Origin of the sequence: Methanolobus tindarius DSM 2278, from assembly GCF_000504205.1 — an archaeon.
GTDB classification, from domain to species: domain Archaea; phylum Halobacteriota; class Methanosarcinia; order Methanosarcinales; family Methanosarcinaceae; genus Methanolobus; species Methanolobus tindarius.
Map to the genome: position 1 here is coordinate 2883574 of NZ_AZAJ01000001.1, position 115343 is coordinate 2998916.

Below are 115343 nucleotides of genomic sequence, written 5' to 3' on the forward strand. Positions count from 1 at the left end.
GGTAGTAAATAGAGAACTATACAAATGGCTGTAACTACTATCGAAACATAGGATAAAATATCATATTTACCAAACTTTATTTCACCTATACGCATCATTGATTCCTTCTTTGAAGTTTACATAAAATATTGATAATGATGAAGGTAAAAAACATATTAGTATTTAGACTTATTTACATTATCTTCAAATAAATACTGTAGTTTATTTAAATAATTCTAGATAAAAACAGTCATAAGTATCTCATATATTCAATATAGTTTTAATTAAATACCTTCCAAAAATGTATCATATTAAAAAAAGCAACATACAGTTATACGCAGCACATTCAAAGCAGTACACTTTTCATAAGGTTCAGGTACCATTTGCATATGATTTTTGCAGTGACACGTCTATATCTCAAGTGTACCATGTAGTGATTGTAGGTATATACAAACCAGCAGTCATTAATAAAAAACTCATAACCTTAGCCAGTTCATACTAAATCGAATCGCTTCCCCTTAGTCCAGAGGTCGTCGAATTTAGCCTTGAAACGTCTTGTATATGACTCATCATGAATTTGTGTCATACCGAGACTCGTACCCGTATCGACCTGATCTTCAATATCAAGCAAGAGAGTTTTTGAATCAAAGATTACAAAATCATGCTTTGTTTCCAGAATTCTTATTTCCATGAATTTCTGAACATTACTTTTGATTGATTCGTCTTCTATTGAAGTAACAATTTCTTTTATTGACGGTAACAGTTGGGAATGGGAATCCAGAATTTTAACATGAATGCCACGCTGTGCCAGATTTAAGTAAGCCTTGCTGAATACTGACATTGAGTCATCATATTGTTCTGATACTCCGGGCTTATACTTACTGGGAGTAACAACACATATTTCATGCTCAATATCCTCAAAAAATGAATTAACTGTTTCTTTTAGTTCATCATCATTGAACTTGTCAGGCCAGAATATTGTTTTAACATGGTTTGGAGAATCGCCACTTGAAAGTTGCCTTTCAATTTCAGCAAATGCTTCCCTGAGTAGTTTGAGCTCACTGAGTGCTTCTTCTTCTTTTCTTTTGTACATAAGTTCAAAAGCAATTTTCGTATCAACAGTCCTGTATTTTCGTGGCCTTGAAGGTTTGATCTCCACAAGGCCATATTTGTTTAAATCACTCAAAACCTCATAGATTTTTCCAATAGGAACCCTTGACAACTGTGATAATTTACTTGCTTCCAGCTCTCCTTTTTTTAAAAGCGTCCAGTAAACGGTTCTTTCATATTTATTTAAACCGATATTTGCAAGTAACTTTTCATCCATCTTTTCACTACTTTTTAGTTTATCGTAAAGTAAAATTGTTATCTATTCTGCGTGGTATTAAGAAACACTGCTTGAACATATAAATTTGTAAGTATCAATGTAAATATCGATCCAATTATCAAAAAATCATATTGGCTTTATTGCATATTTATATCGAGTAAAATAAATGATGAATATAGGTGCAAAAATGGAATCCACAATTTTTGAGATATTTGATGGTTTACCCAGACAGGGTCCCGGTAGTAACGAATGTACTGAAAAAGCGTTTAATATGATTTCTTCCCTTCCTGCAGGTGCTAAGATCCTTGATATTGGATGTGGTGTCGGTATGCAGACAATACATCTTGCCAGTATCTGCAAGGACTGTCATGTCACTGCAACTGATATTTACCAGCCTTTTTTAGATAAATTAATGGAAAATGCGGTTAAAGCAGGAGTTGATGAGAGGATCAGCACAGTTTGTGCATCCATGGATAACCTGCCATTTGAAACAGGAGAATTCGACGTAATCTGGGCAGAAGGCTCCATCTTCATCCTTGGTTTTGAAAAAGGAATCAGCTACTGGAAACAGTTCTTGAAAAAAGGTGGCTATATGGCAGTGACAGAGAACACATGGTTCACAGACGAACCTTCTGAGGAAGTTGTTGAATTCTGGCAGGAAATATATCCCGGTATCATGAATATACCTGATACTGAAAAAGTTATCAAGGCAGTAGGATATGATGTCATTGATCACTTTAAACTTCCAGTTTCTGTCTGGTATGAGTTTTATGACAATCTGGAAAAAAGAGTTGATGAAATCAGTGATAAGTACAAAGGAAACACTGAGGCAGAAATGATACTTGAGTTTAACAAAAGGGAGATAAAACTCTTTAGAGAACGTCCTGATGAATATGGTTATGCGTTCTATATTTTTCAGAAAAATAAACTCTAATAGTGTATATGTGGAGTGACTTGCTCATAAAAAGCAGGTCATATCCGAATACAAATTATTTTTGAAATAAACACATTGTCGTTTCAAACTATTTCCATAATATCTTACCTTTCCCCAACATGAGAATACAAGCTGAACTATTAATTCGGCATTCACCAGAAACACACAGAATAAATCTTTCACTCCCTCCAATGCTCCGGCTTATTCAAGGCATCCGCACAAACAACTCTTCCCTTAATTCCATCAACAGAGTCTGAGTTTAAAGGATAGATCATCCATGCACCCGCATGCTCTTCGGGAATTGGATAAGGCGCTGCAAAGCCCATACTTCCGGCATTCTGCTTAAATCCATATTTTGGATAATAACTTTCGTGCCCGAGAACAAATATCATTTCAGCGCCAATTTCTTTCAATTTCTTCACACCTTCATTAATTAACATTCCACCTATTCCTTGTTTTTGATGTTGTGGTTTTATTGCAAGAGGTGCAAGGAGGTATATTAACGGGGCTGTTCTTCCATCTAGAGTTGCTTTTGTAAATAGAATATGTCCAACCGCTTCATTGTTTTTGAAAGCCAACAACGATAAAACTGGTGCTGCACTTTTGTCTTCAAGAAGTTCAGATACTAAGATTGCCTCTTTCTCATAACCAAATGCTTCTTTTTCTACGCGCATTATATCATCAAAATCATATTCTTTTGCTTCCCTAATATGGACATTCTCTTTCATTTCTATCATTTGAAACAAATGTATGATCTATATAAAAGCTTTCCAAGCTTTCTTCTGGGTGATTCGAGTCTTGATTCAAAAGTAATATTCCCAAAATTAATGGAAGAGGTGCTCAGGCACCCTCTTCTTCCCCTATCGGTTCCCGACCAGTCCACAGAATGTCAGGACCTTCGGTCCAATAAACTGGCTTCTCATTGCGAAGCATATCTATTATTAACATTGCACGTGCGGGTTCAAGATCCTTGTAACTATCCCATGTCCCATCAGTAAAATACACGTTTATTCTCGTTGTTCCATTTCTATAGTGAAGTACAGCATACTTTTCGACTTGCTTTTTAACTGCCATCAAAAACCTCTCAAGTGTTTAATTAATAAAGTTATACTTCTATTCACATGGTATTATATATTGATATGTGTACCCTAATGCCATTGATTTTTGTTAATACATACCATCGAGCAATTTAAAAATTGTATTTTTAAAAATATTTCATCCAAAATTTTTTCTACAAAGCATGGTCATTATACGTGACACATAACAATTAATATCTTAATGAATAATATTATCTTTTAGTCAAATTTTACTTTAATAAAATGGGAACGGGGTAGAAATATGCAACTTTTAAGTGTCCAATATCAACTATGCACACAATGCAAAATTCCATTGAAACGCCTGAATATTCAATCAAATATTCTCTACTACTGTCCAAAATGCGGAAGGCAAACATCCACACAATGCCTATAATTCTAAGAGATTAATTCTTTCTTCAGTTTGCAGACATCTTTATGCAAATTATTTTTGTTCATTTTACAAACCTAAAAATAATATACAAAACAAGCATTCTGTGAATCTGGAAATAACCGGAGAAACAAAATGCTGCCTGTTGAAAATCTTGCAAACCTTTTTGGGCTTTTATCTGCACTGTCATGGGGTGCGGGAGATTTTGTAGGTGGGTGTGCTACCAGGCGGACAAACGCTTATTCTGCTGTAATTGCCACACAGATAACGGGAATAATTATGTTTCCAGTCCTTGCACTGGCGTTTTCTGAAAGCCTGCCTTCACTTAACAATCTTATGTGGGGTGGCCTTGCAGGATTTTTCGGAGCTGCAGGACTTATTTTACTCTATATGAGCATGGCCAGAGGTAAAATGAGCATCGTTGCAACGCTGGCTGCAGTAATAGCGATAATCATACCTGTTATATATTCAGCTATAAATGAAGGTCTTCCTGACACTTTAAAAATCGCAGGCTTTCTTTTTGCACTCATTGGTATATGGTTCATTGTCAGAATGAATTCAGGATTGGATTTAAAAACAAAAGATTTGGAACACATAGCAATTGCAGGTACACTATTTGGACTGTTCTTTATTTCAATAGATAAATTCAGTTCAACCGGAATTTACTGGCCACTGACGTTTTCAAGAATTACAGCTCTCATTATGCTGGCTGCGTTCATGCTATCAACAAAAAAAGTCAGCAAACCAGCTTCAGATGGAATTCTCTTAGTTATCCTTGCAGGAATATTCAACACAGGAGGTGTTGTCCTGTTTGCCCTTGCTTCTGTAGCAGGAAGGCTGGATGTTGCCACGATTCTGTCATCACTAAGTCCTGGAGTTACGGTGCTTTTGGCATGTGTAATATTAAAAGAGAGACTTGTCCCACGTCAATGGCTAGGTATAATGGCTTCTCTTGCTGCTATTGCTCTTATATCAATGTGATAGTTTAACAGATTAGGTCCTAAAAGACTATTGTTAATCATTTTCAGTTCCAATAGGAATAGAAAAACTAAAGGTGCTTCCTTTGCCTGGTTTACTCTTAAGGCTGAGCGTTCCGCCATGTATTTCGACATATCTTTTCACAATTGCAAGACCAAGCCCGGTTCCTTCAAATTCTCTTGTCAGGAAACTATTGACCTGCCTGAAAGGTTCAAATAATTTCTCCTGATCTTTTTCCGAAATACCAATGCCTGTATCTGAGACATCAATATCTAATGTTTCACTGTCATAATTGACCTTTATACTAACTCTTCCATTTTCAGGCGTGAATTTAATTGCATTTGAAAGAAGGTTGTACAGGATATCTTTGATCTTCTTCCTGTCTGCATGTATCTCACTATTCACTATCCTGATATCCTCAACAAGATCAATATTTTTCTTTTTTGCAAGTGGTTTCATTGAAGATATTGTTTCATCTATCATTTCATCAATATTGAATATCTCACGCTCAAGTTTCATCTTTCCAGCTTCTACCTTGGAAAGATCAAGTATATCGTTTATAAGATCAATAAGATGTTTACTGCTTTGCATTATATTGGATACATAGCTTGCCTGTTTATCATTAAGCTCTCCCTGTACCCTTTCATTTAACATTTGGGAAAATCCGAAAATAGAATTAAGAGGTGTACGAAGTTCGTGGCTCATATTTGCAAGGAACTCGGATTTTGTCTGGTTGGCAGCTTCAGCATCCAGTTTTGCCTGTAGTAAAATATCTTCTGAATTTTTTCTTTCGGTTATATCCCTGCTGACACCAAGTACTCCTATGAGCTTTCCGTTGGTATCATACATAGGACTTTTGATAGTTTCCAGATATTCTTCCTGTCCGTCATATGCATAAATGACTTTTTCTTCAAATATTACAGGTCCACCAGCTTCTATTGCTTCTTTGTCCTTTTTAAAAAAATAGTCAGCTTTTTCTTTATCAACAAAATCATAATCGCTCTTTCCCACAATCTCAGATTCCCTTGAACCATAAAGACGCTCAAACTTGGTATTACAGGCAAGGAAAAAGCCTTCTGTATCTTTTAACCATATAAGGTCAGGAATAGTATCTACAAGTGTACGCAATTGACTTTCACTGGTCATTAAAGCGGAATTCGCGCTTTTAAGTTCGGTTATATCAATAGTAGTTGCCATAACCCTTTCAATACCATTAATTTTAACCTTGCTTAAACGAATATTTTCCCAGAATAAATCTCCGTTTGCTTTTATGTTAAGCCATTCAAATTCCTGTGGACCTTCAGTCGCAGCTTTGTGTATCAAATCCAGCGCTTCATTAAATGAATAAGGTGGTTCCATCCAGAATTCATTTGCTTTTAATTCATCAAGGGTTGAAAAACCATACATTTTAAGAGTTGTTGGATTTGCATCAATAATTTCCCCGGTTTCCTTGTCATGTATCAGTATTGAGATTGGCGAATCTACAAAAAAGGCTTTGTAGAGCTCTTCATTGTTTTGAATTTCGGAAATTTTTGAAGTTTCTTTGTCTCTCATGGTAATTCCCAATTGTTCCTGTAAGTGAATTTAAATTGGAATCGTAAACATGAACTTACTACCTTTCCCAACATCACTTTTAACACTAATCTCTCCGGAATGCATCTCGACATAATACTTAACAATTGCAAGTCCAAGTCCCGTTCCTCCATGTGTACGGTTATTTGATGAACTGACTTGCTTAAACGGATCAAAAATGGCGCTTTGTTGTTCCGGGGCAATACCAATACCATTATCAGAAACAGATGTCTGGATTTTGTTATTTACAACTTTTGAATCCACCCACACTTTTCCGTATTCAGGCGTAAACTTAATGGCATTACTCAGGAGGTTGTACAAAATTTGTTTGATTTTAGTCTTATCTGCATTAACTTCAGTATTCCTTAATTCAATATTGGTTTTAAAATCGATATGTTTCTCTTTAATCAGAGGTTCCATTAAAACTGTTATTTCTTCAAGGACTTCAGGCATGTTCATTGGTTCTGGGTAGAATTCCATGTTACCTGATTCTATTTTTGAAACATCGAGTATATCATTAATAAGTTTTAGCAGGTGAGTACCACTGTTCAATATATTGGATACATAGTGGCTTTGTTTTTCATTCAGATCCCCAAAGATCTTATCATTCAGCACCTGGGAAAAACCAATAACAGAGTTAAGTGGTGTACGAAGCTCATGGCTCATATTGGCAATGAACTCTGACTTGATCTGGTCTGATTCTTCGGCCAGGGCTTTAGCTCTAAATAAAGCCATTTCAGTTTCTTTACGCTCAGTAATATCCCTGCACACTGAGAAAATTAGTATTTCTCCGTTTATGTTTTCCATACTGGAACTGATTTCCACATCAACAAAGTCACCATCTTTTCGACGGATTGTTGTCTCTATGTATTGAGGTCTTTCTTCATAATTCTTGAAGAAATAAATCATTTCTTTACGTGTCCATTTTGCGTCCAGTTCCCATACATGCATCTCCAGAAGTTCATCCGGAGTGTATCCAGACATCTCAACATACTTTTTATTAGCTTCCAGTATTTTTCCATTATTATCCAGAATGACTATACTGTCATTGGAATTTTCAATAAGCAAACGCCTTTTGTTAACTTCTTCTACAATTCTCATTTCTGCTTCTTTTCTCTCTGTAATATCCTGAATCATTCCAACAATTACATTTCTTTCAGCAAAATATTCAGCAGCAGAATGGATGTAACGAACTTCAGCATCGGTCTTCCTTTTGATTTTAAACTCAATATCATAAGGAAGATTTTTGTGAATAAGATTTGTCATGGCTTCATCAAGTATTGGATGATATTCTGGTAGTGGCATTTCCCGTATCTCTTCAACAGTATATTTCCTATTCTCATCAAGCCCGTATATTTTTCTTGCTTCCTCTGAAGCATCAACTTCCCGTGTATTCAAATCAATTTCCCAGCTTCCTACATTGCCAACACTTTGTGCAGTACGCAGCTGTATTCCTTTTCGTAGTAACTCCATCTCTGAGATCTTGCGTTCAGTAATATCGGTCAAAAACAGAGTAAGTCCAATGACATTTCCCTCTTCATCTTCAAGAGGACTGTAGACATTCTCGTACCACTTTCTTTCAAATAATGAGTTACCGTACTCTTCAATAGTGGTGAAGGCTTCACCTGCAAGAACTCTGTCGTAATTTTGTTTTGCTTTTTCAATGTCAGAAGAGTTTTTGATGTAATCAAGCATGCAAGTTCCGATTTCAATATCAGAATCATATATCTTTTTCATCGTCATTTGATGGTTCTTATTGAATGCAATGTATCGGTAATCTTTATCAAGAGCAAAAATAACAACACCTTTGGGGCTTTCTATGACCTCCTGCAGGATCTTATGTGCCTGTCTGGATTTCTGTTCGGCTTGTTTAAGTGTCTCCTCATACATTTTTCTCTCAGATACATCTCTTCCAACACAAAAAATCAATTTCTCATTATCAATGATTGCTCCATTAGCACTGACTTCAACATCGAGAAAAGTACCATCTTTTCGTTGCTGAAGCGTTTCGAAAGTCATGCCTGATTCATCAATATTCTTTAAAATATCATTTATTTCATCATGAGTCAACTTGTGTTCCCAGTCACGTACATTCAACCGGAGAAATTCTTCCATTGAATAGCCGAGCATACTTGCATATCTATTATTTGCTTCAACAACATCGCCGGCTAAATTGAGAACAATTATACCATCATTTGACTGCTCTACAAGTATACGTCTTCTGATATTTTCTTCTACATACCTGGCTTCAGCTTTCTTCTTCTCAGTTATATCAGCATGAGTTCCATACATGACAAGTGGCTTACCCTTTTCATCCCACTTGATTACTTTACCGCGGTCAAGCACCCATATCCATTTTCCATTCTTGTGCTGCATTCGTACTTCATTTTCATAGTACTCCAGCTCACCTGCAAAATGTTTATCAAGAAGCATTTCAGCTTTTTCCACATCTTCCAGATATGTCAGTTTTCTCCATGTTTCCACATTGGTTGGAATTAACTCGTCAAGTGTATAACCTACTATCTCTGCCCAGCGTTTATTGAATATAGTTTCACCTGTCTGGATATTCCATTCCCATGTTCCAACATCTGTACCTTCAATGATATTTCCAAGGCGTTCACGCTCTTCTAATAGCTCTTTTTCAGTTTGTTTTCTTTCTGAAATATCCCTTCCAATACCCATTACGCCTACAATCTTCCCGTTGGAATCATGCATCGGAGTTTTAACGGTTTCCAGATATTCTGTGTGCCCATCTCCAGCAAAGGTGACTATTTCTTCATTAACCAGGGGTCTGTCAGATTCCAATGCTTCCATGTCCTTTTGTCTGAAAAAATCTGCAAGCTCTTTAGCATGGAAGTCATAATCGGTTTTTCCAATGATGTCTGATATAGGGGCATTAAACAATAGTTCCATTTTATTATTACACGTGACAAATACACCATTAAGGTCTTTGAGCCATACAATATCAGGAATAGTGTCTATAAATGTGTGCAGTTGTCTTTCACTATTTCTTAGCGCAATTTCTGTGTTTTTATGTCCAGTTATGTTGATGGCTGCTGACATTACTCTCTGGATTCCATTGACCATAACAGGACTTAATCGCACATGTAGCCAGGTTAATTCTCCATCTTTCTTTTTGTGAATCCACTCAAACTCCTGTGGACCTTCCAGAAGAGCTTTATGTATTAATTTTTGCGCATCATCTAATGAATACGGTGGTTCATACCAGACACCATTTGCCTTTAATTCCTCAAATGACGAATATCCGAATTCATTATAAGCTGCCGGATTTGCGTCAATTATCTCACCAGTGTCCTTATCGTGTATCATTGCAGAAATTGGTATTTCAGTGAAAAGATTCCTGTATTGTTCTTCACTTTTTTGAAGTTTCTCTTCATATGCTTCTTCATATTCTTTAGTTCCTGTAATATCACGAATAATGGAACAAAGAAGAGTCTTTTCTTCGATGCTGGTTGGGAATGTATTTATTTCAACATCTCGTATTTCACCACTGGAAATCCGGTGTTTAAAAAAAAAGTGATTTTGTACCTCATCCATTGCTTTTTGAACTACTGCTGAGATTTCTTTCTCAGGCAGTGAATTTAGCCGGGAAATTTTCTTATTGATGAGTTCCTCAAAGTTCCAGCCATAAAATTCACAGGCAGCATGGTTTGCATCAACAATATCAAGGGTATCGGGGTCTACAAGTAGCATAATGACATGGGCGTTGTCAAACAATGTCCTGTACCCTGGTTCTTTATGTTTTGTACTAAAATTCTTGTTTTTGCATTTATCGCTCATGCTAATATCCAGATTAATACTGAAAGTGAAATCGTTCTTTCAGTATATGCAAAGAAGCTAATTATGATTTTATATTTATATGAGCAATTATTATATATTATTGTTTTTATTATCATTAGTTAAAAGTAGGATAAGTACGATAATCTAAAAAGCCAGATTCTCAGCAGGTTCTACATGAACAAGGACTTCTTCAATTCCACTGAAGTTCTCTTTGATTTGATGTTGAACAACATGTGCAATAGTATGTGAGTTATACGTTGTCATTTCAGGGTCAACCTGTACATGCAGATCAACAAAAATATTTCCATCGGGTCCTCTGCTTCTGATTTTGTGACAACTTTGCACTCCTTCGACTTCACATACAAGAGAATGAATATCTTCGGAATCAATACATGACTCATCGCATAGAATTGAAATACTGTTTGTGAGTATTTCAAACCCTGCATGCAGGATGAGAATTGCAACAACTACCGAAATAACAGGATCCAGTGCCGCATATCCGGCTTTTATGAAAAAAAGACCAAGTAGTACTGAAAGTGAAACATAAATATCGCTTTTAGTATGGGCTGCATCTGCCAGCAGAACTTCACTATTTAAGGCTTCTCCATTTTTACGTTCATAGGTCGTTACTGCCAGATTCACTATCATTGTACATATCATCACAAGATAACTTATTGAGGTAACTTCAGGCAAATTTCCGCTTCCAAATCTTTGAAAAGCGGAATGAACAATTTCAAATGCGACTATTGCAAGAAGCACTGCAATAGAAACAGAAGCAAGTGTCTCAAATTTTCGATGTCCGTAAGGATGCTCTTTATCAGGTGGTCTGGCAGCAATCTGGATTCCTATCAAACCAATGATATTGGAAATACCATCAAAAAGGGAATGGTAACCATCGGATTGCATACTGAGCACATTTGTCATCATGCCATAGGCTATTTTTGCAACAGCTACAACGATGTTTAAAAAAAGGACATATAACATGACCTTTTTTATTTTTTCCGATCTTCTGATGTTAGTATGCACACTAATGAGCATTTATCAATACAATATAAATTTTATCATAAATATCGCTAATAAGATAAGGAATGACAACAATCATTAAAAATAAGCAAACAATCTTATCCGTACTACTTATTCTATCCATAGCCATTGATTTTAGTCTTCTTTGAATCTAACAATACAATTCTGCAAGCTTTTTTTATTCATAATATGTATATTCAAAATATTACTTAATCTAATTAGTACTAATTACTTATTTTTGGATATTTTACATAACATTATTCTTTCTACTTTTTATTTTTAATGATAACATATCAAAGCATAAATTATATATGCATTAGTTCCATTCTTTGGAAAACACGCTAAAAATATGAATCAGTGACAACATGAAAAAGTTTTTAATAAACAGGTCATTTCAGTTGCTAATCGTAATATTAGGAGCAACTTTCCTCACATTTGCAATAACATTCATAGCCCCAAGTGATCCTGCTGAAATGATGTACTCTTCAAGGGATATTGTTCCTACAGAGGAAATGCTGGAGCAGACAAGAGATGAAATGGGTCTCAATGATCCGTTTTTAGTACAATATGGAAGATGGTTAACTGACATAGCCAGAGGAGACCTGGGATATTCTTACAGCCTTAAAACAGATGTATCTGAAATATTATCCCAGAAAATGGGAAAAACAGTCTGTCTGGCATGTGTTGCTATTGTTATCCTGTTTGTTGTGTCTTTTATCCTTGGTGTTATAGCGGCCATATACAAGAATCGGTTGATTGATCACTTAATCAAGATTTTATCAATTCTCAGTATATCAATTCCAAGTTTCTGGTTAGGTCTTATACTGATATATCAGTTCGTTGTGCAGTTGCATCTTTTCAAAATAACAGACTGCAACCAGCCAAGTAGTGTAGTGTTGCCAGCTCTTACACTGGCTATACCTCTTATCGGAAGATACACCATGCAAATAAGGGCGGAGGTACTGGATGAACTGGGCAGCAATTATGTATTAGGTGCAAGGACCAGGGGAGTAAAAGAATCAAGGATCATATTTTCTCATGTTATTCCGAACACACTTGTCAACATAATAACTTTGTTTGGTATGACAATAGCTTTCCTTCTTGGTGGAACTGCAATTGTAGAAATAATATTTTCATGGCCGGGTCTGGGTTCCATGGCCCTTGAAGCGATAAATCACAGGGATTACGTTTTGCTTCAGGCATACGTTCTGCTTATGGCTCTCATTTATGTCGGAATGAATTTTATTGTGGACATTGTGACACAGATAATTGATCCGAGGGTCAACATATTCGGAGGTGGCAGCCGTCATGAGTAAGTATGCAACCTTGATAATAATGGCCATGCTGGCAGCAGGCATCGTGCTTGTGGCACTGATAGCACCTTATATTGCTCCCAATGACCCTTATGAAACAGATTTCAAAAATGTACTAACCGAACCTGGAGATAAGTACCCCCTGGGCACCGATCAGGTTGGAAGGTGCATTCTTTCCAGGATCCTGTATGGTGCCAATGTTTCACTCAGCATCACATTTGCACTTTTGAGCCTTGTTTTTGTAAGTGGTGTAACCCTCGGTATGGTGGCAGGAATGAAAGGCGGGATCGTAGATGATGCCATAATGAGACTTGCAGATATTGTACTGGCTTTTCCCGATATCGTACTGGCAATTGCAATTGTTGGAGTTTTAGGTAGCAATATAATCAATATGATAATTGGCCTGTCTCTTGTCTGGTGGACTAAATATGCACGACTTACCAGGGTATCTGTCATGAAGGTCAAAGGAAGCACCTATGTAAGTGCAGCAAGAATGGCCGGTGCAGGCAACATTAAATTGATCACACATTACATTTTGCCTAATATTGCCACCGCCCTGATAGTCCAGTTCGTATTGGATATCAGCGGTATGATGCTTGCAATTTCCAGCATGTCGTTCTTAGGTCTGGGTGTTCAGCCACCTATGCCAGAATGGGGGAATATGCTCAATGAAGGACGAACCTATTTCCAGACTGCACCATGGCTGCTAACATATCCGGGACTTGCTATTTTCATAACAGTAACTGTGTTCAACCTGCTTGGTGACAGTGCAAGAGAAATTTTGAGTAAGGAGCAGAACTGATGTTTTTCATTATTTAATTTTCATTATTTATACAGAATATTCAGGAGAGTAAAATGAAGAAGTATTTGTTAGTAATGCTGGCTTTAATATGTGTGAGCATTTCAGGGTGTGTTTCAGAAGATAGCACTTCAATGCAATTGAGTGATGTGGCCAGTGAAGAGAATGTGCTGAATATGGCAATCTTCTGGTTAGACAGTAATGTTGACCCGATAAACGGATGGAATGGCTGGACTTTAACAAGATGCGGTATCGGCGAGAACCTCATCCAGATAGATGAAAACATGGATTTCAAACCTTCTGTTGCGGATAGTTATGAGGTTGTTGATGAATACACTACCAAATTCCACATAAGAGAAGGAGTCACATTCCACAACGGAAAAGAAGTGGATGCAGAAGCCTGCAAGGTATCTATTGAAAGAGCCCTTGAAGAGTCAGACAGGCTTGATGTAAAGTTCCCGGTTGAAAATATAACTGCTGAGGGACAAAACCTTACAATAGTAACAAGTGAACCCTGTGGTACTATACTTAATAAACTTGCAGACACGGTTTTCATCATAGTGGATGCTTCTGTTGCAGATGAAGATGATTTCAAGTATAAGCCAATCTGCACAGGTGCATTCAAGATAGAGGAGTTTGATGCTGACACAGGCATGGTGCTGAGCAGGCATGAAGAACACTGGTCAGGAATAACCAACGTTGACACTGTAAATGTCAAGTATATACAGGATGCAAGTACACGTACAATGGCACTGCAGGCTAACGAAATAGACATTGCAACCCAGCTTAGCAAGCATGACCTTGAATTATTTGAGGATGATGAGGACTTCGTTGTCCAGAAAGGACCGAACCTCAGGGTATTTTTACTGAGACTTAATTTTGAAAAACCGTACATGCAAGAGCCGGCTTTCAGGCAGGCTTTAAGTTATGGTATGGATAAGGAAACATATGCAGTTGAGCTTGTAGGAGGAACAGCTGCAAAAGGACCTTTTAATGAACTGTTACCATTCGGTTATTCAGGTGAGGATTATTACCAGTATAATCCTGATAAGGCGAACGAGCTGCTGGACGAACTCGGATATCTGGATACAGATGGTGACGGGATCAGGGAATGTAATGGGGAGAACATTGTCCTCAAATATATTTCCAGGACAAACCACGGTGCTGATGCAAATAATATAGGAATTGCAATGCAGCAGCAGTACAAAGAAATAGGCATTGGAATGGAAGTTTCCCAGATGGAAAATTATATTGATCTTGCAAAAAGTGGAGATTTCGATATGCTCTGGGAAAGATGGACATCTGCACCGACCGGTGATTGCCAGTATTTCATTGAGTCAGGATACGTTACAGATGCCGCAGGAAATTATGGAAAATACAGCAATGCTACGCTTGATACCATCAATGAGGAACTGGATTCGACATTGAACAAGGATGACAGGGATGAATTGGGACATGAAGCCACTGAACTGATGATGGAGGATGTGGCTTCCCTTTTTGTCTACTACCAGGAAGGCAATGTTGTAACCAACAAAAATGTCGAAGGTGTGGAACGTTTCATTTCTGAAATCTACTACATTGATGACAGGGTAATGCTGGTTAAGGCATAAAATTCAGGAAATGGGAAGGATAATCCTTTCCTTTTCTTTTCATTAAAGGAGTGGTGAAGATGCCTAAAATTCTTGAGGTCAACGACTTAACTGTGAGCTATGGCGGACAAAAGATACTGAAGAATGTAAATGTAGATCTTGAACAGGGAGAGATCCTTGGTATTGTAGGAGAAAGCGGAAGCGGAAAATCCACGTTAATAAAAGCCATACTGGATATTTTACCATCCAGCGGAGCTATTGAAAATGGGAATATAATACTGTGTGAAAAGTGCATTAACAAACTGCGAAAAGAGGAATTGCGCAATCTCCGGGGTAATGATATTGCCATGATATTCCAGAATCCGGGAACATATCTCAATCCTATTAAGAAAATATCTACCCAGTTTGCAGAAACCATAATGAGTCATAAGGATATTAGCCGAAGCGAGGCTAATGAATTAATAAGATCAACTATTTTGAAGATGGATTTGTCTGATCCTGAAAGAGTGATGAACAGTTATCCCTTCGAACTGAGCGGAGGTATGTTGCAAAGAGTCTACATTGCAATGGCTATGGCACTCCAGCCAAAGATAATACTGGCAGACGAACCCACAAGCGCCCTTGATGTTTCAGTTAGCAGGGTGATAGTTGAGGAAATGATGAAACTCAGGAATACTGAGGGCACCAGTTTCATAGTTGTTACTCATGATATCGGCATAGCAGCTCATCTTGCTGACCGGATTGTTGTTATGAAAAACGGGGAAATCGTAGAGATGGGAAAACCTGAAGAAATCGTGGCTAATCCCAAAGCAGACTATACAAAGTTGTTAATTGGAGCAATACCTTCTGTGCGAGGTTTAAACTAATGAAAATACTGGAAACAAAGGACCTCTGCAAGATCTATGGGGACGATGCAGGCAATGAATTGCATGCATTAAAAAATGTGAATATACATGCATCTAAAGGAGAAATTGTGGGTATTGTAGGTGAAAGTGGTTGTGGAAAGAGCACCTTTGCAAATATCATTGCATGTATTACCAAAAGCACATCAGGGAAGATTCTGTTCAACAATGAGGACATAACTCACCTGAATTATAAAGAACGCAGGGATTATTACAAAAGTTTCCAGATGGTTTTTCAGAGTCCTCTTGATACTTTCAGTCCGAAAATGAAAGTTGAACGTTACATGATAGAGCCCAGCCTTAACTTCAAACTTATGGACAAAAAAAGTGCTAAAGAATATGCTAAAGAGTTGCTTGCTACTGTCGGGTTGAGTGAGGGATACATGAAAAAATATCCTTCGGAATTAAGTGGAGGAGAACTTCAAAGAGTAGTTATTGCACGTGCCATCGGACTCAAACCTGAACTTATGATTTTTGATGAATGTACTTCCGCTCTTGATGTTTCCATTCAGCAAAAAATTATCAATTTGATTATTGAATTGCAGAAGGAAAAAGGATTCACAATTATGTTCATAACACATAATCTGGTGCTGGCGGAAAACATATGTGACCGGATTTATGTGATGAAAAGCGGGGAAGTTGTGGATGTGCTGAATAAAGGTGATTTCCGCAATGCTTCCCATCCTTACACAAAAAACCTGATAGATTCCATATTTACAATTGAAAAACTTAAGGAAAAGGCATCATAAACTATTGATCAATTTTTTTTAAGAATTTGCCGGTGAAATTCAAATTATGAATTTTTGAAATTTTTGAGCTGCTGCCATCTCAAAACAAAAAACAAAAAAATGTAAAAGGGGATAATATTTTGGAAAATGAAAGGTTGACAGTAAAAGATTATCTTGCCGTGGCAATACCATTTATAATCTCTACCATCACACAGCCACTTCTCAGTGCAGTTGATACTGCAGTTGTGGGACATTTATCAAACGTAGGATATATAGCAGGAATTACCCTGGGAGCTGTCATATTCAACACCATGTACTGGCTATTCGGGTTTTTCAGGGTCAATACCACCGGTTTTGCTGCCCAGTCCACTACAAAAAAAGACAATAGCATTGTCCTCATAAGACCCATGGTCATAGCAGTCAGCATTGGTTTACTATTCATCCTTTTAAGAGAGCAAATATTTGATATGGCAATGAATGTGCTTTCATCCGATAACGGAGCGGAAGCATATGCAAGAATGTACTTTGATATACTGATATTCGGAGCACCACTGGTTCTGGTAAATTATATCATACTGGGCTTTTTGATGGGGAAAAGCAAAATAAAAGAGACACTTGCAATGCAGGTGACAGGCAATGTGCTCAATATAGTTCTTGATGTTATTTTTGTAATGGTCTTCAAACTGGATATCCAGGGTGTGGCAATAGCAACTCTGATATCAATATTTGTGTCAACACTCATCGGAATTCACTTTATAACGAAATACGGCTCATTCGAGAAGATAGATCTTGCAACTATATTTGAAAGAAATGGTTTTATTCAGATGCTGTCAAACAATGTTGACCTGATTATCAGGACTGCATGCCTGCTGATACAGATAAATGTTTTCACTTCCAGAAGTGCATCACTGGGAATTGTCATCCTTTCTGCTAATGGAATTCTGTTGCAGATCCAGGGAATCATGGCATACATGTTCGATGGAATTGCAAATGCATCCAGTATCTACTGCGGAAAAGCCAGGGGAACTAAAAATTTCACTCTGCTGGATTCAGCTATTGATATTACAAATAAATCCACAGCAGGGCTGATCGTAGTATTAACAACAATCTATTTTGTGTTCAGGGATTACGTTATACCTGCTTTCACCAATGTGAATGAAGTCATTGCTGTAGCCAGTGATTATAGTCTCTGGCTGACTTTATATCCCTTGTTTGGTGGTTTTGCCCTAACTTATTATGGCATCTTTTCAGGAATGACCCTGACCAAATATATCAGGAACTCCACTATAATGGCTTTGATAGTTTTCCTGACGGTATTCACATTAACTCTGGATTACGGCAACAATGGACTATGGGTTGCATTTTTGTCATTCTGCATTGGGAGGACTGTGTTTTTAGTTATTAATACGAAGAAGTGTTATGAGTTAGATGAGTGAGATGTTGGCTTAAGTTTAATTGGATTAATTTGAATGATTTGAACAATTCAGGGGGACTAACTTTTATAACAAGCCATCAAGAAAAACAATGATTACTAATGACAGAAAGCAAATCAATGGGACTATGGTCAGCTACATCAATTGGTGTTGGGGCCATGGTAGGTGCGGGAATATTCTCAATATTCGGAACAGCAACCCAGATATCCGGTAATGCAGTCTATATATCATTCATAATTGCCGGAGCAATTGCTTTGTTAAGTACTTATTCCTACGCAAAACTGGGAGTCAGATATCCATCAGCAGGCGGTCCGGTTGAATTTCTGATTCATGGTTTTGGTGACAGGATACTCACCGGAGCTTTGAATCTGTTATTGTGGACAGGATACATTTTCGGACTGGCATTATATGCAAAAGGATTTGCTCTTTATGCCCTGACTTTAGTTCCAGTTGCTTCGACAGGCCTATGGACAAATATTTTTGCCACATCAATAATAGTCATTTTCACAGCCGTCAATTTTATCGGTGCAAAGGCTGTTGGAAAGTCAGAACTTTTTATAGTATCAATTAAAGTAGGTATACTTCTGCTTTTTGCAGTTTCCGGCCTCTTCTTCATAGAACCTTCCAATCTTTCAATTTCAGAATTCCCATCAACCTCAAATATCCTTTTTGGAGCTGGCATAGTATTTCTGGCATATCAGGGATTCGGGCTTATAACCAATGCAGCAGAAGACATGGTTGACCCTAAAAAGACACTTCCACGGGCATTGTATCTCAGTGTGATCATTGTGATTTGTATCTATGTGCTTGTGAGCATCACAGTTATCGGAAATCTGTCAATTTCCACAATATCAACAGCTAAAGATTACGCTCTGGCTGCTGCTGCACAACCTTTCCTGGGAAATTCAGGATTTACAATTATGGCAATTGCGGCTCTATTTTCAACATCATCAGCCATTAATGCATCTCTGTATGGTGGTGCCAACGTGAGTTATCTTATTGCAAAAGAAGGTGAATTGCCTGCTTTTTTTGAAAGGAAGGTATGGAACAGAAGTACAGAAGGGCTTTTCATCACATCAGGTCTTGTAATTCTATGTATCAATCTTCTGAACCTGGAAGGAATAAGCATGATTGCAAGTGCATCTTTGCTTGTAATATATGTTGCAGTAAATGCTTCTCATCTGAGACTGGTAGCTGAAACCGGCGCAAAACGCTATCTTATATGGGCATCTCTTCTTAGCAGCATAGTTTTTTTTGTGATACTGGTGTATTATGAAATATTAAATTCAATAACAACACTGGTGGTTTTTGCTTTTGTCCTTGCACTATGCTTTATAGTCGAATGGGCTTACAGGAACTATTCAAGCAGAATACTAAAAACAAGAACCAATGGCGGTAAAACTTATGAGTGATGATTCGTCAGCAAAAAGTATAGGACTACTTTCAGCCGTTTCAATAGGTGTTGGTGGAATGGTTGGCGGAGGAATCTTCGCAGTTCTCGGACTTGCCGTTAAACTTGGCGAAGGAGGAACACCTATTGCTTTTATGCTTGCAGGTCTGGTGGCACTAATAACATCTTACTCTTATGCAAAACTCTCAGTCCGCTATCCATCGGAGGGTGGAACAGTTGAGTTTCTTAACCAGGCATTTGGTTCAGGTATGATAACCGGAGGACTGAATGTACTGCTCTGGCTGAGTTATGTTGTTATGCTATCACTTTACGCTTATGCATTTGGCAGCTATGGTTCGACATTTTTCCCGGATTCCATGCAGTCAATTTCACGACATGTTCTTATTAGCGGAATTGTGATATTGATGACAGCAATCAATGTTATTGGTTCTAAAGTTGTAGGTAAATCAGAAGAATGGATTGTAGCATTTAAGGTTGCAATTCTTGCAATATTCATAGGTGGAGGACTCTGGAGTATAAGGGCACAACCTGTCCAGGTAACTTTAGGTTCAAACCCGCTTCAACTTGTAGCAGGCGGCATGATAATTTTTCTGGCATACGAAGGATTCGAACTAATAGCCAATACTGCAAATGATATCAAAAACCCTGAAAAAACTCTACCCCATGCTTACTATTCTGCTGTTCTATTTGTCATCCTGCTCTATGTCCTGATAGCATATGTGACAGTTTCAAGTGTTTCCACCGATACCATTGTTCAGGCACAGGATTATGCTCTTGCAGTTGCTGCCAAACCTTTCCTTGGAAGTTTTGGCTTCAACCTGATTGCGGTTGCAGCTCTTTTATCTACAACTTCTGCAATCAATGCCACATTATATGGTGCTTCACGGGTAAGCTATATTATTGCAAAAGATGGTGAACTGCCGGAAGTATTAGAGAAAAAAATATGGAATCGTCCTGTTGAAGGGTTACTGTTGACTTCAGCTATGACTCTGTTTGTGGCTAATCTCTTTGACCTTTCCAGCATTTCAATAATGGGCAGTGCAGGTTTCCTTTTGATATTCGGTGCAGTGAACGCTGCAAACGTTCGTCTTCATAAAAGAACCAAAGCTAAAAAATGGATATCAATTACCGGTATAGTTGCATGTGTCATAGCTTTACTTACACTTATCTGGTATGTGCTTACAAACTCTCCTGCTGATATCTATGTATTAATAGTCATGGTATTCCTTGCATTTGCAATTGAATATGCTTACAGAAAATATACAGGCAGGAAAATAAAGAAGATTCATTTCTTCTGAACAGGAAAAATTTAGTAATTACTGGATTTAGATGTTTAAATAATTAAATATTTAAAAATTGAGACCTTCAACTTTTGATTCAACAGGTATGACGAATTCAAAAGTGCTGCCTTTTCCGGGTTGACTCTTAACCCAGATTTTTCCTTTATGCATTTCCACATACTTTTTAACAATTGTAAGGCCAAGTCCGGTTCCACCCTGTTCTCTGATGTTATACTTGCTAAGTTGTTTGAATGGTTCAAAAAGCCGGTCAGTATTCTCACTGGAGATTCCAATTCCATTATCCTTAACACTGGTATGGATCATATCACCGACCTGTTTGATATTAATGCTTACTGTTCCTCCCTGTTCAGTGAACTTGATGGCATTTCCTATCAGGTTGTAAAGTATTTGCTTGAATTTAGTTCTGTCTGCATTCATTGTAAGGTCAGGCTCAACACTGACTTTGATTTTTATGTTCTTTCTTTCAGCAATAGGTATTATTGTGGCTCTTACTTCTTCAACCACATCGCCGACACAGAACGGACAACAACAAATTTCCATTTTCCCTGCTTCCATCTTCGAGAAATCAAGAATTGAATTTATAAGTCCCAGCAGGTGTTTTCCACTATTGGAAATGTGCTCAACATACTCTGATTGTTTATCATTCAGCTCACCTACTATTTCATGTGTAAGAATTTCAGAGAAGCCGATAATTGAGTTAAGAGGAGTTCTCAGTTCATGGCTCATGGTTGCCAGAAACTCGCTTTTACTTGTGCTTGCATCTTCTGCCATTTGTTTTGCATTAATCAGGGCTTCTTCTGCATTTTTCCTCTCAGTAATATCCCTGCACACACAGAAAATTAATTTTTCTTTTCCAAAGATTGCACCATTTCCACTTACTTCTACATCAATAAGAGTTCCATCCTTACATCTTTGTCTTGTTTCATGAGTTACGCCAACTTCATCTGCAAGACTTATCATTTCTATTAACTGCTCGCGGGTGTATTCGGTATCCCAGTCCCACATATAAAGAGAGGTGATCTCTTCTTCCGTGTATCCCAGCATGCTGGCAAATTTCTTGTTCGCCTCAAACACTTTTCCATTGTGGTCAATAATAACAATCCCATCTGCAGACTGTTCAATAAGGATGCGTCTTTTCATGGCTTCCATTTCAAGACCTTTTTCAGCGAGTTTGCGATCACTTATATCCTGAAGAGAACCGGTTACTTTCACAACCTTGCCGTCAAAAATCTTAGGGTGTCCGGTGGTTCGCACCCATTTATGATTGCCTTTTGCACTAATAAGTTCAAGTTCAAGGTCGTAAGGTCTTCCTCTCTCAATAACATTTTTGATTGCTTCTTCAATGATTTCCCTTGAGCCTGGCGGGTAAAATGTAAATCCGAAATCAGTGTCAGTTGGGATTTCAGGATCAAGTTCGTGTATTTTTGCAACTTCAGGTGTCCATTTGCCTTTTCCTGATTCGACTTCAAATTCCCAGCCACCTATTTTTGCAATCTGGCACACATCATTCAGGAGTTCTTCGCTTTCTATAAGTTTATTCTTTGTTTTTGTTATGTCAATATGGTGCAAGAGAACGCCAGTAGGTGTTTCACTGGAAAGCGGATGAACTTTTAACAGGAACCATCCTATATTGCCATTGTACTTGTAGGAATATTCAGTCTTAAAAGAACTTTTCTTACCACAGATGACTTTTTTAATCCCTGCTTCTATGATTTTTGTCTTTTCCTTACTGTTAATGTTAGGATTTTCACTACAAAATGCAAAAAAATCAGAACCTTCTTTGCATTGGCCGTCGGGTTCATGTTTCTCAGAAAAGTGCTTCCAGGCTTTATTAGTAAAAAATACTTTTCCATCCGGCGAAAGTATGATTACCCCGTCATCCCAGAGGTCTATTGATTTTGTATCGAAAACAAAATTTGATTTTTTATCATTTTTTGCAGGCATCATCAAGGCACCATTTAATTATGCCTTTTTTATAGAACTAATTGTTTATATTCTTTGTTAAAAAGTTCATCAAAATAGCAACAAAATCAAAATATTACGGAATAGGCCATTAATTAATATTTTAAGCATCAACATTTATGTTTTCATATTCCGGCTCTTTTGGTATTGTGAAAGTAAAACTGCTTCCATCGCCCGGTTTGCTTTGGACACTTATACGACCTCCATGCATTTCTATGAATTTTTTAGTAATGGCCAGACCGAGGCCTGTTCCTTCAAGTTCATGATTCATGTACGGCTTTATCTGCTTAAAAGGCTGGAAAAGCTTATCCATATCAGCTGTGGAAATACCAATTCCTGTGTCCTGTATACTAATACTTATTAATCTGTCATCTGTACTGGCTTTTATTGTTACTTTTCCTTTTTCAGGAGTGAACTTAATTGCATTGCTTGCGAGGTTGTAGATTATTTCCTGTAATTTAGTCCTGTCAGCAATTATCGTTTCAGGCAGTGAAGTTAATTCAAGATCCAGATCCACACTCTTTTTAATTGCCAGAGGTGTTAATGACATCTTTACTTCATTGATGGAGTCTAAAAGATAGAATTGTTCGTAGTTGAGTTCCATTCTGCCAGCTTCTATCTTTGAAAGATCCAGAATATCATTAATCACATTCAGAAGATGCTTCCCACTTTTAGAAATATAGTCAATATACTCAGCCTGTGCCTCGTTTATTTTTCCAAAATCCTCTCCCTTCAGAATTTCTGAAAAACCAATTATGGAGTTCAGAGGTGTTCTTAGTTCATGGCTCATTGTTGCCAGAAATTCATTTTTGGTCAGACTTGCCTCCTCAGCAGTTATCTTTGCTTTCAAAAGCTCATCAGCATATCTTTTCTTTTCTGTTATATCCCTGCAGACACAAAACACAAGTTTTTTCCCACTGTATGCCATGAGATTTGAATTTATTTCGATATTAAGGATAGTTCCATCTTTACATTTCTGTTTTGTCTCAAATAGTACTCCCCTGAAATCAGAACAATGGATCATTTCCAGCAGTTGCTGCCGATTAAAATTAGCATCCCAGTCCCACACATACATTTTCTGGATTTCTTCGACGGTATATCCCAGCATTTCAGCAAAAGCACGATTTGTCTCAAAGACACTTCCATCCCCTTCCAGAATAACCATTCCATCCCTTGATTCTTCCATGAGAAGACGACGCCAGTGTATTTCCTCAGAAAGTGCATTCTCAGATTTCAGACGCTCAGAAATATCTTTAACAATGGCATAATTGTATTCTTTGCCATCATAAACCATATGATTGACAGTAACCTCAACAGGGAGAAGCGTTTTTTCCTTTGTCAGAGACAAGGATTGGAAAGTAAAACTCTTTCTTTCTTTTACCAGTTTCCAGCTCTCTTCCCATTTTTCAGGTGTCAAATCAGGAGATATATCCGTTACTGACATGTTTAATAGTTCTTCTTTAGAATAACCAAGTAGGCTACAGGCAGATTTATTGACAAAGAAGAATTCTCCATTTGATCTTGTCCAGAAAACGGCATCACTGAAATTCTCAAGTGAGAAACAGGCAAGTTTCAATCCTTTTTCAGCTTTCTTACGTTCGGTCAGGTCTCTTACAAATGTGCAATCGTATTCTTTGCCTTCATAATTCATATAGTTGGAAATGACCTCTACCGGACATATTTTTCCGGATTTTGTAGGAATGGTGGTTTCAATGAGTAATGTTTTTTCATTACACAGTTTTTCCCAGTGCTCATCCCACATTTCCTGTGTAATGCTTTTATCAAAGTCAAATATTGACATTGATAGCAGTTCTTCCCTGGGATATCCTACCAGATTGGATACACCTTTGTTGATGAAAAATACGTTCCCATTCTTTTCCAGCCACGCCACGGCATCGCTGGAATTTTCAAGGGAATGACTCGCTTTCTTCAATTCATCTTCTGCATTTTTTCTCTGGGTTATATTCCTGCCAACACCCAGTACGCCTATCAATTGTCCATTTTCATCATGAACCGGACTTTTGATGGTTTCCAGCCATACTCTGTGGCCGTCGTCGGCATATACGACTTCTTCTTCAAATACAATAGGATTTCCTGCATTTATCGCTTTTCTATCCATCTCGACAAAAAAATCTGCAACTTTTTTGTCTACGAAATCATAGTCTGCTTTTCCAATGATTTCTTCTTCTTCAGCACCATAGAGATGTTCGAATTCGGCATTGCAGGCAAGGTATTTACTATTTACATCTTTCAGCCATACAAGGTCAGGTATCGTGTCCAGTAATGTGCGCAATTGCCCTCTGCTTTCAAGCAGGTCTTTTTCTCTTTTCTTGCTTTCTGTCAGGTCTCTTACAAAAGCACAATCGTATTCTTTTCCTTTGTAATCCATGTAAGCAGATGTGATATCAACAGGACACATCTTGCCGGATTTGGTTTTCAATGAAGTTTCAATATGGAAAGTTTTCTTATTCTTTATTTTTTTCCAATGCTTACTCCATGTGTACTGTTTAAAGAATGGATTTATATCGCATACAGATTTTGAAAGAAGTTCTTCTTCTGAATACCCAAGCAGTTCACATGAGGCTTTATTGACATAAAAGATACGGCCAGTTTTTTCCATCCGGAATACTGCATCACTTGAATTTTCCAGTGAAAAACTTGCCAGTTTTAATTCTTCTTCATCTTTTTTGCGTTCTGTAATGTCTCTGCATATGCACAGAACCAGTTTCTTTTCAGAAAAATAGATAAAATCAGATGCAATCTCAACATCTATATGTGTGCCATCTTTTCTGTATTGGCGTGTTTCAAAAGGTCCTCCTTTAAAGTCATCTGTAATAAGAAGTGTCACTAATTCCTCTTTTGAATATCCTTCTGCCCAGTCCCATATATGCAATGTTTTCATTTCTTCCAGAGTGTAACCAAGCATTTTAGCAAAAGCAGGATTTGCTTTGAAAACTTTTCCTTCCAAATCCAGGATTACAATTCCGTCTCTTGACTCTTCCATCAGGCTGCGACGCCAGTTCACTTCATCTGCCAAAGCCCTTTGGGCTTTTTTGCGTTTGCTTATGTTTCGAATCACTGCACAGTTGTATTCATTTCCATAATAAACCAGATAATTTGCCGTAATTTCCACAGGGTAAATTTTTCCGCTGCAGCAGCGGTGAGTAGATTCAAAAGTAACATGCATGTTCTTTTTAAGGTATTTCCAGTGTTCATTCCATAAATCCTCGGAATAATTAATATCAAAATCCTTGATATTCATACTGAGTAATTCTTCCTCTGAATACTCAAGAAGCTCAGATGCAGCTTTATTCGCATAAAGCAAATCACCGAATTCATTTACCCACAGAACAACATCGGCATTGTTTTCAAGTGAGAATGAGGATAGTATTATCTTCTCTTCGGCTTTTTTTTGCTCGGTTACATCCCTTACCACTACATAGTGGATATCATTTTTATCAACAAGCGGAGCACTTCTGTATATTTTAACATCACGAATGTCACCGTTTGCAAGCATGTGTTTTGAAAAAAAGTAATTTTTATCTTCGGCAATCTTGCATTCAATGGGAAGGTCGTTTCCTGCTATTTTACTTAATTCCATTATATGAACGTCTATGTCCTGGATACCCATAGCTTTTAGTTCTTCCTGGCTACACCCATAAAATTCAGAAGCAGCTTTGTTGGCATCCAGTATTTTACAGTTGTTTTGATCAATTAACAGTACCACAGCTTTTTCATTTTGAAATAGATCTTTATATGTTTCTTCATTTTTAAGAAAATAGTCAATCAGTGTTTCTTCATTGCACAGGAATGACAAATCGTATCCTGAATGCTCCAAATGATGAACTTTTTTTTCCATAGAATCATCTACCCCGTTCAAAAGTCAGATGTGTCACTGCAAAGAAACCCGGCATATTAGACCAGATAAAATGCCAGAAGATAAGTTCATTTGAAATCCTGATACTTTCAAAAGCAAACCCTATCTTTTGCTGACGCAATCAACCCTGTAAATATTACTATTAAACCGGCTCTGTAGAAAACCTACTTCGGATTTTATTTTAGCATACTAATTTAAAAATAATAAATCCCCTGAGTATTACTTACCACAGAAAACACAAAGGGGATGATTGTGTTTTGTCTAATAAGTACTTAAAGTTTGTTGATACAGCGTTAGCTGTATCAGGAAACTCACACCTGCAAATTTATAGTTGTAAATATTCTAAAAGAAAGTATACTCAACACCAGCTATTGACACTAGTTTTGTTGAAAGAGTATCTTGATGAGGATTATCGAGATATCGTTGAAATTGTAGAATTAATGGATAAAGTCAAAGAAAGAATTGGACTTAAACAAGTTCCACATTTCACTACACTCCACAAATTCATTCAGAGATTAAAATCTATTTATTTCAATGGATTATTGCATCAAACATTGAAACTGTTTTATTCACATGGTGAACAAATAGAGATTACTGCTGTTGATTCAAGTGGATTTACAAGTGGCCATTGTAGCTACTATTATTCCTGGAGAACAGGAAAGAAACGAAGATCTTTCCTGAAAACAAGTATCTCAGTTGATACTGGAAAGTTCATTATTACTGGTTTCAAGATATCAGGCAAGCCTGTTCATGATGCAAAGCATGCAATGGCATTGCTGAAGCAATGCCATAAGAATCGTAAATCCAAGTACTATGTCATGGACAAAGGGTACGATTCTGAAGAAATACATTCATTAACAAGAGAACAACTTGAATCCATAGCCATGATTCCTTTGAGACAAAGAAAGAGGAAGAGAATAAAAGGAGTGTACCGCAGAAAAATGGTATGGGAATTTGATAAAGATTTGTATCATAACAGAAATCTGGTTGAAACAATGTTCTCTGTCCTGAAAAGGAAATATGGTGAGGAAATTAGGGCAAAAAAGTATTGGAATCAACTGAAAGAAGTAAAATTCAAACTATTAGTGCATAACCTTGACAGATATGTCATGGTTATACTTATTGTCAAAATAAGGATTTCTACAGAGCCATTAAACCTCTAATATTTATAGATGAAGGATTTGATTCGACAAATTTCACTCAATTTTCAGTGTATGGAAAAAGTAATATAAAAAATTTAAATTAAAGATTTTACAATGATTTATTCAGTGTGATCCAGAAAACACTTCCCTTTCCTTCCGGATTATTTTCCACACCATATGTTCCGCCATGCAGTTCTATTATGCGCTTTACAATAGCAAGCCCCAGTCCTGTACCTTTAATTCCTCTTTTATCGGCACGCTGGAACCGATTAAACAATAATATTTTATCGGAATCCGGAATTCCTGCACCACGATCGGTAACAGCCACCTTCCACATATTTCCTACATCACTGAAAGTAATATCTATGATACTGTTTAATGGACTATACTTAATGGCGTTGGATAACAGATTAGCAAATACTTCCTCAATAACAGGATTTGCCCTTGCAGGGCAGCAAGTTTGTCCATAGACGTTTACAGTCTGTTTGTTATTTTCGCTTTGATCCCTGAATCCATCGATGACCATTTTAAACACAGGTACCAGGTCAATGACTTCAAAGTCTATATCTTCCTGTTTCTGAAGTTTTGCAAGAGTTGTGGCAGTTTCAAGCAGCTCTATGAGCCTGTCATTATTGCTTTTCACTTTCAGTGCCAGCATTCTTGCCTGCTCGTCTTTAATTGTATCAAGCAGTTCTTCTGTGTAGCCTTTGATAACACTTGCAGGCGTGAGCAGGTCATGGCGTATGATATCTGTGAAGAGGTCTTTGAGGTCATTTGACTTTTTGAGTTCGCCTGCATACCTTTTAAGCCTGTCTTCTGCTTTTTTCCTTTCAGTTATGTTCCTGGCAACAGAAAGGATCGCCTGCTCGCCTTTATATTCAATAAGCCTGGAATTAAGTTCCAGTGGGAGTGTGGTTTCATCTTTAAGTATAAAAGTAATTTCAAAAATCACACTTTTTTCCTTGATAATACGTTCAGTATAACTGTCCATCAATTGTTTCATTTCAGGCTTTACAATGTCAACAGGAGACATTTCAAGCATTTGTTCTTTTGTAAAACCTGTTGAGGATACCATTGCTCTGTTTACATCTACAAAATTACCATACGGTTTGCAAATATATATAAGGTCATCTACATTGTTGAGTATTGTCTTAAGGTTCTTTTCGGATTCAACCAGCATTGCTTCTATTCTTCTGTTCTCTGTAATGTCCTCTCCTGAACTGATTACGCCTATACGCTTTCCATTCTCATCTTCAACCGGGACATCATGCCAGAATATCAGTCTTTCTTCACCGTCTTTTGTTAAAAGGTAATTTTCAAAATACTTAGGAGGGTCCAGCTCGTGGTTGATTACCTTGATAAAATTACTTCTGGTAATTTCCCTGACACTATCCGGCAGGAAACAATCAAACCAGTTCTTTCCTACTATCTCGTCTTTGTCATATCCGAGAACTTCAGCTCCTTTGTTATTAACAAAAATGACATTAAGATCAGTATTCACAATTCCTATGATGGAACCTGCAACATCAAGATAATTGTACAGCTTATCCCTTTCTCTTTTGAGAAGGTCTTCAGTTCTTTTCCTGTCACTTATGTCTCTGATAATGAGAAGTTCTGCCTTCTCAGCTTCGTAATCGATAATTGAACCATTAATCTCAACAGGAATATTTCCATTGTCTCTGGTTGCAATGTTAATGTCAAAGATTTCTTTTTCTGCAACCTTACTGGTACACAATTTGAGCCATTCGGATGCTCCCTGCTCATCATTTGCAGGACTGAACTTCATGTAGCTCTGGTTGATTATTTCATCATGGTCATAACCAGTGAGTTCAGAAATCATGGAATTAGCAAATTTAATGATCCCATTCTGTATGATGAGGATACCATCGTTTCCTTTTTCAACAATGGTTGAGTATTTCTTTTCAGATTCATGCAGTCCCTGAACTGCGTTTTTTGTTTCAGATATATCTTTGCCCACACAAATGAATAGCTCTTCTTTCTCACTATCCAATGGCTTGCAGGTTATGCTCATGGGTACTCGTTCTCCACTTTTGCAAAGGTGCTCACATTCAAATGTAAAATGTCCGTTCTCAACCGTTTTTTCTATTATAGGTGGAACATCTTTACTTACGGAACATTGGGCCATAAGTCCGGATATATTCATTTGATGAAGTTCATCTGATGTATATCCGGTACATTCTTGAAAAATGGTGTTAAAATCTACGATGTTAGTTTCAGAATTAATAACAAAAATATAATCATCAAGTTTGTTGTAACAATCCCTCATTTCTCTTTCAAGGTTCTTCAGTTCCATTATTTCATTCCTGTTTTCAAAAGCAAGTGTTACAAATCTTGTGAGTACACCAAGTTGTTCTTCATATTCTTCAATCCTGCTTTTGTTATCTTTTACATCAGGAAGAAGTCCTTTTAATTTGAATTCTATAAAACCCTCACTTTTTCCATTAATGACAATTTCATTAATAAGTGACATGTCATGATCAGTACAATCCGGATGCTGACACTCTTTTCCAAACATCCCTATTTTTATGGAAACCAGTTCTGATTCATCAAAAAAAGTTATAACTTTGTCTGCAAGTAAACTCAGAGATTTTTCTACTGATGGCTCTTTTAACAATATTCTAAAGACATCTGTTATATTATTTATAATCTCAACATCTTTTTTTGAGTATCCATTCATCTCCCATTTTCCCCATGAGCAAATAAATGGCAGGTGCTTTCGCTAAATGCGTTATATAGCAATCTCCACACTAACCTATTCATTCTATGCTTCTTTAATTTATAAATATATCTACTTAAAGGATTTTTATAAATATGTCTAAATTTATTTGAAACTTATTATGGTTGATGAGATAAATAAACAAGTTTGGCACAAAAACTTAATACTCTTACGTATGCATTAAAAACTTATAGCCTTTTCAGCTTAATTTTAATTATACAGGTATTCCCCTACAAAATCTGTGTCAGCGGATGAAGCAGATTCTATTATCTCAAGGAAATCAGCATTGTTAATATTAGTTGATTCCACAAATTCTATGTTTGCCTGTTGCAGTGCTTCTACACCAATTGTCTCATATAATGTGTATGTTAGTGAGAATGCTTTCTTGTATCCATAATCCACATGCTCTTCATTATCACTATTGAGGGTTTGTGGTGTGTTCCAGTCGGAAAGCGGGAAGTCATGTTCATCGTGGAGATCTTCGTATTTTTGAAGGAAGCGGTCACGTCTTGATTCTGCGGCGTCAGGTTCCATCTCACTGAGAACTATGTATGTGTACAGGTCTGCATAACCTTCATCCATCCACAACTGGTCAAAGTTGCAGGCACGTGTCCAGTAGTGTGAAAGTTCATGAACAAGTATTCCATGATTGGATGTGTAAAGAAGCCAGATTCCGTTTCTCCCCTGATTATAGCCCCCATAACCACCGGTTTCTGTCAGGTTTGCCTGTGTTATTGTAATATTATACTCGGGAGGATATGCAAAACCCCATTTTTCTTCAAGAAGCTCAAGGCTTTCAATGCTAGTCCGCATGATATCCTGTGCCCACTGCTCTTCGCCTTCCCAGTATCTGACCTCAATGTCCACATCACGTTCTGTAAGGTGGGCTGTATCTTTTAATGTAAGGCGAGGTGAGGCTCTTACAGAGTTGACAGTACATGCTTTTTCCCAGTTTTGCCCCTTTTCAAAAATGTAGACACTGGAATACAATTTATCTTCTACTCTGTAATCATCCCTGCTAAGCTGGGTTTCAAAGTCATCCGGTACTTCCAGGGTTACTTCAACATTGTCACCGTATTCATTTAATGAGAACACAGCTGTATTCTGGTTTACTTCAATTTCGTAAACAACCTGGAATGTGTAACTTTCCTCATACCATACCTTGTTGTTGAAATAAAAGACGTAATATCCTTCTGCTGATTTACTGAATGCCATGCTGTTCTCATCATCAAAAACCTCAATGTTGAGTGCTCCATCAGGAAGGTAGGAATTGTAGCTGGAGTAAAATCCTCTCCAGTATTTAGTATCAGGATTGTTGTTGTTAAATGTGATCTCTTTTGATACTTTTACCATTCCCTCTTCAGGAATAAGTTCATAATTTGAGCTTATATCGGTGATGATATCACCGCTTGCTGCTGAACTTATTGTTATGGTACACAGGAGCACCAGAAGAACTGTTGTTCCTGTGAGTATCTGACGTTTTTTAGAAGATCTCATCACTATCTAAGTGCAAGACTGAATGTACACGGTTTAAACCGTTATGACATTAAAAATTGATTTGTGTACATGAAAATAGAATGTTTGTGCATAGAATTAAAATAATTCAGTCAAAATTATAAATTTATGTGCAGATCTCGATGTATGTATGTAGATATACACGCATCAATCTGTGATTATGGGGTCGGTTCCTGTTAGCGTGTGGCATAATAGCAAACCATTTAAAGATGTACTCCTATGAGAGGATATTTTGCGGAGATATTTCCATGAGATACTGGCAGCCAAAATACGAAACTATGAAAAAGGACGAACTTGCCGAACTACAACTAAAACGCTTAAAAAAGACGGCTGCGGCAGTCTATAATAACGTTCCTTTCTACAAAGATAAGTTCAGGCAGCTTGGCATAACTCCTGATGATATAAAGTCACTTGATGACATCAGCAAATTACCAACAACAAGAAAAACTGATCTCAGGGATAATTATCCATTCAATCTTTTTGCAGTGCCAAAAGAGGACATAGTACGAATTCATGCATCCTCAGGTACAAGTGGCAAACCAACAGTTGTTGGTTATACTAAGAATGATATCGAGAACTGGTCAGATCTCATGGCAAGGAACCTCACAATGGCAGGTCTTGACAGCAGTGATGTTTTTCAGAATGCAGTTAATTACGGGCTTTTTACAGGCGGTCTTGGTTTCCATTATGGTGCTGAAAGAATGGGCGCCATGACAGTGCCAAGTGGTACGGGAAATACAGCCAGGCAACTTGAGATGATGATTGACTTCGGTGTTACAGCTGTTCACTGTACTCCTTCTTATGCACTTTATCTTGCAGAAACAGCAAAGGACATGGATATTGTAGACAAACTTTCCTTAAAAGTAGGTTGTTTTGGCGCAGAACCATGGTCATCCAATACGAGAAAACAGCTTGAAAATGCTCTTAATATCAAAGCATATGATTCATATGGCCTTTCAGAACTCATGGGGCCAGGTGTTGCTTTTGAGTGCGAGGAGCAGGACGGTCTTCACATATGGAGTGACCATTTCTATGTTGAAGTTCTTGACGAGAATGATGAGCAGGTTGCAGAAGGTGAGAAAGGAGAACTTGTACTCACATCCCTGACCAAAGAAGCTCTTCCGATAATAAGATACAGGACCGGTGACATTACACGTCTTCTTGAGAGTGAATGCTCATGTGGTCGTACAACACCACGTATTTCAAGGCTTCTTGGAAGGGCAGATGATATGCTCATTGTAAGAGGTATCAACGTGTTCCCATCACAGATTGAGGATGTCATTGTGGATATTCCTGAAGTCACAGAACATTTCCAGGTTATTCTTGACAGGAATGCCAAGATGCTTGATGAAATTACTGTCAGGGTAGAGCTTGAGGAGAATGCATTCACAGGTGAACTTAAAGACCTTGCAGCTGTTCGCAGGCATGTAGAGAACGAACTCAAGAGTGTGCTCAATATCAGGACAAATGTGGATCTTGTTGAGAAAGGTTCTATCCCAAGAACAGCAGGAAAGTCACAGAAAGTTGTCGACAGAAGAAGCATCCTATAATTGCTTTTAATAAATATTAATATCAAATCTCAGGTGAAAGAATGCCACATGTTATGGAACTTCTTGGAAAAGCCAGAGTCGTTGTAGAGAATGAAAAGGTTGTAGAGGTTGGTGAACCTTTAATCGGCTGGTGTCCTATTTTTGACAAAGCCCGAGGTATAACTGAAATCACAAAGGAAGAGATCAGGAAAAATATGGAATTCCGCATAAAGGATTTCGGTCTCTTTACAAACAAACGTCAGCTTGACATGGATATTTTCGTAGGTTTTGGCGCATCAGAAACAATGATGACAGGACTTACCAGTGGTCTGCTGGATACAACTGTTACCGCATGTGATGGTGCAGGAACAGTAATTTCCAATAATCCAAATCTTGTTCAGGGAATCGGAGCACGTATCTCCGGTCTTGTTGAAACAGAACCTATTGATGAGACTATTAACGGAATAAATGAACGTGGTGGAATTGTCCTTGACCCTTCAACTGCCAGAATCGACCCTGTTGCAGGAGTCAGAAAAGCAGCACAACTTGGCTACAGGAAAATAGCTGTTACCGTTGTTTTCCCGGAAACTGCCAGACAGTTGCGTGATCTTGAAAAAGAACTTGACATTGAGCTTGTGATTATAGGTGCACATGTAACGGGTATTAACAAACAGGCAGCACAGGGCCTGATTGATTCAACTGATATCCTGACAAGTTGTGCCTCAAAGCATGTACGGGAACTTGTACAGCCATTGGTTCAGGTTGGCAGTGCTGTTCCTCTTTTTGGACTTACAAAACGTGGAAAGGACTTGCTTCTTGAAAGGGCAAAGGAAGTCGATTCTCCTCTGTTTGTCAGTTCATCAAAACTTCCATCATTACCTGAAACAAAACAACCAAGAGAACTGGTTTGATAAACCAGCTTTCTTTTTTATTGGTATTATTGTTTTTAGCCGATTAACACGTAACTTCAACTAAATTTGAATTCTATTTTTCAGGAATCTGAAGTTTATTCTTCTTCCTGTACGTCATCCCATTGAATATCGCAACGGTATCTCCCTGGTCATCTGTAATGTTTACAACGTAGGTTGATATTTTCGGGTTGATGGATGTTTCCTTTGCTTCTGCATAAAGAGTGCCTTCTACTGCGGCTTTGACAAAGGATATGTCGGCATTGATAGCAACAGCAACAGTCCCATAGGAATTTGAAGCAGCAGCAAATGCCATATCTGCAAGTGTAAATATTGCTCCGCCGTGCACAGTGCCCAGGATATTGTGATGTCTTTTTTCTATCCTCATTTCGGCTTTAGCATAGCCTTCTGAGACTTCAGTTATTTTCATGCCGGAATTTGATGCGAAACATTCCTGAGAAAAATATCTTTGGATATCATTCATGTTTTCCATAAAAACCCTCATTGAGTGATGTCCCACTCAGTTTGTTTTCTTCATACTTATATTAGTTGTTAATTGGTCGGTTAATTGTTTGCAGATAATATCTGAGATGATTAATCATGATAAATAAGGGTTAGCTATATATACAAATAAGATATAGTCTATCATGATAAAACATGACAGAATATTACGTTAATCACAGCCCATACAGTTTTGGAACATTCTTCCTTTCACTGATGATCGCTCTCATAACCTATTACTCATTCCTCAGCTACCACGGTGTAGTTTGATTTGTACCACAAAGAAGGATTGGGTCTATTTGGGGACTAGTGTAGAAAAGAGCATAAATGGATGATACGATCCATTTGCTCTTTTCCCTTCATATGTCATCAATCTACAACAACATTTGTTAGTTGTTTTTTTATTGTGCCTGGTTCTTGTTTCTATCATTTTCATCATTTTCTTATGTCTTTCCTTTATTCAAAGTTCAGAATACATAGTTATATTTAAGTTTTAACAAACATTTAGCATTTAATTAATATATATCTTCAATTTCTTAGTATGTGGCGTTTTAATATGGATATATATTTTTGACAATATAAAACACTGCTAATTTTTGGGCTGTTTTGCAAAATATTTATATTGCACTGAGTAATTGCTTTACTTTACAGGACAAAAAAATTGCTACTTACGGACCGGTTAAAAGGCAGACAATTTATTTGTTTACCATGGGCTGTTTGAAGTGACAATTAGAGTAGGGGTAATAGGTGTGTTAGGTAATGATAAAGTAGATGATATTGCTGATTTGGACTCAATGGATATACCCGACTCGGTAAAACGGGAATTATTTCAAAAAACAGCTCTTCTTTCAGGATTGCTTCGTTCCGTTCCTGATCTTGTTTTTTTTAAGGATACAGATGGTATTTTTCTTTCATGCAATGAAATGTTTTCCAGATATGTAGGTAAACCTGCAAGCGAGATTATAGGAAAGACGAGCCATGATATTTTTGACAGAAGCAGAGCTGACTTTTTCCGCTCTAACGATAAACGAGTGCTTGAATCCGGCCATTCTTATAAAAGTGTGGAATGGATAGACCGTGCCGATGGAAAAAGAATTCTTCTTGAAACGTTTAAAACCCCACTTTTTACTGAGGAACATGAACTCATAGGTGTTGTTGGTGTCGGTCGTGATATAACTGAGCGTAAGCGTGCCGAGATTGAGTTAAAAGACAAGAAGAATGAACTGTTCCAGATAGTAAATGGAAGTCCTATTCCGGCATTTGTGATTAACAAAGATCATGATATTATATACTGGAACAAAGCCTGTGAGAATACAACAGGCATAAAATCCAAAGACATAATTGGAACCAGAAATTCCTGGATGCCTTTCTATGATAGTAAAAGACCGGTACTTGCAGATCTTATTGTTGATAATTGTCTTAATGACATAGAAAAGGTATATGGTGATAAAAAGCTGCAACCTTCTTTTGTTGAAGGTGGTTACCAGGCAGAAGATTATTTTGACGTAATTGGCAGATGGATTCTTTTTACTGCTGCTCCTATAAGGGATCATAACAATGAGATCATAGGAGCAATCGAAACACTTCAGGATATCAGTTTGTCCAAACAGGCTGAACAGGCAATGCTGGAAGCTAAAATGCTGGCGGAGAATACTTCACGCACAAAGAGCGAGTTTCTCTGCAATATGAATCATGAACTTAGAACTCCCTTAAACCTTATTCTGGGGTATGCAGATCTTCTTCTGGCAGAAGAAACCGGAACTCTGAATGAAGAACAGAGACATTTCTCTGAGATTATCAAATTCGCAGGGTCCAGATTCCTGGACCTGGTTGATTCTTTGATATACATTGCTGAGATAGAAGAAGGAAAAATGGAACTTGATGTTGATTTATTTTCAGTCCCAAATCTTATGTCTGATGTAAAGAGGATGCTAAGTTCTCAAGCACTCAAAAAAGGTGTAAGTCTGGAGTTTGATATTCATCCTTCTGTAACAGTTGTATATGCTGATAAGTCCAAGATAAAAACAATTTTGCACCATCTGATCAGTAATGGGATAAAATTCACACCATCCGGTGGAACTGTTCTTGTAATTATCAGACAGAACCAGAATAATGAACTTAAGCTGATTGTAAAAGATGATGGAATAGGTATATCAGAAGAAGATCAGAAGAGACTGTACAATGCTTTCGTTCAGCTTGACTGGTCGCTTAACCGTAAATTTGAGGGTTCCGGGCTTGGTCTGAGTATTGTCAAGAAATTTGTGGAAGCACAGGGAGGCACAATCAGTCTTAAAAGCAAACCCGGTGAAGGAAGCACATTTGAAGTACTCTTGCCACTGTCTTCCTCAGAAAACTCCGGTGTACTTGGAGACATGTGCAATAGTACGGAATATCTTGAATAGATGTAAATTTTCAGAGGATTTCATCATCCTCTATTTCCACATCAAGCACTTCCAGCTTAATCTCTTCCCCGTTTCCATTAAAGCACTTCCAGTTATCCGGTCCGAAAGGGTGACCAACTATTATATGGTGGTTTCCGGTTTTGCTGAACAGCCGGAGATCAGCCTTTGAAGGTCTTATAATGGAACTGGGATGGCTGTGTACAGAGCCAACAGCGGAGATATTTGGCATCATAAAGAGTTTAAGAACTGCATTGATTTCACTGGACTCAGTTCCTGGAAGTATAAGTACATCCGTAATAATGCCATCTTTTGTTTCCAGAAGCCCGGCAAATTCATTTGGAAAAGTTGATTTGCTAACCTCCATGATAAAGTCCAGAGTTTCTCTGGCAATTCCCTTTATTGTTTCGCTCATCTGTTAATTCTACACATGGAGAACATATAAATTTTTTCAAAACACTATTATTATGAGAGGATCATGAGAGATTGAAGACAAGCTAAAAATGATTTCAGGTGTTGGCAAATGGATGAGAAACCAAAAGTAATACTTTGCAGGGAAGGAGATAATACTCTGGGCGAACGGTCACTTGAATTACACGAGAACGCCGGTGGAGTTATCGGTACATGCGGAAAAGTTCCTCTTAATAATATTGAAGACCTGAGCCTTGCGTATACTCCCGGAGTAGCTGAACCATGCAGAAAAATAGCAAAAAAACAGGATGATGTCTATAAATACACAATGAAACGTAATTCTGTGGCAGTTATCAGCGATGGATCGGCGGTTTTAGGTCTTGGTAATATTGGTGCACATGCAGCGCTTCCGGTAATGGAAGGAAAAGCATTGATATTCAGGGAACTTGCCGGGATAGATGCAGTCCCAATTTGTATTGATACTACAGATACTGAAGAAATCATAAAAACAATCAAAAATATCGCACCTGCATTTGGTGGTATAAATCTGGAAGACATAAGTGCTCCAAGATGTTTCACTATTGAGGAAAGGTTGCGAAAAGAACTGCCTATTCCTGTATTCCATGATGACCAGCATGGAACCGCTGTTGTTGTAATTGCCGGTCTTCTGAATGCCCTGAAAATCACAGGTAAAAAGATGAGTAAGATAAAAGTGGTTGTTTCAGGAGCTGGTGCTGCAGGAAAAGCAATAGCATTAAAGCTTATACTTGCAGGTGCAAATCCCGAAAAATTACTTATTTGTGACAGTCACGGAATTATTCATAAAGGTCGAAAGGAAGGCATGAATCCTGAGAAAGAAGACCTTGCGGAAGTAACCAATAAGCACGTTATCAAAGGTACACTTGCAGATGCAATGCAGGATGCTGATGTATTTATTGGTGTTTCCGCACCGGGTATTGTTAGTGGGGAAATGGTTGCATCCATGGCTTCAGATCCAATTGTCTTTGCCATGGCAAATCCCGTCCCTGAAATAATGCCGTCTGAAGCTAAAATGGAAGGTGTGAGGATTGTTGCCACCGGACGTTCGGATTGTCCGAACCAGATTAACAATTGTCTTGGTTTTCCGGGTCTTTTCCGTGGAGCCCTTGATGTCTGTGCCATTGACATTACACCTGAAATGGAAATGGCTGCTGTGTATGCACTTGCCGATATTGTAAAGGATGAAGAGCTGGACGAGAACTATATAATCCCGGGTCCGCTTGACAAAAAAGTTGTGAAAACAATTGCAAAAGCAGTTTCAAACGAAGCTATCAGGAATGGTGTTGCAAGAAGTTTCTATTAAGCATTCGTTTTTCGGATCAACAGGAAGAAAAATATGCACACTTGTACCTTTCCCTTCTGTTGACTCGACCCATATCCTGCCATTATGTGCGTCAACCACTTTTTTAGCTATATGCAGTCCAATTCCGTTTCCTCCATATCTGCGGGTGGAAGAACCATCAATTTGATAAAACGGATCGAATATTTTCTTTAATTCAGAAGGCGGAATTCCAATTCCAGTATCGCTTACTTCAATATGAATTCCATCATCAATCTCACAGGCAAGGATTTCAACATTGCCGTTTTCAGGTGTGAATTTTAGAGCATTATCTATCAATTTATACATTAGTTGCGGAAGGAAATAGACGTCACCATTTATTATAGGAAGATTTTCTGTTACCTTTTTCTGCAAATTTATTTTTCTTTTTGTTGCTTCGAACTCATGGTGACTGACTGCATTATCTATAACATTCTCCATTTGTATAGGATCGAATTGGTAACATGTTTTACCGGCAAGCACACTTGCCATATAAAGCAATGAATCGATAAGATTTCCAAGTTTTTTGGAACTGTTAAATATAGCATCAACTGACTTTTTTTGTTTTTGGTTTAAATTCCCAATTTGATTATCAATGAGTATTTCGCTGTATCCGCGGATAGAATTAAGTGGAGTTTTGAGTTCGTGACTGAGATTAGATATGAATTCATATTTCATTATCTCCATGGATTTTAGTTCCTCATAGGCTCTTATCAGTTTCCTGTTGCGCTCATTCAGTTTATCCTGAGCCTCCTGCTGTCCAATGGCACTGCCAATAATGTTAGCCACCGCACCAAGAACCGTAACGTCTTCTATACTCCATTTTCCTGTGTCTTTGACATTATCAAGACCAATAAACCCGTTCACTTTCCCGCTTACATAAACAGGAAGCACAAGCAGTGAAGTTATATCCTGCATCTCCAGGATCTCTTTCTCTGCAGAGGCTTCAGGAGGCATTTTTGCTACTTCTTTAACATGAATTATTTCATTTCTTCCGATTTTATCCATCCACCAGGGAAACATGTCCTGTGGCAGATCCTGAAGATTATCTTTCTGGGCTTCAACTCCTTCCTCATTCCATTCGTGTGTATTGCTCATGGTTAAATTTTCATCGTCAAAACGGAACAGGTAAGCGCGGCTTGCTCCGCATACATTGCATGTTTTTCCAAGAGATTCGACAATAACTTCATCCAGATTATCAGGTGCAACAAGGGCGGAGGAAATAAAAGATATTACTTTTTCTATCTCCAGTTTTCTATGTAAAAGCAGGCCTGATTCGTTTTCATCAATATCAACGCAGAAATTCTCTTTGTTTTCAAAAGAGAAACTGCGATCTTCAACATACCATGCAAATAGCTCCTTCTTGGAATTACCGGTTCTTGCATCAACTTTTTTGCATCGAATATCTTTTTCGATATTTAGTTTTGTATTCCATTTGCAGGTAAATATCTGGTCATTCTCTATTTCAGGAATGCTATTTTCTGAATTATTGTTGTCATTGTGGGAATTGCAGCAAAAAACATTATCCATGGATAATCCATATATTTCTTCTATGGCAAATCCTGTAATTCTGGTAAATGCAGGGTTACAGTAGTGAATGTATCTCTGCATGTCTGTAAGTAAAACTCCCAGTGGAAGCTCTTTGTACAGGGTAAGTTTATCCGGACTAATAATAGACTGGTACTGTTCACATTTTCCAGCATCAAACGAAGATTCAGTTACTGTTGAGTTGTTCTCCTTGCAATGCATTTCTCCTCACACTTAAAATATTGCACTATTCAGGAAGATTCCATCTATTTCCATATTTTATATAATACAATCATATATTAATATTTGCAATATATTATTGCATGTAAATATAAGAGCAGTTCAAGAGCAGATTTTGACTCAATTCAGTAGGAGATAGATTATTCCTGAGACAGCAGCTCCTGCAAATGTAGCAACAAAATTAACACCGCTGTTTGAAAGCATACCACGTTTCTGGAGTGTTGCACCAAGAATACTGTCAATATTAGTTCCAAGGAAACCACCGGCTGTTGTAATAGCTATTGCCATACCGGCATCTTCCACCCTTCCAAAAATAACAGGTAGAAGACCAATTACCATGGAACCAAGAAGTGCTGCTATTTCACCAAGTATGGTAACTGCTCCGTCAACACCGGCATTAGTTGGTTTCAGTGTGGTTATCATTATTGGCTGGGAATGGGCGGTTGTTCCAACCTCACTTGCAAGTGTATCCCCGGTTGCAGTAGCCACAGTGCCCAGGTAAGCGAAAATTATCAGGTCTGCATATTGTGGATATATTCCGTAACATATGGCAAGAACCAGAGCTGCCGTACTGTTGCTGAAAACATTCTCATAGCTCCTGACACCGCCTTTGGACTGTGCAAGTCCAATAGATTCCTTGTACCTGTACTTGTATTTGGTAAAAGCTCCTCCAAGTATGAAGAATGTGAGCAACAGGACGAACCAGAAAAGTTCGCTGAATACTATTATAAGAACTCCAAGAAGGGTAGCACTAAAAAGAGCTGAAAGATCAGCTATTTTTGTCTTGTATGCAAGATAACCTAGAATCATGGAAAAAACAAGTGCAAAGAACATCTGCTGCGGTGGCACTGAGTAGCCAAAAGAACTGAACAGCCACATTGACATTCCTGAACCAAGTGGTACAGAAAGGTTATTATCGATGTTAGATGGAATTGATTCAAAAAGTGCTCCTGTTACCGAACCAATTACCGCAAGGAAAAAGAGCATGTTAAGGTCTATAGTAATATCCTGCCAGTGCATAAGCCAGAGTCCGGCTAAATAAGCTGTCAATATGCCTGTACCCAAGAGTACGATACTGGAAGGAAGTAAGCAGCATTCTGCTTCCTCTGCATCCGATTTACAACGCAGGAGTTGAAGTTGCTTGCGATGTCTGATGAAGTTTGCTGAACTTGTTCCAAAAGTGGATATTGCAATTGCACCTGCTATTACGTACAACGGAAGCCTGTAAGGCGTAAATTCCAGTAATGCACTTATCAGCATCAGGATGAATACGGATATCGCAAGGTTCTTTGCGCTTTTAAGTCCCTCGTTTATTTTGTCCGTAAGCATACCCCTTGCACCAGGAAGCGGTTTTTTATACAAATAGCGATTAAGGGACCAGTCTTCAGGAAGAAATGTCAGTGCGAGTATCATTAAAAAACTAAGTATCAAAAGGATCTCAGGACCGATAAAAGGAAACAGAAGTATAAGGAAACCAAAAGCAGCATGAAGTAGTTGCCTTCTGTATTCATGTTCCATGTTCTCAAATATATTAGGAATGCCTGTCATATCGATCGATGCTTTTTACATAATGATTTTTGATTTGCTTTTTATTTCAGATAAATTTTAAGCTATATATTGATAATGATTATTCCATTATTATAATATTAATATATTTTCCTGTTTTTCAATGGATTTGTCGTCTTTATTTGAAAAAACCAATTACAAGAGTATCATGTCATGGTATTACATGACATGTTTTAAACGAATATATTAAAATAATAGTAACCCTTAAACTCACAGACCTATCTGGAGAATACCGGGAAGCAGATTCCCTTTTTGAGATAAAAAACCGCATTTTGCATTGCAATCTGTGAAGTTTCTCTTTTTGTATTCATATGGCCATTTAGGAAGGTGTTTCTATGCAGGAAAAGATCAAAGAAATTGCAGCCCGTGTAAGGGAATTACGTGATATTTCCGATATTTCCGTTGAGGAAATGGCCGGAAAACTGGCATTGTCTGTTGACACTTATTCTAATTATGAAGCCGGGGAAGAGGATATACCTGCAAGCATTCTGCTTGAGATCGCCCAGATTCTCAATGTAGATATGTCAGTATTGCTTACAGGTGAAGTTCCAAGAATGCATGTTTTCTCAGTTACCCGTAAAGATAAGGGTGTAAGTGCAGAGCGCCGCAAAGATTACAAGTACCAGAACATTGCTGCAAATTTCGCTCATAAGAAAGCTGAGCCTTTTGTTGTAAGAGTTGACCCAAAACCCGAAGGTACAGCAATTTCAACTAACAGTCATCCTGGTCAGGAATTTGATTATGTCCTGGAAGGAACCCTGAAAGTGGTTATCCATAACAACGAGATTGTTCTTGAAGAAGGAGATTCCATATTCTTTGATTCCAGCTATGAACACGGAATGCAGGCACTCGGTGGCAAACCTGCAAAGTTTCTGGCTGTGATATTGTAATTTAGTTTTAATTGATGCTTTAATTTATGTTTTAACTTATGCTTATTCGGAGGTAGTATGACTTCATTACTTGAAAAATATGTTTCCCGTGTGGAATTCGAGTCCTATGAGGACTTCAAAGCGAACTTCAAAATCAACATCCCTGATAACTTTAACTTTGCCTATGATGTTGTGGATGTTTACGCAGAAGAACAGCCTGACAAAAAGGCTCTCATCTGGTGTGATGATAATGGTGAAGAAAAGATATTCACTTTCAGGGACCTTCAGTATTACAGTAATAAAACTGCAAATATGCTCAAAAGCCTTGGTGTAAGAAAAGGCGACAACGTTATGCTCATGCTCAAGAGTCGCTATGAGTTCTGGTTCTGCATACTTGCACTTCACAGGATAGGCGCCACTGCAGTGCCTGCCACACACATGCTCACAAAGAAGGATGTTGTCTACAGGGTAGAGCGTGCAATTATCAATACAGTAATATGTGCACCTGATGAAGGAGTACTTGATTATGTAGATGAGGCTTATGCTGAGGTAAGCAGCATATTGAAAAACCGCCTTGTAATCGGCCTTGAAAGAGAAGGATGGCTCGGTTTTACCGACGAAATGGAAAAAGCATCCGAGGACTTTGAGCGTCCAACAGGAGAGGAAGCAACATTTAATGATGATGTCCTGTTGAACTATTTCTCTTCAGGAACCACCGGTTTCCCGAAGATGGTACAGCACAGTTTTACCTATCCTCTAGCACACATTATAACCGCAAAATACTGGCAGAATGTGACCGATGAAGGTCTCCATTATACTGTTGCTGATTCCGGCTGGGCAAAATGTGTCTGGGGTAAGATATACGGTCAGTGGATAGCAGGCAGTGCTGTCTTTGTCTATGACTATGAGAAATTCAGTGCTGATAAAATGCTTGAGAATGCTATCAAATACGGTGTTACAACTTTCTGTGCTCCGCCAACTATCTACAGGTTCCTTATCAGGGAAGACCTTAGCAACTACGACTTTAGTTGCCTGAAGTATTGTGTCACAGCAGGTGAACCACTGAACCCTGAAGTTTACGAGCAGTTCTACAAGATAACAGGTATGAAGCTCATGGAGGGATTCGGACAGACCGAAACAGTTGTTTCAGTTGCAACTTATCCGTGGCTTGAGCCAAAACCTGGTTCAATGGGTAAACCATCACCGGAATATGACATTATGCTCCTGAATGGTGAAGGCAAACCATGTGAAGCAGGTGAAGAAGGCGAGATCTGCATTGACACAAGCTTCGGAAACCCACCTGGAATCTTTACCGGATACCGCTCAGACGAGACACTTACGTCAAGGGTCTGGCATGACGGTTATTACCACACAGGTGACATGGCATGGAAGGATGAGGATGGCTACTACTGGTTCGTCGGACGTGCTGATGACATCATAAAGACATCAGGTTACCGTGTTGGTCCTTTCGAAGTTGAAAGTGCACTTATTGAACATCCTGCTGTACTTGAATGTGCAATTACAGGTGTCCCTGACCCTGTAAGAGGTCAGGTCATCAAGGCAACCATAGTTCTTACAAAGGACTATACAGCCGGCGATGAGCTTAAGAAAGAACTTCAGGACCATGTAAAGAAGGTCACAGCGCCTTACAAGTATCCACGTGTTGTGGAATTTGTACCTGAACTTCCAAAGACCATCAGTGGAAAGATAAGGCGTGTTGAGATTCGTGACCATGATAAGGAAGGTCAGTAACTTTCCTTTTCATTCATTTTTTGTTTAAGTTCCGGACCATAAAGTAAATAGGCAGTTAATGTCTTTAGGGAATATTCCTTATCCGGGATATTATTTTTATTCATTCAAATGAGGCTTTGAATTATGTCAGGCAAAAAAGAACCATACCCGGTTATCAATATCATAGAGTGTAAAGCCTGCGGACGTTGTATTGTAGCATGTCCCAAAGGTGTCCTGAAAATGAGTGACGATCTCAACGAGAGAGGATACCACTATGTAGAATATGCAGGCGAGGGCTGTACAGGTTGTTCTAACTGTTATTATACCTGTCCTGAGCCGCTTGCCATAGAGATACACATTCCGCTTAAGGACGATTGAACTTAAGGTGAGAAAATGGCAACACAATTAGTAAAAGGTAACACAGCAGCTGTTATAGGAGCACTATACGCTGGCTGTGACTGTTATTTCGGTTATCCTATTACCCCTGCAAGTGAGATTTTGCAGGAAGCTTCCAAGTATTTCCCAATGCTTGGAAGGAAATTCGTACAGGCAGAATCAGAAGAAGCTGCCATTAATATGGTCTACGGAGCAGCATCCACAGGTCACAGGGTCATGACTGCATCATCAGGACCTGGTATCAGTCTGAAACAGGAAGGTGTTTCCTATATGGCAGGAGCTGAACTTCCGTGTGTAATAGTCGACATTATGAGAGCAGGTCCTGGACTTGGAAACATTGGTCCTGAGCAGGGAGACTATAGTCAGGTAGTCAAAGGCGGAGGACATGGTAATTACAAGAACATAGTACTTGCTCCAAACTCTGTGCAGGAAATGTGCGATTTTGTTATCAAAGGATTTGAGCTTGCTTTCAAATACCGCAATCCAGTAGTAGTACTGGCTGATGGGGTTCTTGGACAGATGGTCGAGTCCCTGCAGTTCCCGGAAGTTTCAGTAAAACCTGAAATTGATACTGAATGGGCTGTAAGTGGCACAGCAGAAACCAGAGAGAACCTTGTTACATCTATTTTCCTCGACTTCAACCAGCTTGAAGAATTCAACTATGAGATTCAGGAGAAATACGCAACCATTGAAGAGCAGGAAGTTGATTTTGAAGATTACATGACAAAGGATGCAAATATCATTTTGGTTTCATACGGCATCAGCAGTCGTATATGTAAATCCGCTGTTGACCAGGCAAGAAAGGAAGGCATCAAGGTCGGTCTTTTCAGGCCAAAGACACTTTTCCCGTTCCCAAAAGAAGAATTGAAAGCAATTGCAGATTCAAGGGAATGTACATTTGTCTCAGTTGAGATGAGTAACGGACAGATGCTTGAGGATATTAAGCTGGCAATTGAATGCAGCAGACCAACTGATCTTGTGTATCGTATGGGTGGAAATCTGATTACAATGGATCAGGTTCTTGACAGTATCAGAAAGATCGCAGAGGAGGAGTAAAAATGGCAGAAAAAGTCATTAAGAGTGCTGGTCTGTACTCAGAATACACCCGTAAGGGTGGTGCAGCTCCGACTGCAACTCACTATTGTCCGGGATGCGGACATGGTGTTATTCACAAGCTCATCGGCGAAGCTATGTATGATCTGGAAATTCAGGACCGCAGTGTTATGATAAGTCCTGTAGGTTGTGCTGTTTTTGCTTACTACTACTTTGACTGTGGAAACATCCAGGTAGCGCACGGACGTGCTCCTGCTGTTGGAACCGGAGTATCAAGGGCACAGGACGATTCCGTGGTTATTGCTTACCAGGGAGATGGTGACCTCGCATCAATCGGTCTGAACGAGACAATGCAGGCAGCCAACCGTGGTGAGAAAATGGCAGTTTTCTTTGTCAATAACACAGTTTACGGTATGACAGGTGGCCAGATGGCACCTACCACTCTTATTGGAGAGAAAACAGTAACGTGTCCCGATGGAAGAGATCCAAGGTTTGCAGGTTATCCACTACACATGTGTGAGCTTCTTGATAATCTGAAGGCTCCTGTATTTATAGAAAGGGTTTCAGTTTCTGATATTTCACACATTAGAAAAGCTCGCAAGGCTATTCGTAAAGCTCTTGAAATCCAGCGTGACGGCAAAGGATATGCATTTGTGGAGATTCTTTCAACCTGTCCGACAAACCTCAGGCAAAACTCCGAGCAGAGTACTGCTTTTGTGAATGAGGAAATGGAGAAGGAATTCCCACTTGGTAATTTCAGAGACCTTACGGATGAGACAGAACCACTGCTCAGAGGTGACAGTGCATTTGATAAAAAGTCAATTGATGACCTTTTCAATCTTGAAACTGAATCATCACCTGACGCCAAACTTGACCCTTCATTCCCCGAAGTCCAGATAAAAGCAGCAGGATTTGGCGGACAGGGTGTCCTGAGTATGGGATTGACCCTTGCACACGCAGGTTGTGATGCTCAGCGCTTTGTTTCATGGTACCCATCATACGGACCTGAGCAGCGCGGTGGAACATCCAATTGTTCAGTGGTGGTTTCAGGTGAATCCATAGGTTCCCCGGTAGTCTACACGCCTGATGTACTTGTGGCAATGAACCGTCCTTCACTGGAAAAGTTCGCTGCAGATGTAAGGGAAGGCGGATACATTCTTTACGATTCAACAATCGGAGAATGCGACATTCCTGAAGGTGTACAAGGCATAGCTGTTCCTGCGGTAAAAATTGCAGGTGATGCCGGTTCAGAGAAGGCTGCAAACACTGTAATGCTGGGAGTTATCATGGCTCTTGGAATTACAGGACTTGATGAGGAACATTTCAAGTCAGCACTTGCAGAGACCTTTGCCAAAAAGCCAAAGCTTATTCCGCTGAATCATGCTGTTCTTGAAGCCGCTGCCACCTGGGCAAAAGAAAATATCTGAGTCTTTTCGTTTAGTTAAAACAAAATAAAACAGGCAATTTTCGCCTGTTAGTTCTCTTTTTTTGAAGATAAGTTTTAATAGCTGAAAGCCCCCTTTTATTATGGGAGAGGATAAAAATGGCTGAAAGTAACATTTTAGAAGCAAATGATTCCAATTGGGCAGAACTTATTGAAAATCAGGAAAAGCCAATGGTTGTTATGTTCTACCTTCCAACCTGCGTTCATTGCAAGGAAATAGAACCATACTTTAAGGATTACTCAATTGAATTCCATGAGTCCTGCACTTTTGTAAAGATGAACGGAATTGACAGTCCAATGACTGCCAGGAAATACGGTGTGCGTGGAACACCAACTTTTAAGTTCTTCTGCAAAGGGAATGCAATAAAAGAAGAAGTTGGCCTTGTCTATCCTTCAATTCTCAGGAAATCCATAGAGGACTTAATAAAACACGGTGACGAATGCGTACTGCACACATCCCCGATGCCGGATGAAGTTTCTCCTTATGAGTGAAAATTTAATATTCACTCTTATTCTTCTTTTGTAAACTTACCGTTTTCGAACTGATAATATACTGGCTTACCTGTTGCAAGTTCCAGTTTAGGTATGTCTTCGTCACTAATGTTTTCAATATATTTTATCACAGAGCGCAGGCTGTTTCCATGTGCAGCAACGAGCACATTTTTTTCATTTTCAAGTTGTGGGATAATTGCTTCTTTGAAGTAAGGAATTGTGCGCTCATAGGTATCCTTAAGACTTTCCCCTCCGGGTGGCTGGATATCGTAGCTGCGTCTCCAGATGAAGACCTGCTCCTCTCCAAACTTACCCCTTGCTTCCTGTTTATTCTGTCCCTGAAGCTCCCCATAGAATCTTTCATTCAGGGCATCGTTTGAAAAAACAGGTATTTCATTTTCTTCAAATCTTGATGGATGGTGTGACCATTCATCTCTTTTTTTGCTCTCATGCAGAAAAACGCCGGATTTCTTCTGCTTTGCAAGTATAAGGAAAAGTGTTTCCTGAGCTCTTATAAGCTTGGAGGTGAATGCAACGTCTATCTCCATATTCTCAAGTTCTGTGGCACAGTCCATTGCTTCCCTGATTCCCTTTTCACTAAGTGGTACATCGACCCATCCCGTGAACCTGTTCTCAAGGTTCCACCTGGATTGTCCGTGTCTTACCAGTATCAGATAATTCATTTTATCATTCCCGTTTATTCCCTTAAACCTAATAGTATTTTGCAGGTTATATATTAAAACTTTAAGGTTCTAAGCGGTGTGTTGGAAATATTAACTGGATATTATTTGTTTGAAGATTGACTCAAGAATATCTAATATGTTAGAAGCCAACAACATTGATGAGGAAAGTATCAAGCAGTGGTTATTGAATTTGACTTCAAAGTAATCAAGAGGATATGGATTTATGGGGAGGAGGACACTCAAGAGAATGAAGGACAGGATTTTGACTAGTGGGAAGTAAAATAGAAAAAGTATTTGATACAGGATTAAGTAAATAACAATAGAATGGAAAAAAGTCCATATAGTTTCTCAATTAAACGAATAATATCAAGTGATTATACTGCAGGTATTTTTATTGCTTTTCCCTTCACCTTTTGGATAATGTTCTTGATCTTTCAAGACAATTTCTTTGAAATAATTGCTATTTTGATGACTTCTATCGGAATACCTGTTTTTATTTGGAGAATTCACTTTTTCAAAACATTATATAGCTATGGTGTTGAAATCACTGGCATCATCACTTTTACCACATATACTGGACGTGGTGACAGAATCATATATGAATATACTTTTGATAATCGGAAATATTCATCAGGAAATGCTGTAGCACCAATATTAACTAAGGATAAAAATTACAACATCGGTGATGAAGTGCTACTATTAGTCGATCCGAAAAATCCCAAAAGAGCAGTTATAAAGGAACTATACTTCTAAAGGTTGGAAATGTGGACGGTGGACTAAGATGGACAAATTAACTATTGATGACTGGGGGTTGATGCCAAAAAAGAAAGCTACCAGTTGTTGAAAGAAAAATACAGATATCCAGCTAACTTTCCAGAAATTTTGCTAGAAAAAGCAATTGATCTCAACAAAGCATATTCAGAGGGATATTATAAGTTAGCTTGGAAAAACGATGATGCTATTGAAGTAATTAACTTCTTTGTAGAACATGGATTTGTGATTATAGGTGGATATGCATACATATTGAAAAATGATGAGTTTGAATTTTTGGGTGATAATTGGACTTTTAAGCCTGCAAACGAAGATGAAAAAATTATAAGTCGTAATGGTGTTCGGTATGTAACTTATGACTTTAATTATAATAATTGTTTTGAAAAAGAACAAATACTAGAAGATAGTGTCAAAAAAGCGAAAGATTACATTAAATTTTATGTTTCACGAAATGGTGAATACAATAGCTATTTTTCAGTTGTTTTCAAATTTTTGGAGATTTGATGTTTAATGATATAGATTTTTGATCAGGAAATATTGTTTGGAATAATGCTTTCAATTCAAAACTCGATTTTTCGGACAAAGCATGTCCTAAGGTAACGTTGATAAATCTTCCCAAACATCTATTCATCCAGTTATGAGCTCAGAGGACACAATTCAGTTTACGGATTTTATGCCGATGGTCCGGCCACCACAGAAAGATGACAACAGTGACAGTTTTTGTTTTGCTTTCAAAAACCGTGAGTTATTGCTGGTTGGTGATGAAGGAAACTACAGGTTACCTTTGATGAAAGAGATGGAGAAACTGGATTTTTCAGGAATAAGGACTCAATACCTTGGTGAACTCAGGGACATTTCATGTTATTCAATGGAACTCAACGCTTCAATAAACTCAGATGAATCAGTGTCCGGTGATCCTTTCAAACCAGAATCAACTGCTGCCGATGTCTGTAAGCTCAGTAAAAACACCTGTTTTGTGGGACTCAGGGAACTTAATGGCATTCTTGAAGAAACACTAACCGCACTTGCGGGAAAGGCTGTCCACATCATGGAATGGGACAAAAACACTCTTTATTGTGGCAGATGTGGCAGTGAAACTTCACTTAAAGAAGCTGAAAGAGCAAAAATGTGTCCTGAATGCGGCTTCACATCATTTCCTAAAATTTCTCCTGCAATAATTGTCATGATCGAGAAAGAGGACAAACTCTTGCTGGCACGTTCTCCTCATTTCCCTAAAGGAAGATACAGTATCATTGCAGGATTTGTAGAACCAGGTGAATCAATAGAGCAGGCTGTTGTAAGGGAAGTAATGGAAGAAGTAGGCATCAATATCAAGAACGTCAAATACTTTGGAAGCCAGCCATGGCCTTTCCCGGATTCGCTTATGATAGGGTTCACTGCTGAACATGCAGAAGGTGACATTCAGATAGATGGTGTCGAGATAGAAGATGCCGGTTGGTATACCAAAGATGAGATTCCAAATATTCCGGGAACTCATAGTATATCAGGACAACTTATACAGCATTTCATCAGCAGGCACTCCTGATAGCTTTATTTTAACTTTTCTTCTATTTTTTGTTTGGTATTTGTTATATTTAAATGCACAAGATTTATACAGTCGCACAGCAAATAATACTCAGGACTTTATTTTTCAAACTTAATAGAAAAACACGAGGACGGCGTTAGGATGTCATTTAACAGACAAATCTGTATCATTTTGATATTAGTAGCCAGTTTGACATTTGTGCAAACATGCGCAGCATTAACATATTCAGGTGGCGGTGAGTGGAACTATTCAGAAGAAATCATTATTAAAGAGAGCTCAGGAAGCAGCCTGACAAATTATCAGGTACCAATAGTCCTGAATAGCTCCAATTTTGATTTTTCACTTGCACAGTCAGAGGGACAGGACATACGTTTTACATCCGGTGACTCACAGCTTAAGCACTGGATAGAAGAGTGGGACGCAAAAAGAGAGAAGGCAACCATTTGGGTGAAAGTTCCTTCTATTCCGGCAGGAAGCAACACCAAAATTACAATGTATTATGGTAATCCAAAAGCAAGTGATGTCCAGAGCGGACCCGGAACCTTTGTATTTTTTGATACTTTCAGTGGTACCAGTGTCTTTGCAAACTGGGACTCCTTCACAACAGGTGGCGGGGAACAGGATGTTTCCAATGGAGTGTGTAAGCTCATAGTTCCTAAGTTCCATCCTGAGGATGTTTCCAGTATTAAATCAGAAGATGATTTTTCAATAAACTCCATGTTTGTGGTTAAAAGATCAAGAACAACTACCGGAGAAGATATTAGAGGTCCTGTTATAACACAGGGATTTGTTGACCCCCAGAAAGAGACAAAGAACCAGATACTGGCTGTATCAGAACTTGAAAATGAAACAGAGGTTAGCTGGACTATTAAAAATGATAAGGAAGATGTACGCTATTATCCTTCAGACCTGGCTGACATTGGGGAAACCGAAGGTGACTGGTACACTATAGGTGTTGCCTGGTATATGGAAGATGAGCTTGGAAGTATAGCATGGTACAAGGATGGTGTCAGGGACACTAAAATGGATATTGTCTCAACTGAAGAGTATAATTATGTCCCTGTTGGAGACATGAAAGTTTACATCTCTGCAAATTCATATTCTGACGCTTCAGACAATACAGGTTATGCATCCATTGACTATGCATATGTGCGTAATTTCGTTCCTGATGAACCTGTTGTTACACTGGAGAGTTCAATGCAGGAAAGTACTGAAGAAACTATCATCGAAACTCCTGCCAGAATTAACATAACACCTTCAAGTGGTATAATGACTGCAATCCGTATTTTCAATACAACTGGTTATGACGAGGATGCCATCGTTGAGTTGAAAGAAAGCGGATTGAACACTATTATGGTCCTGACAAATAAGGACAATATCTGGAACCTTGAGAGATTTGTCAAGACAGCACATGACAATGATATGCAGGTCTACGCAATGATCTTTAATGACCCGAACAGCGATACCAATGAGGACAACTCCATTTATGTTAACGCTGTCCTGGAAGAAGTAGTCGACTACAACAGCAAATCACTTTCAGCTTTTGATGGAGTGGATATTGCTCTTGATCCATGTACCAAAGATATTGATAGTGCCTGTGCTCTGAACCTGCTTCTGCTTGAGAATGCCAGGGAAACTGCAGGTGATGAACTTGCAATTGCTGTTGACATTCCTGCATCTTATACACTGTCTGACATTTCAGAAGTATCAGAAACAGCAGACCTTATTATCCTCCAGACCTACGAGTTGGGGGAAACAAACCCTGATACAAAGTCAGATATTATTGATTCTGTGGCTTCCAGAATGGGTGAAATAAGAGCATCTGAAGGGAAAGCTCTCATCGGCATTTCAGTAAATGAGAATTTCTTAACAGATACTGATGTGCAGAGTCTTTTTTCGGAAATAGAGGACTATTATGCAGACGACAGTGCTTTCATGGGAACATCTATTGCTGTTTATGAGGACTACGAGGCTTATGCCAGTGTTTCAGCACCTGTAGAAGATGATAGCGAAAGCAGTAGTACTCCCGGTTTTACGGGACTCTCAGCAATAGCTGGAATTGCCGGGGTAATAGCAATTTCCTTAATTCAAAAAAGAAGATCAAAAGAAAAGTGATGTGATAACACATCATTTTCCTTTTTTATTTTGTTCTTAATTTTATGTATTCAGATTCTTCGTTCACTGCTCTTTCTTCTCTAGAAGCTCAACAGCTAAATCCCTGAGTTTGAACTTCTGTATCTTTCCGCTTGCAGTGAGTGGATAATCTTCCACGAAGAATACATGCTTTGGAACCTTATAGCGTGCAATTCTTGCAAGACCAAAGTCCCTGACATCCTCTTCTGTAATATCAGAATCCTCAGCTTTGACAATAAAAGCACCGACTATTTCACCGTATTTTTCATCTGGTATGCCCACAACCTGTGCATTTTTAACACCAGGCATGGTGAAAAGGAATTCTTCGATTTCTCTTGGGTAGATATTCTCTCCACCGCGGATTATCATATCCTTTATACGACCTGTAATCTTGTAGTAACCATCTTCATCAACAGTTGCAAGGTCACCACTGTGGAGCCATCCATCCTTATCAATGGCAATTTCTGTCATTTCAGACATTTTGTAATATCCTTTCATGACATTGTAACCACGGCAGCAAATCTCTCCCTGCTCGTTGGGTCCGACGATCTCACCGGTTTCAGGGTCAACAATCTTAACCTCTATTTCAGGCATGGATGTTCCCACTGTACTGACACGGCGGTCAATTGTGTCATCGGTACTTGTCTGTGTGAACACAGGTGATGCTTCTGTAAGTCCGTAAGCGATTGTGATATCCTTACAGTGCATTTCATTAATGACACGTTTCATGGCCTCAATTGGACATGGTGAACCTGCCATGATACCGGTTCTCAGTGATGTAAGATCAAACATCTTAAACATCGGGTGGCTGAACTCCGCAATGAACATTGTCGGGACACCATAAAGGGCTGTACATTTTTCTTTCTGAACAGCAGCCAGTACCATAAGTGGGTCAAAGAGTTCAAGCATAACAAGTGTACCACCATGAGTCAGTGTTGCAAGTACACCAAGTACTATTCCGAAACAATGGAACAATGGTACGGGAAGGCAAAGCCTGTCTTCTGCCGTGAATTTCTGTCTTTCACCGATGTAGTAACCGTTATTGAGAATATTGTAGTTTGTCAGCATTACACCCTTTGGGAAACCTGTTGTACCGGAGGTGTACTGCATGTTGATGACGTCATCTTTGTCAAGTGTATTAAGGATCTCACTGATTGCTTCATCACTGCCATGCTGACCAAGGAGGAACAGTTCTCTGGTGCTGTACATTCCACGGTGCTTTTCCTGACCAATGAAAATAACATTTTTCAGGTGTGGGAATTTCTCACTCCTGAGATTTCCACGGCCTTGTGTCTTAAGTTCAGGAACAAGCTCGTAGATGGTCTCGATGTAACTAACATCCCTGAAACCATCAATAATAGCAATAGCTTTCAGGTCTGCCTGTTTCATCACATACTCGACTTCATGTATTTTATATGCGGTGTTTACAGTGACCAGAATAACTCCTAACTTTGCAGTGGCAAACAGGAAAGTGAGCCAGTCAGGTACATTTGTAGCCCATATTCCAACATGGTCCCCTTTTTCTATACCAAGTTCAAGCAGGCCTTTAGCCAGCATGTTGACTCGTTCATCAAATTCTTTATAGGTAAACCTCAGATCCCTGTCAGGATAAATGACAAATTCCCTGTCAGGATCGTTTCTGACAGTTTTCTCGAAAAAGCCACCTATCGTATCATTTGTAAAAGGCATGGTTAAATCTCCAGAATCTATTTACAACTTACTTACAACTTATTTACAACTGTTATCTTCATCCTGCAGGTGCTCTTCAAGTTTTTTTCTGATATCATTCGGAATTGGCACGGACTTTTTGTTCAAAAAGTCATAATGCACAATTGTTGACCTGCCGATAGCGCCCTTTGTTCCGTTTTGCCATGCTTCCTGCACAACTACAAAGGAAGAGTTTCCTATCCTTGACACGTAGCTGATAATTTCAACATCGTGTCCGTAGAACATTTCTCCTACATAATCATACTCTGTCCTTGCCATGATAAGTTTCCAGTTCTCATAGCTCAGGTCCAGGTCAGGTGTGAACAGCCTGAAAACCGGGTTTCTGGCCTGCTCGAACCATATGGCAATGGCAATATTGTTGGCGTGTTTTAGTCCGTCTATGTCGCCGAATCGTGGAGTAACAGTTGTTTTGAACATTTTTATCTACTTCTGATCTTGATTAATAGGGTGCATATACGACTGCCAGAATCTTTGCGTCCTCGGTTCCGACTGCATGCACATGGTGTGATACAACGGAATCATAGTAAATGCTGTCACCGGTTGAAAGGGTGAAACTGTCCTTTCCATAAATAATCTCTATCTGACCGCTAAGCACGTAAATGAATTCCTCTCCCTCGTGGGATGATGGATTAATTTCACCTGATCTTGGGTGAACATCTATGATGAATGGCTCCATGTGTCTGTCAGCTTTATCCTTAGCCAGTGAGAAAAAGTCAAGTGTGCTGCTTTCACATGTGTCACAATTGCCTGAAAATCTTACAATGTTATCTGATTCACCACTTTTGACAACAACGGGTTCGTTATGGGGTGCATCGTCAAGGAATGTCCCAAGACGGACTCCCAGGGCTCTTGCAATCTGCATGAGTGGAGTAAGTGAGGGAACAAGTGCCCCGTCTTCAAGTTTGTTTATCAGGTCAACGCTTGTATTACTGCTATTTGCCAGATCTTCCACAGACATGTTCTGCATTTCACGTATCTGACGTATTTTACCACCTAGTATATTCTTGTCTGCCATCGTACTGTCCTCTTGTTTTTATCGCGAAAACGTGTTCATAGGCTTATGGTATGCTCAGTTAAAAAAGTATTGATTTATCATGAACATTTAAGATGACACTCGTTTTTCAGATTAAGTCGGATGTAAATCAATGGAGATTCAGGAAGAAAAAAGAAGAAATGTGTCCTATTAATATCACAGATCACCGGATATCATTGCTTTATGGTATGCAACAGCAAGCATATTATTAACAAGCTCTGTAGCTTCTTTTTCCGAATCAACCATTCTTATTGTTACCTGAGAATTCCTGAAAAAATTAAGTTCTTTTTCACCAATTCGCAGTGCTACCATCCCAAGTTCTTCTGAACACTTACCATTGAGGTATTTTGATATCAAAACCAGATCAGGTGTCTCATCAAGGTGTGCTATGATCCTTAGTTTCCATGGGTCGGCAATGCATGGAAGAACCTTCTCTATACTTTTTACCCTCATCTTAATCCCCCTTTTTTAATTGCAGCAGGTATTTAAAAATGTTTTGAAACACATACTCTTAAATATCCATGTGACAATCTACTAGTAGGATTTCAATTTATTTTAAAACAGGTGATAAGAGATGCATTTCGGTCTTGGGATAGATGCCGGTGGAACATATACGGATGCAGTACTTATAAGAGGCTCAGACGGTGCGATAGTTGATTCAAAAAAGGCTTTTACAACTTATCCTGACCTTCAGGAAGGCATAAAGAATGTGCTGGATTCTCTGGATCAAGAACTACTGAAGAATGTCAATCTTGTATCTGTTTCCACAACCCTTTCCACAAATTCACTCCTTGAAGGAACCGGGACTTCAGTTGCTCTTCTAATAATAGGTGAAAAGCCAGCACAGACAGAATTCCCTGCTGAATTTGTAATATGTGTAGAGGGAGGACATGATACCCGGGGTGATGAAGCCTGTGAATTAGATGTGGCTGCAGTTGAGAGTTTTGTCCGGAGCACAAGGACAAAGGTATCTGCTTATGCAGTGTCAGGTTATTTTGGTGCACGCAATCCGGAGCATGAGATTCAGGTCAAAGAGTTAATCACAAAAATGACCGGGATGCCAGTAGTTTGCGGTCATGAACTGTCACAGGAACTTGGTGCTTATGAAAGGGCTGTTACTGCTGTCCTTAATGCACAACTCATGCCTATAACCTACCAGTTTGTAAATTCAGTTGTAAAAGATGTCCGTGGTCGCGGAATTGATGCACGTCTTCTGATGCTCAAGTGTGACGGCTCTGTCTATAATATAGAGGATGCACTGGAAAAACCCATAGAAACTATATTCTCAGGCCCTGCTGCCAGTCTTCTGGGTGCATCATACCTGTCAAAAATGGAAACCTGTGCTGTTATAGATATTGGAGGAACCAGCACAGATGTTTCAATGCTTCGTGATGGAGTTCCTGAGATTAGCAGTTCCGGCGCTGTTGTGGGTGGCTGGAAAACCCGGGTAAGGGCCATGAAAATGGAAACATCAGCCACAGGAGGAGATAGTCACATATGGGTTCAGGATACGCAAATTCATGTTGGACCCCGGAGAGTTTTGCCTTTATGTGTTGCGTCAACAATGTATCATGATTTCCTTAACAAGCTTAAAAGATGCAGGGTTGTACCAAGAAACCATATGGATGAGAATCTCCAGCCAACTAAATTCTTTGTCAGGACAGCCTATGAGGCTTTTGATCTTACCGGTGATGAAAGCGAAGTTCTCTCTATAATAGGTAGTGAACCGGTTTCAGTTACCGATATAAGTTCAGACCTGCGGAAGAATATTCCAAATGGAGTGCTGGATTCTCTTATACGAAAAAGGCTTGTGCAGGGAATAGGTTTTACTCCCACAGATGCTCTGCATGTTCTGGATATCTATACAAAGTGGGATGCGCAGGCTTCGGAAGTTGGTGCTGCAAATCTTTCACGTTATACTACGAAAGGAAAATATGATTTCTGCACACAGGTCAAAGAACATGTGGCAAAGAACATGGCAGCAGATCTCATGTCTTATATCCTGCCACATCATCCCGCCGGGATGATTGCAGACTTGCTTAACGATAAATATCCTGCAAAATTCAAAGTGGAAATACCTGTTGTTTTGCTGGGTGGTCCTTCCAGGGCTTATGACAGTGAACTTAGCTCTATGATTGATGCTGAAGTCATTGTTCCTGAATTTTCAGATGTTGGAAATGCAGTCGGAGCACTTGCAGGCAAAGGTGTCAAAAGAGTTGAGATTATGATAACTCCAGCATCACTTGAAAATCCTGATGAGGATTTCCTTGTGTTCTCTCCGGTTGGCAGAGGGAGATTTAAGAATTATGGGGATGCAGTGGAATTTGCAACAAGTACCGGTAAAGAACTTGTTCTTGATTATGAAATGCGTTGTGGTATCTTAAAACAGGATACTAAAATCACAGTCTCAAAGAAAACAGTTTCGCCGGACAACTGGTCACATCCGCCACTGGAGACCAGGGTAGTAGTAGTGGGGATTGGAAATCCAATGATGATACTGAAGGACTGAGAATCAACAGTTCAATTCAGGAAGGATGACATGGACTTTAGTTCCAACACCTTCCGCACTTTCCAGCCAGAGTTTTCCACCGTGGTCTTCTGTAACCCTTTTGCAGATATTCAGGCCAATTCCTGCACCACCATATCTGCGTGCCAGTGAACCGTCAAGCTGGTAGAAACTATCAAATGTTTTCATTATTTTAGTTTCAGGTATTCCGATTCCAGTATCTTCAATGATGATGTGTATTTCACCATCTTCCTGTGTGCCGGATAATGAAATTCTGCCACCTGATGGTGTGAATTTAAATGCATTATCTATAAGGTGGATGAACACCTCACTCAGGTAATTTTGATCACCGCTTATAAACGGAAATGAGTCTGGAATTGTATTTTCTACAGTGAGATTCTTATCCGTATTTTCCATTGAAATTATGGAAAGGGCTTTTTCTATTATTTGCGATAAACGCAATCTTGAATACTCATATTGATAATTCTTCGCTTCCAGTGAACTCATGAAAAGCAATGATTCTATCAGACGCTTTAACTGGCCGGAATTGCTGTTTACAACTCTCATAGCTCGCTTCTGTTCCTTATTCAAGGGACCAAGGGTTTCATCACCAACAAGCTCACCAAACCCGAGAATAGAGATAAGAGGAGTTTTCAGTTCATGGCTCATTGTTGCCAGGAAATTACTCTTCATTTCATCAAGGGAATGAAGTTCATCGTTTGCCTTTCTGAGTTCCTCATTGATGTCTTCCAGTTTACTGTTGTACTTTTTAAGTTCATCCTCTGAATTCTTGAGTAAAATCATACCCCCCATCATCTGGGTAATGAGTGAAAGTTGTCTGGCATCATTCTTTGTATAGTCATCTTCCTTGTTGGCTACTGCCAGAAATCCCACAACCTCATTTTCATAGAGGATAGGTGCTGCAAGATAGGACCATATATTCATTTTCCTGAATATATCCGGACACCTTTCAACCTCAATTTCATTCGGCTCATTCATTACAAGTGGCCTTTTATTTTTCAGTAATTCTGCCCATCTGTGACAACTTTCAAGCCCTGATATCAGATCATTCTCTGTGAATCCATGCATCTTAAGAATATTTGCAGGTTGTGCAATAACGGATGACAGTTTTTTGTTATCATCAAAGAAACCAAGAACTCCGGCTTCACTACCGGTAAGCTTCATTCCTTCATTAAGTGCAAAAGTACGGATATCAGATATGGAAAATCCATTCATATAGCTTAATTCATGTAGTGTTTCAAGACATGACTCGTCAACAAGTAAAGCACTTTGAGCTTTTTTGAGTTCAGTCAGATCATTTATTATGAAAACAGTGTTGTCGTTAGTTTTTGCAAAATAGATAACAACATTCCTGTCAGTTCCATCACGGCATCTGATGACCCATTCTCCACTGACACCTGATTCTTTCTCTTTTGAGGTTAAATTCCATTTTTCTCTTACTTTCCTTCGATATTGAGGATCCGGGTAAACTGCATCCCACCACTTACTGATTGTTGGTATGTCATCAATTGTGTAACCTATCATTTCAGTGAGCTTATGGTTTGCATAATTGATTTCTCCAAGAGAATTCATAATGGCTATGGGAAGAGGTGAATTGTCAATTATTTTCCTGAAATTCTCTTCGCTTTCCTTTATAGCACGTTCTGCCTGTTTTATTTCGCTTATATCATGGGCCATTTCCAGACGTGCATTTCTACCATCTGTCCACTTTATTATTCTATCCATTATAATATAGTCTCTTACAGTAATCGGATTCTGATATTCCCATTTGTACGCCTGATTTTTATTTTTGAGTATAATGGAATTAGTGCAGAAATCACATGGTTCCTTGAAACCCTGAAGTACCTGATAACATTTCTGACCAACAGGATTCTCTCCTATTATCTGACTCAGGAATTTATTAACATATAAGATCTCATATGTATAAGGATCCGAAACATAAACAGGTTCCTCAATGCTGTCAAAAATTGATAATAATTGCCGTCTTTCAAGGTTTAAGTCCTCTGCTATGGAATTTTTCTTAAATGCCATGGCAAGTATATTGGAATATGTATTGAGCACCTCAATATCCTGTTTTGTCCATTCATTTGTTTCTCTTACATTATCAAAACCTATGAAACCGGCAATTTCATTTTCAATAAAGAATGGAAGTGCTATAAGTGATTTAATATCCTGGCTTAAAAGCAGTTCTTTTTCAGATATGGCTTCCGGGGGAAGTTCATCAACATTTTTAATGTGAATTGCTCCTTCCTGTGTAAGTTTCTCAAGCCACCAATGGTACTCATGACCTGACAAGTTCTGAAGCATCTCTTTTTGCGGTTCAACACCCTTTGCACACCATTCATGTGTGTTGTTAACAGTGTCTTTATTATCTATGACTCTGAATACATATGCACGATCAGCAGTGCAGAGTTCACCAAGCATGCCAAGCGACTCTTCTATCTTTTCATCCAGGTTGTCTGCAAAGGAAAGTGATGAAGATATTTTTGACAATGTGCTTTCTATCTGATACTTAATCACAAGCCTGTCGTGAGAATCCTTGTTTTTTTGTACCTCTGCTTCAAGGTCTTTTTTCAAAGACGTTACTTTCAGATTGTGGACTATAACACAACAGATAAGTGTTGCCAGAAAAATTATCCAGATAAGTTTTTGTTCGCCTTCTAAAATATAAACGTGGAACAGGACAAATCCCAAAAGCACCAGAAAAGATACTATCATTAACAATAATTTATTTTTGGATTTGTTTTTCATCCTGATCACAATTTTAATACTTTTTGAGGTCAAGCAGATTAGCCAGTATAGTGGAAATATGGTTGCTGCTATAACTTCCTAATGATTTTATAACATTTCTTGATTCTTTTAGTATATATATTTATTTAATTATGGTGGATAAAAATATTTCATATTGTGCATTTACTGACAAGTCTTCATGAGTCTTGTTTTCTTAGATTTTTTTGTTCCATTAGTGACGCTAAGTTTATATACAAGCACAAATTCACACTATTATATATCTCAGAATGTATGTGGTTAAAATATGCCGAAACAATGATTGAAGAAAACTGTTATATCCGTAGGGAATGAACTACTTTTATGCAGCAATTTCTTGACCTTCTGGAAACGTCAGAGAATTGTGTCTTTCTAAGTGGAGCTGGAATATCCACTTTTTCCGGAATTCCTGATTTCAGAGGCAGTAATGGTCTCTATGCAAAATATGATGCTAACAAGATATTTGACCTGGCATATTTCCACAAAAATCCTTCATACTTTTATACTCATGCCAGGGAATTTATTTATGACCTTGATACCAAAGAGCCAAATCTTATACACAGAACCCTGGCTATAATGGAGAAAAAAGGATACTTAAGTTCTGTTATCACCCAGAATATTGATTTGCTTCACCAGAAAGCAGGTTCAAAAAATGTAATAGAGATTCACGGCTCTCCTATAAATCACAGGTGTCTTTCATGTGGAGAGAACTACTCCTATGCAGACGTTTCTGTTCTTCTGGAAAAAGAAATCGTTCCACACTGTACCAGATGCAGTGGTCTTATTAAACCGGATATAACATTCTTTGGGGAAATGCTGGATGAGACTGCAATTACAAATGCACTGGAAGCAAGTTCAAAAGCAGATTTGTTTGTGGTTATTGGTTCATCACTTGTAGTCCAGCCGGCAGCAAGCCTCCCGCTTTATTCACTGAAAGGGGGAGGAAAACTTGTAATTGTTAATAACATGGCAACGCCACTTGACGAATATGCATACCTGAAATATGATGAACTGGGTGACTTTTTCAATCACCTGTCATCTTACTTTAATGAGTGAAAATATTCCCTGAGGCTCTTTTTATCATCTTCTGAAAGATGATGCCAGCGAATTCCCTGTAAGGCTCCCTCAAGAGCATAGAGCTTGTTTATACAGGCTGTCTCATCGATGAGTAAAAGTCTCTCAAAGGCAGCTTTGCTTCCAAGTTTCTTAAGCTCAGCCGGGTCTGTTATCCCGGCCTGCATCAGGAGTTCTTCAAGCTTTCTGCCAATATTTGGAAGCTGTGATAGTTCTTCCATTGTGAAATTCCTTCTAAATTTATAATCAGTAACTTCCTGTTGCATCTACAAGAATAAAAGATGCATTAGAATTTGCTTTCAAAACGATGGTATCATTCTGGTTTATGCGTATCTGGTCATTCTTTGCAAGTTTTTCGCCGCAGGTTGTGATCTCTCCTTCAAGTACATAAATGAATACGTATCTTGAAATATCAGTAAGCATCTCTACAACTTTTCCGGAATCCAGTTTTGACATATATACAGTGGTATTTGCTCTGAGTTTTACTGCTCCCGGAAATCCCTGGCCTGCTATTGCTACGAGTTCATTCTTCTGGCTTTCCATATCAAAATTCTCCTGTCTGCATGCAGGTTTCATATTTTGCATAAGAGGGTCTATCCACAAACGTAAAAGATGCGTGTCCTTGCCGGACATGTTCATGTCTGTAAAAGTAGCTCCGCTTCCGCTTGAAAGCACCTGAACATCACCAGCTTTTAAGACTTCCTTATTACCGGTGCTGTCCTCATGGTTCAGTTCGCCATCAAGAATAACAGTAACGATTTCCTTATCGTTCAGTGACTCTGGTTTGTAAAACTTTCCAGCTTTTAAAATCTCATCATTGAATACCTTGAGGTCTCCAAAATGTGTGTTTTTCATATCCAGATAGTCTGAATATGAGAAAATCCAGTAACCATTTATTGTATCGTTTTCGACAAAATGTCTTTCATCTGCTCTAACTACCTTTGTCATGTTATCTTCCTGTTTTTTTCGGATAATTTGACATTGGTGTTTAAGTACTTGACTGTGAAGCGATATCTGAAAATCATAGAATTAACTAGTATTGAAAATAAAAAAAGAAAAATAAGGTAATTACCGCTTATTCTTCATCAGCGGCAAGTTCAAATGTGAGTTCAAGTACGCCGTTTTTGTAACTTGCTGCCATAGTTTCCGGGTCTACACCACATGGTAGATCAACGACTCTTGAATAACCTGTATCTTTGGTTATCACAGTTATTTCAACGTGGGAGCAATATGGATAATATTCCACATGCTTTTCCTCAACGCCAAGGTCTGCAAGCACAACAAGCTTGTCATCGGTTTCAAAGATATCTATGAAGGGTTCCTGGTTGAAGATATAGAAGTCACCTTCTCTTTCATCATCCTCGTAATCAGAATCTTCATATTCATGCTGTCCACTGAACCCGAATACAGTAGGCTTTTTACCTGGCTGCCCGATGATAGTAAAACCACGTATCACAGTTTTTCCATCTTCTTCTGTGATGCTGTCTGAGAACATTTCCATAATGTGTTCTATCAGTTCATCGATGCTTGTTATTCTGTCAGGCGCTTCGTCATCACCGGAGTAATGATCTTTGTCATTCATTCCTATACCTCTTTTTCTGAAACGGGGTTCATAACGGACTATTCGAAGGTAACAATTATCTGTTTTTACTGCCTGATGCAACCTTAATTGTTTTAATTTATGCGAACAAGTTGTATATATATTCTGCGTTTCAAATTTGGCTGCCTTAAAAATAATAGTATGTTCCATCTTCCTGTTTTGTTTTTTTTAGAGTCTTTTCCAATCAACTATTTATCTTTGTACCGAGATGTAAGAAACCAGAGATTAAAGAGGAATAATATGGTGTCAAAACAAGTTCCATTCACAAAGGAAGAGATTACAGGGTTAATCGAAAAGTATCCGACACCTTTTCATGTATATGATGAGAAGGCTATCATAGAGAATGCCATGAAACTCAGAAAGGCATTCAGTATTGTCAATGGTTTTAAGGAATATTTCGCTGTGAAAGCACTTCCAAACCCATATATCATGAAGTTGCTTAAAAACGAAGGTTTCGGTTCAGACTGCAGTTCCCTGCCTGAACTTCTGCTTTCCGAAAAGGCCGGCATTGTAGGCGAAAATATCATGTTCAGTTCCAATGACACACCTGCAGAGGAATTCATCAAAGCCAGAGAACTTGGAGCTATAATTAATCTGGATGACCTGAGTCATATTGAGTTTCTGGAAGAGTCTGCCGGATTGCCTGAAATTGTCTGCTGCCGCTACAACCCCGGACCTTTGAAGGAAGGAAACGCTATTATCGGTAACCCTGAAGAAGCAAAGTATGGATTTACAAGAGAGCAACTTTTCACCGGATATCGAATGATGAAGGAGAAAGGTGTAAAAAGATTCGGTCTGCACACAATGGTTGCATCCAATGAGCTTGATCCTGCTTATTTTATTGAGACTGCAAAAATCCTTTTTGAGCTTATTGCCGAGCTTTCAAAGGAGCTTGACATTAAGTTTGAGTTCGTAAACCTTGGCGGTGGAATAGGTATTCCTTACAGGCCGGAACAGGAACAGGTTCCATACGATGTAATTGCAAAAGGTGTTGCAGAAGCCTACGATGAAACAATCAGGGCAAATGGCCTTCACCCACTGAAGATTTTCCTGGAATGTGGCAGGGTTATCACAGGACCATACGGTTATCTTGTTTCAAGTGTACGTCACATGAAGCATATTTACAAGGACTACGTTGGTCTTGATGCATGTATGGCAAACCTCATGCGTCCGGCTCTATACGGAGCTTATCATCACATTACTGTTCTTGGAAAAGAGCATGAAGATCATGAGATGCTCTACGATGTTACAGGTTCCCTCTGTGAAAACAATGACAAGTTTGCCATTGACAGGCTGTTACCTGAAGTAGAGAGAGGCGACATTCTCGTAATCCATGATGCAGGAGCACACGGACATGCCATGGGCTTTAACTATAACGGTAAGCTCAGATCAGCAGAATTCCTGCTGAGACCTGATGGTAGCTTCGTGCAGATTAGAAGAGCTGAGACAATAGAAGATTATTTTGCAACCCTTGATTTTGAGGGTCTTGCAGGTTTTGAATGAACGCTTTAGCGTTCATCCTTTTAAATTTGTAGTATCTCATTGTCTCAGTGGAATACTTGCTTTTCCTAAAAACAAAAATTATTAGTTAGATGTAATTTCGGTTACAGTTTCAAGCACTACTCCCTTTTCTTCATCAACTAAAAAATCCACGATTTTATTTCCTGATTCTATTTTTAATGCAGGAGCACATCCCGGTCCATCATAGTTTTCTGAAGTAGGGTGGCAGGAATATGTTACACCTATGACAGTCCCACCTTCCATAATTAATTGCTTTGCACGATTGTCTTCAAGAGCAATTTTAGCTATATTAGATGTATTCGTTTTGAGCCATTCTGGTTTTGATTTATTGTAAGGAGGCAGTAATTCAACTGTAGAATAATTTTTCTCTAAAATTTCTGTATCGTAATTTACAGATGAATTGTTATTATTACTTGATGTACCTGATGTGAGTGAAGAATTGTCAATAAAATCTTTATCCACACATCCGGAAAAGCCATTGACTAATAACAAAACAACTACTATAATTATTTTTGATCTGATTTTTGTAATAAAACCCCTCCGTAATAAACGCTTAAAATTAAAGATTGTATATTCATATACTTTCTAAGTAAATAGACTTTATTGTCTAAAAATTTTGGTGGTATTTTCTTCAGCTTTTCGTTATCATCAGGTGCTTACAATAATGCTATTAAGAGCCAGAATACTATCTCATAGTAGTGACAACTATGCAGATCAAAACTGGCAAGAGGATAGAACTTATTGATATCACGGACAGGGTAAAAGAACAGTTGCATGAAAACGGTGTCCAGAATGGAATCTGTGTGATAAGTACTAAGCACACAACAACCTCGGTTATTGTTAATGAGAATGAATCAGGTCTAGTATCAGACATACTCGAATTGCTGAAGATTCTTGTCCCTGCACATGCCGGTTATGCACATGACAGGATTGATAACAATGCTGATGCACACTTAAAAGCAGTGTTACTTGGAAGTAGTGAAACTCTTCCAATCATAGATGGCAATTTGCATCTTGGAACCTGGCAGAGTATTTTCTTTGCGGAAATGGATGGTCCAAGGACAAGAGAAGTCACGGTTACTGTAATCAGCAGTGAATGATACAGCCACAATCTAAAAACAAAGTAAGCATCCGCCGAAAGCGGTGCGTTCCAATGCTGCTATACAGAATATAATTATAAATAATAGTGAATTAATGCTAATACTCCCATAGAAGGTTTGCAAAGAAAATATTCAAAGTTATCGTGCAGAATATTTTGTTTCATCTTTCTGGAAAATACCGGTTTCGCCGTACCCTTCGGGATGGGTCAAGTTAATCATGCCCCGGATAAATCATTTTCAGAATACAGTATGTTGTTGAAATAAAAAAATGAAAAAAGAAAGTAATTGATTTTTATATCTAATTACTCTGACTTTTCGTAGTCAACGTGTGCATAGAAACATCTTTTTGGAGTGCAGACTGCATCTGAGCTTTTGAGTGTCTTGAGAATCTTGCTTACTTCCTTGCTTTCAAGACCGGTTGCTTCAGCGATCTCTCCTGGTCTCATCGGTTTATTTGCATCTTTAAGTGCATCGAGTACTTTCTGTTCATCATCTGCCATATTTTATTCTCCTACTATTATTTGACTATAAACGTGATTGTTAAATAAATAATTGATGCAATAGATTGCGTTTTCTGTTATTTATATTAGATTTGGTTAAAGCCGTTTGCTTAAAATGAATTCCTGAGCTGTTCGGCAAGTTCAGCAAGGTTGTCAGTGGATGGATGTAATTCCACGATTGTGTGCATATTACCTTCCCCGTCACCTGCACGTCTGGGGATTATGTGAACGTGCACATGCGGTACGGTTTGTCCGGCAATCTCTCCGTTGTTGATGCCAATATTCATGCCTTCAAGTCCAAGTGTCTCTGAAACAGTTTTTGCTATCCTGTTCACAGAAGCAAACAATGTAGCAGCATCTTCCTCACTCATGTCAGTGAATTTCCCAAAATGCTTTTTCGGAAGCACAATAGTGTGTCCCTCTGCACAGGGATAGATATCCAGAAACGCATAAACATTCTCGTCTTCATAGACCTTATGTGAAGGAATAGCACCGGCAACAATCTTACAGAATAGACAATCCATATGTATCACCCTCTTTCTTTGAGGGTTTGGGTATTTAATTATTGTTGTTGGGAAGTATTACTTTAAGGAAAGTCAATCCATTTTAATTAATAATATTAGGTTCTAGATTAAATCGCAATTAGCTTTGTAATTTACAATTCTTGCGGTAAAACCGGATGTAGGAAGTGACATTGACTTTGCAGAATTTATGTTATATTCACATTTATCGCTCAGCTCATGATATGGGATAAAGTTAACAACAATTTTGTCAATAAATGATGAATCTGAAACATTAATTTCTTTTGAATTACTTCCAACTATACCACAAACCCATCCTCCATATTCTTTATGTGGATTATCAATAATGAATGCCTCACAATTAACCTTAGAATTGATTATTTTAGTTTTAAGTAATGGCTTGAAAGGTTCATAAAACAAGTGTGTTTTCTGGAAATATTCAAAGAAATCAGTATACTTTTTCGTATCAAAAGGCATTTTTTTGAAAATGAAGCCAATATTAACCCTACCAACAATGACAGAATCTTCTTTTTTTGTTACTTTGCTTGGTTGACATCCTATGAAAAAAATACCATCTTTCCATTCATCAATAAAATAGGCAATTTCATGATGAGGGATTTTCTCACCACGAAGCTTCAAATCTTTATACCTATGATATTGGTCTTTGATTGCAGTAATAAAATTTAAAGGTCCATAACCAAACCAACTACAAGTTTCCTGATTAATACTAAAAGCGGACACACGATGATGATTTGCAAAAAATGTAGAATAATATCTTTTAATAACAGACTCGAGATTATCAATGTGTAAAGAGTCTTCATAATGTTGCAGATAAACTGTATTTTCATATTCTTCATGAATTATATTTGCATAGATTATACATTCTGAATTAATGGATTTTGAACTTAAATAAGGAATCTTCTGACCACTTTCAATCAATATGTATTTGTTATTTTCTTCATTGAGAATCTCATTTGTATTTATAAATTCATTTTCAATAATATCATTACTACTTTCCAGATTTATATGATGATTACTTGTTTCTTTTTTCGAAAAAGGATTTGGACCTAGAGGTGGTATGTCATTTATCTTTTTTTGATATAGTGCATGTACTAATGCTTTTAAATTATCTTCAAACTTTCTTTCTTCCAAAAAAGAGATATATTTTTTTCCTGCCAGATACTCAGGAATAGAATTATCTATATTTCCAGATTTTATTATTGGTATGTATTTAACTTTACGTAAATGCTTATGAATGTTCCCTGTTATGATGGAGTTTTCGTAGCCAACTCCTCCTTCCCTGTTGTTAGCTTTTTTTGTATAATTTGGTGTAAGAACGATGACCACATAATCGCAATTTCTAATGGATTCTTCCATAAAAAGATGCAAATCTTCTCCAGCTTGCAAATGCCATTCATCTAGCGTTACTTTGATACCATTAGATTGAAGTTTAGAAGCTAGATACATGACCCATTTTTTGTGTTCTTCATTGTCCCATGAATAACTAATAAAGCATGTAGGATTGTTTTCCTCATTAGTATCGCTTTTTAGGTTAACCATCATTAAGTAATGTATTACATTTTTTGATATTAGTTTTTCTAATATGTTATTTCTATTTTTAAAAAATATTACTTTTTTTAAGGTAGAAATAAAGTTTCAATTTTAAGAAGTAACCGGCAAAGTCACAGTAAATGTGCTTCCGTTGCCTACCTCGCTTTCAACTCTGATTTTTCCGCCGTGCATTTCCACAAACTGCTTGACAATTGCAAGTCCAAGGCCGGTTCCCTTGTAATAATCTCTGGTACCGGCTTGTTTGAAAGGCTCAAAAATATTACGTTGCTGGTTTGCAGGGATGCCGATTCCTGTATCTGTAACAGATATCAGTACCTCACCATCATTCATCCTGGAATTGATGAATATCTTTCCGTTTACAGGTGTGAACTTGATAGCATTGCTTATCAGGTTATACATAATCTGTTTCATCTTAATTTTATCAGCATAAACTTCAAAGTGGTCAAACTCAACAGTTGATACAAGGTCTATAGGCTTTGCTTTAGCCATAGGCTCAACAAGCATGGAAATCTCATCTATAAGATCTCTAAGGTCAAAACTGATGGGCTCAAAAGGCATCTGGCCAGATTCTATCTTTGCATTGTCAAGTATATTATTGATAAGTTCAAGAAGATGGTTGCCGCTATTGCGGATATTCATAACGAACTTGTGCTGTTCATCATTCAGTTCACCATAGTTTTTCTCTTCAAGAACTTCAGAAAAACCAATAATAGAACTAAGAGGTGTGCGGAGTTCATGACTCATGTTTGCAAGGAACTTACCCTTAACCTCACTCAGTTCCTCGGCAAGCAGCTTATCCTTAAAAAGGCTCATTTCAATTTCCTTTCGCCTGGTAACATCTCTTCCGACAAACAACAAACCCATAAGGGAGCCGTCAGGATTGTAAATCGGTCCACGGATAATATCAACTATTTCGCTGTGTCCGTCTACAAAGAAAAGCTCCTTTTCTTCCAGGGTAAGCTCACCGGATTCGATAATCTCCTGCTCATGTCTTCTGAAATCATCCGCCAGTTCCTTACTAAGAAATATATAGTCGTTCTTCCCGATAATGTCCTTTTTGTCAGCCCCGATAAAAGCCTCATACTTCATGTTGCATTTTATGTAAGTCCCGTCAGGATTTTTCAGGGCCACCAGATCAGGAATACTGTTTACAAGAGTACGCAGTTTAATCTCACTCTCCAGTATTTTTTCTTCCTTTTTCTTCAGGACAATAAACTGTGTGATATCCCTGACAATACCTTCTATAAGATCATATTCCTCTTTCACGAATGGATCATTTCCATCCATTTCTCTGTTCTCCAGATAGAATACTTCTACAGAACCGACTATTTCTCCATCGATTGTAATATCATGACTCAGTTTAATATCGCTGTGGACAAAGTTAGAAGATCGTATTTCCAGATCTGCAAAAACAATTCTTGAACTAGTTATTTCCGGATACTGCCATGAAGTCGGAATAATCTCCACTATTTTTTCAAATGCATCTTTAAGTGATGAACTATCCCTTATAATGCATGATATCTCATAGAGGCAATCAAGTTCCTTGACTCTTTCTTTCAGTTCATGGTTTGCTGTATTAATCTTTGATACGGAGTCAGCAAGGACTATCCCAAAGATAAGGAATAAAAGGAAAACAGTGGATCTAATGTATATTTCATGTCCCGGGACTTTGTTGATAAGCAAGTTCTCAAATGTTCCATTATAATAAAATAAATAGTCTACTGAGCTATCAAAGAGCCAGAAAAATAGTCCGAATACTAAGGAAGCAAGAATTATTTTGCGGGACGTGTTCATTTTTGTTCCTCATATTTTTTGGACAATTTATTATTTTATTACTCAATTTATATTTATCAAATTCAGCTTTATCCTATATAAAATATAAGGTATTTATAAATGTATTATTGTGTAACAGGTCTAACACACAACGTTTACATTATATATGTGTGCATGAATATTAATATAGACCGGAAGTTCTGTACTCCTGTTTCACTTCTTGGAAAAACCTGGGCACTTACAATATGTAGCTGCAAAAACTCCAATAATGGCATACACGATTTCAAATCCCGGTGTCTCTTCTTTGTCAGTATTTTCTTCAACATCATCTGATTCTGCCATTACAGTTTCATCTTCCACAAGCGGTATTTCTTCAACCATAGTTTCCTGTACAGCTTCTTCTTCTTCTTCTTCTACTTCCTCAGCAACAGCCTCATACTCTGCAGGTGGTGCAGCAGGTTCAGGTTCTTCCTCTTCCGGCATCTCAACATAAAGCGAAGTGTAAGGGGTTGCAAAACCAAATTCCATCGACAGGTCGGTGACCTCTTCAACCATCTCTGCCTTTTCACCTTCAACATCAATACGGTCCAGCAGGTTCATTATTTTCTCGTACGCCCAGAGTCTTGGAATAAAAGAATTGGATGAACTTGATCTGACGACAAAATTGTTGCTGAACTCCTGAGTTCCTGAACGTGTGCTTCCTGTTATCGTGGAACTTATGCTTCCGGTTCCTGATGCATATTTTCCAAGTACAATTGCATCAGAACCTGCAAAAAGACTGCTCTCTCCGGTGTTTACAATGCCTGTTACCTCTCCGTCATAATCGTACTCAATATCAGTCATCAGGGGCGTAGAAATAGTATCATAGAAATTGCTTATATCATCCATGGAATCATCAGAAATTGAAAAACTATCTGCTTTTCCATAGTTCTCAAGACTCAGGACTTTAAGGAAATCATAGTAACCTTCATCTTTATCGATACCAAAAGCAACGGTAAATATTGCTGCCTGCGCATCGTTTTCATTGCTTATATCATTGCGTATGTTATCTGTGTTCTTAACTCCGGATGTGGGTATGCCATCAGTCAGGAAAACAACAATAGGGACACTATCGCTGTTCTCATCAAACATTTCAAGAGCTTTTACAAGGGCACCATCAATATCCGTTCTGCCACTGGCATCAAGGCTGTTTACAAAATCCATGGCATCTTTCTTGTTGTCACTACTTGCCATCATAAGTTCATCTGAAAACTCCATAATGCGGTTATCAAAAAAGATAATACTGAACCTGTCTTCTTCCGGCAGGTCGGATATTATCTCAGAGAATACACTCTTAACCTGTTCTATTTTCTTCCCTTCCATTGACCGGGATTTGTCGATCACAAAAATGATATCCTTATTCATTGCCGGGGTCCCAAGTTGATCCACTGTAGGTGAGAACACATGCATCATGTAACCCTGTCCACCAGTTTCATAAAAGAGCATGTCTCCTGTAAGTTCAGGACTTTCGGTGCTGAAAACTATTTTCATGTCACGGTTTGGAATTGAATCAGAACGATAATAGATTCTCTTTTCAGTGTTAGAAACAGAACTTATCTTTGTATTATTGAATCCCGGTGTTTCCAGGGTTATTATCTTATTTTCTGATACAATGTTCACATTAACGCTGAGGTCATCAAGGTCATGCTGAACGTAAAGCGGCTGCACATATTCATATTCTCCAAGCGTCTTTTTCAATGCCTGCTCGTATGTCAGTCTCACAATGATACTCTGCCCCGCCTGAATGTTTACCGCATATTCAAATCTGCCACCCTTTTCATCCGTCAGAAGTCCGGCAGACTTACCCTGGGAAACCGCTTCCATCATACTCTTTTCAGCTTTTCCTTTTGGCAACACTTCCGAGCTGTATTCTTTATCATTTATCAACAAAGTGAAATCAGAAATGAACGCCTCTTCAGGTTTATATATGCTGAAATCATCGTAATCTGCCTCATCTTCATTATTGGTCAGTTTTTGCTCAACAGTTGTTATTACGTACCCATTGTTGATGTTGATGTCAACTTTCATATAATCAAGGTCTGCTGTTGCAGCAGCCGTAGACACCGTCGCAGCTAAGAATAACAGCAAGATTACTGATATTTTTGATAATGATAACAAATGTGCAGATAACGAAAAATTACCACAACTCAGAATACCATTTTTTCCACAGATTCCCGATTTCAACTTTATAACCCCTGAAACAGTTTTGAACACAATAAAATGGAATTTCCATTTTTTGTAGTTCTGTATTACTTCAAAACAATATGTATTTTTTAATACTTATACTTAGTCAATTTGATATGTGCGCAAATGCACATATTTGATAAAATAAGTACATCAGGGCATAGTTACTAAATATCTTTCCTGTAATAATCTTATAAACATATTAAATCCGGATTAATTTCAGTTTAATTCTTTCAATAAATCATTACCAAAAGATTATCATGTCACAGAAAACCAGCTCTACAACAAATGCTTTCCAGAAAGTTCTCAGTATTCAAACCGATGTCCAGGGAATACTTATTGAAAGACCAAATCGTTTCCTGGCCATTGTTGAGATCGATGTGAACGGAAGAAAAAGTCAGGAAAAAGTTCACGTCCATGACCCGGGCAGGCTTATTGATATCCTGTACCCCGGAAACCGTGTACTGCTTCGAAAAGCCAGCAACCCGAAAAGAAAAACAGGCTGGGACATGATAGCCGGAAGGTCCGGAGACAACTGGATTTTAATTAACTCAGCATTTCACAGGCAAATATCCGAATGGGTAATTGAGAATAATATTGTTGACCTTTTCAGTAATACTGATAAAGTTCTTCCTGAACAGAAGTTCGGAGAGAGCAGACTTGATTATCTCCTGTTAAAAGGAGATACTGATATCTGGATTGAAGTAAAAGGCTGTACATTGGCAGAAAAGACAACCGCATCTTTTCCTGATGCACCAACAACCCGTGGAAAACGCCACCTGGATGAACTTATCAAAGCCAGATTAGAAGGTCATGAAGCCGCAATTCTTATTCTCATATTCAGACCTGAAGCAGAATGTTTCACAGCAAATGGTATAATTGACCCGGATTTTGCCCATACTTTTGAAAAGGCACTTGAAGCAGGTGTAAATGTATTTCCACTTCTCTTTTCATTCGAAGGAAATACGGTTATGTATCATTCACAGCTCCCGCTCTGTAGGAATATTCTTTATGAAAAATAACTTGTTAATTTGTAATGTTTTCATTCATTTTTCATTTACCAGCCAGCAGTGACAGTTTGCCTGGAAAAGATCTCTCCTTGTGAAATTTGCCGCAATACAGCTCCCCCTGCAAACAGAAAGCCACTGACACCTGCTGCATTCACCTTTCATGTCCGAGGCTTTCAGGCTCCTGAAATAGTTTAAGAATCGTGAATTATCCCATATCCACCTGAAAGACCTGTCTTTCACATTCTCAACATCTGCTCCCTCAAAATAGTTGCAGGGAAGCACATCTCCTTTTGAAGTGACAGTGCAGTATCCGATGGCACCATCACATCCGATTCGTGCATCTGAATCAGTCTTAAATCCCTGTTCCGGAATTGGCTGGAAAGTACACTCAAATTCCATAGGTGCAATTTCAGGGCCATCAGCTTCCCTTTTGCCAAGCAGGAATTCTGTCAGCTCCTGCATCCTTTCCGGTTTTACTTCCAGATCAAGAGCTTCCATTCCACGTCCTGAAGGAACAAAGGGCAGGATTCTGAATGTATGCACTCCCAGTTCTTTTCCCAGTTCATAAAGTTCAGGGATATTATCAATATTCATTGTGGTTACTGCGGCTGCCAGTGTAACAGGAACGCCAGCTTTTACCAGCAATTTAATTCCATCAACTGTCTTTTGCCATGAACCCAGAGACTGGCGAAAAGTATCATGTATGGCCGGTATGCTTGAATCAAGACTAACCTGTGCTCTTGCTCCTATATTTGCCAGCTTCTCAGCAGCATCTTCATCTATCAGTGTTCCGTTGGTGGCTACCTGTATCAGTATATTCCTAGAGGCAGCATATTCTGCTATGCCAAAAAAGTCTTTTCTAATCATAGGTTCACCGCCGCTGAGTATAAGCTGAGCTACTCCAAAATCAGCAAACTCATCGACAAGCCTGCAGCAATCTTCAAACCCCAGCTCATCGTTGCATTCCTCTCCGGCACTCACAACGCAATGTCTGCATCTGAGATTGCATTTTGATGTAAGGTCCCAGAGCACACCGGCAGGAGCAGGCACTTTCCAGTAGTTCATCCTTTCACTACGCCACCACAAAAGTCCCCTGTTTGTAAGTTCATCAAGTACCGATCTGCTTTTTCTCATCACAGTATCCTGTTCAGAATGAAAAGAAGTACTCAATTGTGTGATTATCTCATCGAGTGTCCGGTACCCGTCACACATTTTGAGTAACCAGTATGCAGCTTCATTCAGTTCCTGAATTTCAGAACTGAGTGGGTCTTTTGTAATCCATATATCATTGTCCTTACTTATCCTGAAAGGAAAATAAGGGACAGCAGATTTATCCGGAAGAACACTCCCACAGGTCATTCCGGTTTCTACGTTATAATTATCTGCTGTCAATATGCCATAGTGATTTTCTATCACTTGATTTCCCCAAGCATCACAAGTGTCTTCTTTCTCCAGTCATGTATCCTGGTTTCTGAAATACCCAGTGTCTCTGAGAGTTCTGCAATCTTCTTTGAGTTCTCTGTTGCTTTCAGGAAGTCTCCCAGTGTTGAAATCGAACTTCCCTTAAACAGGGTTGCAGTTTCACGTCCGATACCTACAATCTCAATAATGTCAGTTTTCAATGTAATTACTGGATTCTTGACACGGATGTATGGATCATATGGTAATGGGTCCGGTCCTGGCAGACATGAAAGGCCTGGAGATGGCGGACAGGCTATGTATGGCGACGGTGGACAAACTATCATTGGAGATGGCGGGCATACAAAGTCCGGTGCTGGTGGGCAGATGTAAGGTGCCGGTGGGCATACAAATCCTGGTGCAGGCGGACATAGTACGTGCGGAGATGGTGGACAGATCATCGGTGCTATCCAGCATGTGAACGGGCATGTTACGGCTGTACCTATTCCCACAGCAGCAAAAGCATTGATTATGCTTGCTCTCCAGCGTGAATAATGTGGATTGCTTGAATAGAGATCATCAAGTGAATCCAGTACTGCATCTCTCATGTCGCTGAAATCCGAACTTGATACAAGATGTGTTGTGAGGGCCTGATAATAAATAAGTCCAAGTACATCACGACCAAGTCCCTCGCAGATCCTTATTCCCCTGTGTGTCCCTCCGGTGGCTATCAGGTAAGCAGCTTTGTTCATGATTCCACTGTTGATGTGGACTCCACCGTTATCTGAGTATCCTGTGTATTGGTCCCCTGTGTGATCTGGCTGGTGGCCTGCTCTGGAACTATCGATTGGGTTTGCAGGGTCATATTGTCCACCATTGGTCGGATCTTCCATATTACGCAGGGCTGGTGCCGTTGTCGGCAGCCAGGGCTCTTCGCCTATGAGCCAGTTTCCGGATATCAGTGCACCGAAAACATCTGACATGGATTCGTTAAGTGCACCTGATTCGTTGCTGTAGACCAGTCCGGCTGTATGTTCTGTGACTGCATGTGTCCACTCGTGGGCTATAATATCCAGTGCGCAAAGTGAGTTATATCTTGAACCGTCACCGTTTCCTATTTTGACATAACTGCCATTCCATGTAGCATTGTTCCAGCCGCTTCCGCAGTTTGCATAAATATGCATGTCAGCTCCTGCATCATCATAGCTGTCACGTCCATGTACGGTAAAGTAGTAGTCGTAAACCATTCTGGTATAAAGGTGGCAATCAACGTCAGGCCCCTGTCCGGAAGCAGACCAATTATTATTATTGTCTTCCGAAACAGGAGCAGGAGGATAGCCGCCATTGGCATCATGGGTAATAACTCTTGCAGAACTTGGTACCCATTGATCCTCAAGCAGGTATTTGGCTGTGCCGTGATCGTGTAGTGTGTTGATGGTGACAGAACCGGCATAGGTTCCGATTCCTGAACCTGTGGTTCTTGTGTGTCCCTGTTCGTTGTTGTATTTCCAGACCACTTTTCCGTTAAGTGCATCAACAAAATATTCCCATTTAGCAGGTGTTTCATCCCCGCCAAGATCCTTGTCAATTCCGTCAACTGTAACATGCCATACCAGATGTGGTTCTTTCACAAATTGTGACAGAACCATCAGTGTAGGTTCAGCATGCAGTTTTCCTCTGGAATTATTTTTGTCATCTTCAAGAACAGTCTTCAGTGCTTCTTCTCCTGTGACCTTTGCTTTGTCCGGCAGGTCAATTTCAGGAGTTAGCTTTCCGGTTGTTCCTTTTATATTATCGTCAGCATCAATATGTACAATAATTTCACTGCCAAAAACAGGCAGTTCCTTGTATACCTGTTGCATGCGCACATGTCTGGCACCGATACGGTCGGTGTCAATCCTTTTCACAAGCATTTCCTTGTTAACAGAATTTAGCAGATAAAGGTCTTTATTAACTTCCATAAATTCTATGGCAGCCATTCCGGGATCCTTTTTTTCTGCTTTTGCAAGCAAGCCTTTAACCCTTAATGGGATACCCGTATGTTCATCCCATTTGATATCTACGTTTACATCGACATTTTTCAACTTGTCGAGTATATCCTTTTGTTTCCTGACAGGTTCGTACATTACCTATTCCCCCTGGATAGCTCACACTATCCTGATTGTACGTTATTCAGGGCAATTGAAAAAGATTGTAGTTCCTCCCTTGGGCACCCCTGCCCGGCCAGATTTAAACCTTCCACTATTACTTAATACCCTACTTATAAATCCTCACTAATAATTTATAAAGTTTCCTCTGAAAATTCAATGTAATATATTAAAATAAGTAAAGATAAACACTTAAAATAAGTAAAAAAATTAATCGCTTTTCTCTGGTTTTTTCTTCTTTTCTTCTTCCACGGTTGTGTTATCACACCATGCATCAACTTCAAAATCCGCTGCACTTTTGTTCTCGTCATTAGAGTCCGGTACTGTACACCATGTGTCAATCTGCTCATCAAGAGTTGGTATCTCTATGTCTTCAATTTCTTCTTTTTTAGCATTTTTTTTGTCCATTTTACAAAACTCCATTTTGATTTTATCATGCTCTCAATTTAGTAGAGCATATACTCCACTTTCCTGAAATTCTATCAGTTCTGAAGCTTAAAAAATGTTTTTACCGTAGAAGGAGCAGTGCCAAATTATATTAAGTTAAAAAAATAAACATTTCTGCAGGAAAATTATCATTTCCGGGAAAAAATGGGGTAGTTATATCTATGGGAATAGAGTCTGGCTGCTAAAGTTGAATATCAGGTTGGTATAAATCATTTAATGGAGATTGTTATGAAGCGGATTGTTTTAGGATTCCAGCACGTGCTGGCTATGTTTGGTGCTACAGTGACAGTCCCTCTGGTTGTTGGTTCTGCCATTGGGCTTTCACTTTCGGAAATTGCAGTGATGATGCAGGCTGTTCTTTTTGCAATGGGAATTGCAACCCTGCTGCAGACTTTTATAGGTTCTAAATTCCCAATTGTCCAGGGTTCAAGTTTTGCTTTTATTCCGGGTCTTATTGCCATTGGTTCCGGCATTGGCCTGGCGGCTGCAGAAGGCGCTCTTATTGTTGGCGGTATCATTGAAGGACTAACCGGTGCCTTAGGTCTTATCGGTAAACTGAAAAAACTGTTCTCCCCACTGGTTACGGGAATCACTATTATGCTTGTGGGTTTCTCACTTGCCAATGTGGCTGTTATGTACACATTCAACTATTATGCTGATGCAGCAGGCACAAGTATCCTGCCCTCTTCTATAATTGCTATAGTGACATTCATTACAACTATTCTTGTTGCTCTCAAGGCAAAAGGGACCTACAAGACAATGCCGGTCATTGCAGGTGTAGTTGTAGGATACATTCTGAGTATGGCATTTGGTCTTGTTGATTTCAGTCTTGTGAAGAGCATGCCTATTGTAAGTCTTCCAAAACTGCTTCCATGGGGAACTCCTGTTTTTGATGTCAGTGCTATCATAATCCTGCTCTTTGCTTTCATGGTAAGCATTATCGAGAGTGTGGGTGACTATCATGCAATCTCAACAATTGCTGATCTGCCTATTGACAATAAGAAAATAAACAATGGTATAGCTTCAGAAGGTCTGTCCTGTTCCATTGCAGGTGTTTTCGGTGCATGCGGTACAACCAGTTATTCCGAAAACATTGGTCTGGTTGCCCTGACAAGGGTTTCAAGTGTTCAGGTCGTTCAGATTGGTGCCGGAATTCTCATCCTGTTTTCACTGATTCCTAAATTCTCCGGTCTGCTGGCATCAATTCCTGCACCGGTTCTCGGAGGACTTACAACAGCATTGTATGGAATGATCGGTGTTACAGGCCTGAAACTTATCAAGGACAGGGTAGAGCTTAATGACAGGAACACGCTTATTCTTGCCAGTTCTCTGGTTCTGGGACTTGGAGCTCCTCAGCTTCCTGCAGAATTCCTTGCGAATTTCCCACAGATTATTGCAAGCATACTAGAATCCGGAATGGCAGTAGGTGCTATTTCAGCAATAATAATGGATCAGTTGCTCAAATAGGAGCATACTAAATTGATGGATACTACTAATACTACGATAATGAAAATAAATTGATACTAATCGATACTAATCAGGGTGTTAACATGATAGAAGACAAAAGATGGGAAGGTGTGTATTCCTTTGAAGATTCTCCTTATCTAATGGAAATACTAACAGAGCTTCGTTCTAAAGAAACAGAAAATGTCCGATTCAGAAAAGATCTTGTGAAACTTGGCAGATACATGGGTTATGAGTTCACAAAGACAATGGATTTTAAAAAAGTGAAAATAGAGACTCCCCTTGAGAGTACAGAAGGTATCGCTTCCGGTGACAGGGATCATGTGTATATTATCACTGTGCTCAGGGTGGCTATTCCACTCATGGAAGGTCTCATCAAGACACTGGAACATTCAAGGGTAGGCATTGTTTCCGCTTCAAGGGGCAAGGCCCCGGATTTTGACATTGAGATGAGCTATATCAAAGTCCCTCATATGAGGGAAGAAGATACTGTGATTGTCTGCGACCCGATGATAGCCACAGGTTCCACTCTTCTGAAAACGGTTTCAGAGATTAAGAAATGCGGAAACCCAAAAAGAGTTGTAATCATAGGCATTCTTGCAGCTCCGGAAGGTATAAGTGCTCTTAAAGAGGCTCTTCCGGATGTTGAAATCTACGTTACAAAAATCGACAGGGAGCTTAATGACAAAGGTTACATCCTTCCGGGCCTTGGAGATGCGGGCGACAGAGCCTTCGGAGAGCCGCTTAATATCTCAATGCTTCCTCTGATGCACAATCTGGAATAAACTGAAATATTAATACTTAAAAAAGTGAAAAAGGAAAAAAAGTCAGGCAGGTCTGTTAAATATAACAGTTCCTCCCTTTCTTTAGTTAAGTTCAGGTTTAGAGAATAGGACTTATGGTCCGTAGTTCTATTATCTGTCCCCACATGTGGAAGCTCATCATATCGTCACGTTGATAGGCGGTGAATCTGATTTCTGTTCCATCAGTTTTGAAGTCATCTGGCAGGTTAATCGGGTCATAATTTGTATCGTCAGCGCCTATGATTCCATAAAATCCGCCTTCAAGATTATTGTATGTCACAATTCCTGTGTCAGTTATGAGTTCACTTTCCGGAATGACATCGATGGTCAATTCATAACTGTCTTCGGTTCCTGTAGGTTCTTCCCATGGCCGTATGTAAATTGCGGATATGTTCTGCTCATCCATGTCGGTTACTTCAAAAATCCATGTGTGGTAACCTGGTGCACCTACCATTTCTGCTCTAATACTTGCTTCAGCGTATACATCCTCTTTAAGTTTAAGTCCTTCACTGTATGTCATATTCCATGAATATCCGGTTGTTGGATTTTCTTGGAGAGTAACGATTATTGTATCGCCAATAATAGCATAGGCTGTGCTTTGGCTCTCATTCTCTGAAAAGTGTTGAGTAACATTTGACATTGTACCTATGGAAACACCAGAATTGTCTGTGATTCCCGGTTGTTCTTCTACGTCTGGTGTTGTAGTGTTGATGTCATCAATACTTGCGTTGGATTCGTACTCACCTGTATCGTCGCTTTCTGATACACAGCCGCAAGTCATGCATACAAGCAAAACAACTGCTGCAACCGTAAATAATCTGATATTCATTTTAAATTTTCATCTCCCTTTGTTATTATTTACAGGATTGATTTCCAGATATATACAGCTTTATTTAACTGCGGATCTGCTTGTAGTTATGAGTTAGAACAGGACTTTTAGTTTTAATAACCGTATGTGTTCAATGATTATAGTTTTTAATACTTATATTTAAATAATATAAGTTGAAAAACCGATATTATTAAATAATAAGCTTAAAATACTATATAAAGGGGATATAACTTTTGAAACTTGACATCTTTATTGTACTGGATTCCAAAAGGAAGTGATATACGTTGCAAGATAATAGAGAACTATATGCGGTAATTACAGGTGATCTTATAAGTTCGTCTGATATGAATTACAGTGACAGAGAGGTACTTCTCTCTATAATGCATGATACATTCTCTTTTATAAATAACCAATTCCATCCTGCCGGGGAACTCTCATTCCCTTTTGAAATATCCCGGGGTGACAGTTTCCAGACATTATTAAGGACTCCTGAAGATGCTCTGCTGGCATCTGTGCTTCTTTTTCTGAAATTAGGGTTTTTCAGCAAAATAAATCAAAAAATTGCATCCAGAATATCAATCGGCATTGGAAGTGTGGAATACATTCCGGAATCCGGCAGTGTAGGTGAGGCTGACGGACAGGCGTTTAGACTTTCAGGCAAGACTTTGGATAGTATGAAAGAGCAGGAAAAACATCTTCTTATAAGCACGGCCAGTCCTGCATTGAACCTGATGCTGGAATCTCAATGTGCTTTTTTTGATAATATGGCTGCCAGATGGACAGATATTCAGAAGGAGATACTTTTTGAGAAACTCGGCGGCCTGACGCAGGATGAGATTGCATCAAAACTTGGAAAATCCCAGTCAACTGTTTCCCAGAGCCTGAAAGCCGCAGGTTTTGATGCCCTGAAGAAGTTCCTGGATAACTATGCAAGCTTATTTGAATATCCGGATATATTCTCTATGGGGAATAAATGATGGATGTTGCTGTATTAAATTTATCACTGCTTGCAAGACTTCTTCTATCGCATGTGCTTGCAGATTTTGTGTTCCAGAACCGGACAATGGTAAATGATCGTTTTGAGAATAAATGGCGTTCAAAATGGCTTTACATACACGGCTTCCTCGCAGGCCTGCTTGCATACCTTATTTCAGGAGCATATGGTTTTCTCTGGTTGTTTTTGTTTTATACGATTTCCCATCTTTTGATAGATGGTTTCAAATCCACACGCAAGGACAATCTGAAATGGTTTATTATTGATCAGTTAGCTCATCTGATAACAATAATAGTCGTTTGGTCAGTGATAACCGGATTAGAAAACATAGTTACAGGTATTTCGTTCATTCAATTGAATAATACAAGAGCCTGGATTATGATACTTGCTTATATTGTTGTAATCTGGCCGAGTGGCATACTGATTGGTAAATTTACAGAACCATGGCATCATGATAAGGACGGTGAAGAAGGCGAAGGCCTTTTTAATGCAGGTCTGTGGATAGGACGGCTTGAGAGATTCCTGCTCCTGACATTCGTGCTGCTGGAACAATATCAGGCAATAGGTTTACTTGTAACTGCGAAATCCATTTTCAGATACACAAGTGATCGTAAGGTAAGTGAGTATATTCTCATAGGTACTCTATTGAGCTTTACCATAGCTGTTTTTGTGGGAATTATTGCAAAATGGATGCTTGATATAGGGGTTTAGTTATTCCGTATATTCTGATTTTAGTTATTTCAGCCAAAATAGAAGATAGTTTTATATAATATAAAGTCAGATATGGACTGCCGACAAAGGCAACGAAAAGGTGAAAACATGGATATAGCAACAACACTGAGGTACAGGCTAATTAACCTGAACCATTTCAGAAGATGTATGGTGAGCAGGATGACCTACCAGCTTTCATCATATGGGAAAAAAGGCGCCGATATCCCTGCTTTCGATATGAAACCGGTGAGTTTATCGCCTTACACAGTATAAGTTCAATCATCGCGAAAAACGACTTGCCATCTCTCCAATAGGACTGCCGGTTTCATAAGAATATGAAGTCTACTTGGGTGCACAAAGCACCCAACTCCTCCATATTTCCAATCATTATTTTTATTATCAATAACGATAACAAAAAATCCATCTATTCCTCATCAAATTCTATACTGACTCTCTCTGATTGTTTTGCCAGAGTTTTTGAAAGCATACCCAGTTCCATTTTGCAAACATGCAGGACTCCTGCCGGAACTATGCAGGTTGTACAGCATACATTTTGTGCCTGGTCCATGACATAATTCTCTTTAATGTTTAGGGTCTGCTTTTTTGGAATTTCCATATGCGCTATCTTGGCAACCTTGGAACAATCAGTTTCAATATCTGTTATTACAGTTTTCCCTTCAAGCGCTCCATTGATCTTGTGTTTGAAACCACATATTGCGGAATTGACAGTTACTTGTGATGGCATTCTTATCACTCTCTCGTAAAATCAATATAATAATAAAACCAAGGTGTTTTTAAAAGTTTGTGTCTAAATGAAAAAATTGCACTTTTTCAGCAGTTCTGTTTTGTATTATCCAAAAAGTAGCAAAAAGAAAAACAGATAAAAAAGAAATAGGAAAAAGTATCATTAAAAATCTATTTCTCTTCATCACCTGAACAACTGCAACATATATTGCCTTTCATTATTTCCTTCCAGTCGCCAATTACATCATGGGTCCAGCAGTCATCTGCACCTGCAGCTTCTCTCATGGTGAGTGCAAGTATATATGAAAGCTCCTTTACAGTTGCTCCGGCATCCAGAGCACCCTTGAAATGTTTGAGTACACAGGGTTTTGACCTGGCTTTAATGGAAAGTGCAAAGCAGAGGAACTGATATGTTTTCTCATCCACTGGTCTGTTTTCAGCGTAAAGTTTGTCAATCTCATCAAGTTTTTCAGTAAATTCCGGGAAGAACTCTTCTAGCATCCTCATGGTATGGTCTCCGTATTTCAAAGTTAACACTGTTAATCCATCACTAATAATCTCATTTCAACGATGGGTACTTCAAAATATGTTGAAATAGCTATATAAGTTTAATTATCGATATTTTTTCCGGATGCACAAAAAAGAATAAAAAAGACTCAGTTAGATCTGAATCGTAAAGTACTTCCCAAATACTTTCGGGCTTTTTTCCATCACTGCAACATAAGCCCCAATCAGGATGAAAACGCATCCGATAACCGTGTCGACAATTAATGGTGTATGAACGATTGTAATATCAAAAAATATACCACTCACAGGTTCGAGCAGGGCAAGTATGCTTCCTTTCTGTGCTTCTATCTGGGAAATGCCGCTGACATAAAGAACCGCCGCCAGGGCGGTGTTAATAACACCAAAGAAAATCAGCATTGGCATATTGTCTATGATTACGCTTTCCGGGAAACCGCCTGATAAAGGTATCAACAAAATAACTCCAATAAAAGTATACCAGAAAAGCAGGGCAACACTGGAGTAGTCGTCCTTGATTTACCTTATAGTTACTATCTCACTGCCAAACGAAAAACCGGAAAGAATACCTGCGGCAATTCCTATAAGGTATCCGCTACCCCCGTAGAGACCCAGATTCAATCCTGCTATAACATTTTCCATGTCAACAATAAAGAGAAGACCGGTCAGGGAGAGTACTAATGCAACAACACCTTTTCTTGTTATTTTTTCTTTCAATACAATTGGTGAAAGCAGGGTAACATACATAGGTGCTGTATATAACATCAGAATAGCAACTGAAAAGTTGGTATATTTGATGCAGGTGAAGTACGAAAATATCGTGCATGTATTGATAAATCCGAGAAGTAGAATGCATTTTTTCTTCCGGCGCGGTATTATCTGGGATAACTTTCCTGTTAGCATAATGAAGACAAACAGCGAAATTAAACCAAAAAACTGCTTGTAGAATATCATGGGTCCTGTGGGGACAGCTCTAAGGTAATCCACAAAAACTCCCATAAGTCCGAAAAGAACAGAACCTGTTATAAGTTCAAAATATGCTTTTTCAGAACCCGGACTCATAGACTGGAAATAGCCATATAGGCTATAAAGCATTTGGTATGGATATACAAACTTATATGTATTTAAACATACAATTGTTAACGGGGTTAACATATGGCAACATTCGTCCACATAGACATACCAACAGACAATCTTGAAAGATCAAAGAAATTCTATTCTGAGCTTTTTGGATGGACATTTGAAAAACCATTTCCTGACATGGAATACTACATATTTGCAACCAAGGATCTGGAAGGAAATGAAGGTATTGCAGGAGGCATGGGCAACAGGGAGGAGCCCGGCCAGAGCGTTACAAATTTCATAGAAGTTCCATCATTGGATGAATACATAAAGAAAATAAAGGCAGCAGGCGGTAAAGTTTCCGAACCTATGCCTGTTCCGGGAATGGGTTACCTTTCAATGTGCGAGGATACCGAGGGGAATGGTTTTGGAATCTGGGAAGGGAATCCTGATGCAAAGTAATTAAGAACCGACATCTATAATTTTTTAATTTACTAAGCCATTCTTTGTTGCACTTTATTTTTTGTAGCTTTAAGTCCGCAGATTAGAATTCCTAAATTTTCATTTTTATTTTCATTATGCTGCCAGAATGCTACTGATTCTTTTTATTTTTATTAATCTTGCACACTTGCAATAAAGGTCTGTTTTTTAAATTTTTATATAATATACACAATCAAAACTTGCTAATTTCAGAAAACCAGACTAAATAAAACCTGTTTGTGATTGGTTCTTTAGTTAATCATAGCTGACGATGCGTTAGAAAATAAGTTATATTGTATTTTGAACGTTAGCTTTACATAGCAGATTTTACAATCTTAGTAGCCAGCAACAATTTGTATATACAATCTTTATAAATCACAATTAATTCTTTAATGTGGTTTGCACACTTGCACTTTATGAGTAAAAAGTTTTAAAAAATGGAGGTTCAATGCTAGATATAGACCCTACGGGTATCCTTGTCAGGTATAATGTTAAGTTAGAATCAGAGTTAACTCCTGATGAGATAGCAAGAGAACTATTCCCTAGAGATATTCTATTAAGAAATATAGTTGAAGCGGTTTTTGAAGGTGATGAGGACGAGGTTATAGTTACTCTCAAAGATGCTGTCAAAGAAGGCAAAGATCCGATATCCCTCATCGATGATGCCCTTATGGCAGGTATGGATATAGTATCCCGGTTGTATGAGGATGGCCACCTTTTCCTTCCGGATGTTATGATCGCATCCCATGCAATGACCGATGGTATTGAATACTGCAAGCAAATATCCGGTAAAACTCATGAATGGAAGGGAACTGTTGTTTCCTATGTTGTGGAAGGCGATATTCATGATATCGGCAAGAAGATTCTGACAGTGCTTTTGAAGTCAAATGGTTATGAAGTAATTGATCTTGGAAGTGATGTGCCTACTGATGAAGTAATCAGTGCCGTATTGAAATACAATCCTATAATGATAACCGGCACTTCCCTGATGACAACAACCATGTATTCTTTCATGGAGGTTAATAACCGTCTCCTTGAAAATGATATCAGAATCCCTCTTGTATGTGGAGGGGGCGCTGTAACCCAGGACTTTGTTATGAATTATGAACTCGGCATATACTGTGAAGATGCCGCATTGGTGCCTAAAATTGCAGATTCTATTCTCATGAACAAAAGTATAGATGAGCTAAGGGAACAGTTTCATGTACATTGAAACTATTAATGCGTGCTTGTGCAATGAAAAGAGGTGGCTCACATCCAAAGATAAATCCCTCTTGTGTAGATTGGATTGAAGGAAGCATAGCATTCAGATGAGAGCCAATTATTAATCTGCATCTTCCATGTATTTAATATCTCCTTTTTTCCGATCTTTAAATGGAATATATGAAAGGAGCCTTTGCATATGAATATAACAAACGTTTCTGCTAACTTTATATCTGTAAATCAAATACAAACACACATAATGGCGTAAGAGAATTATTGGCAAGGCGCGGGGGTCATATCATCAGCTCTGAAAAAATACAGGAAAAGAAGTATTCTTTACTGAATGGGAATACCAACTGCCGGATGTCTGACGCAGTTATCTCTTTTCTCTGGAAAGGTGATGATAAAAAGCATGTTATTTCAGTTTCTGAAAACATCTCCCTTTTAGGATATCATCCCGATGAATTCATTTCTGGAAAAATCATTTTTGAGGATATTGTTTATCCTTCAGATATTGAAGCTATAAGGCAAAGCTATTCTCAGTATATTAAAGATGAGAATAATCCATTTTTCATTGCAGATTATAGATTGAGATCAATTGATGGTAAAATCTGTGAAGTTAGCGAAAGAACCGTTAAGATTTCCAGGGACGATCTTAGTCTTTATCATGGCATAATATCGGTGAAAAGAAGTTTTGAGTTTGATACTGACAAAGAGAAGAGCTATTGCAAAAGTATAGTTGATGGTATACAGAGCCCGCTTTTAATTCTTGATAATACGTTTCATGTTTTTTCCGCTAATAGGTATTTTTATGAACTTTTTAAGTTAAAACCTGAAAACACTGAAGGAAAACATTTTTTAAATTTACATAATGCTAACAAGGAAGAGCTGGGTTCATTTTTTGATCGGGTTTTGCAGGATGAGTATTTCTTCGATTCTGTTGAAGTAGGATGCACCATAGATGGTCTTGGGGAAAGGACAATGAGGCTTTCTGCCCGTCCACTTGATACCGGTATGGACAGAAAGAAGTTGATTCTGGTTTCAATAGAAGATATAACTTCCCAGAAAATAGCTGAAGCAAAACTCAGGGCATCGGAAGAAAAGTATTCTAATCTTGTAGAAAAGGGAAATGATGGTATCCTTATAGTAGACAGGAAAGGGACACTTAGTTTTGCAAACTCCAAATTCTCCCAGATGATAGAAATCAAAGAACAAGAACTTTCAGATAGGAACCTTCTGGATTTTGTTCCTTTTGATTATCATCGTATGATAGGTATTCGCCTCAAGAAAGTCCTCAAGGACATGCGTAGTATAAGACGCAATGATGAGGTTGAGTTTATCAAAGCTGAAGGTGGAACTTTTTCCGCTGAAATAAGTCTGTCCTATATATTACATGAACACAAGCCTTCTGTGATGGTGACTGTCAGGGATATCTCTGAAAGAAAACGTGCAGAAGCTGAGCTTAAGGCATCTGAAGAAAAATATTCTACTCTTGTTGAGAAAGGAAATGACGGAATATTAATTCTCCATGATCTGTCTTTCAAGTTTGCAAATTCCAAGTTTTCCGAACTTACAGGTTATTCACGGGAAGAGTTATTTGATAGGAGTTTCACAGATCTTGTTCCGGTAGAATACAGGCGCATGATAGGAAAGCGCATTAAAAAAGTAATGAAGGATAAACATAGCATTCGCAGAAATGACGAACTTGAATTCCTGACAAAGAACCATGATCTTTTCCCGGCAGAAATAAGTCTGGCTTATATTTTACATGAGGAGAAGCCCTCTGTAATGATGACTGTCAGGGATATATCTGAAAGAAAACAGGCTGAGTTTGAACTCAAAGCTTCGGAAAAGAAATATTCCTCTCTTGTAGAAGAAGGTAATGACGGTATCATTATTGTCCAGAATGGTATACTTATTTTTGCCAACATAAAGTTCTGTGAAATAACTGGTTTTTCCAGAACTGAAATACTTCGCAGGCCGTTTGAAGATTTTCTGTCTATAGAATATAAGCGGCTTGTTATGAACAAATTCAGGAAAAGTCTTGAGAAAAAGAAGTCCTCACTGAAATATGAGATTGAGCTGGTATCAAAAGAAGGAGGCAACACTCCTGCTGAAATCAACTCTTCAATTATTGATCACGAAGGTGCACCAGCTATAATGGCAATTATCAGGGACATAACCGATCAGAAAGAAAAAGAAAGAGAACTCCTTGAACTCATAGAGGTGCAGAAAGTTCTTGAAACCGTAATTAAGAGCAGTCCTGCGGTTGTCTTTTTCTGGAAACCTGATGAGGACTGGAAAGTTGAATTCGTTTCTGAGAACATATCCCAATTTGGATATCAGGCAGACGACCTGATGTCAGGCAAGATCCTTTATGGCGATATCATCCATCCATCTGATGTGGAAAGACTCACCATGGAATATGATATCTTTTCCGGTGAGGAGAACCTTTCATTTGAGTATCGCATACTTACAAAAGCAGGTGAGGTACGCTGGGTTGATGAGAGATCTGTTCTTAAACGTGATGCTGAAGGTAAGCTCCAGTACATTCAGGGTATTATTGTAGATATTACCGAGCGGAAGAATGTGAAGAACTTTATGCAGATAGGCAATGACGTAGGTATGCTTTTCAGTCCGCTTGGTGATGTAGGGGATATGTTTTCCCAGCTTGTGGAATTCACCACCCAGATGGATAATCTGGACTGTGGTGCTCTCTATCTTGTAGATGGGCAGACAGGTGATATGAATATTGTTGCCCACTCAGGTCTTTCATCTGATTTTGTTAAAAGTGCAAGACATTATGGCGGCAAATCTATCCATGCACGTCTTTTGAAGACAGAATATCCGCTTTACACCCGGTATTATGAGCTGACATCCATGATCCCCGGTGAGAAACTGAGTTATGAGGGACTTGAAGCAACTGCTTTGATACCTATAAGATATGGGATGGAGCTTGTGGCAATATTAATGTTGTCATCACATAGCGTTTATTCTGTTCCTTTTGAAGTAAGGGATTCTCTTGAGACGGTGGCATCCCAGATAGGTCCTGTAATTGGGCGCATGCGTGAACAGGCAGATGTCCAGAAAAATATCAGGAATCTTCAGGTTATTTTTGATGCCATGGAGGACATGGTTTTCATGCTTGATGCTGATGGTTGTCTCCTCTATGCAAATCCACATACTTTCAATAGGCTTGGTTACTCTGAACATGATCTTATAGGAATGAGTCTTATTAATCTCTATCCTCAGAATGAGCTTATTGAAGCTGCAACAGAAATAAAATCTATATTGGAAGGCAGGGCAAAGATCTGCACGATTCCTTTTGAGTCTGTTTTCGGAGAACTTGTATCAGTTGAGATGCATTGTTCAATGGGGCAACTGGATGATAATCCAATAACGATATGCGTCTCCCGCGAAAGGGTATAATATAATCCTTTTGGTTGATTTTTCTTTTTTTTCCGGATCTAGCATTTAATATCAACGATACTATATAATTTGATGATTATATAACTCGCAAAATTCATTTTCATTCATATTCTTTTCTAAAACCCGAATTTTTCATGTTACTTTGGTAAATTCATTGTTTTCAGCTATAAATATGGCATATTGCTTCTATATAAACGCATTGGTTATTCTGGAGTTATTAAAACAAATAAAATTGTCTGCAAATATAAATCAATAGCATTAGGGTTTGTTAATTATGTGTTTTCTTTGTGTTTGCCTAAAGCATATTATTTAGTATACATTCCTTTTTATATGTGTTTCCTCTGTTTAGTTTTAAGCTCATCATACTTAAACATTAACCTATAATTTGTAGCTGAAGATGTACAAAAAAACAGTTTTAGCTAGTAAACAGCATCAATAGGTCATATATGTTTTATATATTAAATTAGGATTATGAATCCTGAATAGTTATCTTTTTATAATGGTATCTTCTCGAAGGAACCTTTATATAACATAAAAAAAGTGCATGATTTGAGGTTCGGAAGAACCTTTTTGTGTAGATTGGATTGAGCTTGACCCAAGCTCAATAAACTAGACTATCCAAATTGAAGGAGGTATAGAATGTTAATAGTAGACAAAGAAGGTATCCTTATCAGATACAACGTTAAAATGGAAAAATCAATGACCCCTGAAGAGGCGGCAGCAGAACTCTATCCAAAAGAGGAGTTATACAAGCCAATTGCAGAAGCAATCTTTGAGGGTGAAGAAGATGATGTTATCGAAGGTCTCGAGGCAGCTATCGCAGCAGGCAAGGACCCAATCGCACTCATCGACGATGCACTTATGGTAGGTATGAAGGTAGTAACAGACCTTTACGACCAGGGTGTAATCTTCCTTCCAAACGTAATGATGTCCGCAGATGCAATGCTCGAAGGTATCGAGTTCTGTAAGGGCCAGTCCAACGAAGCACCTGTCCAGAAGGGCAAGGTTGTCTGTATGGTCGCAGAAGGTGACGTACACGACATCGGAAAGTCAATCGTAGCAGCACTCCTCAGAGCAAACGGCTATGAAGTTATCGACCTCGGAAGAGATGTACCATCCGCAGAAGCACTTGCAGCTGTAAAGGAACACGAGCCAATCATGATGACCGGAACTGCACTCATGACAACAACCATGTACGCATTCAAGGAAGTCAACGACCTTCTCGTCGAGAGCGGAATCACAATGCCATTCGCATGTGGTGGCGGAGCAGTAAACCAGGACTTCGTATCCACCTACTCACTCGGTGTATACGGTGAAGAAGCAGCAGATGCACCAAAGATGGCAGACGCTATCCTTGCAGGCGCAGACATTGCAGCACTCAGAGAGAAATTCCACAACCACTAAGGTGATTAAAAATGGCAATTAACAGATTCACATCAATGGCATACTCCGAAGCTGACGAAATGGTCTTCGGAAACGCAAAGAAACCTGTGAAAGCAGGTCTTGACCTCGAGATCGGAGCAGGATACACAACCGCAGAAGTAAACTACGCACCAAGGCCAGAAGCTGGTGAGTCCATGGAGAAACTCGTAAACGAGTACCAGAGGATCACAAAAGATATCATGGCTAGAATGGTTCAGGTAGGTTTCCCATCCGTAGTACTTGAGACAGAGCACGTACAGCAGATGACCAACAACCCATCATGGGGAGCAGCTGTAGCACACGCACAGAAGACCATCATGGAAGAGTACCATGAAGAATATGGAATCAAATGTGCACTGAGACACACCCCTGGTGACATCAGAGAGCACAAAGAGTTCATGGAGCTCAGAGGCGACAAGATGTCAGTTGTCATGGAGTCATTCGAACAGATCGCAGAAAGCGGCGCAGACCTTCTCTCCATCGAATCAATGGGTGGAAAGGAAATCTTCGACTACGCAGTACTCAGGAACGACGTTCCAGGTATGCTCTACGCAATCGGCTGTCTTGGTACCATGGACATGGACTACCTCTGGCAGGAAATCTCAAGCGTAGCACAGAAGAAGGGCGTTGTCTCCGCTGGTGACACAGACTGTGCACAGGCAAACACTGCAATGTTTATTGCAGGTGGACTTCTTGACAAGAACCTTGCACACACCCTTGCAATCCTCGCAAGAGCAATCTCCGCTCCAAGATCACTCGCAGCATACGAAGCTGGCGCAGTAGGTCCAGGAAAGGACTGTGGATACGAGAACATCATCGTAAAGGCAATTTCCGGTATGCCAATGTCCTTTGAAGGTAAGACATCAACCTGTGCACACTCAGATGTAATGGGTAACCTTATCATGCAGTGCTGTGACCTCTGGTCAAACGAGTCCGTTGAATACCACGGTGAATTCGGTGGTACAACAGTACAGTGCTGGTCCGAGTCCCTTAACTACGACTGTGCTCTTATGAACACAGCTCTTAAGTCAGGAAACGAGAAGATCCTCAGAGACCTCCTCATGGCTTCTGACAGATTCAGAGACCCACAGTCCTACGTCCTTGCATACGACAACGCATACGCTGTCGGTGAAGCAATCGTAAAGGACGGAGACGACATCTTCCTCCGTGCAAAGAACGCTGCAGTAGCATGCTGTGACACACTCAACAACGCAGAGGGTCTTGAGATGACAAAGTTCGAGCTCGGTGCACTCGAGAAGGCAACCGCAGAACTCAACGCAATCACCTCAGAATCCGAAACATTCCTCAGCGAGTGCATGGACAGATTCAAGAAGGAAGTTCCAGTATTCAAGCCAGAGAACTACGCTCTCTAAACGTAGTGTTAGAAGTTTTCTTTACGAAAACTTCTTTCTTTCATATTTCAAAAACGAATACATTCACACTCATCATTTCAATTAATAATTCGCAATTATCAATTCAAACTTAACTCCACAATTAAAAATCATAGGCTTTACAGAAAAAGGGTCACTAAGCCATCAATTCTACCTCCAACTCCACAACCTTCAATTTATGGCATGTACCTAACACTTCCCTCTGTAAAGCCTTTGATATCTTCTTAATTCTGTTTTATTATCCTGATATCCTTCTTCTTAACTTACCGTATGAATATTTTTGTGTGCATAAATTGCGATTTTATGTACATCATACTAATAAGCACAAACAAAGGTTCCTTCATATAGGTGCCTTTATGAATTCTTCAAAACGATTTCATTTACTTACGATATTTACCTTAATGGTTGTGCTTATTTTACCTGTGATGACAGAAGAGGGAAGTTCAGCCGATCTTGTTATCAGTGAAATAAGCGTTAACCCTTCCAGTTACCAGGTGGAACCGGGGAACACATTTTCGATAGATATAGATATTAACCCGGTAACTCCAGTATCTGGCGTACAGTTTGATCTGTCACTTCCATCTTCGGGTTTTTCATTACTTGATGTTAATGAAGGGGATTTATTTTCCAAATCCGGAGCAACTGTGGCATTTGAATTAAAAAACACTCCTTCATCAACAGGTTCAGGAACAGTATATTCAGCAGTTCTTGGAAACCTGTCAGCAAACGAAGCTGGCACAGTTGCGGAAATGACTGTTGTCGCAGGGGAAGAGACTGGTTACTTTGATTTTGGTCTTAGCAATGTAATAATGAGTGATACTTCTTCAAATCCTATTGGATTCATTTCTAATCCTGCAACTGTTCTGGTTGATTCAAAACCTGTATTAACAAATCCCGGACTGGTACAGGTTACTGAGAATAATCTGCTTGATCTGAAATTACAGGCAGCAGATGCAGATAATGACATATTGACATTTTCAGCAAGTTCAGTTCCTGATGGAGCATCTTTTGACAACATTACAGGCAACATACTGTGGACACCTGATCCAGGTCAGGTAGGTGAACATTCTGTAGAAGTAACGGCAAGTGATGGTTATCTGGAAGATACAATTATTTTGATAATTGAAGTTCTTCCTTCTGACTTAGCACCTGTTGCAGATGCAAGTGGTCCATATACTACAAGAGTCGGTAAAAAGATAAAATTAGCAGGTACAAATTCCTATGATCCGGATGGAACTATAATGTCATACACCTGGGATTTAGGGGATGGCAGCACAGCAGTTGGTGAAACAGTCTTCCACACATATTCAAGGACGGGAGTATACACATTAACATTAACAGTAATGGATAATGCAGGAAATACAGATACAGCCGTTACAACAGTAACTGTTGAGAGTTTCTTCAAGTTCTATTTTAAATGAACCTGAAATAAAAATAGCAAAAATAAAAAATAGTTATAAACCGATAAATTAAAAATAGGAATGTCAGGAGTTTTCAGTTCTCCTGCCATCCCAGTTCAGAAAGTGTTTCAACAGCGCTTTCTTTAATTTTTATTGTATACTGGCATTTTTCATTGCCTGTAATTTCGGAACTCATTTCTAAAACTTCAATATTATATTCAGTCCCAAAGTAAGCAATCATAAGTTCTTCTTCTGTTGGTTCCGTGAAGAAATTGATATTGCCTTCAGCATACCAGATCTGCCATGGTGTCTCATTACAGTTCATCTCTTCTGATGCCATAGTGACAGTTTTTTCCAGCATTTCCTGGTTAATTTCATCCCAAACACCATCAATTGTTGCTGATATCACATTCCTGTTGTAAAGCATTACCTCAATACTATGTTCTGTGATTACCTGAGTTACTATCTGTTCAGATCTGTTTCCATAGCCCCCATGAGTACTTGTGAATGTATAATTCAAAGTAGATTGAGCAGGATTTTCAGGGCTTACATTGTAATCTACAAATTCAAGATCAGAACCATCATAACTGTAAGTTGGTGCTTCCATTATCCACTCGCTGGCAATGTCTTTCAGTTCATCCTCAGTTGGTGCCAGTACGTATTGTCTCAATCTGATAAGTTCATCATTGATTTCATTCAGATTCTCCGGCATGTATTGCGATGCATAAGGATCCACCTTGACAATCTTTGTTGTATCACTCTGCATAACCTGGATCTCAAGAACGCCTGTATCTGCAACGATGGGAACTCCATCTTCAGGTTCGTAGAGTTCGTCCAGTTCCATGAAATCATTGTTATTGAAAAGAGCAATCAAATCTTCTCTTGTCTTTTTATCTATTGATTTCACATACCTGGCTGTCAGTTCATCCTGATAATTGTAATAGCTAAAATTGATTGCTGTGGAATTTATGACCATTTTCTGAACTGCCATTTCAGGCAATGTGAATGCACCGTATGAAAGACGCACTATCACAGAATCATCAGATACCGCATTTTTATAAGTGTCATCCTGTGTTTCAGTACAGCCGGCACCTATAAGAAAAAGTGCTAATAATAAAATAGTTAATAGTTTCTTCAAAATAACCCTCCCGTTATTATAATGGCTCTCTTTTTCTATATTATTGTTCTTGTTGTTCGAACTGATTTTGCAATTCTCTGCCAAAAAATATTAATTTAGTTTAATTTAATTTCTCTTTCAATCTTATGGACGAATCTGTAATTTTTAAGATCCGGGATGATTATTATGTTCATCTAAAAAAGACTGGACAATATTGATCAATTTAAAGGTAATACAGCTGTAGAGATGATAATTACTTTTCCATAAAAGAAACGGAAATATTCAGAAAGCACCCAGATGAATATTGTTATGAGTTCTTCGTTTTCCAGAATGAAAAAGAGAGCATCAAAGGGCATTTTATTCAAAAAAAGCTAACGCTCTTCAAGAATGACTTCAATTTATGTTGAAATATCCTGCAGGTTCAGCAAGTGAAATTATGGTTACTTGTTGCTTGTTACTTATGTTTATACCAGGATTTCGATTATCCCATTTTCAATTTTGGTTTCATAGGTTTCAACTTTCGGGTCATCCATGTCTATATATTCTCCCGTATCGACATTTTCCCCGGTCCTTATATCAAAACCCCAGTTATGGCATGCACACTTGAGTGTGTACTCCTCAAGGGAACCACTTTTAAGTGGGCATCCTTCATGCGGACATTCATTGTCAATTGCAAATATTTCATTGCTCTTTTTAATAAGAGCAATTTGCCTGTTACCTGCGTTTACAACTTTTATTTTCTCTTCCTTGAGATCTTCTTCTTTAACAGCAGCTACCCATTCTGGCATTATATTACCCCGTTTCTGGCTTTGAATTTAACACTTATAAACTTTACAAATCGGTCTTTCAACAACAGTTTGTCCTCTGCAGACCTGTTTACTCTCCACTAATTATCTTTGGTTTTTGTTTATAAATAAATATCTGCTATTCAAATTTACAAATAATCATGATTTATTGTAGCAGCCAAAAATTACATAAGTCCTCAGAACAGAATAAAAATAGATACAAATTAAAATTGCAGTTCTTAGTTTAAGCTTTGATATTTAACATAAATACTGGCTACTGCAAAAGGAATGAATATCATCAACATAATCAAGTCATTTAAATTATCAATAAACGAAAAGATTTCTACATATGTTCTGCATTTGTGGTTACAGCGCATATTATTCTATATTCTTCTGTTTCTATTCAGCTCGGGAATTTCTCATTATCTTATCAATGAATTTGGAACTTCAGATTACAATATGGCAAGTGCACGATATATGATTAGTGCCCTGATTCAGAGTGAAGCGGCCATAATGGCAATAATTGTGACTTTAAGTCTTGTTGCTGTGGAACTGGCTTCAGGCTCTTATTCCGTGAGAATGATAGACCTTCTAAAGTCATATAATCCTGATTTCTGGATATTGATGATAACATACATTGCATCAATGAGCTACGGCCTTTTCATTTTAAAAACAATTCCGGATGAAAGTAATGCAGCGATAAATATGCACATTTCATTTGTATATTACACAGGCATCTTTTCATTTGCAATATTATTCCCGTATCTTTTCAGGACTCTAAATACACTCAAACCTTCAACTTTGTTGAATATGCAGGCAACAAAACTGACTGCAATCAACATTACATCTGCTATTAGCTCAGATGCTGCGGATCCTCTGGAAAAGGACCCGATACAGCCCATAATTGATATTGTAAGCAGTTCAATGTTAAACCATGATTTTGAGACAACAAGAAATGGGCTGAATATTATTGGACTAAGGTCTAAAGATATTTTCTCCAATAGTGATCTTGACCATACCGAGCGCAAAATAATTGCAAATTATATTTTTTCCAGGCTTGCAAGATTTGGAAAATTTACATTGAATCATTATGATGAAGATGCTGCTTTTATAGTCATCATGAATCTTGAGTCCCTGTGGAATGAGCTTGAAAAAAGTGACAGCATGGAAGCAATATTGCAGGCGTCATCTTCACTGGAGCAGATAGGTATCGTTGCTGCAGAAGTTAATCAGAAGGACGTCCTTTCAACCGTAACTAACCATCTTTATAATATTGGCCAAAAAGGACTTGATGGAAATAGTGATGGTGAATTAGCAAAAATAATTGATTCAATTGGTTCAGTTGGAGTTGCATGCGCCGGAAATAGAATTGAACCGCGGATGATTGAAGATATAATTCTTAGTATCAGTAAACTTGAAAGAAAAGCAGCTGAAAAGGATTACGATTCTTCAGTAGAAACAGCACTTGATGAGCTGGGATCTATTAAAACAGCCATGGAATTTGAAAATAATCCTGCATATCATCAATTGTGTCTGAAAGTTGACAATATTCTTATGTCAATCACACAGGAATAATCCTGCATTTAAATACTACATTTTCTTTATCTGTCCTTTTGTCCTTCAAGATTGGCATTTTTACCGACAGGCTTAATTCCATTGTTGCACTTTAAGGGTGCACTGATCTTTTTTGTTTTGCATTACCAAAACAATTTGGAACGTTTATAGACTCGATTTTAAATCTGGCCAAATTGGAAACCGCTGTGATGAATTAACTCATCCTTTGTTTTGCATAAGGCCGTATCATCACAGGAATTATTAATATGGAATCATCAACTTTCAAAGACCTTCACTTATCAAGAAATCTTGAAAAAGCAATTGAAGAACTGGGTTTTGAGGAACCAACTCCTATTCAGACCCAGGCAATACCTTTTATTATGGAAGGCAGGGATGTTATAGGACAGGCCCAGACAGGTACAGGAAAAACAGCAGCATTTGGAATTCCTGCTCTTGAAATGGTAAACCCTAACAGCAAGAAGACACAGGCACTTGTCCTCTGTCCAACAAGAGAACTTGCAAACCAGGTTGCAGAAGAGCTGGGTAAACTTGCCAAGTATCTTAATGTGAAGATACTTCCGGTTTACGGCGGACAAAATATTGACAGACAGATAAAGGCTCTCAGAAGAGGCGTTCATATCGTTATTGGAACTCCTGGAAGAGTAATGGATCATATTGAGAGAAAGACTCTGAAGCTTAACGGCGTGGATATGATAGTGCTCGACGAAGCAGATGAAATGCTGGATATGGGTTTCAGGGAAGATATTGAAACAATTCTCAGCAGTGTTCCTGATACAAGGCAGACTATATTTTTCTCTGCGACAATGCCAAAGCCAATAATGAGGCTGACAAAACAGTATCAACAGAACCCTACTCATGTAAAGACAATACACAAAGTAGTTACTGCGCCAAACATGGAACAGTCCTATTTTGAGGTCAAGCATCACATGAAACCTGATGTTCTTTGCAGAATGATAGACATTTATGATGTAAAGTCATCTCTTGTGTTCTGTAATACTAAAAGGATGGTAGATGACCTTGTTACCACCCTGAAAGCCAGAGGTTATCTCGCAGATGGTTTGCATGGTGATATGAAGCAGAACCAGAGAGAGAAAGTAATGGCAAGCTTCAGGAATGGTGAAATTGAAACACTTGTTGCTACTGATGTGGCTGCACGTGGTATTGATGTGGAGAATATTGAGGTTGTATTCAATTTTGATATGCCACAGGATGAAGAATCATATGTTCACAGGATTGGTAGAACCGGCCGTGCAGGAAGGCAGGGAATTGCACTTACTTTTGTAACTGCAAGGGAGATCTACAAAATCAAGAGCATCCAGAAGTATACTAAGACCAAGATAAAGTGCAAGAAGGTTCCGACAAGAAGCGATGCCGAGGAAATCAAGGCAGGTATGCTTGCAAACAGAGTAAAGGAAACCATAGATGAAGGACATCTTGGCAAATATGTCCACTGGGTGGAAAAAATGCTTGATGAGGATTGCACTACCATGGATATAGCAGCTGGCCTTGTTAAGATCATGCTGGCTGAAAACAGGTAATTATTCCGAAATGCGGTTTATTGTATAATATGGGCGAAGTATGCTGATTAAATAATTGGGATTTTCCCAATTTCATTTATATCCTACGGTTCATATTATATACTATGACCCTGTTTATTGACTACTGATAATCAAGTACCTGTTAAAAACTGTTAATATCCTATTATTTTTCAGTAACAGGTAATGCATGTTTGTTTTATTTGACTGGGATATTCTTGATGTTGTGTTATCCAGACATCATTTGTCATTAATGTCTTGTATTTGAATAAAGCAGGAACAAAAACAGTTCACAATGAGGTATTAATCTGGCTAATTATAGAAGTAAAAAGAGGAAAAGTAACGCAAGTGGAGGAAACACTGACGGTGAAGTTGTCAGAGTAAGAACACCACGTAAAGACAATGGTGAGGTTCTTGCAACTGTTTCAAGTTTACTCGGAGCTAACAGGGTAAGGTTGCAGTGTATGGACGGTGTTGTCCGTATGGGCAGGATACCTGGCTCAAAGAAGAAGAGAATGTGGGTTCGTGAAGGCGATATTGTTATTGCTACTCCATGGGAAATCCAGGACGAGAAAGCCGATGTTATCTGGAAATACACCAGACCACAGGTTAACTGGCTGGAGAAAAAAGGATTCCTTAAATAGATGAATTTTTATTCATCTTTTAATTGATTTTAATCTTTAAGTCATGAGATTTTTGCTTTCCTATTTTAGTGATTATTGTCTTCACTATTATCTTCCATTCTTTTTCTGATAAGTACGAAGCTTATTTATGATTTTTCAAATAGTTGATATAGGTAGTTGTTTTAGGTATTTGAAAAATAATTTCATAATTCAGATGTTTGCAACTCTGTGATACAAGAGTACAAGCAGATTAAAGAAATTAGTAAAAACAGTAGAGAAAACTTAAGTGTTGAATACTTCACTAAAAAAGTTAAGTTGCTTATTCAGCAACTTCTCCGAAAGCGAACTTTCTGAGTACTTTTGTGATCTTGATGCTTACTTCATCGCCTACGGATGTGCCTGGTACGAAGATTACAAAACCGCTTACTCTTGCAATTCCGTCACCCTCTCTTGCGATATCTTCAATTGTTACGTCGTATGTCTCTCCGGCATCTACTGGAGCAGTTGATTCTTCTCTGTTATTGAACATTTTAAATTCACGTCCTTTTTTATAAAGCCTAAAATACCTGAAGTAGCTGAAAACATAATGCAAAATAGAAATCTACAGTAAAAGTAAATGCCATTTAATGTCAATACGTTTAGCGAATAACAGTCTTATTTTAAAGCACTTTATCATGGGTTTATTTGTATAAAAGGGTTGTGCATGGCGGTGTTTTTACTTTTATTTAGATTCTCTTTATGGCAAACTTCATTGTCTCACTGACAGCATCCATCCTCTCCACAGCAGCATGCTTCGCTGTCCATATCCTTTCCCTTAAGGGCTGCACTTATCATTGCCCATGCACAGCCAACACCACTCTGCACTTCGATTGCTTCAACCGGACAATTACCGGCACATGCTCCACATTCCATACATAATTCCGGTTTTGTAAGCATTACTTGTTTTTCTCCATCAGTGAAAACTCCATGAGGGCAGACATTTGTACACATAAGACAGTTGATGCATTTTTCAGGATAGTACTTAAGTGTGTTTTCTTTGTAAGAATTGAACATCAGATCATCTCCTTCAGGTTTGCAATTGCAAGAATAAGCAGGCAAAGCAATCCAGTTCCTGATTTAAGTGCCATGTAAGGTACATACTTGAATATCTCTTTCTTAACACCGGTTCTTGATGTGTAAGTTGTACAGCCTGTAAAGTTGAGAGCAAGATAGCTTGTGATTGCCGGTACTATCAGGAAAATGGCTAGCAACGATAGTATTTCTTTCCAGAGGATCATATTGGTGTTTGCTGCAAGGAAAATTCCAAATGGCAAGGCTACAATCCATCCAAAGAGAATTCCCTTGATGCTGAGGTCATGTGTCGGCAGGTAAGGCAGCAGAACAGGGAACAATACTGTTCCTGCAAATGCTGTTACAATTGCCAGAAGTGCTGCAAAGGGACCGGACAGCAGGTAGAGGATTATTGCAGCAATTAATGTTGGTTTTATGACATGGATGAATTCTATCGGTGTCAACACCAGCCTGTCTTTAAAGGTGAACCTGACCTTTCTCATTTCAGGTGTTGCAATATGGTTATTGAGATATTCCGGCAGATCTTTTGCACGTACAGGTCCGTATTCGACTTTGAACCCAGACCTACGTTTGACTTCATGTGCAGAGACACCGGGTGCTCCTAGCTGTGGTAATATCAGGTTTCGATGGTTGACCAATTTTGCAAGTCCTGTCAACCTGATGCGATATACTATCTCATCGGTGCCAAATGTTCCTTTTCCGGCAGCACACCAGACGTTAATTCCTTTTGTGTCAATGACAAGTATGTAGCAATCGATGCCTGTAAGTGAACTGCGAAGTGCATCAAAACTGAGTGTGTAATTTGCAGAAACAAATACCGGCGAATCTGCATCAGGATTGCCAAGTTTGTAGATGCCGGGGTCTATTCTGTGTTTCATTCTGTTCACTCCCCAGTGAGCAAGAAAGTGGTCAAGCCTGTCGTTAAAGGTAATTAAGCTTGTTGTTTCACGGATTTCTGGTGCGGGGCTGCTTTTCTCCAGACTTATCGTCTGGATGAACTGGCCAGCATCATCTTTGCTTTCAGGAGAGTAGCGTGAATCTGTATCTCTGGTTTTGTCCATTTTTTTGACCTTGAAATGTGAGTGTTTCAAAAATATTTGAACAATTTATTATATGGCGAGAGGCTGCACTTATATTTATCTGATAGATTGAGACAAAGGCTTTTAATTAATTTTGATGCAGTAGATTCACAATTCTAAACATAAAAACTACTTTCACCAAGATGGCTAAATAAATATACATGGTCAGTGCAATCATACATACAGGGATTGATATAGTGTTGTTAGAAACATTGGTATTAATAGCATTAATTGGTGTTTTTATCCTAGCATTAGGAATATACTTTAAACAAAAAATAATAGGAGCCATAGGAGTAATCATTACTTTTGGATCAATAACTCTGGGTGTTATTATCTATGTATTGCCATATCTGGCAGTTTCCTAATGTTCTCTTGATATCATATTCCTGTCTTATGATGTTTGGTAAGAACTCAAATAGAAAATAATAAAAATGAGAAAGGTTCACCATATTCATGTATTTTTTGAAGGTGGGATTCAATGCTACAAGTCATGATCATAGTTAATGCTATCCACAATTGGAAGCCTGCAAAGCAGTACAGTAAGGAGACAGAATATAGGGATGATTTAGCAGAGTATCTTAGAGATACACTAAATTATGGGGATGCTTTGTTTGGAAGTCGTGCGACCGTATCAAAAGAGAAGGGTAAAGGGCTTTGTGATATTGCAATAAATGGAAATGAATATGGTATTGAATTAAAAAGAAATTTTAAATCAAACTCTGAAGTAACAAGAGTCATGGGGCAGATTCTTCAATATCAAAAAGAATACGATCATATAATTATCGTATTATGCGGAGTAACGAATCTGGATAAACTAGATGACCTTAAAACTCGTATATCCGGCTTGCAAAGACCGTTAATTGGGCCTATGCAGCTTATTAAGGTCATTGATAAGGGGACAAGATAAGAACTATAAAAATAGCTTCAATAAATCTTTCTTAATTTGGCGATAATAAAAATCACCAATTAATCCTAAACCAACAGATCACTCAAGTCAATCTCTTCCCCGGTCCTCAACTGCTCTCTCATAAGTGTGATCTTCATATCGATCTTCTCAAGGCTTTTCAGATGCTTTTTCTCATCATCTGTGGTCTTCAGGAGTTTAGAGATGCCCCCGTTCTTAATAACAATACGCTGGTCTGCCGACAGGGCCAGAAGTGGGTCGTGAGTGCTGATAAGGACTATTTTGTTATTGCTTACCAGAAGTTCAAGGGATTTTACCTTATCAACTCCGGCATTTTCTATTTCGTCTATCAGGACAACTGATGCAGGACTCAGAAGTGCCGTGTCTGCTATCATTAATGCTCTGGATTGTCCTCCTGATAGTTGTGTAACCGGCGTTTCACGGCTGAAACTCTCACCTGCAAGGACGTTTGCAGTATCGTATATCTTCCGGACAATGTGGTGAATCTCATCAACCATACGGCTTTCAGCGTGTAGTGTAAGGAAATCCTCAACACTTAGATCCATAACAAAGTTCATGTTCTGGGAGAGTTGAGCTATAAAGCGGCCTTCAGTTGAGAAACGTTCTTCATCTGTTGGAGAGCGTCCGTCCACCAGTATGCTTCGTCCAGTGGGTGTGTCTTTCTGTGCAAGGGATTCAATATCAGCAAGCAAACGGGATTTGCCTGAACCCGTAGGGCCGACAATCGCTGTCACTTTTCCTTTTTTCAACTCAACTGAAAAAGCCTCATTTTCACCATTTTTATTTCTTCCCGGTAGTACAGTCAGTGAATTGATGGAAAATCCGCTATCTTGCTGGAGAGCTTTGACCTGCTCGATAAACATGAAGAAACCGTCAACAAAATCATGATAGCTTGTTCCCTTTTCTGTAAAATAATCCTCGCCAGGTGTTAAACCCAACTCTTCCAGTTTAAGGTTTCCAATCTCAGCAGGGTTGATTTCATATGAAGAGAAATAATCCTCTATCCAGGGCATCATTTCCATGATCTCATCTATTGTCATGTTAAGAAGAGTAGTCCGCATTTTAGTCATCTCCTCTGAAATTGACCAGTTTTGAAACACCTATCTGCCTGTCATCACCTATTTTTCTCTCACCAAGACAATATGAACACAAGGCACCAGGCATGGTAAACCTGAGCGTTGCTCCCTGTAGTGTATCAACTGAACTGGTTTTTTCAACCTGCTTTGCAAGGTAGAAACTACCCTGTCCCGTGACACCATTGATGTGGATAATCATTGCCCCTGGATTTACCTGTCTAACTCTATAGGCAAAGACCTCACGCTCTGCCTGTGATACAATATCACCTTTGGTGATGACAACTATGTCTGCAAGTTTTAGCATTGGTCCAATCTTTTTAGGTGTATTGACACCGCTGAGATTGTCAATTACACAGATTGCCATGACATCTTTGATATGTGGTGAACACCGGTTGCAAAGACCTGCACTTTCTGTAATCAGGAAGTCAAACTTCCTGTCTTCAGCCCATTTCAGAGCTTCTTCAATATTACTCACAAAAAAGTGATCAGGACATAGCCCTCCAGAAAGACCGGTTCTGACAGGGATGCTGTAAGACGAATAGAGCTCTTCGTCCTGTGAAGACAGGCAATCGAATTTTACAACGCCAACTGTGAAACTTTTATTCCTGAGATCTTCAATTGTCCTGACAATTATGCTGGTTTTTCCTGAAGATGGAGGACCTGCTACAGTAACAAGTCTCAAACCACACCTCCGGTTGTCATGAACTGTTTGTTGAATACCTCAGCAATCTCTTTTTTGAGTGCACCGATATCATTGTTCAGCAGAAAATCCCATCCAAGCCAGTAGAGTGAACCTACATCGTCCATTTTATTTTTGACTTCCGGGTTTGTAGTCGGGAAGAAAGCCCTGGCAGAAATCTCACCGAATTTCTTTCCACACAGGAAATCAGTAATTTCCTTTACCCTTTCAGTTGCTTCCTTTTTGACCAGCATCTGCACCGGACTTACTATCGCACCTTCCTTTGGTACGGTGATTGAGACCCTGGACTTGTCCTTTATTTTCATGGCAAAGAAATGAGGCATGATATACATTGGAGGAACATCATTCTTCTTGCTGTCTACCATCTTCACCATCTGGGATGGGTGCAGTCCCAGATAAATTGATGATGCCAGTTTTTTAATTCCTTCTGTACCATACATCTGGTAGAACGGAAGCAATACACCGTTACAGAAGAATCCATTCTGGCCACGCATGGCAACCTTGTTCCTGAATTCCTCTTTCAAGATATCTTCCCATGATTCTGGTTTTGGGTTATCTCCCATGAGTTCATCTATTGTAACAAGAACAAGCAGATTTCCCGAAACCATGGTAAATTGTCCTCGTGGGTCAGCAAAATCAATTGCTTCAAAATCAAGGTTCATTGGAGATGGACCAAGGTCTGTAAAACATTCATGACTCAGGAAGTTTTCCTGGAATGGTTTATGGTAGAAACTGTTAATGTCAGAACTGATGATTATGTCCGGTAATTCTTCAACCGAGGTGACCGAGTCCATATACGCATAATAGGAAAGTTCATGATTAACATTTCCTTCTACTAGTGAATGGAGTACATTGCCTGTTTGTTTGCTGTACTCGGCTGAGAATTCATTAAGAGCACGGTTAAAGGGCATTTTCATGCCACATGGCAAAAGTGCAAGCATTGTGAGCTCTTTCTGTCTCTGCGGAGCATCTGCAAGAGTAAAATCCCCTTTTGCTTCATTGTCTGCCACAGCCTGATTAAGTAATTCAATAAATGAATCCTTGTTTACTGATACCATTGAAAGAGCAGTTTTTAGTTTCAGTAATGGTCCGAGTTGCTCGAGAACATTCTTTGTCTCGAATTTTCCCAGACCATGCTGCTTGAATATTTTCAGTAAAAAGGGATATTCGCTTAATATCTGGTATACGCTCATTGTTTCATTAATTTTTTCCATATTATTTCCCCTTGATACTATTTCGTGTTTTGTAGTTCTTAATTCTTACAGCCTGAGTTTGTGGTCTGTTTTGATTATCAGGTACTCTAATAGTTATACAAACATATAAGTATTATCATATAAGAAACACATTTCCGGTTAAACGATCACTTTTTGATAGTTAGTCGCTATTCTGTGATTATCAGATAAAATATCTCAAAGATTACTGCTCTACATCATCATTATGATATATCAATTTATGGATATATTTATTAAGTATTAAAATGTACCAGAATTAGTCAACAAACACATAAAAACGGAAAAACGATGATAGTGAAAGATAAAGTTATCCCGGTTTCTTAAATCTCCCCTCAGACCATGTCCATAATCGGACGCTATAAACTTGTATCTTTCATTTGACAGCAGAAGTGGAGTATGAGCGGATGGGGCTGTGTTTGTTGATGGGGTTATTGTCTCACAGCTTTTTTGGTTATTTTCAATTTTTCAGGTATCGGATATGATATCAACTACATATACAGCATTTATATTCCATAAACTATCCTCAAAGTGTGTGTACACCACAAAAATAATATCTTATTAAGTATCATTATTTCAGAATGTTTATATAGTACGGAAACTAATATTAAAATGGTGAGTGCTTTATGAAAACCAGTACATATGTCGAAATTAAGAAAGGTTTTTTGATATTTATGGTATATGTTTTTCTAATGGTATCACTGGGAATTATGTCACAGGTTACTGGATTTATTTAACCCTGGCATATTTTATTAATCGGTCTTTTTCTAGTCATCAAGTCCTTTGCGGCCAAATATGTAATTAGCAACGCGCAGTGCGTCTTTATCTCCTGTCTCTTTGCCTTCATCATCGCTCAGTTTTACAACCGGTATATCATTGATACTGTGTAATTTGATGACCATATTCAGAGGAGGACTTGAACGGAAAAAATCATAGTTGTTTGTAAGACTTGTACCTATTCCGAAACTGCAGTTTATGCGTCCCTCGCATTTCTTCTTAATCTCAATGGCAACTGAAGCCGAAAGTGAATCACTGAAGACCACAATTTTTGTCAGAGGATCAATTCCCATTTTTCTGTAGTGTTCAATCACCCTGTCTGCAAAGACAAGCGGGTCACCACTATCATGTCTTACACCATCGTAAAGTTTGGACAATTTCAGGTTGAAATTCCTGAAAAAAGGTTCCGAACCAAAAGTGTCCGAAAGAGCAATACCAAGATTTCCCTTGTAAACATTTACCCAGTTCTCCAGTGCAAAAAGATTGGCATTTCGCATTCCCATAAGGGCTGAAGTACCCATTATCCATTCATGGCCTATTGTACCGATAGGTCTGACACCATATTTCTTCGCAAGAAAAACGTTACTTGTTCCTGAGAATGCCCTGCATTGATGCAATACCCCAACAGCTATATCATGTATTTTGAAGCTGCGTCTCCTGCGTGTTCCAAACTCTGAAAAACTACATTTGTTCTCCTCAAGCTCCCTGCCGATATTCTCCATGAGTTTGGCGTAATCCTGTAATTGTTCGTCATAAGTCCTGCCTGTATCAGGATCTGTGTTTTTCCATTCGCTTTCAACCATATCAAAGTAAAGTTCGGAAATTGTTGACATAAGAACAATTTCCCAGAGAATGCTGCTGTGCCAGGGCCCTTTTACCACAAGGTCAAGATTATTGTCTTCAGTCAGGGACACAGAAACTTCAGAAGGATCAAAACGGTAGTTTCTGAGATATTCAACATAACTGGGTTTAAAGAAAGGACATTCTGCTTTCAGCCAAGTATATTCATTATCTGTCAGGCGGAATAAAGGAATCTCTTCCTTGATAAGTCTTTTAAGCTCTTCCACAAATTCCGGTGTGAAGCGTTGTCCTCCCCGGTTGGTGAATCTGTATTCTGCGGTTGCCTGCGGGAACAGCTCAAGGACTGCCATCTGCATGGTCAATTTGTATAGGTCATTATCCAGTACTGAGCAAATCAAGTTGATTCATCCCCATAAGTCAGTAATAAATACTTGCTGTAAAGCTTCTTACATGCCTACACTCTTCATCTATATATCATGTTTGATTGCGTTCACTATTTTTTCTGCGAATCCAATCATCCTGAATCTTTCTGGAAATCAGGTTAGTATAGATTAATATAGTTTAATAACATGTTTATGTACCAGGCTGAAAACGGAAGGATATTTTTGAGTAGTAATGCAAGCAGTGATGATAAAGCCGCGGCTAATATTGCGGAAAACGTCTATCTGGAAGAGTTCAGAAGTCTTAGATCAGAGATAAAATCCCTGAAAAAAGATGTCAACAGGGCACTTGAAATATCAGGTCACAGATATTCGGATGCTCTTTTCATGGAAATGAAAGGCGGACTTTCCAGGCCGGTCATCCAGTACATGATGGCTGATGCGAACGAAAATCTTTCAATCGGACTTGATTCCAGCTGTAAGAATGGGGAATCATGTAAATCTGCTTTTTCAGGTCTTCTTCAGGAAATGGCCTTGCTTTTGCTTGAGGATAGGGTAAATGAGGTCTCTCTGGCAGAGTTCAGAGAAAGATTTGAAAACCTTAAAGAAATGGCAGTTTTTGAGAACTGTGACAACTGTCTGGAAATTACAACACGGATATTTGAAAAACAGGTGGACCTCATAAGATCCTTTAGCATATCTCCGGTTGAGGAACAATCTTCTGTGGTTTCCATGGACATTGAAAATATCTCTGATGAGATAGTAAGCCAGATCTGTGAACCGCTTGCCAACAGGCAAAGACTCTGCATTCTTCGACTGCTGAACTCATCTGCCCGGAGCTTTTCCGATATATCAAAATCCACAGGCCTCAGAGGCGGAAACCTCCTGTTCCACATACAGAAACTTCTTGATACTGGGATGATAGTCCAGCGAAGTGAACGCGGAGATTATATGATCACAAGAAAAGGTCATATGACCTTAAAAGGAATGGCTGAGCTTTTTGAGAAGCTCAGCAAAATATGACACCTGATTTTCTGACTTGAAATCAAACAAGCATGGTATTAACACTGTCATTGCCTTCTGCCTGTTTTTCCCTGGAAGATTTTTTAGTGGTTTTGCTGACCTTGAATTTGGAAACCAGAACCTGCATATCAGCAGAAATACTTGATAATACCTGTGCGGAAGCAGAAAGCTCCTGCATTGATGCTGTCTGTTGCTGTATGGCTGCAGCTGTCTGCTGAGTTCCAGCTGCCGATTCTTCAGAGATTGTAGCAACCTCTTCAATTGATGTTACAACCTGGTCAATAGATGAAGCCTGCTGCTCTGCCAGTGCTGCCATCATCTGGACCATGGTCATAATTTCTTCTCCGGAACTGACAACCTTGCCTATTGACTCGACTGCTTCCTCAAGAGATTCATATCCTACAGCAACTTCAGTGTTCACCTGTTCCATTGAGGTTACTGCACCATTGGTTCCATCCTGCATCTCATGAATAAGGGTTGCAATTTGTTTTGCAGCGTTACCGGAATCTTCTGCAAGTTTCCTTACTTCATCTGCAACAACAGCAAATCCACGTCCGTGCTCTCCAGCCCTTGCAGCTTCAATGGCAGCATTAAGTGCCAGCAGGTTTGTCTGGTCTGCAATATTGGTAATGAGATTAACAATCTCATCTATACGACTTGATTTTTCAGCCAGGGCATTTATCTGGTTTGCAGAATCACCAGAGGCATCTCTTATGCTATTCATTTTGAGTTTAAGGTTATTGGCAATATTTCCAAGATTCTGTATAAGCTGGTTTGAGGTAACAGACGTTTTTGCAGTTTTATTAGAATTCTCGGCAACTTCCTGAACTGCATTTGTCATTTCATCCATGGATTTTGTAACCTGTTCAGTCTTCATGGATTGTACCTGTGCACCCCTTGCCATTCCTTCTACAGTTGATGATATTTCTGTAGCTGCAGAAGTAAGTTCTCCTGATGATGCTGATATCTGCTCTGCTGTAGCAGCAACATTTTGTGCTGACTTCAGCATGTTACCCACGATATCATTCAGAGCCAGTCTACAGTTCTCAACTCCTTCTGAGAGTTTCCTGAATTCTCCGACAGCTTCCACTTCCACTTCTCTTGTAAGGTCATTGGATGCAATAGCCTCCAGAACTTCATTTGAATCTTCTATAATAGCCTGCAATTGGTCGCCGAACATATTCAGTGTATCGGAAAGTTTCTTAAAGTCACCACGGGCTTCTATGGCAGTTCTGCTGTCAAGTTTACCATCGGCGTAATCATGGATTATTCTGGAAGTTTCTTCAATCGGAGTCACAATTGCGTCCAGGCAATTATTTACACCCTCAACAATCTTCCTGAAATCTCCTCCATGTTTTGACGCGTCAGCTCTTGTTTCAAGTCTGCCTTCAACACCTGCATCCGCAAGCATAATTGCATCTTCAACGAGCATGTTCACAGCATCGATACAGAGATTGATGTTATTCTTAATCTCGTTGAAATCTCCCTGATACTCATCTGTTATCTTATCAGGAATGTTACCTTTTGAAATTCTGTCAATGTATTCTGCTGCAACATTGAGTGGTCCGATAACTGCATCCAGTGTTGAATTCACACCTTCAATTATAGTCCTGTAATTTCCTTCAAACATTGTCGGGTCTGCACGCTCATCCAGTCTTCCTCCGATGGCTGCATTAACAAGATCTTCAACTCCTTTTGTTATTTCCATTTCTTTACTGATGTCAAGAACATATTCCAGGGCTCCTACCACTTCACCATCTTCATTGCGTAATGCAGTACCGGTATACCTGATTGGAATTGTGCCAGCCGGAAGATTTGCTTTCGTATCTCCTGTACATATCTCACCGGTTTTCATGGCACGGTTAACTCTACATTCTTCCGTGTTACAATGTGGAGTGTTAAAAAGATCAAAACATTTCTGGCCACGACATTCCCCGGTTGTGCATCCAACAGCAGCAGCAGCAGTATTATTCATGAACTGTACATTGAAATCATTGTCAACTATCATAACAGGTGTTGGTATTTTTTCGAGGTAATCAATCTTAACTTTAGCATCTTCAATAGCATTTCTGACTTCAGTTTTGTCAACTACAATTTCAAGTGCACCAACAACTTCCCCTCTCTGATTTCTTATTGGAACGCCGTTATACTCAATGCATAACTCCTGTTCCCCGGGATGTGCAAATGTCTCGCTGCTTTCACTCTGATTGGATTCCATAGCTCTGGCACAGGCACATTTTTCAGTCAGACAATCTCCTGTCTTGAAGTGGTCATAGCACTTTTCACCAACCAGCTCCTTTTTAGAAATTCCAAGTACTTCAGCTCCTGCATTATTTATGTAAGAAATATTGAAGTCCCTGTCAATCAGCATTACCGGAGCTGGTATCTGGTTTATGTGACCAACTAATGTGTCAATAACCCGGTTGATGTTATCAACCAGTTCAGCATATTTCCCATCAAAAGCCTCAGCATTACCTCTTGTGTCTATCTTTCCTATAATAGCAGCGTTTATAAGGGAACCTGTTTCTTCAAGAAGCATACTAAGGGAAGCAATACACAGGTTCAGGTTGTTTTTTATTTCGTTGAAATCACCTTTGTAATCATCGGTAATGATTTCAGGTATATCTCCTTTTGCTATTCTGTCAACATATTCAGCAGTAACATTCAGTGGTCCAATAACAGCATCCAGGCAGTTGTTTACACCCTCGACTACTCTTCTGAAGTCTCCTGCATGCCTACCTGCATCTGCTCTTGTATCCAGTTGTCCTTCAATTCCTGCATTTGCCAGTATCATTGCATCTTCAACAAGTAAATTGACAGCATCGATACACTGGTTCAGGTTATTCTTTATTTCGTTGAAGTCACCCTTGTACTCATCTGTGATTTTATCAGGAATATCTCCTTTTGCTATTCTGTCCACATATTCAGCAGTAACATTTAATGGTCCTATTACAGCGTCCAGACAATTATTTACACCTTCAACAACTCTTCTGAAGTCTCCTGCATGCCTGTCTGCATCTGCTCTTGTATCCAGTTGTCCTTCAACGCCTGCATTTGCCAGCATCATTGCATCATCCACAAGTAAATTTACTGCATCGATACACTGGTTCAGGTTGTTCTTTATTTCGTTAAAGTCACCTTTGTACTCATCTGTGATTTTGTCAGGAATATCTCCTTTTGCTATTCTGTCCACATATTCCGCTGTAACATTCAGTGGTCCTATCACAGCGTCCAGACAGTTGTTTACACCTTCAACAACTCTCCTGAAATCTCCCGAATGCCGGCTTGCGTCAGCCCTTGTGTCAAGCTGACCTGCTATTCCTGCATTAGCCAGTATAAGGGAGTCTTCAACAAGGAAATTCACGGAATCTATACACTTGTTGATGTTGTTTTTTATCTCGTTAAAATCTCCCCGGTATTCATCAGTAATTTTATCAGGAATATCTCCTTTTGAAATGCGGTCAATATATTCTGCTGAAACATTAAGCGGACCTATCACAGCATCAAGGAGCTCGTTAACACTGCCAAGTATTTCTTTTGAAGAACCTTCAAAATCATCAGTTCTTCCCCTTGCATCAAGCTTTCCGTCAACAGCGTTTTCCACCAGACTGGAAATCTCATCCAGAAGAGCAGAACTATCACAGATTCTTGCGGCTTCTTCGAGTTCTTCAACTTTTGTGTTAATGTCTGAAAAACTATCAAGTAAAAGATTTATATGTTCAGCAGCGTCCTGGTTTTCAGAACGTGACTGTGTTTGTATTCTGGCATTTAAATTGCCGTTCATGAATTGAACAAGAACTTCTGTTATTTCGGATTGAAATCCTGTATCTTTTTTAAACATCCCTATCCTTTCCTCAACTGTTAAATTGTTACCCATGAAAATATCCATATACATCTAGCTGGTAGATATTTATAGAATTTTTATATAATTAAGATTTAAAATTGTACTACGCCTTATATATATTTATTTATTCATTGTACTTTATTTATTCATATTGTTGATTTTGTGCACAAAAGTGTATAAAATGAATAACAAATAAGAAAAACTGCATACAATTAAAATGAAGAATAGATGGGATAGTAAAAAGAAAAGTAATTATGCTGAGTTTAATCAGCACTCGTTCCACATTGCATAAACAGACATAACTTCCTGAGCTCTTTCTTGTCCCAGCTTTTCAGTTATCATCTCGATAAATATTGTCATATAATGAGGTTGTACGCATCCAAGACTCTCTTCTCCTGTTTTTATTAGTGAGAGGAGGTACTCAAGATCATCTTTGTTCAGGGCTGATATCCTATTCCTGAAATCCTCTTCATTTTTTGCATAATGGTTTGAAAGAGGGGGTAGTATTGATTTATAGGGTGCTTTTGAGCCTGCACATTCAAGCCCTTCGCACTCAGGAGCTACTTTCTTCAATACTGCTATATCTCTGGGGGAAAGTTCTCTTGCCATGGTAATTACCTGTCGTTTTTAATCAGTACTGTTTGTACTTTTAAGATAGAACCTGTATTATAAGTTACATGAACTATATTGCACTCATGGTTTTTATGTTAAACTATGTCTTTTAAAGAACACCTTTGAAATAATGACCTTCATCATATTCTTCTTCTCTTGTGTTTTTCAGTTTGATAGGCTTCCCATCAAGTGCTTTCCTGAAATTGCGTGTTATGTCCTTGACGTCATCCCTGTCATAAAGTGAGAGGTCAAGCCTTAAAACATCAGCTCCTGTGCCTGATAGTTCCTCTAGTTTATCCAGCATATTCAGGACAGTGGAATTATAGATAAGTGTACGTTCATTCTTTCTCATGACAGGGAATGAACCCTTGGTGTTGTCTATCAACAATACCTCAGTATCCTCATTAATTGTTCCATCCTGAATAAGAGGTTTAAGCAAGTCGTTTTTTGTAACTAGTAAAAGTTCACGTCCGTAAGCCAGAACTTCTACCTGAACATCTGGATTTGTATTCCTGCAAACTGCTTTAGTTTCTTCAAGATTAAGCTCGGTTGAAAGCGTAACACGATAAGCTCCTGAACTTCCAAATGCATTGGCTGTCCAGGCATTAAATGGATTAAACTCTTTTTGTGCTGCAAATCCTGCACCAAGTTCTTTTGCAAGCTGTACTGCTCCATAATTGGAACACGCAAGTTTAAATCCGGCATCAATAACCTGCTGCATGAGTTTTTTGAGTTCCGGCATGTCCTCTTCAAATGAAATGGCAGGTGTTACCAGAACAAGTTCAATGTCCTTTTCTTTCAGTCCCGTTGTCCTGAGGATATTCTCCTCGTTCATCATTTCGCTGAAAAGGGAAATAGGGGCATATATGATGTCTGTTCCTGACTTTGATGCAACTATTACAGAGTCAATATCTGAAACCTCAACACCCAGGAGTGCTTGAGTCTTCTTTTTACCTTTCTTCTTCCTGTCAAATCCTGTGGAAACGTCAGGACAAGGACGATTGCGTCCCTGCATATCAAAACGTGACTCAAACAGTTTATCTACTGCGTCTCTTCTTGTTCCGGAAAGTGCTCCAAGAGGAATGAATATGTTTTCATCTATATCCAGAATTATATCTTCTGCATGGAAAGTGGTATCACCCAGCTTTCCAAGTGCAGTTATTATCTGTTCCCTGCTTGTGGGAGCTTTTTTAGCTTCCTCTACAACATAATCCCCGATAGCTTCAGTTTCAAGACTTTGGCTTTTGACTTTGATCTTCAGTTTCTCCCCTTTACGTGCATGAATAGTTATTGTCAGGGGTGTTGTCATAAGCTCCATATCCTGGAGCCTTTCAAGCATCTGCGGATCCATGGAAACATACACTTCATCTGATTTCCTGACAGACTTACTCGTCCTGGGACTTATCAGCAGGGTTGCAGTTTCTCCTTTATGTGCAATATCAACCGGTTTATCA

At 38.8% G+C, this 115343-nt stretch carries 97 protein-coding genes (2 of these 97 only partly in view); 47 read left to right on the plus strand and 50 right to left on the minus strand.

Annotated elements, in window-relative coordinates:
* Positions 1–98 carry the start of a hypothetical protein gene (locus tag METTI_RS13655; RefSeq protein WP_023846417.1) on the minus strand. 883 nt of this gene lie to the left of the window's left edge, so the window shows 98 of its 981 coding nt (coding positions 1–98); its start codon is at positions 96–98; the stop codon falls past the left edge of the window.
* A 374-nt stretch (positions 99–472) separates the two neighbouring features.
* On the minus strand, positions 473–1306 hold the full coding sequence (locus tag METTI_RS13660; protein ID WP_023846418.1) for a TrmB family transcriptional regulator: 834 nt from the start codon (positions 1304–1306) through the stop codon (positions 473–475).
* A gap of 187 nt (positions 1307–1493) precedes the next feature.
* On the opposite strand from METTI_RS13660, the gene METTI_RS13665 reads away from it, so the two are divergent.
* The gene (locus METTI_RS13665; RefSeq protein ID WP_048135518.1) at positions 1494–2240 is read left to right on the plus strand and encodes a class I SAM-dependent methyltransferase; all 747 of its coding nucleotides are present in this window, start codon (positions 1494–1496) and stop codon (positions 2238–2240) included.
* A gap of 179 nt (positions 2241–2419) precedes the next feature.
* Here the strand turns inward: METTI_RS13665 and METTI_RS13670 are convergent, their stop codons facing one another.
* The gene (locus METTI_RS13670; RefSeq protein ID WP_023846420.1) at positions 2420–2977 is read right to left on the minus strand and encodes a GNAT family N-acetyltransferase; all 558 of its coding nucleotides are present in this window, start codon (positions 2975–2977) and stop codon (positions 2420–2422) included.
* Positions 2978–3080: 103 nt separating this feature from the next.
* Positions 3081–3314: a hypothetical protein gene (locus tag METTI_RS13675; protein ID WP_023846421.1), complete on the minus strand. Its 234-nt coding sequence runs from the start codon at positions 3312–3314 to the stop codon at positions 3081–3083.
* A gap of 525 nt (positions 3315–3839) precedes the next feature.
* On the opposite strand from METTI_RS13675, the gene METTI_RS13680 reads away from it, so the two are divergent.
* Positions 3840–4685 (plus strand): DMT family transporter, encoded by an 846-nt coding sequence (locus METTI_RS13680; protein ID WP_023846422.1) that lies wholly within the window; start codon positions 3840–3842, stop codon positions 4683–4685.
* Positions 4686–4718: 33 nt separating this feature from the next.
* Here the strand turns inward: METTI_RS13680 and METTI_RS13685 are convergent, their stop codons facing one another.
* The 3 genes from METTI_RS13685 to METTI_RS13695 form a co-directional block, all read right to left on the minus strand.
* Positions 4719–6236, minus strand: a complete 1518-nt coding sequence (locus tag METTI_RS13685) for a PAS domain-containing sensor histidine kinase (protein WP_023846423.1) — start codon at positions 6234–6236, stop codon at positions 4719–4721.
* A gap of 30 nt (positions 6237–6266) precedes the next feature.
* Complete coding sequence (locus tag METTI_RS15365) at positions 6267–10055, minus strand: PAS domain S-box protein (RefSeq protein WP_023846424.1); 3789 nt, start codon at positions 10053–10055, stop codon at positions 6267–6269.
* 144 nt (positions 10056–10199) lie between these two features.
* A complete protein-coding gene (locus tag METTI_RS13695; RefSeq protein ID WP_342665134.1) occupies positions 10200–11081 on the minus strand; it encodes a cation diffusion facilitator family transporter in 882 nt (293 codons plus the stop codon).
* Between the two features lie 362 nt (positions 11082–11443).
* Here METTI_RS13695 and nikB point away from each other — a divergent pair, with 362 nt between their 5' ends.
* The 8 genes from nikB to METTI_RS13735 all read left to right on the plus strand — a co-directional run bounded on the left by nikB (position 11444) and on the right by METTI_RS13735 (position 20551).
* Positions 11444–12394: a nickel ABC transporter permease gene (nikB, locus tag METTI_RS13700; RefSeq protein ID WP_023846427.1), complete on the plus strand. Its 951-nt coding sequence runs from the start codon at positions 11444–11446 to the stop codon at positions 12392–12394.
* Entirely contained in the window at positions 12387–13193 is an 807-nt protein-coding gene (nikC, locus tag METTI_RS13705) for a nickel transporter permease (protein WP_023846428.1), read from the plus strand. Before nikB ends, nikC begins: the two co-directional genes overlap by 8 nt.
* Before the next feature lie 53 nt (positions 13194–13246).
* Entirely contained in the window at positions 13247–14800 is a 1554-nt protein-coding gene (locus tag METTI_RS13710) for an ABC transporter substrate-binding protein (RefSeq protein WP_023846429.1), read from the plus strand.
* Positions 14801–14859: 59 nt separating this feature from the next.
* On the plus strand, positions 14860–15645 hold the full coding sequence (locus METTI_RS13715) for an ABC transporter ATP-binding protein (RefSeq protein ID WP_023846430.1): 786 nt from the start codon (positions 14860–14862) through the stop codon (positions 15643–15645).
* Positions 15645–16430: an ABC transporter ATP-binding protein gene (locus METTI_RS13720; RefSeq protein ID WP_023846431.1), complete on the plus strand. Its 786-nt coding sequence runs from the start codon at positions 15645–15647 to the stop codon at positions 16428–16430. The genes METTI_RS13715 and METTI_RS13720 overlap by 1 nt, the downstream gene beginning before the upstream one ends.
* A gap of 119 nt (positions 16431–16549) precedes the next feature.
* Positions 16550–17845, plus strand: a complete 1296-nt coding sequence (locus METTI_RS13725) for an MATE family efflux transporter (protein ID WP_023846432.1) — start codon at positions 16550–16552, stop codon at positions 17843–17845.
* 98 nt (positions 17846–17943) lie between these two features.
* Positions 17944–19254 carry an APC family permease gene (locus METTI_RS13730; protein ID WP_023846433.1) on the plus strand — a complete coding sequence of 437 codons (1311 nt, stop codon included), beginning with the start codon at positions 17944–17946 and terminating at the stop codon, positions 19252–19254.
* Entirely contained in the window at positions 19247–20551 is a 1305-nt protein-coding gene (locus tag METTI_RS13735) for an APC family permease (RefSeq protein WP_023846434.1), read from the plus strand. The genes METTI_RS13730 and METTI_RS13735 overlap by 8 nt, the downstream gene beginning before the upstream one ends.
* A gap of 51 nt (positions 20552–20602) precedes the next feature.
* Here the strand turns inward: METTI_RS13735 and METTI_RS15370 are convergent, their stop codons facing one another.
* Both METTI_RS15370 and METTI_RS13745 read right to left on the minus strand, forming a co-directional pair.
* Complete coding sequence (locus METTI_RS15370; RefSeq protein ID WP_023846435.1) at positions 20603–22501, minus strand: PAS domain-containing sensor histidine kinase; 1899 nt, start codon at positions 22499–22501, stop codon at positions 20603–20605.
* A gap of 118 nt (positions 22502–22619) precedes the next feature.
* Positions 22620–26375, minus strand: a complete 3756-nt coding sequence (locus METTI_RS13745; RefSeq protein ID WP_023846436.1) for a PAS domain-containing sensor histidine kinase — start codon at positions 26373–26375, stop codon at positions 22620–22622.
* Between the two features lie 275 nt (positions 26376–26650).
* Between METTI_RS13745 and METTI_RS13750 the strand changes: the two genes are divergently transcribed.
* Positions 26651–27556 (plus strand): IS5 family transposase, encoded by a 906-nt coding sequence (locus tag METTI_RS13750; protein WP_023846437.1) that lies wholly within the window; start codon positions 26651–26653, stop codon positions 27554–27556.
* A gap of 88 nt (positions 27557–27644) precedes the next feature.
* Here the strand turns inward: METTI_RS13750 and METTI_RS15375 are convergent, their stop codons facing one another.
* Entirely contained in the window at positions 27645–30233 is a 2589-nt protein-coding gene (locus tag METTI_RS15375) for a PAS domain-containing sensor histidine kinase (protein WP_023846438.1), read from the minus strand.
* A gap of 249 nt (positions 30234–30482) precedes the next feature.
* Positions 30483–31769: a M1 family aminopeptidase gene (locus METTI_RS13760; RefSeq protein WP_023846439.1), complete on the minus strand. Its 1287-nt coding sequence runs from the start codon at positions 31767–31769 to the stop codon at positions 30483–30485.
* Between the two features lie 266 nt (positions 31770–32035).
* Between METTI_RS13760 and METTI_RS13765 the strand changes: the two genes are divergently transcribed.
* Both METTI_RS13765 and METTI_RS13770 read left to right on the plus strand, forming a co-directional pair.
* A complete protein-coding gene (locus METTI_RS13765; protein WP_023846440.1) occupies positions 32036–33337 on the plus strand; it encodes a phenylacetate--CoA ligase family protein in 1302 nt (433 codons plus the stop codon).
* Between the two features lie 41 nt (positions 33338–33378).
* Positions 33379–34227, plus strand: a complete 849-nt coding sequence (locus METTI_RS13770) for a methanogenesis marker 8 protein (protein ID WP_023846441.1) — start codon at positions 33379–33381, stop codon at positions 34225–34227.
* 73 nt (positions 34228–34300) lie between these two features.
* On the opposite strand, the gene METTI_RS13775 is transcribed toward METTI_RS13770, so the two are convergent.
* On the minus strand, positions 34301–34717 hold the full coding sequence (locus METTI_RS13775) for a PaaI family thioesterase (RefSeq protein WP_023846442.1): 417 nt from the start codon (positions 34715–34717) through the stop codon (positions 34301–34303).
* 757 nt (positions 34718–35474) lie between these two features.
* Between METTI_RS13775 and METTI_RS15380 the strand changes: the two genes are divergently transcribed.
* On the plus strand, positions 35475–37127 hold the full coding sequence (locus METTI_RS15380; protein ID WP_052324345.1) for a PAS domain-containing sensor histidine kinase: 1653 nt from the start codon (positions 35475–35477) through the stop codon (positions 37125–37127).
* 10 nt (positions 37128–37137) lie between these two features.
* Here the strand turns inward: METTI_RS15380 and METTI_RS13785 are convergent, their stop codons facing one another.
* Complete coding sequence (locus tag METTI_RS13785; RefSeq protein WP_023846444.1) at positions 37138–37539, minus strand: metalloprotein; 402 nt, start codon at positions 37537–37539, stop codon at positions 37138–37140.
* A 108-nt stretch (positions 37540–37647) separates the two neighbouring features.
* Here METTI_RS13785 and METTI_RS13790 point away from each other — a divergent pair, with 108 nt between their 5' ends.
* Positions 37648–38877, plus strand: coding sequence for an NAD(P)-dependent malic enzyme (locus tag METTI_RS13790; protein ID WP_023846445.1), 1230 nt, complete (start codon positions 37648–37650; stop codon positions 38875–38877).
* Here METTI_RS13790 and METTI_RS15385 read toward each other — a convergent pair.
* Positions 38833–40641 carry an ATP-binding protein gene (locus tag METTI_RS15385; RefSeq protein ID WP_023846446.1) on the minus strand — a complete coding sequence of 603 codons (1809 nt, stop codon included), beginning with the start codon at positions 40639–40641 and terminating at the stop codon, positions 38833–38835. The genes METTI_RS13790 and METTI_RS15385 overlap by 45 nt on opposite strands.
* A gap of 138 nt (positions 40642–40779) precedes the next feature.
* Complete coding sequence (locus tag METTI_RS13800) at positions 40780–42207, minus strand: DUF92 domain-containing protein (RefSeq protein ID WP_023846447.1); 1428 nt, start codon at positions 42205–42207, stop codon at positions 40780–40782.
* A 353-nt stretch (positions 42208–42560) separates the two neighbouring features.
* Here METTI_RS13800 and METTI_RS13805 point away from each other — a divergent pair, with 353 nt between their 5' ends.
* The 6 genes from METTI_RS13805 (at position 42561) to METTI_RS13830 (ending at position 48210) form a co-directional block, all read left to right on the plus strand.
* Positions 42561–43115 carry a helix-turn-helix domain-containing protein gene (locus METTI_RS13805; protein WP_023846448.1) on the plus strand — a complete coding sequence of 185 codons (555 nt, stop codon included), beginning with the start codon at positions 42561–42563 and terminating at the stop codon, positions 43113–43115.
* Between the two features lie 57 nt (positions 43116–43172).
* Entirely contained in the window at positions 43173–44846 is a 1674-nt protein-coding gene (locus tag METTI_RS13810) for an AMP-binding protein (protein ID WP_023846449.1), read from the plus strand.
* A gap of 123 nt (positions 44847–44969) precedes the next feature.
* The gene (locus tag METTI_RS13815; RefSeq protein WP_023846450.1) at positions 44970–45203 is read left to right on the plus strand and encodes a 4Fe-4S dicluster domain-containing protein; all 234 of its coding nucleotides are present in this window, start codon (positions 44970–44972) and stop codon (positions 45201–45203) included.
* A 15-nt stretch (positions 45204–45218) separates the two neighbouring features.
* Entirely contained in the window at positions 45219–46277 is a 1059-nt protein-coding gene (locus tag METTI_RS13820; protein ID WP_023846451.1) for a 3-methyl-2-oxobutanoate dehydrogenase subunit VorB, read from the plus strand.
* Between the two features lie 2 nt (positions 46278–46279).
* Positions 46280–47701, plus strand: a complete 1422-nt coding sequence (locus METTI_RS13825) for a 2-oxoacid:acceptor oxidoreductase family protein (protein ID WP_023846452.1) — start codon at positions 46280–46282, stop codon at positions 47699–47701.
* 116 nt (positions 47702–47817) lie between these two features.
* Positions 47818–48210 (plus strand): thioredoxin family protein, encoded by a 393-nt coding sequence (locus tag METTI_RS13830; RefSeq protein ID WP_023846453.1) that lies wholly within the window; start codon positions 47818–47820, stop codon positions 48208–48210.
* Between the two features lie 17 nt (positions 48211–48227).
* Here the strand turns inward: METTI_RS13830 and METTI_RS13835 are convergent, their stop codons facing one another.
* Positions 48228–48893 (minus strand): 2,3-bisphosphoglycerate-dependent phosphoglycerate mutase, encoded by a 666-nt coding sequence (locus METTI_RS13835; protein WP_023846454.1) that lies wholly within the window; start codon positions 48891–48893, stop codon positions 48228–48230.
* 324 nt (positions 48894–49217) lie between these two features.
* Here METTI_RS13835 and METTI_RS13840 point away from each other — a divergent pair, with 324 nt between their 5' ends.
* The 4 genes from METTI_RS13840 (at position 49218) to METTI_RS13855 (ending at position 53325) form a co-directional block, all read left to right on the plus strand.
* Positions 49218–49646, plus strand: coding sequence for a DUF3592 domain-containing protein (locus METTI_RS13840; RefSeq protein ID WP_023846455.1), 429 nt, complete (start codon positions 49218–49220; stop codon positions 49644–49646).
* Between the two features lie 129 nt (positions 49647–49775).
* Positions 49776–50168 carry a hypothetical protein gene (locus tag METTI_RS13845; RefSeq protein ID WP_023846456.1) on the plus strand — a complete coding sequence of 131 codons (393 nt, stop codon included), beginning with the start codon at positions 49776–49778 and terminating at the stop codon, positions 50166–50168.
* A 133-nt stretch (positions 50169–50301) separates the two neighbouring features.
* Positions 50302–51210 carry an NAD(+) diphosphatase gene (gene nudC, locus METTI_RS13850; RefSeq protein WP_023846457.1) on the plus strand — a complete coding sequence of 303 codons (909 nt, stop codon included), beginning with the start codon at positions 50302–50304 and terminating at the stop codon, positions 51208–51210.
* Between the two features lie 198 nt (positions 51211–51408).
* Positions 51409–53325, plus strand: a complete 1917-nt coding sequence (locus METTI_RS13855) for a DUF2341 domain-containing protein (protein WP_245596183.1) — start codon at positions 51409–51411, stop codon at positions 53323–53325.
* A gap of 63 nt (positions 53326–53388) precedes the next feature.
* Here the strand turns inward: METTI_RS13855 and METTI_RS13860 are convergent, their stop codons facing one another.
* The 4 genes from METTI_RS13860 to METTI_RS13875 all read right to left on the minus strand — a co-directional run bounded on the left by METTI_RS13860 (position 53389) and on the right by METTI_RS13875 (position 56557).
* Positions 53389–55032: an AMP-binding protein gene (locus METTI_RS13860; RefSeq protein WP_023846459.1), complete on the minus strand. Its 1644-nt coding sequence runs from the start codon at positions 55030–55032 to the stop codon at positions 53389–53391.
* 39 nt (positions 55033–55071) lie between these two features.
* A complete protein-coding gene (locus tag METTI_RS13865; protein WP_023846460.1) occupies positions 55072–55488 on the minus strand; it encodes an acyl-CoA thioesterase in 417 nt (138 codons plus the stop codon).
* A 22-nt stretch (positions 55489–55510) separates the two neighbouring features.
* On the minus strand, positions 55511–56086 hold the full coding sequence (locus METTI_RS13870; RefSeq protein ID WP_023846461.1) for a helix-turn-helix domain-containing protein: 576 nt from the start codon (positions 56084–56086) through the stop codon (positions 55511–55513).
* Between the two features lie 174 nt (positions 56087–56260).
* A complete protein-coding gene (locus METTI_RS13875) occupies positions 56261–56557 on the minus strand; it encodes a hypothetical protein (protein ID WP_048135527.1) in 297 nt (98 codons plus the stop codon).
* Positions 56558–56678: 121 nt separating this feature from the next.
* Here METTI_RS13875 and METTI_RS13880 point away from each other — a divergent pair, with 121 nt between their 5' ends.
* Positions 56679–58613 carry a hydantoinase/oxoprolinase family protein gene (locus tag METTI_RS13880; RefSeq protein ID WP_023846462.1) on the plus strand — a complete coding sequence of 645 codons (1935 nt, stop codon included), beginning with the start codon at positions 56679–56681 and terminating at the stop codon, positions 58611–58613.
* A gap of 3 nt (positions 58614–58616) precedes the next feature.
* Here the strand turns inward: METTI_RS13880 and METTI_RS15390 are convergent, their stop codons facing one another.
* The gene (locus tag METTI_RS15390) at positions 58617–61382 is read right to left on the minus strand and encodes an ATP-binding protein (protein WP_084324028.1); all 2766 of its coding nucleotides are present in this window, start codon (positions 61380–61382) and stop codon (positions 58617–58619) included.
* Between the two features lie 339 nt (positions 61383–61721).
* Here METTI_RS15390 and METTI_RS13890 point away from each other — a divergent pair, with 339 nt between their 5' ends.
* Positions 61722–62453, plus strand: coding sequence for an NAD-dependent protein deacylase (locus tag METTI_RS13890; RefSeq protein ID WP_023846464.1), 732 nt, complete (start codon positions 61722–61724; stop codon positions 62451–62453).
* Here METTI_RS13890 and METTI_RS13895 read toward each other — a convergent pair.
* From METTI_RS13895 to METTI_RS13905, 3 genes are all read right to left on the minus strand, one after another.
* Complete coding sequence (locus METTI_RS13895; protein WP_023846465.1) at positions 62438–62692, minus strand: TfoX/Sxy family protein; 255 nt, start codon at positions 62690–62692, stop codon at positions 62438–62440. The genes METTI_RS13890 and METTI_RS13895 overlap by 16 nt on opposite strands.
* 25 nt (positions 62693–62717) lie before the next feature.
* Positions 62718–63419, minus strand: a complete 702-nt coding sequence (locus METTI_RS13900; RefSeq protein ID WP_023846466.1) for a pirin family protein — start codon at positions 63417–63419, stop codon at positions 62718–62720.
* 127 nt (positions 63420–63546) lie between these two features.
* Positions 63547–64053 (minus strand): Hsp20/alpha crystallin family protein, encoded by a 507-nt coding sequence (locus tag METTI_RS13905; protein ID WP_048135528.1) that lies wholly within the window; start codon positions 64051–64053, stop codon positions 63547–63549.
* Positions 64054–64311: 258 nt separating this feature from the next.
* Between METTI_RS13905 and METTI_RS13910 the strand changes: the two genes are divergently transcribed.
* On the plus strand, positions 64312–65574 hold the full coding sequence (locus tag METTI_RS13910) for a diaminopimelate decarboxylase (RefSeq protein ID WP_023846468.1): 1263 nt from the start codon (positions 64312–64314) through the stop codon (positions 65572–65574).
* An 81-nt stretch (positions 65575–65655) separates the two neighbouring features.
* Here the strand turns inward: METTI_RS13910 and METTI_RS13915 are convergent, their stop codons facing one another.
* Complete coding sequence (locus METTI_RS13915; RefSeq protein WP_245596140.1) at positions 65656–66054, minus strand: hypothetical protein; 399 nt, start codon at positions 66052–66054, stop codon at positions 65656–65658.
* 245 nt (positions 66055–66299) lie between these two features.
* On the opposite strand from METTI_RS13915, the gene METTI_RS13920 reads away from it, so the two are divergent.
* The gene (locus tag METTI_RS13920; RefSeq protein WP_023846470.1) at positions 66300–66692 is read left to right on the plus strand and encodes a secondary thiamine-phosphate synthase enzyme YjbQ; all 393 of its coding nucleotides are present in this window, start codon (positions 66300–66302) and stop codon (positions 66690–66692) included.
* Between the two features lie 302 nt (positions 66693–66994).
* Here the strand turns inward: METTI_RS13920 and METTI_RS13925 are convergent, their stop codons facing one another.
* The 5 genes from METTI_RS13925 to METTI_RS13945 form a co-directional block, all read right to left on the minus strand.
* The gene (locus METTI_RS13925; protein WP_023846471.1) at positions 66995–67192 is read right to left on the minus strand and encodes a helix-turn-helix domain-containing protein; all 198 of its coding nucleotides are present in this window, start codon (positions 67190–67192) and stop codon (positions 66995–66997) included.
* A gap of 110 nt (positions 67193–67302) precedes the next feature.
* The gene (locus METTI_RS13930) at positions 67303–67716 is read right to left on the minus strand and encodes an HIT family protein (protein ID WP_023846472.1); all 414 of its coding nucleotides are present in this window, start codon (positions 67714–67716) and stop codon (positions 67303–67305) included.
* A gap of 102 nt (positions 67717–67818) precedes the next feature.
* Positions 67819–69276, minus strand: a complete 1458-nt coding sequence (locus METTI_RS15395; RefSeq protein ID WP_023846473.1) for a toll/interleukin-1 receptor domain-containing protein — start codon at positions 69274–69276, stop codon at positions 67819–67821.
* 99 nt (positions 69277–69375) lie between these two features.
* On the minus strand, positions 69376–71079 hold the full coding sequence (locus tag METTI_RS15400; protein ID WP_023846474.1) for a sensor histidine kinase: 1704 nt from the start codon (positions 71077–71079) through the stop codon (positions 69376–69378).
* A gap of 192 nt (positions 71080–71271) precedes the next feature.
* Positions 71272–73161: a VIT domain-containing protein gene (locus METTI_RS13945; protein ID WP_048135533.1), complete on the minus strand. Its 1890-nt coding sequence runs from the start codon at positions 73159–73161 to the stop codon at positions 71272–71274.
* Between the two features lie 380 nt (positions 73162–73541).
* Between METTI_RS13945 and sfsA the strand changes: the two genes are divergently transcribed.
* Positions 73542–74303: a DNA/RNA nuclease SfsA gene (gene sfsA, locus METTI_RS13950; protein ID WP_023846476.1), complete on the plus strand. Its 762-nt coding sequence runs from the start codon at positions 73542–73544 to the stop codon at positions 74301–74303.
* Positions 74304–74327: 24 nt separating this feature from the next.
* On the opposite strand, the gene METTI_RS13955 is transcribed toward sfsA, so the two are convergent.
* The 3 genes from METTI_RS13955 to METTI_RS13965 form a co-directional block, all read right to left on the minus strand.
* Entirely contained in the window at positions 74328–75707 is a 1380-nt protein-coding gene (locus METTI_RS13955) for a radical SAM/SPASM domain-containing protein (RefSeq protein WP_023846477.1), read from the minus strand.
* On the minus strand, positions 75704–77815 hold the full coding sequence (locus METTI_RS15405) for a M4 family metallopeptidase (protein WP_023846478.1): 2112 nt from the start codon (positions 77813–77815) through the stop codon (positions 75704–75706). Before METTI_RS15405 ends, METTI_RS13955 begins: the two co-directional genes overlap by 4 nt.
* 231 nt (positions 77816–78046) lie before the next feature.
* The gene (locus METTI_RS13965; protein ID WP_023846479.1) at positions 78047–78244 is read right to left on the minus strand and encodes a hypothetical protein; all 198 of its coding nucleotides are present in this window, start codon (positions 78242–78244) and stop codon (positions 78047–78049) included.
* Between the two features lie 267 nt (positions 78245–78511).
* Here METTI_RS13965 and METTI_RS13970 point away from each other — a divergent pair, with 267 nt between their 5' ends.
* Positions 78512–79750: a uracil-xanthine permease family protein gene (locus tag METTI_RS13970; RefSeq protein WP_023846480.1), complete on the plus strand. Its 1239-nt coding sequence runs from the start codon at positions 78512–78514 to the stop codon at positions 79748–79750.
* A gap of 83 nt (positions 79751–79833) precedes the next feature.
* Positions 79834–80532 (plus strand): uracil phosphoribosyltransferase, encoded by a 699-nt coding sequence (gene upp, locus METTI_RS13975; protein WP_023846481.1) that lies wholly within the window; start codon positions 79834–79836, stop codon positions 80530–80532.
* Positions 80533–80629: 97 nt separating this feature from the next.
* Here upp and METTI_RS15410 read toward each other — a convergent pair whose 3' ends face one another.
* Entirely contained in the window at positions 80630–81379 is a 750-nt protein-coding gene (locus METTI_RS15410; RefSeq protein ID WP_023846482.1) for a protease inhibitor I42 family protein, read from the minus strand.
* Positions 81380–81663: 284 nt separating this feature from the next.
* On the opposite strand from METTI_RS15410, the gene METTI_RS13990 reads away from it, so the two are divergent.
* The 3 genes from METTI_RS13990 to METTI_RS15895 all read left to right on the plus strand — a co-directional run bounded on the left by METTI_RS13990 (position 81664) and on the right by METTI_RS15895 (position 83357).
* A complete protein-coding gene (locus METTI_RS13990) occupies positions 81664–82356 on the plus strand; it encodes a SatD family protein (RefSeq protein ID WP_023846483.1) in 693 nt (230 codons plus the stop codon).
* Entirely contained in the window at positions 82353–83084 is a 732-nt protein-coding gene (locus METTI_RS13995) for a DUF3307 domain-containing protein (protein WP_245596143.1), read from the plus strand. The genes METTI_RS13990 and METTI_RS13995 overlap by 4 nt, the downstream gene beginning before the upstream one ends.
* Positions 83085–83192: 108 nt before the next feature.
* Positions 83193–83357 carry a hypothetical protein gene (locus METTI_RS15895; RefSeq protein WP_156916293.1) on the plus strand — a complete coding sequence of 55 codons (165 nt, stop codon included), beginning with the start codon at positions 83193–83195 and terminating at the stop codon, positions 83355–83357.
* Positions 83358–83508: 151 nt separating this feature from the next.
* Here METTI_RS15895 and METTI_RS14000 read toward each other — a convergent pair whose 3' ends face one another.
* The 4 genes from METTI_RS14000 to METTI_RS15420 all read right to left on the minus strand — a co-directional run bounded on the left by METTI_RS14000 (position 83509) and on the right by METTI_RS15420 (position 85412).
* Positions 83509–83829 (minus strand): DUF6951 family protein, encoded by a 321-nt coding sequence (locus METTI_RS14000; protein WP_023846485.1) that lies wholly within the window; start codon positions 83827–83829, stop codon positions 83509–83511.
* 170 nt (positions 83830–83999) lie between these two features.
* Positions 84000–84335 (minus strand): carboxymuconolactone decarboxylase family protein, encoded by a 336-nt coding sequence (locus METTI_RS14005; RefSeq protein WP_023846486.1) that lies wholly within the window; start codon positions 84333–84335, stop codon positions 84000–84002.
* Between the two features lie 153 nt (positions 84336–84488).
* Positions 84489–84869 carry a DMT family transporter gene (locus METTI_RS15415; RefSeq protein ID WP_084324029.1) on the minus strand — a complete coding sequence of 127 codons (381 nt, stop codon included), beginning with the start codon at positions 84867–84869 and terminating at the stop codon, positions 84489–84491.
* Positions 84870–85412, minus strand: coding sequence for a DMT family transporter (locus METTI_RS15420; RefSeq protein WP_052324348.1), 543 nt, complete (start codon positions 85410–85412; stop codon positions 84870–84872).
* A 93-nt stretch (positions 85413–85505) separates the two neighbouring features.
* On the opposite strand from METTI_RS15420, the gene METTI_RS14015 reads away from it, so the two are divergent.
* The 6 genes from METTI_RS14015 (at position 85506) to METTI_RS14040 (ending at position 94758) form a co-directional block, all read left to right on the plus strand.
* Positions 85506–85874 (plus strand): VOC family protein, encoded by a 369-nt coding sequence (locus METTI_RS14015; protein ID WP_023846487.1) that lies wholly within the window; start codon positions 85506–85508, stop codon positions 85872–85874.
* 466 nt (positions 85875–86340) lie between these two features.
* Positions 86341–87105, plus strand: a complete 765-nt coding sequence (mtaC, locus tag METTI_RS14020) for a methanol--corrinoid protein MtaC (RefSeq protein WP_023846488.1) — start codon at positions 86341–86343, stop codon at positions 87103–87105.
* Positions 87106–87371: 266 nt separating this feature from the next.
* Positions 87372–90524: a PAS domain S-box protein gene (locus tag METTI_RS14025; protein WP_023846489.1), complete on the plus strand. Its 3153-nt coding sequence runs from the start codon at positions 87372–87374 to the stop codon at positions 90522–90524.
* Positions 90525–91163: 639 nt separating this feature from the next.
* Entirely contained in the window at positions 91164–91928 is a 765-nt protein-coding gene (gene mtaC, locus METTI_RS14030; RefSeq protein ID WP_023846490.1) for a methanol--corrinoid protein MtaC, read from the plus strand.
* A gap of 11 nt (positions 91929–91939) precedes the next feature.
* Complete coding sequence (gene mtaB / locus METTI_RS14035) at positions 91940–93319, plus strand: methanol--corrinoid protein co-methyltransferase MtaB (RefSeq protein ID WP_023846491.1); 1380 nt, start codon at positions 91940–91942, stop codon at positions 93317–93319.
* Positions 93320–93693: 374 nt separating this feature from the next.
* Entirely contained in the window at positions 93694–94758 is a 1065-nt protein-coding gene (locus METTI_RS14040; protein WP_023846492.1) for a PKD domain-containing protein, read from the plus strand.
* Positions 94759–94831: 73 nt separating this feature from the next.
* Here METTI_RS14040 and METTI_RS14045 read toward each other — a convergent pair whose 3' ends face one another.
* Positions 94832–95875, minus strand: coding sequence for a hypothetical protein (locus tag METTI_RS14045; protein WP_023846493.1), 1044 nt, complete (start codon positions 95873–95875; stop codon positions 94832–94834).
* 443 nt (positions 95876–96318) lie between these two features.
* A complete protein-coding gene (locus METTI_RS14050) occupies positions 96319–96642 on the minus strand; it encodes a Rieske (2Fe-2S) protein (RefSeq protein WP_023846494.1) in 324 nt (107 codons plus the stop codon).
* Positions 96643–97098: 456 nt separating this feature from the next.
* On the opposite strand from METTI_RS14050, the gene METTI_RS14055 reads away from it, so the two are divergent.
* From METTI_RS14055 to eif1A, 3 genes are all read left to right on the plus strand, one after another.
* On the plus strand, positions 97099–98214 hold the full coding sequence (locus METTI_RS14055; protein WP_169729123.1) for a hypothetical protein: 1116 nt from the start codon (positions 97099–97101) through the stop codon (positions 98212–98214).
* Between the two features lie 245 nt (positions 98215–98459).
* Complete coding sequence (locus METTI_RS14060) at positions 98460–99752, plus strand: DEAD/DEAH box helicase (protein WP_023846496.1); 1293 nt, start codon at positions 98460–98462, stop codon at positions 99750–99752.
* A 305-nt stretch (positions 99753–100057) separates the two neighbouring features.
* The gene (gene eif1A, locus METTI_RS15595; RefSeq protein ID WP_084324031.1) at positions 100058–100393 is read left to right on the plus strand and encodes a translation initiation factor eIF-1A; all 336 of its coding nucleotides are present in this window, start codon (positions 100058–100060) and stop codon (positions 100391–100393) included.
* Positions 100394–100691: 298 nt separating this feature from the next.
* On the opposite strand, the gene METTI_RS14070 is transcribed toward eif1A, so the two are convergent.
* The 3 genes from METTI_RS14070 to hgcA form a co-directional block, all read right to left on the minus strand.
* Positions 100692–100901 (minus strand): TRAM domain-containing protein, encoded by a 210-nt coding sequence (locus tag METTI_RS14070; RefSeq protein WP_023846498.1) that lies wholly within the window; start codon positions 100899–100901, stop codon positions 100692–100694.
* Between the two features lie 227 nt (positions 100902–101128).
* Positions 101129–101425, minus strand: a complete 297-nt coding sequence (hgcB, locus tag METTI_RS14075) for a mercury methylation ferredoxin HgcB (RefSeq protein ID WP_023846499.1) — start codon at positions 101423–101425, stop codon at positions 101129–101131.
* Positions 101425–102504 (minus strand): mercury methylation corrinoid protein HgcA, encoded by a 1080-nt coding sequence (hgcA, locus tag METTI_RS14080; RefSeq protein WP_023846500.1) that lies wholly within the window; start codon positions 102502–102504, stop codon positions 101425–101427. Before hgcA ends, hgcB begins: the two co-directional genes overlap by 1 nt.
* A gap of 179 nt (positions 102505–102683) precedes the next feature.
* Here hgcA and METTI_RS14085 point away from each other — a divergent pair, with 179 nt between their 5' ends.
* Positions 102684–102887 carry a hypothetical protein gene (locus METTI_RS14085; protein WP_023846501.1) on the plus strand — a complete coding sequence of 68 codons (204 nt, stop codon included), beginning with the start codon at positions 102684–102686 and terminating at the stop codon, positions 102885–102887.
* A gap of 113 nt (positions 102888–103000) precedes the next feature.
* The gene (locus METTI_RS14090; RefSeq protein ID WP_023846502.1) at positions 103001–103429 is read left to right on the plus strand and encodes a hypothetical protein; all 429 of its coding nucleotides are present in this window, start codon (positions 103001–103003) and stop codon (positions 103427–103429) included.
* Between the two features lie 65 nt (positions 103430–103494).
* Here METTI_RS14090 and METTI_RS14095 read toward each other — a convergent pair whose 3' ends face one another.
* The 4 genes from METTI_RS14095 to pncB form a co-directional block, all read right to left on the minus strand.
* Positions 103495–104508 (minus strand): ATP-binding cassette domain-containing protein, encoded by a 1014-nt coding sequence (locus METTI_RS14095; RefSeq protein ID WP_023846503.1) that lies wholly within the window; start codon positions 104506–104508, stop codon positions 103495–103497.
* A gap of 1 nt (position 104509) precedes the next feature.
* The gene (locus tag METTI_RS14100; protein ID WP_023846504.1) at positions 104510–105205 is read right to left on the minus strand and encodes a GTP-binding protein; all 696 of its coding nucleotides are present in this window, start codon (positions 105203–105205) and stop codon (positions 104510–104512) included.
* Positions 105202–106437: an ABC transporter substrate-binding protein gene (locus METTI_RS14105; protein WP_023846505.1), complete on the minus strand. Its 1236-nt coding sequence runs from the start codon at positions 106435–106437 to the stop codon at positions 105202–105204. Before METTI_RS14105 ends, METTI_RS14100 begins: the two co-directional genes overlap by 4 nt.
* 782 nt (positions 106438–107219) lie before the next feature.
* Entirely contained in the window at positions 107220–108428 is a 1209-nt protein-coding gene (gene pncB, locus METTI_RS14110) for a nicotinate phosphoribosyltransferase (protein WP_023846507.1), read from the minus strand.
* A 177-nt stretch (positions 108429–108605) separates the two neighbouring features.
* On the opposite strand from pncB, the gene METTI_RS14115 reads away from it, so the two are divergent.
* The gene (locus tag METTI_RS14115) at positions 108606–109433 is read left to right on the plus strand and encodes a winged helix-turn-helix domain-containing protein (protein ID WP_023846508.1); all 828 of its coding nucleotides are present in this window, start codon (positions 108606–108608) and stop codon (positions 109431–109433) included.
* 22 nt (positions 109434–109455) lie between these two features.
* On the opposite strand, the gene METTI_RS16030 is transcribed toward METTI_RS14115, so the two are convergent.
* The 3 genes from METTI_RS16030 to METTI_RS14130 all read right to left on the minus strand — a co-directional run.
* Positions 109456–113328 carry a methyl-accepting chemotaxis protein gene (locus tag METTI_RS16030; protein ID WP_023846509.1) on the minus strand — a complete coding sequence of 1291 codons (3873 nt, stop codon included), beginning with the start codon at positions 113326–113328 and terminating at the stop codon, positions 109456–109458.
* A 216-nt stretch (positions 113329–113544) separates the two neighbouring features.
* Entirely contained in the window at positions 113545–113886 is a 342-nt protein-coding gene (locus tag METTI_RS14125) for a hypothetical protein (protein ID WP_023846510.1), read from the minus strand.
* A gap of 112 nt (positions 113887–113998) precedes the next feature.
* On the minus strand, positions 113999–115343 hold the 3' portion of the coding sequence (locus tag METTI_RS14130; RefSeq protein ID WP_023846511.1) for a DUF3656 domain-containing U32 family peptidase. It continues 1121 nt past the right edge of the window; only the last 1345 of its 2466 coding nucleotides appear in the window; its start codon lies beyond the right edge, outside the window; it ends in the stop codon at positions 113999–114001.

What these genes read in the sequence shown, in the direction of transcription:
- METTI_RS15420 (WP_052324348.1), bottom strand. Translation starts at nt 85,412, where the DNA reads ATGAGTCCGGGTTCTGAAAAAGCATATTTTGAACTTATAACAGGTTCT.
- hgcB (WP_023846499.1), bottom strand. Translation starts at nt 101,425, where the DNA reads ATGTTCAATTCTTACAAAGAAAACACACTTAAGTACTATCCTGAAAAA.
- METTI_RS13930 (WP_023846472.1), bottom strand. Translation starts at nt 67,716, where the DNA reads ATGGATTGTCTATTCTGTAAGATTGTTGCCGGTGCTATTCCTTCACAT.
- METTI_RS14050 (WP_023846494.1), bottom strand. Translation starts at nt 96,642, where the DNA reads ATGCCAGAATGGGTAGCTGCTGTTAAAGAAGAAGATCTCAAGGAAGAG.
- METTI_RS13680 (WP_023846422.1), top strand. Translation starts at nt 3,840, where the DNA reads ATGCTGCCTGTTGAAAATCTTGCAAACCTTTTTGGGCTTTTATCTGCA.
- METTI_RS14090 (WP_023846502.1), top strand. Translation starts at nt 103,001, where the DNA reads ATGCTACAAGTCATGATCATAGTTAATGCTATCCACAATTGGAAGCCT.
- METTI_RS15390 (WP_084324028.1), bottom strand. Translation starts at nt 61,382, where the DNA reads ATGAAAAACAAATCCAAAAATAAATTATTGTTAATGATAGTATCTTTT.
- METTI_RS13900 (WP_023846466.1), bottom strand. Translation starts at nt 63,419, where the DNA reads ATGACAAAGGTAGTTAGAGCAGATGAAAGACATTTTGTCGAAAACGAT.
- METTI_RS14115 (WP_023846508.1), top strand. Translation starts at nt 108,606, where the DNA reads ATGTACCAGGCTGAAAACGGAAGGATATTTTTGAGTAGTAATGCAAGC.
- METTI_RS13810 (WP_023846449.1), top strand. Translation starts at nt 43,173, where the DNA reads ATGACTTCATTACTTGAAAAATATGTTTCCCGTGTGGAATTCGAGTCC.
- METTI_RS14070 (WP_023846498.1), bottom strand. Translation starts at nt 100,901, where the DNA reads ATGTTCAATAACAGAGAAGAATCAACTGCTCCAGTAGATGCCGGAGAG.
- METTI_RS13660 (WP_023846418.1), bottom strand. Translation starts at nt 1,306, where the DNA reads ATGGATGAAAAGTTACTTGCAAATATCGGTTTAAATAAATATGAAAGA.
- METTI_RS13770 (WP_023846441.1), top strand. Translation starts at nt 33,379, where the DNA reads ATGCCACATGTTATGGAACTTCTTGGAAAAGCCAGAGTCGTTGTAGAG.
- METTI_RS13920 (WP_023846470.1), top strand. Translation starts at nt 66,300, where the DNA reads ATGCAGATCAAAACTGGCAAGAGGATAGAACTTATTGATATCACGGAC.
- METTI_RS14040 (WP_023846492.1), top strand. Translation starts at nt 93,694, where the DNA reads ATGAATTCTTCAAAACGATTTCATTTACTTACGATATTTACCTTAATG.
- mtaC (WP_023846490.1), top strand. Translation starts at nt 91,164, where the DNA reads ATGTTAATAGTAGACAAAGAAGGTATCCTTATCAGATACAACGTTAAA.
- METTI_RS15400 (WP_023846474.1), bottom strand. Translation starts at nt 71,079, where the DNA reads ATGAACACGTCCCGCAAAATAATTCTTGCTTCCTTAGTATTCGGACTA.
- METTI_RS15385 (WP_023846446.1), bottom strand. Translation starts at nt 40,641, where the DNA reads ATGCATTGCAAGGAGAACAACTCAACAGTAACTGAATCTTCGTTTGAT.
- METTI_RS15375 (WP_023846438.1), bottom strand. Translation starts at nt 30,233, where the DNA reads ATGAATGGATACTCAAAAAAAGATGTTGAGATTATAAATAATATAACA.
- METTI_RS13665 (WP_048135518.1), top strand. Translation starts at nt 1,494, where the DNA reads ATGGAATCCACAATTTTTGAGATATTTGATGGTTTACCCAGACAGGGT.
- METTI_RS14015 (WP_023846487.1), top strand. Translation starts at nt 85,506, where the DNA reads ATGGCAACATTCGTCCACATAGACATACCAACAGACAATCTTGAAAGA.
- METTI_RS13765 (WP_023846440.1), top strand. Translation starts at nt 32,036, where the DNA reads ATGAGATACTGGCAGCCAAAATACGAAACTATGAAAAAGGACGAACTT.
- METTI_RS13840 (WP_023846455.1), top strand. Translation starts at nt 49,218, where the DNA reads ATGGAAAAAAGTCCATATAGTTTCTCAATTAAACGAATAATATCAAGT.
- METTI_RS13820 (WP_023846451.1), top strand. Translation starts at nt 45,219, where the DNA reads ATGGCAACACAATTAGTAAAAGGTAACACAGCAGCTGTTATAGGAGCA.
- METTI_RS14095 (WP_023846503.1), bottom strand. Translation starts at nt 104,508, where the DNA reads ATGCGGACTACTCTTCTTAACATGACAATAGATGAGATCATGGAAATG.
- METTI_RS13890 (WP_023846464.1), top strand. Translation starts at nt 61,722, where the DNA reads ATGCAGCAATTTCTTGACCTTCTGGAAACGTCAGAGAATTGTGTCTTT.
- METTI_RS15365 (WP_023846424.1), bottom strand. Translation starts at nt 10,055, where the DNA reads ATGAGCGATAAATGCAAAAACAAGAATTTTAGTACAAAACATAAAGAA.
- METTI_RS14005 (WP_023846486.1), bottom strand. Translation starts at nt 84,335, where the DNA reads ATGAGGATGCTAGAAGAGTTCTTCCCGGAATTTACTGAAAAACTTGAT.
- METTI_RS13830 (WP_023846453.1), top strand. Translation starts at nt 47,818, where the DNA reads ATGGCTGAAAGTAACATTTTAGAAGCAAATGATTCCAATTGGGCAGAA.
- METTI_RS15410 (WP_023846482.1), bottom strand. Translation starts at nt 81,379, where the DNA reads ATGAATATCAGATTATTTACGGTTGCAGCAGTTGTTTTGCTTGTATGC.
- METTI_RS13735 (WP_023846434.1), top strand. Translation starts at nt 19,247, where the DNA reads ATGAGTGATGATTCGTCAGCAAAAAGTATAGGACTACTTTCAGCCGTT.
- METTI_RS13815 (WP_023846450.1), top strand. Translation starts at nt 44,970, where the DNA reads ATGTCAGGCAAAAAAGAACCATACCCGGTTATCAATATCATAGAGTGT.
- METTI_RS14055 (WP_169729123.1), top strand. Translation starts at nt 97,099, where the DNA reads ATGGCAAGTGCACGATATATGATTAGTGCCCTGATTCAGAGTGAAGCG.
- METTI_RS13970 (WP_023846480.1), top strand. Translation starts at nt 78,512, where the DNA reads ATGAAGCGGATTGTTTTAGGATTCCAGCACGTGCTGGCTATGTTTGGT.
- METTI_RS14085 (WP_023846501.1), top strand. Translation starts at nt 102,684, where the DNA reads ATGGTCAGTGCAATCATACATACAGGGATTGATATAGTGTTGTTAGAA.
- METTI_RS13835 (WP_023846454.1), bottom strand. Translation starts at nt 48,893, where the DNA reads ATGAATTATCTGATACTGGTAAGACACGGACAATCCAGGTGGAACCTT.
- METTI_RS13730 (WP_023846433.1), top strand. Translation starts at nt 17,944, where the DNA reads ATGACAGAAAGCAAATCAATGGGACTATGGTCAGCTACATCAATTGGT.
- METTI_RS14000 (WP_023846485.1), bottom strand. Translation starts at nt 83,829, where the DNA reads ATGCCATCACAAGTAACTGTCAATTCCGCAATATGTGGTTTCAAACAC.
- METTI_RS13825 (WP_023846452.1), top strand. Translation starts at nt 46,280, where the DNA reads ATGGCAGAAAAAGTCATTAAGAGTGCTGGTCTGTACTCAGAATACACC.
- METTI_RS13715 (WP_023846430.1), top strand. Translation starts at nt 14,860, where the DNA reads ATGCCTAAAATTCTTGAGGTCAACGACTTAACTGTGAGCTATGGCGGA.
- METTI_RS13925 (WP_023846471.1), bottom strand. Translation starts at nt 67,192, where the DNA reads ATGGCAGATGATGAACAGAAAGTACTCGATGCACTTAAAGATGCAAAT.
- METTI_RS13790 (WP_023846445.1), top strand. Translation starts at nt 37,648, where the DNA reads ATGGATGAGAAACCAAAAGTAATACTTTGCAGGGAAGGAGATAATACT.
- METTI_RS13800 (WP_023846447.1), bottom strand. Translation starts at nt 42,207, where the DNA reads ATGACAGGCATTCCTAATATATTTGAGAACATGGAACATGAATACAGA.
- upp (WP_023846481.1), top strand. Translation starts at nt 79,834, where the DNA reads ATGATAGAAGACAAAAGATGGGAAGGTGTGTATTCCTTTGAAGATTCT.
- METTI_RS16030 (WP_023846509.1), bottom strand. Translation starts at nt 113,328, where the DNA reads ATGTATATGGATATTTTCATGGGTAACAATTTAACAGTTGAGGAAAGG.
- METTI_RS15895 (WP_156916293.1), top strand. Translation starts at nt 83,193, where the DNA reads ATGGATATAGCAACAACACTGAGGTACAGGCTAATTAACCTGAACCAT.
- METTI_RS13875 (WP_048135527.1), bottom strand. Translation starts at nt 56,557, where the DNA reads ATGAGGGTAAAAAGTATAGAGAAGGTTCTTCCATGCATTGCCGACCCA.
- METTI_RS13905 (WP_048135528.1), bottom strand. Translation starts at nt 64,053, where the DNA reads ATGAATGACAAAGATCATTACTCCGGTGATGACGAAGCGCCTGACAGA.
- METTI_RS13860 (WP_023846459.1), bottom strand. Translation starts at nt 55,032, where the DNA reads ATGCCTTTTACAAATGATACGATAGGTGGCTTTTTCGAGAAAACTGTC.
- nikC (WP_023846428.1), top strand. Translation starts at nt 12,387, where the DNA reads ATGAGTAAGTATGCAACCTTGATAATAATGGCCATGCTGGCAGCAGGC.
- mtaB (WP_023846491.1), top strand. Translation starts at nt 91,940, where the DNA reads ATGGCAATTAACAGATTCACATCAATGGCATACTCCGAAGCTGACGAA.
- METTI_RS13675 (WP_023846421.1), bottom strand. Translation starts at nt 3,314, where the DNA reads ATGGCAGTTAAAAAGCAAGTCGAAAAGTATGCTGTACTTCACTATAGA.
- METTI_RS13670 (WP_023846420.1), bottom strand. Translation starts at nt 2,977, where the DNA reads ATGATAGAAATGAAAGAGAATGTCCATATTAGGGAAGCAAAAGAATAT.
- METTI_RS15370 (WP_023846435.1), bottom strand. Translation starts at nt 22,501, where the DNA reads ATGATGCCTGCAAAAAATGATAAAAAATCAAATTTTGTTTTCGATACA.
- nikB (WP_023846427.1), top strand. Translation starts at nt 11,444, where the DNA reads ATGAAAAAGTTTTTAATAAACAGGTCATTTCAGTTGCTAATCGTAATA.
- METTI_RS13720 (WP_023846431.1), top strand. Translation starts at nt 15,645, where the DNA reads ATGAAAATACTGGAAACAAAGGACCTCTGCAAGATCTATGGGGACGAT.
- METTI_RS15395 (WP_023846473.1), bottom strand. Translation starts at nt 69,276, where the DNA reads ATGATGGTTAACCTAAAAAGCGATACTAATGAGGAAAACAATCCTACA.
- METTI_RS13745 (WP_023846436.1), bottom strand. Translation starts at nt 26,375, where the DNA reads ATGGAAAAAAAAGTTCATCATTTGGAGCATTCAGGATACGATTTGTCA.
- METTI_RS14105 (WP_023846505.1), bottom strand. Translation starts at nt 106,437, where the DNA reads ATGGAAAAAATTAATGAAACAATGAGCGTATACCAGATATTAAGCGAA.
- METTI_RS13685 (WP_023846423.1), bottom strand. Translation starts at nt 6,236, where the DNA reads ATGAGAGACAAAGAAACTTCAAAAATTTCCGAAATTCAAAACAATGAA.
- nudC (WP_023846457.1), top strand. Translation starts at nt 50,302, where the DNA reads ATGAGCTCAGAGGACACAATTCAGTTTACGGATTTTATGCCGATGGTC.
- METTI_RS13895 (WP_023846465.1), bottom strand. Translation starts at nt 62,692, where the DNA reads ATGGAAGAACTATCACAGCTTCCAAATATTGGCAGAAAGCTTGAAGAA.
- METTI_RS13910 (WP_023846468.1), top strand. Translation starts at nt 64,312, where the DNA reads ATGGTGTCAAAACAAGTTCCATTCACAAAGGAAGAGATTACAGGGTTA.
- METTI_RS13710 (WP_023846429.1), top strand. Translation starts at nt 13,247, where the DNA reads ATGAAGAAGTATTTGTTAGTAATGCTGGCTTTAATATGTGTGAGCATT.
- METTI_RS14125 (WP_023846510.1), bottom strand. Translation starts at nt 113,886, where the DNA reads ATGGCAAGAGAACTTTCCCCCAGAGATATAGCAGTATTGAAGAAAGTA.
- hgcA (WP_023846500.1), bottom strand. Translation starts at nt 102,504, where the DNA reads ATGGACAAAACCAGAGATACAGATTCACGCTACTCTCCTGAAAGCAAA.
- METTI_RS13880 (WP_023846462.1), top strand. Translation starts at nt 56,679, where the DNA reads ATGCATTTCGGTCTTGGGATAGATGCCGGTGGAACATATACGGATGCA.
- METTI_RS13805 (WP_023846448.1), top strand. Translation starts at nt 42,561, where the DNA reads ATGCAGGAAAAGATCAAAGAAATTGCAGCCCGTGTAAGGGAATTACGT.
- METTI_RS13995 (WP_245596143.1), top strand. Translation starts at nt 82,353, where the DNA reads ATGATGGATGTTGCTGTATTAAATTTATCACTGCTTGCAAGACTTCTT.
- METTI_RS13870 (WP_023846461.1), bottom strand. Translation starts at nt 56,086, where the DNA reads ATGGCAGACAAGAATATACTAGGTGGTAAAATACGTCAGATACGTGAA.
- METTI_RS13865 (WP_023846460.1), bottom strand. Translation starts at nt 55,488, where the DNA reads ATGTTCAAAACAACTGTTACTCCACGATTCGGCGACATAGACGGACTA.
- sfsA (WP_023846476.1), top strand. Translation starts at nt 73,542, where the DNA reads ATGTCACAGAAAACCAGCTCTACAACAAATGCTTTCCAGAAAGTTCTC.
- METTI_RS13785 (WP_023846444.1), bottom strand. Translation starts at nt 37,539, where the DNA reads ATGAGCGAAACAATAAAGGGAATTGCCAGAGAAACTCTGGACTTTATC.
- METTI_RS13965 (WP_023846479.1), bottom strand. Translation starts at nt 78,244, where the DNA reads ATGGACAAAAAAAATGCTAAAAAAGAAGAAATTGAAGACATAGAGATA.
- mtaC (WP_023846488.1), top strand. Translation starts at nt 86,341, where the DNA reads ATGCTAGATATAGACCCTACGGGTATCCTTGTCAGGTATAATGTTAAG.
- METTI_RS13775 (WP_023846442.1), bottom strand. Translation starts at nt 34,717, where the DNA reads ATGGAAAACATGAATGATATCCAAAGATATTTTTCTCAGGAATGTTTC.
- METTI_RS15405 (WP_023846478.1), bottom strand. Translation starts at nt 77,815, where the DNA reads ATGTACGAACCTGTCAGGAAACAAAAGGATATACTCGACAAGTTGAAA.
- METTI_RS13760 (WP_023846439.1), bottom strand. Translation starts at nt 31,769, where the DNA reads ATGAGATCTTCTAAAAAACGTCAGATACTCACAGGAACAACAGTTCTT.
- METTI_RS14060 (WP_023846496.1), top strand. Translation starts at nt 98,460, where the DNA reads ATGGAATCATCAACTTTCAAAGACCTTCACTTATCAAGAAATCTTGAA.